106 protein-coding genes, 1 tRNA gene and 10 pseudogenes (2 of these 117 only partly in view) are annotated in these 113,257 nt (G+C 58.7%); 57 read left to right on the top strand and 60 right to left on the bottom strand.

The genetic code is table 11. The annotated features are described in order from the left end of the window. On the bottom strand, positions 1-573 hold the 5' portion of the coding sequence (locus G5V57_RS03240; protein WP_165166166.1) for a hypothetical protein. It extends 222 nt beyond the left edge of the window; the window shows 573 of its 795 coding nt (coding positions 1-573); it begins with the start codon at positions 571-573; its stop codon lies off the left edge, out of view. 82 nt (positions 574-655) lie between these two features. On the opposite strand from G5V57_RS03240, the gene G5V57_RS03235 reads away from it, so the two are divergent. Beyond that, positions 656-1,258 (top strand): CAP domain-containing protein, encoded by a 603-nt coding sequence (locus G5V57_RS03235; RefSeq protein WP_165166165.1) that lies wholly within the window; start codon positions 656-658, stop codon positions 1,256-1,258. 559 nt (positions 1,259-1,817) lie between these two features. Here G5V57_RS03235 and rpoH read toward each other — a convergent pair. Continuing rightward, positions 1,818-2,732, bottom strand: a complete 915-nt coding sequence (gene rpoH, locus G5V57_RS03230) for an RNA polymerase sigma factor RpoH (RefSeq protein ID WP_165166164.1) — start codon at positions 2,730-2,732, stop codon at positions 1,818-1,820. 270 nt (positions 2,733-3,002) lie between these two features. Here rpoH and G5V57_RS03225 point away from each other — a divergent pair, with 270 nt between their 5' ends. Then, the gene (locus G5V57_RS03225) at positions 3,003-3,761 is read left to right on the top strand and encodes a DUF4239 domain-containing protein (protein WP_165166163.1); all 759 of its coding nucleotides are present in this window, start codon (positions 3,003-3,005) and stop codon (positions 3,759-3,761) included. Here G5V57_RS03225 and G5V57_RS03220 read toward each other — a convergent pair. Next, positions 3,756-4,757: an RluA family pseudouridine synthase gene (locus G5V57_RS03220; RefSeq protein ID WP_165166162.1), complete on the bottom strand. Its 1,002-nt coding sequence runs from the start codon at positions 4,755-4,757 to the stop codon at positions 3,756-3,758. The genes G5V57_RS03225 and G5V57_RS03220 overlap by 6 nt on opposite strands. Between G5V57_RS03220 and G5V57_RS03215 the strand changes: the two genes are divergently transcribed. Both G5V57_RS03215 and G5V57_RS03210 read left to right on the top strand, forming a co-directional pair. Further along, positions 4,756-5,103, top strand: coding sequence for a DUF6476 family protein (locus G5V57_RS03215; protein ID WP_165166161.1), 348 nt, complete (start codon positions 4,756-4,758; stop codon positions 5,101-5,103). The two genes, G5V57_RS03220 and G5V57_RS03215, sit on opposite strands and share 2 nt — an antisense overlap. 67 nt (positions 5,104-5,170) lie before the next feature. Then, a tRNA-Glu gene (locus G5V57_RS03210) sits at positions 5,171-5,246 on the top strand. 189 nt (positions 5,247-5,435) lie between these two features. Here the strand turns inward: G5V57_RS03210 and G5V57_RS03205 are convergent. Continuing rightward, positions 5,436-5,798 carry a hypothetical protein gene (locus tag G5V57_RS03205; RefSeq protein WP_165165497.1) on the bottom strand — a complete coding sequence of 121 codons (363 nt, stop codon included), beginning with the start codon at positions 5,796-5,798 and terminating at the stop codon, positions 5,436-5,438. On the opposite strand from G5V57_RS03205, the gene G5V57_RS35100 reads away from it, so the two are divergent. Then, the gene (locus tag G5V57_RS35100) at positions 5,740-5,955 is read left to right on the top strand and encodes a thermonuclease family protein (RefSeq protein WP_165166160.1); all 216 of its coding nucleotides are present in this window, start codon (positions 5,740-5,742) and stop codon (positions 5,953-5,955) included. The genes G5V57_RS03205 and G5V57_RS35100 overlap by 59 nt on opposite strands. 104 nt (positions 5,956-6,059) lie before the next feature. On the opposite strand, the gene G5V57_RS03195 is transcribed toward G5V57_RS35100, so the two are convergent. The 6 genes from G5V57_RS03195 to G5V57_RS03175 form a co-directional block, all read right to left on the bottom strand. After that, on the bottom strand, positions 6,060-6,473 hold the full coding sequence (locus G5V57_RS03195; RefSeq protein WP_165166159.1) for a hypothetical protein: 414 nt from the start codon (positions 6,471-6,473) through the stop codon (positions 6,060-6,062). Positions 6,474-6,694: 221 nt separating this feature from the next. Further along, entirely contained in the window at positions 6,695-6,997 is a 303-nt protein-coding gene (locus G5V57_RS03190) for a hypothetical protein (RefSeq protein ID WP_165166158.1), read from the bottom strand. A 413-nt stretch (positions 6,998-7,410) separates the two neighbouring features. Next, complete coding sequence (locus G5V57_RS34760; protein ID WP_256378638.1) at positions 7,411-7,995, bottom strand: asparaginase domain-containing protein; 585 nt, start codon at positions 7,993-7,995, stop codon at positions 7,411-7,413. Beyond that, on the bottom strand, positions 7,937-8,482 hold the full coding sequence (locus G5V57_RS34170) for an asparaginase domain-containing protein (RefSeq protein ID WP_256378637.1): 546 nt from the start codon (positions 8,480-8,482) through the stop codon (positions 7,937-7,939). Before G5V57_RS34170 ends, G5V57_RS34760 begins: the two co-directional genes overlap by 59 nt. A gap of 128 nt (positions 8,483-8,610) precedes the next feature. After that, the gene (locus G5V57_RS03180) at positions 8,611-9,237 is read right to left on the bottom strand and encodes a DUF502 domain-containing protein (RefSeq protein WP_165166157.1); all 627 of its coding nucleotides are present in this window, start codon (positions 9,235-9,237) and stop codon (positions 8,611-8,613) included. A gap of 280 nt (positions 9,238-9,517) precedes the next feature. After that, positions 9,518-9,820 (bottom strand): hypothetical protein, encoded by a 303-nt coding sequence (locus tag G5V57_RS03175; protein WP_165166156.1) that lies wholly within the window; start codon positions 9,818-9,820, stop codon positions 9,518-9,520. A 4-nt stretch (positions 9,821-9,824) separates the two neighbouring features. On the opposite strand from G5V57_RS03175, the gene G5V57_RS03170 reads away from it, so the two are divergent. Continuing rightward, positions 9,825-10,010 (top strand): outer membrane protein, encoded by a 186-nt coding sequence (locus tag G5V57_RS03170; protein ID WP_165166155.1) that lies wholly within the window; start codon positions 9,825-9,827, stop codon positions 10,008-10,010. A 62-nt stretch (positions 10,011-10,072) separates the two neighbouring features. On the opposite strand, the gene G5V57_RS03165 is transcribed toward G5V57_RS03170, so the two are convergent. The 3 genes from G5V57_RS03165 to G5V57_RS03160 all read right to left on the bottom strand — a co-directional run bounded on the left by G5V57_RS03165 (position 10,073) and on the right by G5V57_RS03160 (position 11,525). Next, positions 10,073-10,417, bottom strand: a complete 345-nt coding sequence (locus G5V57_RS03165) for a hypothetical protein (protein ID WP_165166154.1) — start codon at positions 10,415-10,417, stop codon at positions 10,073-10,075. A 91-nt stretch (positions 10,418-10,508) separates the two neighbouring features. Next, positions 10,509-10,709: a hypothetical protein gene (locus G5V57_RS34165; protein WP_246737507.1), complete on the bottom strand. Its 201-nt coding sequence runs from the start codon at positions 10,707-10,709 to the stop codon at positions 10,509-10,511. 15 nt (positions 10,710-10,724) lie between these two features. Next, positions 10,725-11,525, bottom strand: coding sequence for a DUF2092 domain-containing protein (locus tag G5V57_RS03160; protein ID WP_165166153.1), 801 nt, complete (start codon positions 11,523-11,525; stop codon positions 10,725-10,727). A gap of 329 nt (positions 11,526-11,854) precedes the next feature. On the opposite strand from G5V57_RS03160, the gene G5V57_RS03155 reads away from it, so the two are divergent. Next, a complete protein-coding gene (locus G5V57_RS03155) occupies positions 11,855-12,025 on the top strand; it encodes a hypothetical protein (protein WP_165166152.1) in 171 nt (56 codons plus the stop codon). Positions 12,026-12,468: 443 nt separating this feature from the next. Here G5V57_RS03155 and G5V57_RS03150 read toward each other — a convergent pair whose 3' ends face one another. Beyond that, entirely contained in the window at positions 12,469-12,906 is a 438-nt protein-coding gene (locus G5V57_RS03150; RefSeq protein ID WP_165166151.1) for a potassium channel family protein, read from the bottom strand. Positions 12,907-14,282: 1,376 nt separating this feature from the next. Here G5V57_RS03150 and G5V57_RS03145 point away from each other — a divergent pair. Together G5V57_RS03145 and G5V57_RS34160 are read left to right on the top strand one after the other, a co-directional pair. Beyond that, on the top strand, positions 14,283-15,389 hold the full coding sequence (locus tag G5V57_RS03145; protein ID WP_165166150.1) for an AI-2E family transporter: 1,107 nt from the start codon (positions 14,283-14,285) through the stop codon (positions 15,387-15,389). Positions 15,390-15,636: 247 nt separating this feature from the next. Then, entirely contained in the window at positions 15,637-15,897 is a 261-nt protein-coding gene (locus G5V57_RS34160; protein ID WP_246737506.1) for a potassium channel family protein, read from the top strand. Between the two features lie 720 nt (positions 15,898-16,617). Here the strand turns inward: G5V57_RS34160 and glsA are convergent. Further along, positions 16,618-17,583 (bottom strand): glutaminase A, encoded by a 966-nt coding sequence (gene glsA / locus G5V57_RS03135; protein WP_206530191.1) that lies wholly within the window; start codon positions 17,581-17,583, stop codon positions 16,618-16,620. A gap of 425 nt (positions 17,584-18,008) precedes the next feature. Then, the gene (locus G5V57_RS03130; RefSeq protein WP_246737505.1) at positions 18,009-18,488 is read right to left on the bottom strand and encodes a methyltransferase; all 480 of its coding nucleotides are present in this window, start codon (positions 18,486-18,488) and stop codon (positions 18,009-18,011) included. Positions 18,489-18,629: 141 nt separating this feature from the next. On the opposite strand from G5V57_RS03130, the gene G5V57_RS03125 reads away from it, so the two are divergent. From G5V57_RS03125 to gltS, 3 genes are all read left to right on the top strand, one after another. Next, positions 18,630-21,347 carry a decarboxylase gene (locus G5V57_RS03125; protein WP_165166149.1) on the top strand — a complete coding sequence of 906 codons (2,718 nt, stop codon included), beginning with the start codon at positions 18,630-18,632 and terminating at the stop codon, positions 21,345-21,347. Positions 21,348-21,371: 24 nt separating this feature from the next. Next, complete coding sequence (locus tag G5V57_RS03120; protein ID WP_165166148.1) at positions 21,372-23,069, top strand: aspartate:alanine exchanger family transporter; 1,698 nt, start codon at positions 21,372-21,374, stop codon at positions 23,067-23,069. A gap of 130 nt (positions 23,070-23,199) precedes the next feature. Beyond that, the gene (gene gltS / locus G5V57_RS03115; RefSeq protein ID WP_165166147.1) at positions 23,200-24,447 is read left to right on the top strand and encodes a sodium/glutamate symporter; all 1,248 of its coding nucleotides are present in this window, start codon (positions 23,200-23,202) and stop codon (positions 24,445-24,447) included. 408 nt (positions 24,448-24,855) lie between these two features. Here the strand turns inward: gltS and G5V57_RS03110 are convergent, their stop codons facing one another. Continuing rightward, the gene (locus G5V57_RS03110) at positions 24,856-25,047 is read right to left on the bottom strand and encodes a hypothetical protein (protein WP_165166146.1); all 192 of its coding nucleotides are present in this window, start codon (positions 25,045-25,047) and stop codon (positions 24,856-24,858) included. After that, positions 25,044-26,294, bottom strand: a complete 1,251-nt coding sequence (locus G5V57_RS03105) for a DUF2092 domain-containing protein (RefSeq protein ID WP_165166145.1) — start codon at positions 26,292-26,294, stop codon at positions 25,044-25,046. Before G5V57_RS03105 ends, G5V57_RS03110 begins: the two co-directional genes overlap by 4 nt. 307 nt (positions 26,295-26,601) lie before the next feature. Between G5V57_RS03105 and G5V57_RS03100 the strand changes: the two genes are divergently transcribed. Beyond that, positions 26,602-26,829 (top strand): hypothetical protein, encoded by a 228-nt coding sequence (locus tag G5V57_RS03100; protein WP_165166144.1) that lies wholly within the window; start codon positions 26,602-26,604, stop codon positions 26,827-26,829. Between the two features lie 134 nt (positions 26,830-26,963). Here G5V57_RS03100 and G5V57_RS34155 read toward each other — a convergent pair whose 3' ends face one another. Then, positions 26,964-27,146: an SRPBCC domain-containing protein gene (locus tag G5V57_RS34155; RefSeq protein WP_246737504.1), complete on the bottom strand. Its 183-nt coding sequence runs from the start codon at positions 27,144-27,146 to the stop codon at positions 26,964-26,966. Positions 27,147-27,214: 68 nt separating this feature from the next. Between G5V57_RS34155 and G5V57_RS34150 the strand changes: the two genes are divergently transcribed. Next, entirely contained in the window at positions 27,215-27,661 is a 447-nt protein-coding gene (locus G5V57_RS34150; RefSeq protein WP_246737503.1) for a hypothetical protein, read from the top strand. A 336-nt stretch (positions 27,662-27,997) separates the two neighbouring features. On the opposite strand, the gene G5V57_RS03085 is transcribed toward G5V57_RS34150, so the two are convergent. Then, entirely contained in the window at positions 27,998-28,198 is a 201-nt protein-coding gene (locus G5V57_RS03085; protein ID WP_165166142.1) for a hypothetical protein, read from the bottom strand. Positions 28,199-28,606: 408 nt separating this feature from the next. Continuing rightward, the gene (locus tag G5V57_RS03080; protein ID WP_165166141.1) at positions 28,607-28,957 is read right to left on the bottom strand and encodes a hypothetical protein; all 351 of its coding nucleotides are present in this window, start codon (positions 28,955-28,957) and stop codon (positions 28,607-28,609) included. Between the two features lie 83 nt (positions 28,958-29,040). On the opposite strand from G5V57_RS03080, the gene G5V57_RS03075 reads away from it, so the two are divergent. Beyond that, complete coding sequence (locus G5V57_RS03075; RefSeq protein ID WP_165166140.1) at positions 29,041-29,673, top strand: L,D-transpeptidase; 633 nt, start codon at positions 29,041-29,043, stop codon at positions 29,671-29,673. Positions 29,674-29,860: 187 nt separating this feature from the next. On the opposite strand, the pseudogene G5V57_RS03070 reads toward G5V57_RS03075, so the two are convergent. Then, a pseudogene (locus G5V57_RS03070) lies at positions 29,861-30,378 on the bottom strand (recombinase family protein). A 200-nt stretch (positions 30,379-30,578) separates the two neighbouring features. Here G5V57_RS03070 and G5V57_RS35095 point away from each other — a divergent pair. Further along, entirely contained in the window at positions 30,579-30,926 is a 348-nt protein-coding gene (locus G5V57_RS35095; RefSeq protein ID WP_371744719.1) for a Rap1a/Tai family immunity protein, read from the top strand. A gap of 461 nt (positions 30,927-31,387) precedes the next feature. Here the strand turns inward: G5V57_RS35095 and G5V57_RS03060 are convergent, their stop codons facing one another. The 6 genes from G5V57_RS03060 to G5V57_RS03035 all read right to left on the bottom strand — a co-directional run bounded on the left by G5V57_RS03060 (position 31,388) and on the right by G5V57_RS03035 (position 36,315). Further along, positions 31,388-31,615: a hypothetical protein gene (locus G5V57_RS03060; protein WP_165166138.1), complete on the bottom strand. Its 228-nt coding sequence runs from the start codon at positions 31,613-31,615 to the stop codon at positions 31,388-31,390. Further along, positions 31,612-32,040 (bottom strand): hypothetical protein, encoded by a 429-nt coding sequence (locus G5V57_RS03055; RefSeq protein WP_165166137.1) that lies wholly within the window; start codon positions 32,038-32,040, stop codon positions 31,612-31,614. The genes G5V57_RS03060 and G5V57_RS03055 overlap by 4 nt, the downstream gene beginning before the upstream one ends. 510 nt (positions 32,041-32,550) lie before the next feature. Further along, a complete protein-coding gene (locus G5V57_RS03050) occupies positions 32,551-33,882 on the bottom strand; it encodes a hypothetical protein (protein ID WP_165166136.1) in 1,332 nt (443 codons plus the stop codon). Between the two features lie 69 nt (positions 33,883-33,951). Next, positions 33,952-34,161, bottom strand: coding sequence for a helix-turn-helix domain-containing protein (locus G5V57_RS03045; protein ID WP_165166135.1), 210 nt, complete (start codon positions 34,159-34,161; stop codon positions 33,952-33,954). Positions 34,162-34,264: 103 nt separating this feature from the next. Further along, a complete protein-coding gene (locus G5V57_RS03040; protein WP_165166134.1) occupies positions 34,265-34,825 on the bottom strand; it encodes a hypothetical protein in 561 nt (186 codons plus the stop codon). Between the two features lie 110 nt (positions 34,826-34,935). After that, positions 34,936-36,315 (bottom strand): tyrosine-type recombinase/integrase, encoded by a 1,380-nt coding sequence (locus tag G5V57_RS03035; RefSeq protein ID WP_165166133.1) that lies wholly within the window; start codon positions 36,313-36,315, stop codon positions 34,936-34,938. Positions 36,316-36,763: 448 nt separating this feature from the next. On the opposite strand from G5V57_RS03035, the gene G5V57_RS03030 reads away from it, so the two are divergent. After that, a complete protein-coding gene (locus G5V57_RS03030; RefSeq protein ID WP_165166132.1) occupies positions 36,764-37,141 on the top strand; it encodes a hypothetical protein in 378 nt (125 codons plus the stop codon). 391 nt (positions 37,142-37,532) lie between these two features. Here the strand turns inward: G5V57_RS03030 and G5V57_RS03025 are convergent, their stop codons facing one another. From G5V57_RS03025 to G5V57_RS03000, 6 genes and pseudogenes are all read right to left on the bottom strand, one after another. Further along, positions 37,533-37,907: a hypothetical protein gene (locus tag G5V57_RS03025; protein WP_165166131.1), complete on the bottom strand. Its 375-nt coding sequence runs from the start codon at positions 37,905-37,907 to the stop codon at positions 37,533-37,535. Continuing rightward, positions 37,904-38,436, bottom strand: a pseudogene (locus G5V57_RS03020) (DUF6600 domain-containing protein). Before G5V57_RS03020 ends, G5V57_RS03025 begins: the two are co-directional and overlap by 4 nt. Before the next feature lie 468 nt (positions 38,437-38,904). Then, positions 38,905-39,045 carry a hypothetical protein gene (locus G5V57_RS35090; RefSeq protein WP_371744856.1) on the bottom strand — a complete coding sequence of 47 codons (141 nt, stop codon included), beginning with the start codon at positions 39,043-39,045 and terminating at the stop codon, positions 38,905-38,907. A gap of 816 nt (positions 39,046-39,861) precedes the next feature. Beyond that, positions 39,862-41,241 carry a sensor histidine kinase gene (locus tag G5V57_RS03010; RefSeq protein WP_371744718.1) on the bottom strand — a complete coding sequence of 460 codons (1,380 nt, stop codon included), beginning with the start codon at positions 41,239-41,241 and terminating at the stop codon, positions 39,862-39,864. 133 nt (positions 41,242-41,374) lie between these two features. Then, positions 41,375-41,528, bottom strand: a pseudogene (locus G5V57_RS34145) (CsbD family protein). A 707-nt stretch (positions 41,529-42,235) separates the two neighbouring features. Further along, complete coding sequence (locus G5V57_RS03000; RefSeq protein WP_165166128.1) at positions 42,236-42,493, bottom strand: GlsB/YeaQ/YmgE family stress response membrane protein; 258 nt, start codon at positions 42,491-42,493, stop codon at positions 42,236-42,238. Between the two features lie 42 nt (positions 42,494-42,535). Between G5V57_RS03000 and G5V57_RS02995 the strand changes: the two genes are divergently transcribed. Together G5V57_RS02995 and G5V57_RS02990 are read left to right on the top strand one after the other, a co-directional pair. Next, on the top strand, positions 42,536-43,039 hold the full coding sequence (locus G5V57_RS02995) for a YidB family protein (protein ID WP_246737502.1): 504 nt from the start codon (positions 42,536-42,538) through the stop codon (positions 43,037-43,039). A 1,001-nt stretch (positions 43,040-44,040) separates the two neighbouring features. Next, positions 44,041-44,190 (top strand): recombinase family protein, encoded by a 150-nt coding sequence (locus G5V57_RS02990; RefSeq protein ID WP_371744855.1) that lies wholly within the window; start codon positions 44,041-44,043, stop codon positions 44,188-44,190. A 41-nt stretch (positions 44,191-44,231) separates the two neighbouring features. On the opposite strand, the gene G5V57_RS02985 is transcribed toward G5V57_RS02990, so the two are convergent. After that, positions 44,232-44,864: a L,D-transpeptidase gene (locus G5V57_RS02985; RefSeq protein WP_165166126.1), complete on the bottom strand. Its 633-nt coding sequence runs from the start codon at positions 44,862-44,864 to the stop codon at positions 44,232-44,234. Positions 44,865-44,902: 38 nt separating this feature from the next. Between G5V57_RS02985 and G5V57_RS34755 the strand changes: the two genes are divergently transcribed. Further along, positions 44,903-45,373: an alcohol dehydrogenase catalytic domain-containing protein gene (locus G5V57_RS34755; RefSeq protein WP_371744717.1), complete on the top strand. Its 471-nt coding sequence runs from the start codon at positions 44,903-44,905 to the stop codon at positions 45,371-45,373. 258 nt (positions 45,374-45,631) lie between these two features. Here G5V57_RS34755 and G5V57_RS02975 read toward each other — a convergent pair whose 3' ends face one another. The 4 genes from G5V57_RS02975 to G5V57_RS02960 all read right to left on the bottom strand — a co-directional run bounded on the left by G5V57_RS02975 (position 45,632) and on the right by G5V57_RS02960 (position 50,364). Continuing rightward, a complete protein-coding gene (locus tag G5V57_RS02975) occupies positions 45,632-46,270 on the bottom strand; it encodes a DJ-1/PfpI family protein (RefSeq protein ID WP_206530190.1) in 639 nt (212 codons plus the stop codon). Positions 46,271-46,453: 183 nt separating this feature from the next. Next, on the bottom strand, positions 46,454-47,659 hold the full coding sequence (locus G5V57_RS02970) for a tetratricopeptide repeat protein (protein WP_165166125.1): 1,206 nt from the start codon (positions 47,657-47,659) through the stop codon (positions 46,454-46,456). Further along, positions 47,637-48,197, bottom strand: coding sequence for an adenylate/guanylate cyclase domain-containing protein (locus G5V57_RS02965; protein WP_165166124.1), 561 nt, complete (start codon positions 48,195-48,197; stop codon positions 47,637-47,639). The genes G5V57_RS02970 and G5V57_RS02965 overlap by 23 nt, the downstream gene beginning before the upstream one ends. Positions 48,198-48,600: 403 nt before the next feature. Then, complete coding sequence (locus G5V57_RS02960) at positions 48,601-50,364, bottom strand: adenylate/guanylate cyclase domain-containing protein (RefSeq protein WP_165166123.1); 1,764 nt, start codon at positions 50,362-50,364, stop codon at positions 48,601-48,603. A gap of 720 nt (positions 50,365-51,084) precedes the next feature. On the opposite strand from G5V57_RS02960, the gene G5V57_RS02955 reads away from it, so the two are divergent. Both G5V57_RS02955 and G5V57_RS02950 read left to right on the top strand, forming a co-directional pair. After that, complete coding sequence (locus G5V57_RS02955) at positions 51,085-51,282, top strand: hypothetical protein (RefSeq protein WP_165166122.1); 198 nt, start codon at positions 51,085-51,087, stop codon at positions 51,280-51,282. A 1,736-nt stretch (positions 51,283-53,018) separates the two neighbouring features. After that, positions 53,019-53,855, top strand: a complete 837-nt coding sequence (locus tag G5V57_RS02950) for an outer membrane protein (RefSeq protein ID WP_165166121.1) — start codon at positions 53,019-53,021, stop codon at positions 53,853-53,855. Positions 53,856-55,128: 1,273 nt separating this feature from the next. On the opposite strand, the gene G5V57_RS02945 is transcribed toward G5V57_RS02950, so the two are convergent. Continuing rightward, positions 55,129-56,664 (bottom strand): DUF1254 domain-containing protein, encoded by a 1,536-nt coding sequence (locus tag G5V57_RS02945; RefSeq protein WP_165166120.1) that lies wholly within the window; start codon positions 56,662-56,664, stop codon positions 55,129-55,131. Between the two features lie 163 nt (positions 56,665-56,827). On the opposite strand from G5V57_RS02945, the gene G5V57_RS02940 reads away from it, so the two are divergent. The 3 genes from G5V57_RS02940 (at position 56,828) to G5V57_RS02930 (ending at position 58,954) form a co-directional block, all read left to right on the top strand. Then, positions 56,828-57,643: a MerR family DNA-binding transcriptional regulator gene (locus G5V57_RS02940; protein WP_165166119.1), complete on the top strand. Its 816-nt coding sequence runs from the start codon at positions 56,828-56,830 to the stop codon at positions 57,641-57,643. A gap of 467 nt (positions 57,644-58,110) precedes the next feature. After that, on the top strand, positions 58,111-58,539 hold the full coding sequence (locus tag G5V57_RS02935; RefSeq protein ID WP_165166118.1) for a response regulator: 429 nt from the start codon (positions 58,111-58,113) through the stop codon (positions 58,537-58,539). A gap of 10 nt (positions 58,540-58,549) precedes the next feature. Further along, positions 58,550-58,954: a two-component system response regulator gene (locus G5V57_RS02930; RefSeq protein ID WP_165166117.1), complete on the top strand. Its 405-nt coding sequence runs from the start codon at positions 58,550-58,552 to the stop codon at positions 58,952-58,954. A gap of 168 nt (positions 58,955-59,122) precedes the next feature. On the opposite strand, the gene G5V57_RS02925 is transcribed toward G5V57_RS02930, so the two are convergent. After that, the gene (locus tag G5V57_RS02925; protein WP_165166116.1) at positions 59,123-59,701 is read right to left on the bottom strand and encodes a helix-turn-helix domain-containing protein; all 579 of its coding nucleotides are present in this window, start codon (positions 59,699-59,701) and stop codon (positions 59,123-59,125) included. A 180-nt stretch (positions 59,702-59,881) separates the two neighbouring features. On the opposite strand from G5V57_RS02925, the gene G5V57_RS02920 reads away from it, so the two are divergent. From G5V57_RS02920 to G5V57_RS34125, 5 genes and pseudogenes are all read left to right on the top strand, one after another. Further along, positions 59,882-60,382, top strand: coding sequence for a fasciclin domain-containing protein (locus G5V57_RS02920; protein ID WP_371744854.1), 501 nt, complete (start codon positions 59,882-59,884; stop codon positions 60,380-60,382). A 67-nt stretch (positions 60,383-60,449) separates the two neighbouring features. Then, the gene (locus G5V57_RS02915; protein ID WP_165166115.1) at positions 60,450-60,926 is read left to right on the top strand and encodes a TspO/MBR family protein; all 477 of its coding nucleotides are present in this window, start codon (positions 60,450-60,452) and stop codon (positions 60,924-60,926) included. A gap of 66 nt (positions 60,927-60,992) precedes the next feature. After that, positions 60,993-61,468 (top strand): annotated as a pseudogene (locus G5V57_RS02910) (hypothetical protein). A 550-nt stretch (positions 61,469-62,018) separates the two neighbouring features. Further along, positions 62,019-62,180 carry a hypothetical protein gene (locus G5V57_RS02905; protein ID WP_165166114.1) on the top strand — a complete coding sequence of 54 codons (162 nt, stop codon included), beginning with the start codon at positions 62,019-62,021 and terminating at the stop codon, positions 62,178-62,180. Positions 62,181-63,800: 1,620 nt separating this feature from the next. Further along, positions 63,801-63,976: pseudogene (locus G5V57_RS34125) on the top strand (arylsulfatase); the annotation flags it as partial. A 1,350-nt stretch (positions 63,977-65,326) separates the two neighbouring features. On the opposite strand, the gene G5V57_RS02900 reads toward G5V57_RS34125, so the two are convergent. Further along, positions 65,327-65,770, bottom strand: coding sequence for an Hsp20 family protein (locus G5V57_RS02900; protein WP_165166113.1), 444 nt, complete (start codon positions 65,768-65,770; stop codon positions 65,327-65,329). Positions 65,771-66,151: 381 nt separating this feature from the next. On the opposite strand from G5V57_RS02900, the pseudogene G5V57_RS34120 reads away from it, so the two are divergent. The 3 genes and pseudogenes from G5V57_RS34120 to G5V57_RS02890 form a co-directional block, all read left to right on the top strand. Further along, positions 66,152-66,744: pseudogene (locus tag G5V57_RS34120) on the top strand (amylo-alpha-1,6-glucosidase); the annotation flags it as partial. 151 nt (positions 66,745-66,895) lie between these two features. Beyond that, positions 66,896-67,372, top strand: a complete 477-nt coding sequence (locus tag G5V57_RS02895) for an Hsp20 family protein (RefSeq protein WP_165166112.1) — start codon at positions 66,896-66,898, stop codon at positions 67,370-67,372. A gap of 92 nt (positions 67,373-67,464) precedes the next feature. Next, a complete protein-coding gene (locus tag G5V57_RS02890) occupies positions 67,465-67,968 on the top strand; it encodes an Hsp20/alpha crystallin family protein (RefSeq protein WP_165166111.1) in 504 nt (167 codons plus the stop codon). A gap of 411 nt (positions 67,969-68,379) precedes the next feature. On the opposite strand, the pseudogene G5V57_RS35085 reads toward G5V57_RS02890, so the two are convergent. Next, positions 68,380-68,648 (bottom strand): annotated as a pseudogene (locus G5V57_RS35085) (protein usg). Positions 68,649-68,911: 263 nt separating this feature from the next. On the opposite strand from G5V57_RS35085, the gene G5V57_RS02880 reads away from it, so the two are divergent. Then, positions 68,912-69,226 (top strand): co-chaperone GroES, encoded by a 315-nt coding sequence (locus G5V57_RS02880; RefSeq protein WP_165166109.1) that lies wholly within the window; start codon positions 68,912-68,914, stop codon positions 69,224-69,226. 69 nt (positions 69,227-69,295) lie between these two features. Beyond that, complete coding sequence (groL, locus tag G5V57_RS02875; RefSeq protein WP_165166108.1) at positions 69,296-70,924, top strand: chaperonin GroEL; 1,629 nt, start codon at positions 69,296-69,298, stop codon at positions 70,922-70,924. Between the two features lie 1,098 nt (positions 70,925-72,022). Here the strand turns inward: groL and G5V57_RS35080 are convergent. Continuing rightward, the gene (locus tag G5V57_RS35080; protein ID WP_371744853.1) at positions 72,023-72,295 is read right to left on the bottom strand and encodes a Rap1a/Tai family immunity protein; all 273 of its coding nucleotides are present in this window, start codon (positions 72,293-72,295) and stop codon (positions 72,023-72,025) included. Positions 72,296-72,844: 549 nt separating this feature from the next. On the opposite strand from G5V57_RS35080, the gene G5V57_RS02865 reads away from it, so the two are divergent. From G5V57_RS02865 to G5V57_RS35075, 4 genes and pseudogenes are all read left to right on the top strand, one after another. Continuing rightward, positions 72,845-73,105, top strand: coding sequence for a DUF3489 domain-containing protein (locus G5V57_RS02865; protein ID WP_165166106.1), 261 nt, complete (start codon positions 72,845-72,847; stop codon positions 73,103-73,105). Positions 73,106-73,117: 12 nt separating this feature from the next. Further along, a pseudogene (locus G5V57_RS02860) lies at positions 73,118-73,563 on the top strand (DUF2924 domain-containing protein). Beyond that, complete coding sequence (locus G5V57_RS02855; protein WP_371744714.1) at positions 73,560-74,699, top strand: recombinase family protein; 1,140 nt, start codon at positions 73,560-73,562, stop codon at positions 74,697-74,699. Before G5V57_RS02860 ends, G5V57_RS02855 begins: the two are co-directional and overlap by 4 nt. Next, positions 74,654-75,133, top strand: a complete 480-nt coding sequence (locus G5V57_RS35075; protein ID WP_371744713.1) for a resolvase — start codon at positions 74,654-74,656, stop codon at positions 75,131-75,133. The genes G5V57_RS02855 and G5V57_RS35075 overlap by 46 nt, the downstream gene beginning before the upstream one ends. A gap of 1,485 nt (positions 75,134-76,618) precedes the next feature. Here G5V57_RS35075 and G5V57_RS02850 read toward each other — a convergent pair. The 7 genes from G5V57_RS02850 to G5V57_RS02820 all read right to left on the bottom strand — a co-directional run bounded on the left by G5V57_RS02850 (position 76,619) and on the right by G5V57_RS02820 (position 83,869). Then, positions 76,619-78,127, bottom strand: coding sequence for a DEAD/DEAH box helicase (locus G5V57_RS02850; RefSeq protein WP_165166104.1), 1,509 nt, complete (start codon positions 78,125-78,127; stop codon positions 76,619-76,621). Positions 78,128-78,581: 454 nt separating this feature from the next. Then, positions 78,582-78,857 (bottom strand): transcriptional regulator, encoded by a 276-nt coding sequence (locus G5V57_RS02845; RefSeq protein WP_165166103.1) that lies wholly within the window; start codon positions 78,855-78,857, stop codon positions 78,582-78,584. Between the two features lie 89 nt (positions 78,858-78,946). After that, positions 78,947-79,375, bottom strand: a complete 429-nt coding sequence (locus tag G5V57_RS02840; RefSeq protein ID WP_165166102.1) for a hypothetical protein — start codon at positions 79,373-79,375, stop codon at positions 78,947-78,949. Next, positions 79,372-80,646: a site-specific integrase gene (locus tag G5V57_RS02835; RefSeq protein ID WP_165166101.1), complete on the bottom strand. Its 1,275-nt coding sequence runs from the start codon at positions 80,644-80,646 to the stop codon at positions 79,372-79,374. The genes G5V57_RS02840 and G5V57_RS02835 overlap by 4 nt, the downstream gene beginning before the upstream one ends. 972 nt (positions 80,647-81,618) lie before the next feature. Continuing rightward, entirely contained in the window at positions 81,619-81,786 is a 168-nt protein-coding gene (locus tag G5V57_RS02830; protein ID WP_165166100.1) for a hypothetical protein, read from the bottom strand. A gap of 483 nt (positions 81,787-82,269) precedes the next feature. After that, positions 82,270-82,716 carry a hypothetical protein gene (locus tag G5V57_RS02825; protein ID WP_165166099.1) on the bottom strand — a complete coding sequence of 149 codons (447 nt, stop codon included), beginning with the start codon at positions 82,714-82,716 and terminating at the stop codon, positions 82,270-82,272. 253 nt (positions 82,717-82,969) lie between these two features. After that, positions 82,970-83,869, bottom strand: a complete 900-nt coding sequence (locus G5V57_RS02820) for a hypothetical protein (RefSeq protein ID WP_165166098.1) — start codon at positions 83,867-83,869, stop codon at positions 82,970-82,972. Between the two features lie 188 nt (positions 83,870-84,057). Between G5V57_RS02820 and G5V57_RS02815 the strand changes: the two genes are divergently transcribed. Beyond that, a complete protein-coding gene (locus G5V57_RS02815; protein WP_165166097.1) occupies positions 84,058-85,266 on the top strand; it encodes a hypothetical protein in 1,209 nt (402 codons plus the stop codon). Further along, positions 85,266-85,676 carry a hypothetical protein gene (locus G5V57_RS02810; protein ID WP_165166096.1) on the top strand — a complete coding sequence of 137 codons (411 nt, stop codon included), beginning with the start codon at positions 85,266-85,268 and terminating at the stop codon, positions 85,674-85,676. Before G5V57_RS02815 ends, G5V57_RS02810 begins: the two co-directional genes overlap by 1 nt. Before the next feature lie 24 nt (positions 85,677-85,700). Here G5V57_RS02810 and aspT (G5V57_RS02805) read toward each other — a convergent pair whose 3' ends face one another. Then, a complete protein-coding gene (gene aspT, locus G5V57_RS02805) occupies positions 85,701-87,392 on the bottom strand; it encodes an aspartate-alanine antiporter (protein WP_165166095.1) in 1,692 nt (563 codons plus the stop codon). 417 nt (positions 87,393-87,809) lie between these two features. Between aspT (G5V57_RS02805) and G5V57_RS02800 the strand changes: the two genes are divergently transcribed. From G5V57_RS02800 to G5V57_RS02760, 9 genes are all read left to right on the top strand, one after another. Further along, positions 87,810-89,417 (top strand): bifunctional aspartate transaminase/aspartate 4-decarboxylase, encoded by a 1,608-nt coding sequence (locus G5V57_RS02800; protein ID WP_165166094.1) that lies wholly within the window; start codon positions 87,810-87,812, stop codon positions 89,415-89,417. A gap of 107 nt (positions 89,418-89,524) precedes the next feature. Next, positions 89,525-92,287, top strand: coding sequence for a decarboxylase (locus G5V57_RS02795; RefSeq protein WP_246737500.1), 2,763 nt, complete (start codon positions 89,525-89,527; stop codon positions 92,285-92,287). 95 nt (positions 92,288-92,382) lie between these two features. Beyond that, positions 92,383-94,071: an aspartate-alanine antiporter gene (gene aspT / locus G5V57_RS02790; protein ID WP_165166093.1), complete on the top strand. Its 1,689-nt coding sequence runs from the start codon at positions 92,383-92,385 to the stop codon at positions 94,069-94,071. Between the two features lie 128 nt (positions 94,072-94,199). Then, the gene (locus tag G5V57_RS02785) at positions 94,200-95,390 is read left to right on the top strand and encodes a cyclopropane-fatty-acyl-phospholipid synthase family protein (RefSeq protein ID WP_165166092.1); all 1,191 of its coding nucleotides are present in this window, start codon (positions 94,200-94,202) and stop codon (positions 95,388-95,390) included. 272 nt (positions 95,391-95,662) lie between these two features. Further along, on the top strand, positions 95,663-96,277 hold the full coding sequence (locus tag G5V57_RS02780; RefSeq protein WP_165173784.1) for a LemA family protein: 615 nt from the start codon (positions 95,663-95,665) through the stop codon (positions 96,275-96,277). 3 nt (positions 96,278-96,280) lie between these two features. After that, positions 96,281-97,024 (top strand): YgcG family protein, encoded by a 744-nt coding sequence (locus G5V57_RS02775; protein ID WP_165166091.1) that lies wholly within the window; start codon positions 96,281-96,283, stop codon positions 97,022-97,024. Between the two features lie 2 nt (positions 97,025-97,026). Continuing rightward, a complete protein-coding gene (locus tag G5V57_RS02770) occupies positions 97,027-97,671 on the top strand; it encodes a TPM domain-containing protein (RefSeq protein WP_165166090.1) in 645 nt (214 codons plus the stop codon). A 140-nt stretch (positions 97,672-97,811) separates the two neighbouring features. Next, positions 97,812-98,285 carry a DUF995 domain-containing protein gene (locus tag G5V57_RS02765; protein WP_165166089.1) on the top strand — a complete coding sequence of 158 codons (474 nt, stop codon included), beginning with the start codon at positions 97,812-97,814 and terminating at the stop codon, positions 98,283-98,285. Between the two features lie 100 nt (positions 98,286-98,385). Further along, positions 98,386-99,447, top strand: a complete 1,062-nt coding sequence (locus G5V57_RS02760) for a maleylacetate reductase (protein WP_206530188.1) — start codon at positions 98,386-98,388, stop codon at positions 99,445-99,447. Between the two features lie 160 nt (positions 99,448-99,607). On the opposite strand, the gene G5V57_RS02755 is transcribed toward G5V57_RS02760, so the two are convergent. Continuing rightward, positions 99,608-100,240: an alpha/beta hydrolase gene (locus tag G5V57_RS02755; RefSeq protein ID WP_165166087.1), complete on the bottom strand. Its 633-nt coding sequence runs from the start codon at positions 100,238-100,240 to the stop codon at positions 99,608-99,610. Positions 100,241-100,242: 2 nt separating this feature from the next. Beyond that, on the bottom strand, positions 100,243-101,175 hold the full coding sequence (locus tag G5V57_RS02750; protein WP_165166086.1) for a ring-cleaving dioxygenase: 933 nt from the start codon (positions 101,173-101,175) through the stop codon (positions 100,243-100,245). A 124-nt stretch (positions 101,176-101,299) separates the two neighbouring features. On the opposite strand from G5V57_RS02750, the pseudogene G5V57_RS02745 reads away from it, so the two are divergent. Both G5V57_RS02745 and G5V57_RS02740 read left to right on the top strand, forming a co-directional pair. Then, positions 101,300-102,195 (top strand): annotated as a pseudogene (locus G5V57_RS02745) (LysR family transcriptional regulator). Positions 102,196-102,404: 209 nt separating this feature from the next. Beyond that, entirely contained in the window at positions 102,405-103,268 is an 864-nt protein-coding gene (locus G5V57_RS02740) for an LssY C-terminal domain-containing protein (RefSeq protein ID WP_206530187.1), read from the top strand. Between the two features lie 199 nt (positions 103,269-103,467). Here the strand turns inward: G5V57_RS02740 and G5V57_RS33940 are convergent, their stop codons facing one another. Further along, positions 103,468-104,217: a hypothetical protein gene (locus G5V57_RS33940; protein WP_206530186.1), complete on the bottom strand. Its 750-nt coding sequence runs from the start codon at positions 104,215-104,217 to the stop codon at positions 103,468-103,470. A 437-nt stretch (positions 104,218-104,654) separates the two neighbouring features. Here G5V57_RS33940 and G5V57_RS02725 point away from each other — a divergent pair, with 437 nt between their 5' ends. Continuing rightward, entirely contained in the window at positions 104,655-105,269 is a 615-nt protein-coding gene (locus G5V57_RS02725) for a hypothetical protein (RefSeq protein WP_165166083.1), read from the top strand. A 149-nt stretch (positions 105,270-105,418) separates the two neighbouring features. Here G5V57_RS02725 and G5V57_RS02720 read toward each other — a convergent pair whose 3' ends face one another. Beyond that, positions 105,419-106,348: a Gfo/Idh/MocA family protein gene (locus G5V57_RS02720; protein ID WP_246737499.1), complete on the bottom strand. Its 930-nt coding sequence runs from the start codon at positions 106,346-106,348 to the stop codon at positions 105,419-105,421. Between the two features lie 139 nt (positions 106,349-106,487). Between G5V57_RS02720 and G5V57_RS02715 the strand changes: the two genes are divergently transcribed. After that, on the top strand, positions 106,488-107,285 hold the full coding sequence (locus G5V57_RS02715; protein ID WP_165173783.1) for a 2-keto-4-pentenoate hydratase: 798 nt from the start codon (positions 106,488-106,490) through the stop codon (positions 107,283-107,285). A gap of 217 nt (positions 107,286-107,502) precedes the next feature. Here G5V57_RS02715 and G5V57_RS02710 read toward each other — a convergent pair whose 3' ends face one another. From G5V57_RS02710 to G5V57_RS02695, 4 genes and pseudogenes are all read right to left on the bottom strand, one after another. Next, the gene (locus tag G5V57_RS02710) at positions 107,503-107,931 is read right to left on the bottom strand and encodes an SMP-30/gluconolactonase/LRE family protein (RefSeq protein ID WP_165166081.1); all 429 of its coding nucleotides are present in this window, start codon (positions 107,929-107,931) and stop codon (positions 107,503-107,505) included. A gap of 21 nt (positions 107,932-107,952) precedes the next feature. Continuing rightward, positions 107,953-108,198, bottom strand: a pseudogene (locus G5V57_RS02705) (integrase core domain-containing protein); the annotation flags it as partial. Between the two features lie 11 nt (positions 108,199-108,209). Beyond that, complete coding sequence (locus G5V57_RS02700) at positions 108,210-108,668, bottom strand: hypothetical protein (protein WP_165166080.1); 459 nt, start codon at positions 108,666-108,668, stop codon at positions 108,210-108,212. A 706-nt stretch (positions 108,669-109,374) separates the two neighbouring features. Next, positions 109,375-110,295: an SMP-30/gluconolactonase/LRE family protein gene (locus G5V57_RS02695; RefSeq protein WP_165166079.1), complete on the bottom strand. Its 921-nt coding sequence runs from the start codon at positions 110,293-110,295 to the stop codon at positions 109,375-109,377. A 177-nt stretch (positions 110,296-110,472) separates the two neighbouring features. On the opposite strand from G5V57_RS02695, the gene G5V57_RS02690 reads away from it, so the two are divergent. The 3 genes from G5V57_RS02690 to G5V57_RS02680 all read left to right on the top strand — a co-directional run. Then, on the top strand, positions 110,473-111,573 hold the full coding sequence (locus tag G5V57_RS02690) for an ABC transporter ATP-binding protein (protein WP_165166078.1): 1,101 nt from the start codon (positions 110,473-110,475) through the stop codon (positions 111,571-111,573). An 81-nt stretch (positions 111,574-111,654) separates the two neighbouring features. Continuing rightward, positions 111,655-112,743, top strand: coding sequence for a PotD/PotF family extracellular solute-binding protein (locus G5V57_RS02685; protein WP_165166077.1), 1,089 nt, complete (start codon positions 111,655-111,657; stop codon positions 112,741-112,743). Positions 112,744-112,901: 158 nt separating this feature from the next. After that, positions 112,902-113,257 carry the beginning of an ABC transporter permease gene (locus G5V57_RS02680; RefSeq protein WP_165166076.1) on the top strand. The gene runs 481 nt beyond the window's last position, so only the first 356 of its 837 coding nucleotides appear in the window; it begins with the start codon at positions 112,902-112,904; the stop codon falls past the right edge of the window.

The following is a 113,257-nucleotide window of genomic DNA, read 5'->3' as shown; positions in this document are numbered from 1 at the left end:
ATTGTCCTTGGTTGCGTTCATGGCGTGCTTCATCCCGAAATCACCGCGGCCAAGTGCTATCGCCGGCAGCTTCACGCTGAGCCGCAATGCCAGGGTGCTGACAACCGGAATTATGATGAGGAGAAGGAGGATCGGCAGGTAATCGGCCACATTGGCGAAGGCGATGCCGCCAATGATGCCGAGAGGAACGCCGATCACCATGCCGGCCGCCACCAGGATCACGAAGATCAGCAGCATGTTGCCGAAATAGCGCCAGGTCTTGTCATCGACACGCAGGATCCCGCGTGCATCGGGCACCTCGTCGAGCAGGATGTATCGGTGCCAGTTGACCGCGATGGACGCAAAAGCGAAACCGATGAGAAGGCCGCTGATCAGGCTGTTCAAGAGGTTGAGCCCGGGGGCTTCAAAGAGATTGCCGCCGGCGGCGTAGCTCAGGAGCAGATTCGCCACGATGATCAGCGGAATGACGATCACATACCAGGGCCAGCTGATGCGGAAGGCATAGGTCAGATTGTTGCGAACACTGTTGATGGCGTGCCGGATGCAGGTTCCGGCCGGAAGCTGGCGGGTCATAATGTCTCTCCCTCGTGCTTCCGCCATAAGAAAGCCCGAAGGCGCCGTCAAGGCGTGTCGCGACATGATCCAGGGACCCTCCATGAGCCAGACCCGTCGTTCCGTGCTAGGTGTTTTGCTTCTTCTCCCGGTGCTGGGGACGGGGGCCTTTTCGGGCGAGGCTGGTGCAGCCGGCGATTACGCCCAATATGCCCGCTCCGTGCTGGCGAGCCTGCCCGGAAACAGCCGGGCGAGGCCCGATTTCGAGGCCTATTTCGACAAGCTCGCCTCTTCCTACCGGCAGTCCAATGGGCGCAAGGGGCTCATCGCCAGCGACATGATGCGCGAGGCGGCCCGCGCCCAGGCGGCCGACATGATGTTCGCCGGGAAATCGCGCCATACGTCGCGTCAGGGGCATTCCTTCGGCCAGCGTTTCGACGCCTATGCGCAGGCCGATCTGATCTACAAAGCGCGCGGTGAAAATGCCGCCAGCGACCGCAAGAAGGGTCCGGCCGACCTCAGCAAAGCGAAGGGCCTATTCGATCTGTGGCTCGACAGCAGCGGCCACCGGCGCAATCTGATGAAGCGGGACTATGAATTCGTGTCGACCGGCGTGATCCAGCGCGGCGACGAATTATGGGCGGTGCAGATCTTCTGGTCGAAGCCGGTGCCGGCCGGCAGCAATCCGCTGATCATCGGGCAGTGAGGGGCCAAGTCATTTTTGATTTCGTCATCCCGGCGCAAGCCGGGATCCAATAAATTCTCGCAGCGCGGCCAACGCCGCCCGCTTGTGCTTATCTAATGGGTCCCGGCTTTCGCCGGGATGACGCGTTGGGTGCAGCGCAGACAGCACTGCCCGTTTGCTCCTATTCAATGGATCCCGGTTTTCGCCGCTATCGGATTCACATCTGATGACCGGCCTGCCGCTTTACCCTCGCCCTGCAAGCGAAGCGCAGCGGGGAGAGGGAAGGGGCCCGACGCGCAGCGGCGGGAAGGGTGAGGGGCACCGCCACCGACGCAGTGAGGCATACTTGTTGCGAGAGAGTTCAGTTGTCTGAGGTCGAACTCAATCTCGCAAAAGCCCCTCACCCTCCCATTGCTGTGCAATGGGCCCCTCCCTCTCCCCGCTAAAGCGGGGCGAGGGTAAGGACGCATCCCTCACGAGATGTGTGCATACGATACCTGCTTTCGCCGGGATGACGGGGAGAGAGCAAAGAAAAAGCGCCGCTCCGCGGGTGCGGAACGGCGCTTCGGATTGGTTACAGTTATACCCGGGCTTCGGCGGGCAAAGCGGCCTTCGGCGCCAGGGCCTTCTGGGCAGCGTTCTTCACCGCCTTCTGCACCTTCTCGAAGGCGCGGACCTCGATCTGGCGGATGCGCTCGCGCGATACGCCAAATTCCTGGCTCAGGTCCTCGAGCGTGGCGGGCTCCTCCGCCATGCGGCGCGCCTCGAAGACGCGGCGCTCGCGGTCGGTGAGCTTTTCGAGCGCCTCGCTCAGGAGGTCGAGACGCAGTCTCTTCTCCTCGCTTTCGACGAGGACGTCTTCCTGCGTGTCGGTGTCGTCGACCAGCCAGTCCTGCCATTCGCCCTCGGACTCGGCGCGCACCGGCGCGTTGAGCGAGGCGTCGCCCGACAGGCGGCGGTTCATCGACACAACATCTTCCTCAGGCACGCCCAGGCGGCGGGCGATCTCCTTGACCTGATCGGGGCGCAGATCGCCCTCGTCCAGAGCCTGGATCTGGCCCTTCACCTTGCGCAGGTTGAAGAACAGCTTCTTCTGGCTGGCCGTGGTGCCCATCTTCACGAGACTCCACGAGCGCAGGATGAATTCCTGGATCGAGGCCTTGATCCACCACATGGCGTAGGTCGCGAGCCTGAAGCCCTTGTCGGGCTCGAAGCGCTTGACCGCCTGCATGAGGCCGACATTGCCTTCCGACACGACTTCGGAAATGGGCAGGCCATAGCCGCGATAACCCATGGCGATCTTGGCCACGAGGCGCAAATGGGAGGTGACGAGCTTATGCGCAGCCTCGCGGTCGCCATGCTCTTTCCAGCGCTTGGCGAGCATGAACTCTTCGTCCGGCTGCAGCATCGGGAACTGGCGGATTTCCTGCAGATAGCGGGAAAGGCCGCCTTCGCTCGATACGCTCGGCAGTGCTGAAATAGGTCTGTTGGCCATGTTTTCCCCCCTTTCACGGGCCGGGCGAAGGCAGGGCCTTCTCCGGTGATGAGGATATAGGGTTCAATGTGCGAAATTTAAGACCGTTCCCCGAAAAAAAGAAACTAAACAAGTTGCAATATTGGATTGCACCCGGCGCAAGGCTGGAACAAGCGCGCAACTGACTGAAATATCAGAACTATTCCGGTTCTGTGGAGCTGGCGGACGCGGCCATGGACAAACTGTCGCTGGGATATATGAATAAGGAGCGCTTTTGCGGGGAAGCGGTCGATGACCTGGCTCTATTTCCTGTCTTTCCCTCTCCTGTTGCCGGTCCTGACGCTCATGACCGGGCTCGTCAGCGCGCTTCTGTGGTGGCTGCCCAAGCTGCCGTATCTCGCGCCCCTGATGCGCTGGGGCAAGGGCATGTCACCGGTGATCCAGGGCATCTGCGGCACGCTGTTCGTGCTCGCCACCACCTTCCTGTCGTCGAGCGTGTGGACGGCGGAGGACAAGGCCTATGAGGCGGTTGCCGTCGAGGCCCGCCAGGTGCGTCAGCTGCGCACGCTGGCGCATCTGTTCCCCGAGCCCAGGCGCTCGGAGCTCGTCGTTCTGGTCCATGAATATGCCGAGCAATCGGCGGCCGAATGGCCTCATATGACGGAGACCGGCGGCAGCCGCGCCGCGGAAGAGGTTCTCAACGCCCTTTATGGCGCCGCCGTATCTCTGGCGGGGAGCGAGCAGATGCTCTCCGACCAGATCATCCAGGCGCTCAACGCGGTAGGCGAGGCGCGCGAGCGTCGCCTCGACATCGCGCGCAACAGCGTCAATCAGGACCAGTGGGTCGTGATGCTGATCCTGGCGCTGATCCTGGGGGTGGCCGTCACCTTCGTGCATATCGACGACGACAGAGCGCGCGCCATAGCGCTGGCGCTCGTCACGGTCATGGTGGCGACGGCGCTGCTGCTCATGATCATGCATGACCGGCCCTTCATCGGCTATGAGGCGCTGGGCCCCGAGGCGATCCTCGCTGCGGCGAAGGGACTATGAGGATGAGGCCAGGGTATCGATGAGGGCGCTAAGATCAGGCGGCGGATCGCTCGCGAAAGACATAGGCTCGCCCGTGACCGGATGCTCGAAGCCCAGGACCGCGGCATGGAGCGCCTGGCGGCCCAGCGCCTTGAGCGCTGTTTGCGCAGTCTCGGGGAGCTTGTGGATGGCGGTCTTGAAGCCCCTGCCATAGGTCTCATCGCCCAAGAGCGGGTGACCGATATGGGCCATGTGCACGCGGATCTGATGGGTGCGGCCAGTTTCGAGCCGGCAGGTGAGGAGGCTCGCCACCGGGGGTGAGCCGAAGCTCTGCTCGACCTCATAATGGGTGATGGCGGCGCGGGCATGGGTATGGCGGGTGACGCTCATCTTCTCGCGCGCCGTCGCGTGGCGCCCGATCGGCGCGTCGACGGTGCCGCGCTGGCGCTCGAATGCGCCCCAGCAGACGGCGAGATAGGCGCGCTCAAGCCTGCCGTCGCGGCCATGGGCGGCGAATTGCTCAGAGAGGCCCTTATGGGCCTGGTCGGTCTTGGCGACGACGAGCAGGCCCGATGTGTCCTTGTCAAGGCGATGCACGATGCCCGGCCGTTTCACCCCGCCGATGCCGGAGAGGCTGTCGCCGCAATGGGCGAGGAGGGCGTTGACGAGGGTGCCCGAGTGATGGCCGGCGGCGGGATGGACGACGAGGCCCGCCGGCTTGTCGATGACGATGAGGGCCTCGTCCTCGTAGACGACATCGAGCGCGATGGCTTCAGGCTCGGGCTCGGCCGCGACGGGCGGTGGCAGACGCACCGTCACCCTGTCACCCGCTTTCATCTTGCGGCGCGCCTCGGTCGCGGGCGCCCCCTCGACATCAACGCACCCATTGGCAATAAGGGTCTGAAATCGCGACCGGCTCACTTCGGGGAACCGGTGCGGCAGAAAGCGGTCGAGCCGCTCGCCCGCGGCCTCGGGCGGGACGGCCGCTTCCAGAAATTCTAGCGATGGAGACATCATGACGGACAACCAGCAACCGGATATGGGGGATACCCCGCCGCAGCCGGGCTTACGATTCCTCGAATGGACCGTCTATATCATGGGCGGGCTGCTCGTCATCATGCTCGTGGTGCTGCTGGGCGGCATCGCCTGGAAGGCGACGCGCGCCAAGGCGCCGGAAGCGCCACCGAAAGCGAGCCTGGTCGAGATCGGCGTGCCGGCGGGTGCCACGATCGGAGCTGTCACGCTCGACGGAAACACCATGGCTGTGCAGGTGAGCGCCGGCGGCGCCCAAGAAGTGGTGGTCGTCGACACGAAGAAGGGTGTGATCGTCAGCCGGGTCAGGTTGAAGCCGGAGGGTCAGTGAGGGCGGGCACGCAAGGAGGCTTGCGCTTTCCCGTCTGTCCCCTTATATCGGGCCCCTCGAACAGTGCGCCCCCTTCGTCTAGCGGCCCAGGACGCGGCCCTCTCACGGCTGAAACAGGGGTTCGAGTCCCCTAGGGGGCGCCAATCTTTTCAAATAGTTAAGATCAAATCAGCCTTATCGTCGAATACCGGACGAATAAACGTCAGCACACGCGGGCACACGGAAAGCTCTGCTGCGCAAGGTCGAAGGTGAGCGCTGGTAGTGAAACGCCCTTGCCGACTTCCTGGTGCGCGTTTGAGGTGGTTCGAAATCCTCTCCGCCAGTTTTACGACCTAAATTATTGTTTTTATTTGTAATTTCTTAAGCACTTCTTTTTTCGTCCTAGGGTCCGTCCTAGTTTCGGCGTCCGGCGATTGAGGTTGAGTGCCCGTCGGATAGGCACTCACCGTCCCCTCTCCCGGCAGTCGAGGGCGCAACAAGCTGCCGCGATGTGGATACTGACTGGCTTCGTCGTCTTCGCGGTTGGTGGGTAATTGGCTGATAATCCTCAAGCCGCACTGGCTTCCGCCCGCGCGGTCATAGTCGATGGCGATACGATATGGGTTGGATCGGAAGAAATCCGTCAGCACGGAATAGATGCGCCCGAGCCAGCGCAAAGATGCCAGCTGCCGAAGGGATTGCTCCAAGGCTGCCATTGCCGCCTTGGCTGCCAGGGTCGAGGGCAAGACGGTTAGCTGCGTTGGCCACGAGCGCGATACCTATGGAAGATTAATTGCCCGCTGCTCGACGGACGAGCCCGACATTGGCGCAAAGCTTGTATCAGCGGGCCTGGCCTGGGCCTTCGTCAAATAAGGAGAGGTTTGTCTCGCCCGCGTCGAGGTCGGGCCCTCGGCGTTCAACCATTTCGTTGGGACTCCAACCGCCCCGAATGTGAGGGATCGCTGAGGGTAGCCGCGCTAAGCGGTGCCCGTGCGGTCGCAGAAAAAGAATGCATCCAGCTGTTCGGGGGCAAGCTTCTTAGCCAGCTCGGCCGCGGCGTCCATCTCTGATGAACTCAGACTCTCCGTCGCACCAGCCATCGGTAGACTCCTGTAGTCGTCGGGATAGTGCCGGCGAAGCAGCAGGATGTCACGCACCTCCCTTGGCAGAACGCGGCGGAACATCCAAGCAACGTTCGGCATCGTGTAGGATATTCCCTCGTCCTCCAGGGCAAGCGTGACAGCCACATGCATGGCATCTGAAAAGATGACATCCTCATGCAGGTTGTCGCGCTTTCCAATCTCAGAGGCGAGCCGTTTTGCCTCGTGATATTCGGAAAATCCACTGAAGATGCTTGGTTGTGGTTTCCCGGTCTTTCTCCGCTTGCCCAAACGGATCTCCCCAAAAGCAGCAACCGAATCGGCGCTCCCACCCGCACATAGTGCAGGATATGTTGTCAACAGCAAGTTAACGACTAGGAGGAGGGTGCTTGGACCGCGGCGAGCGTCACAAGGAGCACGTTTTGAACGGCACGCGGGCCCGTTGACTAACGGATGCGACGGGCGGACCTGACCAGTCTGTTCTGGTCAGGCCGCCAATCTTCAGAGTCTACCTATACGGCATAACCAAGGAATGCCTTGGCCTTGGCAATTTCGGCATCCCACTTCGTGAGCTGCTCTGGTGTAAGGAACTCTACCACGCGCTCGCGCAGAGGAGCACGAGCCCCCTTCAGCTTCGCAATCACGTCGGCTTTGGTGATATCCGGATTGTTCTTGCGAATTTCATCAAGTTTCTCGCGAGCACTCTCCAGCGCAGACTTCAATCGGGTTTTTTGGTCTTCTGATAGATTCAGATCCGTAGCGAAATGCTTCAACTCACTCTGTACAGCTTCCATGGATTCAGGGCTTAAATTCATTTCAATATTCCTTAATGGAAATGAGTGGGAACCCAACTTGCGTCGGGCCGTGAATGAGGATGGGAGAGTAGTTTGACTGAATCTCGCGGCCATCCTCCAATGGAGGCACGGTTATTGTGCCACACTCAGTCAATTACTACATATGGTGATCGATCAAACCGCTTTCAAGGGACGACCCTCCGTTTTTGAAGCTGATCCCTTGGCGAACCGGTAATTTCAGAATAGTGGCCCTTTCATCTCTGAACCAATCGAAGTGTTCACCTCGATTGTCAGTAGAGAAGTCCGTTACAGTTATGACAAGGCGGATGCGAATTGGCGGGTTGAGGAAGGGAGAGGCCACGAACACCGAGCATGAGCGGGGCAAAAAGGCCGCGCGTGTTTGTCGTTCATAGTCGATGACTCTCCGAATAACCTCAGTACTCGCTGAACATGCGCTGGATTTCCTTAACGTCCTTGGTCTTCAGCAATGCTTCCTGCAACAGCACACGTGATTTCGGCGGATTGATCTCAAGGGACGCGACGAAGCCGTATTTGTCATCGTCGACCTCGTTGTTACGATACGTGATCCCGCTTGGCAGCCGTGAGCTGCGCACGATCACGACACCGCTCCTGGCCGCGGCGGCGCAACGCTCGAGCGCCTGCTGGGTCATGTTGCCGTCGCCCACACCTTCAATAACGAGGCCCTTGGCGCCATTCTTGGCAGCCTCATCGATCAGGTCGGTGCTCATGTTGGCGTGGGAGTAGATGATGTCGACGCGCGGTAATGCTTTGACGTCCGCGATCGAAAACTCGCTCTTCGGTCCGCGTCGCCCGCTCGGAACTCCAAACCACGTGATCTTCCCCGTGTTGACGAGCCCCGCTGGTCCGCGATTCAGGCTGCCGAACGTCTGCACGCTCGAAGTGTTGGTCTTGGTCACTTCCCGCGCCGCGTGGATCGTGTCATTCAATGCCACGAGCACGCCGCGTCCGTTGGACCTCGGATCCGCGGCGATGGCCATGGCGGTTGTACAGATTCATCGGGCCGTCGGCACTGATCGCGGTCGCCGGGCGCATCGAGCCCGCCATCACAACCGGCTTGTCGCTCTTGACAACGAGATCAAGGAACTTCTCTTCGAGCGTATCCGTGCCGTGCGTGATGACGACGCCGTCGACGTCGGACTGAGCCAGCACTTCGTTCAAGCGCTTGGCGAGCTTGAGCCAGACCTCGTCATTCATGTCCTGGCTGCCGATATTGACGATCTGCTCGCCAGTGATATCGGCCAGGTCCTTCATCTGCGGCACCGCATTGATGAGATCCTCAACGTTGAACGCGCCCGACTTGTAGCCGTATTGGGCCTGGCTCGCTTGCGCACCCGCAATCGTGCCGCCGGTGGCCAGGATCATGATGCGTGGTTTTGCGGCTTCGGCTGTGAGCGCCGACAGCGCGAGAACCGCAATCAACAGTGCCATTAGCCATACATGATCGATGATTCGCTGAGTATTCATGACATGACTTCCTTGGTCAGGTCGATTATATTGGCGCGATCAACCTGCTATCCGCCTTGAGGTTCAACAGCGCCTGCGGCGAGGTCTCACCTAACGGACTGGCGCTCCCCGTTCCTGAAGATTCCGCGTTAGCTGTCCCGAGACAAGTTCATTCCCTTCAGAGCCTGCCCGGAACCTACCCCAATCCGCTTCACGAGCGACATCGCTTGTGCCATGGATATGTTGAGCGGCAGCGTCCGATTGGCAGGAAGATACATCACATTGCCGGACATTGGCGTTGGTGCCTGCGGCAAAAACACGGCGACCCAGTCTGCTTCCAAACCTTCCAGCAAGTAACCGATCTGCCAACCGTCCTCGATGGACACAAGGACCGGCTTTACGCTTTCAGCACCTTCGACATGAGCGAGGCCTTCGCCAAGACTCTTGACTAGCTGATATTGCGGCAAGCCACCAAATAGTGAATCTTCAAACCACTGCAGGGTTGCCTTGCCGTATCGTGTCCGAGCTAAGAGGCCGGCACCTAGCGAGATGACGATCAAAATCAATGCTGCCAGCAGTGAGGCCATTCCAATCCCGAGGAATGTGGGCGGGAGATGGGAAATAGCCGGTTTTGCAATTTTGGCTGCTGCCTGCATTGCCTTGCCGAGAACTAACGCGAGAAGAATAATCGGCAGAAGAAAGAGCAGTCCACCAATGATCGTTGCCTTAAGGTAGCCGAAAACGGCTCGACCAAACCCTGCACCGTTCGTAGACATCGCGCATCCTCCTTACTCTAAGCGAAGGATTCGCCCGCGATTTGTGTGGACTAAACCTCAGCTTCGAGTTTGGTCGGGAAAGTTCCTGTTTGGGGTTTGTAGCACTTTTTATGAATTCGGGGCTTGCCATTTTTGCGACTGTTTTTCCCACAATGTGGCTGGATCTTCGATAGGGATTACCCATGCAGGTGGGTTATGCTCAAACCTCCACCGTGGACCAGAGCATCGGTTTGGAGGCGCAGGGAGAGGAAGTCATCGGACCAAACGTGCCGATCGGCGATTACCAAGAGGGCGAGATCGCCCATGTCTTCTGGGCGCCAATTTCCAGAGTGACTGCATCGTATTCGGAGTCGAGGGTGACCTCGGCTGGGTTGATGCCGATGGCAGCAATTTCATCAATGATCTCGGCCCTAATAGCGGCGATCTGAATGTCGACACCGGCATGAACGGACATATCCCGGGCTCGGCTCGGCTGGTCTGCTGGCGATTTCATGCCGTTCATTGCAGGCGGCGCGTCGTACTTCGAACTCGACCATGACTCTGATGTTAATGATGGCACCGAATCGCAATAGGGCTGGAACATCGGTGTGGGTGTCGACTGGGCCTTGTCGGAGTCGTCCATACTGCGTGCTGAATATATCTACGACGATTTCAACAATTCAGACTTTGACATCAACGATGGCAATCTGAACCCCCACTTTGACACCGATATCAACACCAGTACGGTGCGCGCCGCGATCATCTGGAATTTCGGCGGTCTCGGCGACCTCTAAAAATGCTCCTTCGTTGAACTAAAAAAGGGCCCGGCAACGGGCCCTTGTGCTTTGCCCCTGTGCTACGGCTCCGCTCGGCTTGCAACATAAGGAATCTCCGCATTGCCGGTTTCACGAATGGACCACACACTGCCCGGCGGTCCACCACTCTCCCACGTCGTCTTGACGCGGTAATCGTCGACCTTCTCCCAATGGCCCCGATAGCTCGTACCGTTCCAGTTGATGCGCGCGCTGCCGTTGGCATTCAGCTGCAGAACCCCTTTGTTCTCACCGTTCCTCTCACTCCATTTCATGCCCTTTGCGAAGATTGTCTCGGGGTTTTCCACACGCTCGCCGGCTGAGGCCAGCGGCACGACGGCTAAGCCTGCCAATGCCGCCGCTCCGGCGACGATCAGAGTATACTTCATAATATTCCTCCTCCTACCGTTTGGCGGAACACATGACGATGGTTCTGGGTCTTCCGGCGACGCCGCCACGCCGCCGGTATTCAAGCTCCTGCTAACAGTTGTAGACACCCGCGGCACATCGCCTGGCGGTCCGCCGCCCCACGCCTGCGACGCTTACCGGCGTCAGCGGGCGGCCAACCTTGGCCTCGGCACTGGAAACAAAACCGAGATTTACCGGACCTTCGGCGATCTCAAGAGAGAAGGCCGTGAGAAGCGCAACGAATATCGAAATGGCTATCATCCTGAGCGGCATCGGTCATCCTCCTTGTCATTTGGCCGGCCGGAAGTTGTCGGGCAGTTCATCGATGTCGGGAATGTCGGCGAGTTTTTTCACCTGCTTGGCGCCCGCCGGCGCCTTGAAGGCAAAATCATCGGACGCAACTTCGCTGCCCGTCTTCCAGGATCTCACATCAATCGTATAGGACGGCCATCCCTTCACCATGGTGTTGGTAACCACATAGCGGCATGGATAGGGGCGGTCGCCTTGGGCGATCCAGATCTGCACATCGACAGCGTCCTTCGTGCGGAACGCCAGATAGTCGCATTCGACGCCGCGGATCACACCGCTTCCCAGATCTTTCATATTCATGACCAGTGGCATCAACTCATCATAGGGATTTGATACCAACAGATCGGCGGCCGGGAGCGGCCTGTTGAACTTGTCACGCAACTTATCGACCATTTGATCGACAGTCCCTGGCATTTCAACCTGGGCATAGAGGTTGCGATTCTTGCCGAGGAGCGACAGGAGCTTGCCGTCAAAGACCAACTCGACATCGGCAAAGCCGCCTGTGCGTGTGGCGCGCAGCTTGTCCGGTCGGTTGAGGGTCACGGCGCCCGAACTGGCGAGCGCGAATTTCTGTTCCTTTTTGGTGGTGACCTCCAGGCTTGTGTCAAATTCGAAGGAGATCGCCTTCTGGGCGGCCAGATAGTCCGACATCGCCTTGAACAGTCTCTTGGCATCAGCCTCATCGGCATGGGCAGAGATTATCGAGGTCGTGGCCGCCATCAACAGTGCGGCAACGACAAATCCGGCACTCCTCATTCGTTTGATGACTGAGCGGCTCATGTTGTCCTCCGAAACATTGCGTTTGCAAGGCACGGCCACGTCCAGGCGCCTCAGGTCTTCGAACGCAGGTCAGAAATGTCATGCGCCATCCCGCCAAAACTTGCGTCTTGGCTCTGAATGTAAAGCTACTCGATCTGAATATGAGGAAGCCGGGCGAAGTCTTCCGCTCAACCCGCCACAGTGCAGCGTGAAATGGCCAGTGGATTGGCATTTTTGGGGCTCAAGGCACCTAACATGGCGACACCAAGTCATGCCTGACCTCAGTGCTACGCGTCATTGCCGAGTCCCACACATTCAATACTATCCATGGCCGCGGAATGCAACTCTAAGTGAAGCCGCTGCGCATTCTTCGTCAGCGCGCAAGGAAATTGGTGCTGAGCGACGGACCAATCTATTATCCATTTCACCACCATCGCAGCACAGCAGGAGTTGCTGCATCGCCCGATCTTGATGTCGAGCAGCTCGGCGCGTTCGAAGAAATGGCGGGAGAGAGACTTTAGGTGCAAGTACGTAAGCTTGAACGGCCACTTAGATGCATTCTCCACCTCCAAGGTGGCGCATCGGGCGTGTGTGCAGCGCAACAGCATCGGACATCTAAATCCGCTACAACGTCGGTATGACTCCGTCGCCTGTGGCGACCGGCGTGGTAGTTATCCTAGCCGTCCTCGCAGATCAGATCACACGTAAGCGCCGCTGAAAGAGGTCTGGCTTTGGTGCGCCCGGTGATCGACCGCCGTGCATTCGGCACCTACCGTTCGTGATGGCCCCGTTGCAACATTGATCCTCGCGCTTTGGAGGCAAGGACGAGTGCACGAAAATATTCCAATCATTGTAGCACGGCGCCGTCAAACAAGCGCGTTCTGCACGCACCAGGTCTGATCTACGTCCGTTCAGCCCCGCAATAGCTGAAGCCAGAGCTGGATCGGGAGCCGCCCGGTCGATATCATTCGTCTTTTCCACGCGCATCGGGGCGGAAATACACGCGCTGAACGACGGCCATTATCAATGCTGTGGCCCATCCGAAGATGATCCATCCATTCATTGCTTCAGAGGTTGCCAACAGGCGCCACTCATTGCCAAGAACGATGTCGCCGTATCCGACGGTGGTAAACGTGACCGTCGAAAAATAGAGTGATTCCTCAAAACTCGGGAACGCAGCCAGCAGATAATAGAAGGCCGCCCACACGACCACATCAACAATAATCGGGATCATCAGGAACACAACCCAGATCACTGTCACGATCATCGACCTTTGAGCGATGACTGTGGGCCGGTGCTCTTCGGCCCACTTAAATGCATGTATACCGCTAGACATGAATGCCGCCTGGATAGCGACAGTAACCGCAATCAGACCGGCTGCGACGATGAACTGGATCAGCATGAAGGCTCTCCCTTACTCTTGTGCCTGACCCTGTGGACGCGCTTCTTGTCTGAGCCAACCCGCGACGATTGAAAAACAGCCAAGTATTCGGATGCTTGGGTCCGTATGAGGCGTGCGCAGGGCATCATCCTGGCACGGTTCCTTGGCGTTTCCGCCGCTTCAATGCGGAGTCCGGCGCCTGATCGAGACCTGCTCGACCAGCAGCCATGGCTTTCGGCGACGGCGGCGTCCTCTGCGTCTCGCCGGAAGTCGCAGGCGTGCAGACCCTCACATCATTCAGGCCGCCGGCTTGCGGTTGCCGATCGGTACGAACTTGCCGTCCTTGACGGCGATTATGGTCACTTCCTTGTCCGGCGCGCGGGATTTGTTCGAGAAGTCTGCATTCCGGTTACGCCGACCAAGCTGGTGATCGTGAAGATGGCGCCGTTGATCGCCCTCGAACTCAGATCCGTCGCCTTGTTCATTACCTAGAGCATCAGGCTTACCGAATCGTACCCGAGGCCGGCAAAGGCGTTCTCCGGCGGGACACCGTATTCGGCCTGGTAGGCGTCGATTAATTTGGCGACCAGGGGAATGTCCGTACTCATCGCCATGTGCGTCGTAAAGTAGACGTCGGCAGGTGTTCTTGGCGCCGGTCGCGATCGAAATCGGGCGGAGTAGGCGGATGCGAAAACCCGCCGCGTCTGCAGGGAAGCGCAATCCTTGATTTTGCACTGTGTTGACGTTGGCCACTATGTTCAGCCTCACGACCGACGCCTATTCTCCCTCAAATGCCAAGGGAGACAAGGCAAGGCGCATGTAAACCCGCTCGGCCCGATGATACACCTGAGAGGGCTTGAACGGCAGGCTATCCAGCAGCTCCGGCCATTCCGTCCCGGCCGCACAGCGATGGTCGCTGTCTCCACAGCCGCGACAATCGCGATTCTACCGCGTTTTCAAGGCTCCGAACTGCCTCGCCCGCGTGTTCAATTACTCGGACTAAGAAGCATCTCCGCTTTGCCCTGAATACATCAGATGCTCAGGGCGTCCGGCTGGATGCTCAACAAATTTCATTGCCGCACTGCCGGCCCGTCACTGTTCCGTTGCTCAGCCGCCAGGTGCGGCCGGCTCGGCCGCCGCCATAATTGATACTATATTTCTGAATTTACTTAGTTTTATGTTTTCAGATTAACCGTGTCCTACCATCTATCCTACCGGGTCTCCCTTCGAGACCGAAGGCGGATGCCGAATGCGAAGCAGCCCCAAGGGTCTGTCCGAGGCGCGCGGCCAGCGAGCATTTTTGCGTCTGTCTTGCAGGAAGGCCGAAACAGGTAAATAGTCAGCCGGAGCACGGAGCTACCTGGGAAATCCAGATTAGCTGGGAAGGGGCAGCAATAATGGACCCGAACGTGACACCCCCTGAGCGCGCGCCGTCGCTATTGAGAATGCTCGATGCCGCGCTTCAGATCGGACTCGTGGGCTTACTGATCTTTGCCTGTAGCCGCATAATATTGCCCTTTACTAGCATCCTGCTCTGGTCGGTGATCCTCGCGGTGATGCTCTATCCGGTGCACCAACGCTTAGTCGTCCGCGTCGGCAATCGCTGGTCGGCGACGTTAATTGGGTTGGTCAGCGTCGTGCTGATGCTGGTACCGTTGGTCATGGTGGTGACGTCACTTGGGTCTTCTATACTTGAGTTCGTCTCAGGCTTGCACGACAGCCGCCTGACGGTGCCGCCGCCGCCTCCACGGCTTGCCGACCTGCCGCTGGTCGGCCAGAAACTGACCGAGATATGGGCGCTCGTCGCGACAAACATGCCGGCGGCGCTTGCCAAGTACGGCAAGATGCTCAGTGGGATTGCATCATCGCTGGCGTCGTTCGCGGGCGGTTTGGCCGCCGGTCAACTGTCGTTCGTACTTTCGTTCGCAGTCGCTGCCGTGCTCATAGCCTATGGCGACAGCGCCACCGAATTCGCCAGTCGCCTGTTGGAACGTATCACCGGCAGCAAGGCACAAGGCCCCCGGCTGGTTGCGATGACCGCCGCTACGATCCGAGGTGTGGCAGTCGGCGTAGTCGGCGTAGCGGTCATCCAGTCGCTGCTGATCGGGGCAGGCTTTTTCGCCATAGGTCTTTCATCAGCCGGAGTTTTAACGCTCGTGGTGCTATTGTTTGCCATCGTGCAGGTGCCGGCGGTGCTGGTAACACTACCTGTCATAGCCTATGTTCTTGCGACGGAAGCGACCACGCCAGCGATCATCTTTTCGATCTGGACCATCATTGCTGGGCTCAGCGACAACCTCCTTAAGCCATTGATGCTCGGCCGCGGACTTGAAGTTCCAATGCCGGTCATTCTCATTGGTGTGATTGGCGGCATGATCGCTGACGGGCTTCTCGGCCTGTTTGTGGGCCCTGTGCTCCTGGCCGTTGGTTACGTACTGCTCATTGAGTGGCTGCGGTACGACCCCATTGAGGGCAGTCCGCGGACTGACGATCCGCCGCCATGATCGCGGTTATTGCTCTCGGCTTGCTGGCGATATTGACATGCCTAGCACTTCAAGTGCTGGCATCCGTGTTCGCCGCCCGTTACTTCGCCCAGGCCTCCCGGCAACCGCTTGGCCCTAAGCCGCTGCGCAGGAGTTTCCTGCAATTCTCGATTCTGATGGTAGTGCTAATGATCGGCGCAACGTCCAGGTTGCGTTTTGGGCATTGCTATACAGACTGCTAGGTGCATTTGCGGACTTTGAAACGGCGGTGTATTTTTCGGGCGTGACCTTCACTTCGCTCGGTTATGGTGACGTTGTACTGGATGGCCAAATGCGGCCGCTTGGGCCGCTTCAGGCTGCCAACGGTCTGATGATGTTCGGGATCACCACGGCCCTCTTCATCTCCGTTATCCAGCAGGTCACCGCCAATTGGGTCGCCGCGCAGTCAGGCCGTACGGAGAATGGCAATCTGATGACGGTGGTCAAGTCGCCCTGTGACCCGCTCAAGCTTCAGGAGAGACAGGATTGACCTTTATGGCCTTCACGGCATCGAGCCAGTGGCGCTCGGCATCAGCCGCAACACGTTCGCGGAACGCCTGCGGGACGCAAGGGCGAGAGGGTTCAAGCTGCATCAGTCGCCTCGCAGATTGACCTTCCCAAGTTCCCTGACGAGCATGCTCCGAAAGAGGACGTAATCGCCCTGATACAAGAAGCCGATAGGTCCCCTTTTCATGGGCGACCCCAATGTGGACGACAATGGTGCAACTGGCTGGAAGAGCACGTCCGGATCTACCGAGAGACTGACGGGCTGTACACCGTGAACATCGAGGAGCGTCTCGCCGAGATCGAGAAGCAGTCCACGCCCCGTTATGCTGGCACGTGGCAAACAGGCCGTAGCTATACCAAAGGCGATATGTTCACATTCTCTGGATCGTTGTGGCACGCCAACGTCGAGGCTGCTGATAGACCCGGCGACGGCTCTGCTTGGACGCTCTGTTGCAAAAAGGGGTCGCGACGGACGGGATGCAAGGACATGACGACCGCCGTTGACATTACGATCCGCGATTGCGAATTGCTTGGACACATACGCGAATTCCTCAAGCGCGATGAGGCGCTTTTGCGCTAACACCGGCAAGTCAGCGACGCGCGCTGTCTTGCCGGGACCATCCATGGGTCTTATGTCGGTCCATCCTCAGCCGGTAGCTATTTCTTCGGCGCGTAGGGATTGCCGCCGACGGCGTTAGAAATGTCAGCGATGGCATTTTGGGCTTTGACGCTGTTGCCGGCGGCATCGAGCGGCGGGGGAGATCACGGCGATGCCGAACTTGCCCGGCGAGACGGCGATGATGCCGCCGCCGACGCCGCTCTTGGCGGGCAGGCCGGTGCGGAACAACCACTTGCCGGAATCGTCGTACAGTCCGGCAGTGGCCATGACCGCCAACACTTCGGGAACGTTTTCGGCTTTCATGACTTGCTTGCCCGTTACCGGATTCTTACCGCCATTGGCCAGCGTCGCCGCCATCGTCGCCAAATCCTTAACGTTTACGCTGATGGAACACTGCTCGGTGTAGATGTCGGTGGCTTGATCCGGATTAGCCTTGATGTGTCCATACGCGTACATCAGGCGGCCGATGGCTTGGTTGCGTTGATTGGTCTCGGCTTCGGATTTAAAGACCTCTTGATTGACTTTGAGCGGTCGACCGGCGAAATCACTATGGAAGTTCAGAATCTTGTTCCAAATTTCGTCCCGCGATTTTCCGGACACCATGCTCGTCGCCGTGATGGCTCCGGGGTTTACCATGGCATTCATTTCCGAGCCCTTGTATTGCTCAACCGCTTCGATGGAATTGAAGGCTTGTCCGGTCGCATCCACGCCCATGTTGTTGGCGATAGCTTCGGGTCCCTGTTCCTCCATCACCTTTGCCATTGTAAAGACCTTGGAGATCGACTGGATTGAAACTTCCGAGGTGAGATCGCCGGCGCTATACACCTTGCCGTCCACGGTGACCAAGGCGATACCGTAGATATTCGAGTCCACTTTTGCTAACGCGGGAATGTAGTCGGCGTTCTTGCCTTCCTTGAGATCCTTGTACTTGGCCAGCGCCGCATTCACCGCGGCTTGATAGTCCTGTGCCTGCGCCGCGAATGACAGCGCGCTAACGAGTGTCGCGAGGGCCGCTATGCGCGACCAGCGAACGATTTGCCTTGTGTTCATCACTTACCTCCAAGCGTGATGCCGAGGGATCGGCGAGCAAGTTTGATAAGCTGGTCTACCTTTTCCGGCGGGGGGCTCGGCGATGGGGTCCGGTTGTCCCGGGCTAGCGGGAACCATAGCAAAAAACACCGCAAACAGAACACCCAAAAAAGCGCCGAAAAGCCGAAACGGCACAAGTTCATGAGCGAGCGATCAGGGTCTGCAATACACCTTGTCCGGTCGGACGAGTGCGTCCCCGCAGCGTTCCGTTTTCGCCTACGGCTTAAGCAAGCTAGCCAGGTACCAGGCTCAATACCCATTAAACTCGCTCGGGGAGACCTTCATCCGTAGGCCGGAGACGCCTCAAGAATGGAAGTGGGTCCTCTGGTCTGAATCACTCGTTCAAGCCGTAGCCCGGCGGCGTCGAACAGGCTTGCAAACTGTGCCTACGTCCTCTCCAGGCGGCCGGTGACGGCGAGCATGACCACGTCGATACTCTTGATGCGGTCGGGTTCCTCGCCCGACGGCACAAGCGTCTCGGCCAGGAGCACCTTCCCGTTTGGCTGCATGGCTTTGCGGCAATTTCTCATTATGACAGCGGCACGCTCATCGTTCCAATCGTGAACGGCCTTCTTGATTACGTATGTCACCATCAGGAACAGGCGCGCGTCGATGACACACAAGACGCTGTACAACCGGTTCATCCGCTGAAGCCGCAGGGCGTGTGCAACCGCATCTTCGCGGCGCTGGCCGGAGCGGCGGGTGCCGCACAGAGCCTTGCCGGCGAGTTCGATGCCGGACAGCCGCCTGCCGGGAGGAAAATTGCCGGGCAGTCGTTTGCCATAGATCACGAGCGTTTCCGGCAATCGCTCGAGGTGCACGTAATGCCAACGTTGCGCAATCGACAGTTGTCCGATAAGATTCACTTAGGGTCGGTTCAGCAATGTCGGCCGGATATGCGTGTCCGTTCATTGCACCATGGCGAAAAAAGTTCGCACCACTGTCGGTATGAGCCGCGAAGCGCGGGTTGATAACAGTAGATTGCTCAGAGCCTGGAGGGTACTGCAATGGCCGCCCCTGATCGGATCGACAATTTCTTCGCCATGCAGTCAGCCCGTTCGGATCGCTGGCGTGACACGCTCACGGCCGCCCAGAAGTGGGTCTCTGGCAATGGCAGCCGCGCTGCGGTCGAGGATAGCTTGGGCGAGATCTCCACCCTCGAAGAGTTTCATGCCTATCCTGGCGTTCGGCTGATGAGCCGCCTGCGTGAGAAGATTGCCGCTGGCGATGCTGGCGCCACCGCTGAACTGATAAGCCGATTTTCTAATGCGATTCTAACGAAGTCCTATTCGCATCAGGCCGAAACAGATCAGGCGTCAGAGAGCGCCGATGCGTTGCCCGAATTGCTGCCGAGCGTGATCGCAGGACGCGATGCGCGGCGGCCCTATTTCGAGGTATTGCTCGTGACTCCGCAACCCGCTTCGCGCTGGGCCGCCCTCAGCGCGGAATTCCGTCGGCTGCGGCGGGTCGAGGATTCTTTCATCTACGAACCGGTCATCGTCGGAAGCTTTGAGGACGCGCTCTGTGCGGCCATTGTTAACCCGCAGATTCTTGCCGTCATCGTCGCAGAAGGCGTGCCCTTCAGATCAAGCCACGACGCGCCGGTATTGCGCCGCATCCTTGACCAGACGATGGGTGCCCTGGCGGCAGACGCTTCCGCTTTGAGGCTTGCAGGCATCCTGAAGAATCTCCGTCCGGACCTCGACATCTATGTGACCACCGACCGCGCCGTCGAGAAACTCGCTTCCGATCCCGCGGCCGCCTGCGCTACGCGGATTTTCTATGCCGTGGAAGAGCTGCTGGAGCTTCACCTCGCGGTTCTGGAGGGAATTCAGAAGCGCTTTGAAACACCGTTCTTCGACAATCTGAAGCGTTATGCGCAGCGCCCGATCGGCACATTTCACGCTTTGCCGATCGCCCGCGGCAAATCGGTGTTCCAATCGGAATGGATTCGCGACATGGGCGAGTTCTACGGCATCAATCTGTTTCTGGCCGAGAGCAGCGCCACCACGGGAGGCCTCGACAGCCTTCTTGAGCCGACGGGCAACATCAAGAAAGCCCAGGACATGGCGGCGCGCGCCTTTGGCGCCGATCACGTGTTCTTTGTGACCAATGGAACGTCAACGAGCAACAAGATGGTGGTCCAGGCGCTGGTCGCTCCCGGCGATATCGTCATTGTCGACCGCAATTGTCACAAGTCACACCATTACGGCCTGGTGCTCAACGGTGGTCAACCGCTTTATGTTGAGGCGTTTCCGCTCACTCAGTATTCGATGTATGGCGCGGTGCCGCTGCAGTCCATCAAGAAGGCGCTGCTGGATCTGCGTGACGAGGGCCGCCTCGACCGCCTCCGTCTTCTCGATCTCACCAACTGCACCTTCGACGGCCATATGTACAATACGCGGCGGGTGATGGAGGAGTGCCTCGCCATAAAGCCGGATCTGATCTTCCTTTGGGATGAAGCATGGTCGGGCTTCGCGCGCTGGTCGCCCTTCCTCAGGCCGCGGACCGGCATGGGCGCCGCAGCCGCCATCGAAAGCTGGCTGCAGGATCCCGCCTCGGTCGCAGCCTATGAAAAACAGCAGAAGGATCTGGGGCCAAAACCGTCGCGCGAAAAGCTGATGACAACGCGGCTTGTTCCCGATCCGCGCAAGGTGCGTTTGCGCGTCTATCAGACCAATTCCACCCACAAGTCCATGTCGGCCATACGGCAGGGTTCCATGGTGCTGGTTAAGGACGTCGACTTCGGATCCGTGGAAAGCCAGTTCCACGAGGCCATATTCACCCATGCTTCGACCAGCCCTAACCAGCAGTTGATCGCAAGCCTTGATGTGGCGCGGCGCCAGATGGAGCTCGAAGGCTATGGCCTGGTCATGAACGCGATCTCCGTTGCCTTGAAGATCAGGGCGATTGTCAACTCGCATCCCGTGATCTCGAAGTACTTCAAGGTGCTCGGCGCCGACGAATTGATTCCCGAGGCGTTCCGCCAGTCTGGTTTCGTCGATTATCTGGTGCCGGGTACGACGTGGGGCGATATCGTCAAGGCGATGCGCGAGGACGAGTTCTATCTCGATCCGACGCGCATGACCCTTGTGTGCGGAAACGCCGGCTTTGACGGAACTCAATTCAAGAGCCTGCTGGCAAGCCGTTTCAACATCCAGGTCAACAAGACATCGCGCAATTCCGTATTGCTGCAATCGAACATCAACAATACCCGCAGTGACATTGCCCATCTCGTTCGCGTTCTCGTCGAGATTTGCGGCGAGATCGAGGAACGTTTCGCGACCGGCGGCGAGGGCGAGCGCAAGGGTTTTGCGGCGCGAACCAAGAGTCTAATGCATGACGTGCCCGATCTTCCGAACTTCAGCCGCTTCCATGACGCGTTCAGGGGCAATGCCGGCAAGCATACGAACGAAGGCGACATGCGGACCGCTTTCTTCATGGCCTATGACGAATCGTCGTGCGAGTACATTCCGCTGAACAGTCCCGAAATCAACAAGCGGCTGGAAAAAGGTCCGGATCTGGTTTCGGCAAACTTCGTTATTCCGTATCCGCCGGGCTTCCCGATCATGGTACCCGGCCAGGTCCTGACGCAAGACGCGATCGGCTTCATGCGCAAGCTCGACGTCAAGGAGATTCATGGATACGAATCCGCGAAGGGGCTGAAACTGATCAGGCCGGAAAAGCTGCGCGGCAAGTCCGCTGCATCGAGAGCCGCACAATAGGAGCGAGCTTGGGGAGGCGCGAATATGTTGGGTTTTTTCCAGTGGCTGGGCAACAATCCCTTCATTTTGCTGTTTCTGACCGTTGGATTGGCGGTGTGGATCGGGCGCCAGACTATCGGCGGCTATGGTCTCGGCATGGTCGCGGCGGCGATCATCGTCGGCTGCGGCCTGGCCGTCTGGGGTTCGGCTTATGGCGTGAAGCTTGAACTCAACAACTTCACAAAATCGATGTTCTACTATCTCTTCATGTATGGGGTTGGTCTCCGTGTGGGGCCATCCTTCGTCAACAGCCTCGGCGGCGATGGCCTGAAGTTCACTTTACTGGCGATCGTCAGCTGCGTCGTCGGCCTCTTGCTCGTTGTGGTTGGCGTCCGCTTCATGGATCTTCCGCCTGGCGCCGCAGGTGGCATACTTGCTGGTTCGCAAACCATGTCTGCTGCCATCGGCTCTGCCGAAGAAGCGGTGAACGCCGGCGTGCTCACGCTGCCCGCAGGTACATCGCCGGAGCAGGTCAGCTCGATGATCGCGCTTTCTTACGGCATCACCTATATCTGGGGTACCGTAGGCATCATCTTGATCACCAAGTACCTGCCGAAATGGTGGGGCGTCGACGCCGAAGCGAGCGCCAGAGAGTACGAAAAGAAGTTCGGTGTGGCGAGTGGCGACACGCCGACGCTCAGCGGCTGGACGACCGGCGGCCTGCGCGCCTATCGGCTGGAGAACAAGACCTGGATCGGTAAGACCATCGGAGAATTGCTGAGGGCGCACCCGGAGTATCGCGTGGTCAATGTCGTGCGGGATGGCCACCCCCTCCAGGTCTCGCCGGAACTCAAGCTCGCGGCCAACGACATCATCGCGCTTGGTGGCCGCCGCGAGTTGATGACCGAGAAGATGGGGCTCATCGGTCAGGAAGTCTCAGACAAGACGGCGCTCGACATTCCGCTCGACGCGGCTGAGATTGTCGTCACCAACAAGGATATGCTGAAACTGTCGCAAGCCGAACTGCGGGCCCTGCCGGATGTGGACCAGATCCAGCTGGTCAAGCTGGAGCGTGGCGGCGTCAATATCCCGATCGGAACGAATACCAAGCTGCAGCGCATGGATATCCTGTCGGTGGTCGGCCTCAAAGATGCCGTCAGCCGCGTGGGGTCGCTGTTCGGACGGGTTGTGCGGCCGAGCACGGCAACCGACCTGCTCACGCTGGCGCTCGGTATGATCCTCGGCTTTCTCATCGGCGCCATTCAGTTCCCGGCCTTCGGTGCCTCCATCGGACTCGGCAATGCCGGTGGCCTGCTGGTATCGGGTGTGATCGTGTCGTCGATGGCCTCGCGGCTCCGCTTCTTCGGCAACACGCCGAATGCGGCCCGCAACATCCTTGAAGACCTTGGCCTCATCGTCTTTGTAGCGATCGTCGGGATCAATGCCGGCAACTCGTTGCTGACGCAGCTCACCGGCATACTGGCGCTGAAGATCTTTATCATCGGCTTCATTGCCTGCTCGATCCCGCCGGTCATCGTATGGGCACTGGGCTATCATGTCTTCAAGATCAACCCGGCTGTGTTGATGGGCGGCGTTGCCGGCGCCCGTAGCCACTCCGGCCCCTGCCGAGAAGCCGCCGTTGAGATCAAGAGCAATGTACCATGGATTGGCTTCCCTGTGGCCTATGCCGTGTCGGGCGTCTTGTTGACCGTTTTCGGGTACTTCGCGATGATCCTGGCATAGTAAGTGAATTGCTTGAATCGTGGACGTCAGCGTGTCCGTTCTTGTTGATCGGACAGTGGCAACGACCAGTTGGAAAGACCTTCAGGCTGAGTGAATGCCCTGATCGTCGCAATGGGGTGGTGGTCAGATCATGGAAGCAATGACACGTTTTGAGCTTGATGAGCTCTCAACCCTTATCGTTGGGGTGATCGCACTCTTTGTGGGCCGATACATTCGCCAAGCTGTTCCCTTCTTGCGGCGCATTGATATGCCCAACGCCGTGGTCGGAGCCATGATCGTTGCGGTAGCTGTACTGCTTCTTCAAGTATTTGTCGATTTCGATGTCGTCTTCGGCTCTCGCCTCAAGGACGCTCTGCTGCTGATCTTCTTTACGACGATCGGTCTTTCGGCAAAGCTTGCGGCATTGAAGAGCGGTGGGAAACCGCTGCTCATTCTCTGTGCGGTTACGGTCGTCGCACTGATGGTACAGAACCTCTCTGGTGCTGCGCTTGCGACGTTCTGGGGAGTTCATCCGGCTTATGGCGTGCTGGTTGGGTCCCTATCATTCGTTGGCGGCCCTGGCACTGCCATGGCATGGGCCAAGGAGCTACAGAGTCAGGGACTCCAGAACGCACAGGTCGTGGCCGTCGGCGCAGCGACGCTTGCCGTAATAGCGGGTGCACTCGTCTCAGGCCCCGTCACGGGTTGGATTGTGAAGCGACACAACTTGCATGGGCTAAAGGGTGCCAAGACCGATGTCACGTTTGCAGCTCCTCCACCCGCCAAGGCGTCGAAAGCGGCAGAGACCGGTCAAATCGAGAGCCTCTTGTCGACCGTCTTCGTTCTCGCACTCGCTGTCTTGATGGGCGAGAAGCTTAACCAATATGCGCGTGAGGCAGGACTGCTGCTGCCAGGGTTCTTATCTGCCATGTTAGCCGGCGTGGTCATTACAAATGTTGCGGACATCTTGAAGCACCCATTGGATTTTGCACCGATCGAGAAAGGTGGAGCTGTGGCACTTCAGCTTTTCCTGGTGATGGCACTGATGTCGACGCCTTTGATCTCGGTGGCCGTGATCATCGTGCCGCTCATGCTGAACGTCGTGATTCAAGTGGTAGCCACCGTAGCGATTGCCTACTTTGTCCTGTTCCGGCTACTCGGCAGCGACTATGACGCTGCTGTCACGTCAGGCGGGTTTCTGGGTTTTGGCCTGTCTTCCATGCCCGTAGCCATGGCGACCATGGATGAGGTCGGACATCGCTACGGACCTTCTCCAAAGGCCTTCCTTCTCATTACACTGGCCGGCTCGTTCTTCGTCGATCTTGCCAATGCCGTGGTGGCCAAGGTCTTTCTTGCCTTGCCGTATTTTTCAATTGCGCATCCAGTGGCCGGCGGATAGCGCCGCAAGATGGGTTAGAGTTGCGAGGGTCGAGAGCATTGTCTTCCGCCCACTGTTCGCGCCCAGACAAAAGCGGCGAAGGCGAGGTAAGGGGGTCACCCTCACCCCGAGGTGGCCGCGAAGCGGCCCTCGAAGGGTCGCTTTATCCTGATGAATGCTCGGCGCGCGATCAGGAAAAGTGGGTACCGGTTTTCCGTCCGATCGCGCGCCAACTATGAATCGATCACGTTAATCCGTTCAGATCGTTCGATCTGAACGGATCGTGATCTAGGCTCCCCCGGCTCAAGGCCGGGGTCGCACCTCAGCATGAGGGTTGAGAAAGGCGATCTTCTAAAGCCATCATGCTTGATCTTCTCGTTTGCGCATGATCTTTTCGGAAAACCGCTTCGCACTTTTCCGGATCATGCTCTAGTTACGCCGCGCCGTCCGCCGGGCCACACCGGCAACGCTGACCGGTGTCAGCGGCCGGCCGACTTCAGCCTGCGCGGTCGAGACAAAACCGGGCAGCCCCTGGATGGACAGATGCCGACCCAATTCGCTCACACCGCCCAGTGCGATCAAAGCGGCAACCAATATCGCAACTCGCTTCAATATGGTCATTGTTTGCCTCCCATTGCAAAGTTCGAGGGAAGTTCACTCGTCTTGTCCTGCAAGTCTTTCAGGTCGATCTTCTCCGCGTTCGTCGCGTTCTGGAACGCAAAGTCATCCTTCATGGCCTTGTCGCCGGTGCTCCAATTCCGGATCTCCACACTGTACTGCGGTCCATCGGTGACGAGCCTCGAGGTCAGGACATATTTGCACGGATAGGGACTATCTCCGTGGGCGATCCAGACCTGCAAGTCCACCTCGTCCTTGCGGAAAGCGAGAAAATCGCACTCGGTGCCGTTGATCACTCCACTGCCGAGATCTTTCGAGTCGTAAACGTCTTCCATCAAGGCGGCGTAGGCGTTCGTCCCCAACAGATCGGCGGCAGGCAGGGGTCGGTCGTATTTGGTCCTCAACTCGTCAATCAAATGATCGATCGTGCCGGGGACTTCAAGCTGGGTGTATTTGTTTGCGTTCTTTCCGAGCACGGTCAGGGTTTTGCCATCGAACAGGGTTTCGACGTCCACGAAGCCGCCGGCGCGCGCCGCACGGATCTTATCCGGACGGTTGAGCGTCACCATGCCGGAACTCGAGAGCGCCAGCTTCTGTTTATCATTGGTTACGACCTCGAGCGCCGCATCGTAGTCGAACGATATCGCTTTCTGCGCATCCAGATAATCCGACATCGCCTTGAGCAGGCGCTTGGCCTCCGCCGAGTCGGTGAATCGAATAAGCTCGACCCGGCGGTTCAGAGCACGCCCCTCAGGCGTATCGTTGCCGGCCAGAGGCCGGCTTTCGCCGGCGCCGGCCGTAGCCAGCCTTTGCTCGTCAACGCCGCGTTCGACCAACCCCGCCTTGATGGCGTTGGCGCGGTCGAGCGACAGGGCCTGGTTGTGCTGCGGATCAGCCGTGGCGTCGGTATGACCGACAATTCTCAAATGCCATTCAGGGAAGTTCTTGAGCGTCGCCGCAATGTCGTCCAGGAGCGATTGCGCGTCAGCCGGGACTGCCGACTGGTCACTGGCGAAGCGCAGGCCATAGAGATCGTAGCGCTCCTTCGTCTCCAGCGCCTGCTTCATGGATTCGATCTTGTATTGCTTGGCTAGCTCGTCTTCCGTTTGCGCCCAGGCAGGAACGCTTAGCGCGGCAACGCCGACCGTCAGAGTGACGGCCGCCAGCACATGTCTAGCAGCAGTAAGCCCGCCCTTACGCCTTCTTGCCAGGCGTACTTGTTCAGGATCGAGAAGGTGACGGATATTCATTTTCTATCCTTCCTTACTTACCAGTGAACAGTGTGTCGCCCACCTTAGGCTGGACCCTTTCAGCGTCTTTCGCAAGTCAAAGCAGCCTACGGCGTCTGCCCGCTCAACATTCTTGACCAGTTGAGCTTCAGCGCGATTTGGCGTCTATGACGGGAGTGTAGCCTTGCGGCGACAAAGCAGCGCTGGCGCCGGCTACTTTTGAGGATTAAGAACTGCCCGTCTCGGCGGCTGGCGATCGCCGGGAGCGGAGTCTTCTCCACTTCCAATTGCTGGCGAGACAGCGCGCCTCGCCCCCGCAGGATCCGGCATGGCGCAGCATGCCGGCGACTCCTATGGCTTCTTCAGGCGCGATGCGGCGACAGATCTGCTCGGCATCGGCGTCAACGCCGTGAAAGCGGACAAGCACGACGAACGCCACCAGCCCGGCGTCATTTGCGTCTGCGTCTTTCCGCTCGACCATCAGCGAGCACGCCTTTCAACGTTCTTCGAGAGAGCCGCGTTCTTCCTCGAAGCAGCTGTTACCAAAATTATGTAAGCATGCGTGCCCTTCGCGACCCGTTCCGCCCAAGTTGAACGCTCTCGTGTCCTCGCCTCAGGCCGAGCGATTATGCGCCGCTCTATTTCCTTGTTTTTGCGTATCGGTTTATCCGAAAACCGCAGGCTTCCGCTTCAATCGAGCCCTGTGAGAAGCTGTTCGAGCTTCGCCATGAATTGCGGCCAACCCATTCGAGCGCCATAGAAGTAGGCCGGCTGGTCCGGCGCGAAGCCCGACTGCTCCATGCGCAGGCGCGTGCCGGTGGGCGTGGCGGTGAGGGCCAGGTCACGACGCTCCGCAGCCCTTTCCCGTCTCATCGCCAACCGAATTCCACGTATAGGTAAGCACCTTGTTCGGATCGACGGAGGTGACCTCGCAATCGAACATGAAGCTTCTGTCGGGCTGCGGATCGATCTTCACCGTGAAGCGATGTCAGGTTTGCGGGTTGAAGTGCGTCTTCGCCAGCCATTCCGCCAAAAGATGCGGCTGCGTCAGTGCGCGCCATGTCGTCGGGCCCAGCACGACCACGCAGACACTGTCGACTGATAACGCCTACCTGCTAAATCTTGGCACCACCGTGGCGACCACGGCCGGACACGCTCTGATCATCAATGGCATTGCGCCTGTGACCTTCACAAACGCCGGCACGGTCATCAGTTCCACCGACGGAACTGCCGCCGGATTCGCCTTCAATGCCAACGGCTCGCTGGTCAACCAGTCCACAGGAATAATTCTGGGACACACCTATGGCATATCGTTGAACCAAGGCGGAAACGTAACAAACTATGGCGACATCAGCGCGAGGGTGAGTCACGCCACCGCCCGGCGATAACGCGCGCAAAGGCGCCGACCGCAATCGCTCTCAGCTTAAGACTAAGATCGAAGGCGAGGAGCATTGGACGAAGCGGGAAAAGGCGTCCGGCGAGTTTATGTCTCAAAAGAAGGACCCTGAAGCCCCGCCTTATAAGGGGGTGCGGAAGGAATTAGGCCTGGCAACTCCCGCTCGCTTGGTCCGAAGACCCAGCGCCTGGATGAGCAGATCAAAAGCGCCCAGCTCTCGAGCAGATATCCGAGCGAGAAATCGCCGAGTTATATCTCATGCATAAGCAGCTTTGCGAAGAGAGCCGTGGGAGACAGCTTCGACCACGCCGCCGAGCACGCTAGCATTTCAAAAAAGAACCCGCCAGGGAAGCGGGTTTAGTCTGCTGATGTCAAAGAGGATCATCAGATCAATGCAGAAATTCTCCGGGAGTTCCTGCAGGCGCGACATTTCTTGTAGGGGACGGCGGCCTTCCACCACGATCTCAACCTGGCGGACAACTGGCGTCTCTCCATTCTCGCCAGCATAGATGGTCGTCCGGGTTTTCATTGTCGACGCTTCGACGGGGGCCCGCCAGGGATTGGGCATAGCGAAGTGGTCACTTGGCGGCCTTGGGGCTACCTGCCGTGGGGCAGGCAACAGGCAACGATGAGCCGCTTAGGTTGTTCCGTAAGTTGGATACGGGCGGCCATCCCGGCAATGTGCGTTTTAGGGCGCCCGCCGGACTGGGAGGCAATCCATAGCCCGACGGGCTAGATGGCCATGAGCGCAATCATGGCCATCTTCGTAATGCGGGTGCTCGTTGAATGGTTCCGGACGTCCAGCTGAGCGCGAAGCCCGTCGGCGCTTGGGGTTTGGGGGGCAAGCTTGCCGACGGGCCCCGTGGTGGGAGCGCTGCCGGATTCGGCCCGGCAACCTAAAGTGTTGCATATCGGTCGCCACGCGCCAAGGTCATAGTTAAGCGCGCCTCATTCGGTTTGCCGGCGTCCGCGGCCACCAGTCTTCTGGAAATTCTCCGGTACGAAACAGCACCTCGGCGCCGTAGTTACCACGGCACCCTCTGTTTTTACACCGGGCATGCGTGGCGATCTGCTTCATCGTCGTCTCTGGCGGCCATTTCTTCAGAAGCTCGTCAGGATCCATCAGCTGCTTGTGGCCGCAGCCCAGGCATGCCAGCACCATGTTGAGCCGGAATAGTTGGACTTGCGCAAGCGTCACCTCATCGCGTGCGCAGCATCGGCATAGGAGAGTGTTCACAATAACCGTCGCGTCGAAACCTTTGTGGTAAATCAAGCCAAAATCGTACATGAAGAAGATCTCGGTCCGCGATACCGAAGCTATCGCAAAGGGCATTGCAAGGTTCAACCTCGACAAGAGCTGGGAAGTCGTAAATGACTAGATCGATCCACATTGAGCAAGTGTCTGCCAAGAGATTGTCGCGGAGGGCCTTCTTCGCCGGTGCTGCAGCAACTATGCTCGCGGTGCCGGCACGGGCTGACGATGCCGACGATCCCTATCCTTTGCCGCCGTTCGACTACAAGAGGCTTCCGCCGGATTTTCGTCGCGAGGTTGTCGCCTACAATGGGCGGCATTGGCCAGGGACTATCATTATCGACACCTCGTCTCGGCAACTCTATATCGTGCTCGAGAACAAAACGGCGATCCGCTACGGCTGCGCGGTGGGCCGGGACGGCTTCAGGTGGGCGGGTCTGGCCGATGTAGGACGCAAGGTTATGTGGCCGCGCTGGACGCCGCCCAAGGACATGATCGCGCGTAGCCCCGAAAAAGCAAAATGGGCGAACGGCATGCCGGGCGGTCCCGACAATCCGCTGGGCGCCAGAGCCCTCTACCTATTCCAAAACGGCAACGACACGCTCTATCGCATACACGGCACAACGGAGCCACTTTCCATCGGAAAGAATGCCTCGTCGGGCTGCATCCGCATGGTCAATCAGGATGTCGTTGATCTTTATCGTCGGGTCCCTGTGGGAAGTCGGGTGATTGTCATGGCGGAGGGAGTGTAGGGTGAATCCCTTGCTGGCCTGTCGCATTGGGCCAATCTTGGGGCCGCCTAGCGTCTTGTCTTCGGCCTTCCCTCTCGCGAGCGCCGCGTTCACTCGCTCGTGGATCATGGCCGTTCGAGCTCTGCGAAGACGCCCATCATCTTGAACATGGCCTCGCCGGCCGGGGACCGGGTGTCGACTGTGCAGATTATCGGGCGGGAGCGTTGAGCGCCTTATAGACCATGCCCCGGCTGCACCCCAGCGCCTTCGCGATCTCCGTCGCGCCAGCACCGCTCGCCTTCATGCTCTTGATCCTCTTCCAGTCGAGCTTGACCGGCCTTCCCTTGTAGACCCCTGCAGCCTTCGCCTTCGCGATGCCGGTGAGCTGCCTCTCCTTGATGAAGCCTAGCTCCATCTCAGCGACCATGCCGAGAACGGTGAGCATGACCTTGCCCATCGGCCCGTCGGTGCTGATCGCCGGTTCGAGGACGCGGAGGTGCGCGCCCTTCTGCTACGGCCCAACCTGTCGAGCTTTACCACGGTCAGGACGTCGCCGGGCCGGATGAACTCCAGAACCGTCGCCAGTTCACTGCGTCCATCTCGGCTTTTACCGGAAACCTTCTCCTTGCGGATCACGGCGCACCCTACGGCCTTGAGCCGTTCAGCCTGAGTGTCGGTGTTCTGATCGGTGGTGGACACTCTGGCGTATCCGATATGCGTTGACATGGTGCGTGGTCTCCGTCCGGGTGTGTGTCCACTATGGCTCTTAGACCACGGAGTCGTTGCTGTCAACTATGTCGTTACAAACCCATAGTGCACGGGATTGGGCCGGTCAGTAGACGTCCACAGAGGGTACACCCCAAGTAGACGCGCTTGCGTCCATGCTCCCGCGGAACTCGGTCGCATAGGGCACGTTGGACATCTCAATGCCGTGGGTTAGTACAGTCGCCGCTTTTGGGGTGCTTGCGTGTCTGACGCTGGCACTACCCGCTGCAGCAAAAAGCATGTGGAACACTGACAAGCTTTATACCGAGTGCAGTCGGTCAAGCGCTCGCTGTGCGTCCTATCTTGCCGCAGTTGTTGATACAGCAAATGAGGCGGCGGTGATTGCCACACAAAAATTGGTGATCTGCCTCCCTCCCAGAGCAAAGGTGGAGAAGCTCCGAAAAGTTGTCTTGAAGGAGTTGGAGGTACAACCACAAGCTCGCGCAAGCTCGGCTGCTTCCGTTGCTTTGAGGGCTCTCAAGAGAAAGTGGCCGTGCGCCAAGCAATAGGAAACGGGCCGATAGGGCGCTTAGCCCCGATAGACCCTGAACGCCGTTTAGAGAGTCACTGAGACTCACCGTGGGCGCCCTATGCCCGACACTCGGCCGAGCCAGAACCCGCTGTACGACTCTCCTACGCGATCCTAGCGACTCCCTTGCGGGCCCCTGGCGGTGTGCAATTGGGAACAGACGGTTCTTGCCGGAGGGGTCTGCCAGAAGAGGCGGAACGGAACAAAGCCATTCTCAAGCTGAAGAAAGGGCAGACGACATAGTTGTCACAATCGGATGCTCCCGCTCGACGCTAAAAAAGGTGGCCAAGCGAGTCTGAAGTGCGTAATTCACCGACCCCATAGGAGCGCCGCCCGCGAATGCTCCGACCTTTCTGACCGGTACGCGGGTTATGACGACGCCTCGTGCGCCGTCATAACCCGGCGCGCGGGAGTGCGAAGGGCGAGACAAACCCATATTTGTCAACACTGAGTCGCCTCGTCCAGAATCACCGTGGCATCCTTAATGAACTGTCGAAACTCCCGCATCTCCTCCCGAAGCAATTCGCGCTTTCCTCCCTTGTTGGCGTTGCGAGAGACGATAGCCTTGCCCTCAGGCGTTCGAGGGCCGGTCGATTTCTCCCAAGGTTTCCAACGCTGAATTGCTGTTGCCTGGCGTTGCCGGCGCTCCGGCGTCCATTGGGATTTCATCGGTCTGCTCCAATAGTTTGTTTGGCGAATTTGAATTTTGCTTCGCGCGCGAAGTCGAGGGGAACGCGTTGTTTACCTGTTGCGGCCCATGGGCAATGTTGGCCTGCTTGGCGTAGATAACCGGGGGGGTTTTTGATGGCGCTGAGCGTTTCAAGCGTCATTCGGCATTGGCTCTGAGCCTTCATCGCCATTTTCAAGTATCGCTCGCCCGCTTCAAGGTAATTGCTGTTCAAGTTGATTGCGGACCGCCGGGAAAGATCCGCGAACATGGCGTTGAGGGTCATCGCTTGGGTAACAAGCATCGCCTCCACGTCTCTCATGTCGTTATTGTGGACGCTCTTTGAGGATTCGATAAGAGCCGTGACTACCGCCGGGGATGGCATGTTGCCGCCCGTGCTACCCTTGGCAAAGAGCTTGAGAGCCAAGGCATTTGCCGCGTAAGGCCCGATGCAAACCCTGGCAGTGGCAAGGTCAACATCTTCGCCGGGTGCGCACGGCACCTCAATTACGTTAACATTTGGGTCAGACTTTGACTTTTCCGATGAGGGTTTCCTGCTCAATTGGCGACCCCCGACCGTTGAGATGGCGAGACTATGGATGTCCCCCGCCGGTTGGATGGCCTTCCGCCGAAATCTTCGTAACGCGCTAGCATGCTGCACAGAAACCCTTATTCGTCTAGAATTCGATATTAGCACAAATTTATGGTTAAGTCACTGATATTGAGAAATTTTTGCCCAGCATGTTTGCGCCTTAAGTGGGCAAATATATGCCATTATAGCGACTTATTCAAACGGAAGCGCGTGGGTGAAAATCGCCCGATTTGATTTTGCTCCTCCTTCCCAGTATCTGAGGGGGAGCAGGCGCGGGGGCAGCAGACAGGGGCAGGGCGGCAAGGTAGCCAATAATAGTACGCCCCCCCTTCATAGTACCTTTGGCTAGTTTTCGTTCTGGATCAATAGCTTGGCCCCGTTCCTGACCCGTTCTTTCCGGGGGGTGAGTTTAACGACGTTTCGGCCGCTCATTTTGTCGAGCATGACGGCCTTGGCGCGCTCCATGGTCTCCGTGAGCTTTCCCCCATGGCGGGCCTGGACAATGAAGCTGTCATGAATGCCGAGGGAAACAATCCCGTCGCGAAGTAGCGTGAGCATGACGTCTTCCGCCATATCGCTATCGGCGCGCATGAGCGTCAGACCGGCATCGCTGAAGAACGCGTCTTCGATAGTCGCGTGCCGCTTCAACATGGCATCCATGAGGAGGACAGCGGCTGCATGCCCATCAAAGCCCGGCGGGATTTCGCCCGCCGCGGTGAGTTCCCTGGCCCTGTCTGTGATGGTGAAGTGAAGACCTTGGCGCCCACGCGCATTCACCATCGCATTAAACACAACCTTGAGCAGCGGGCGCAATTCCGGGGGAAGGCCGTCGACTGTGTAGGCGTCAAAATCGCATTCCAGGCGAATACCGCGCATGCCATAGAGCAGAGTCGGATGAATCTGGCGATAGTCTTCCTCGATAACCCGCTCGCCGTCGAGCAGCAGCAGCCCGCGTTCTTTGCCGGGCAGGTTTTGCCACCAGGCATAGAAGCGGCCATGCTGATCGAATCTCTCGGTAAACTTCCGCCTCATTCCCATAAACGCGGGTCCGGGGTTGCTCTTGCCCAGGCGCGGAATTGGCGTTCCGGGGCGAATGATGCCTATCTTCGGATGCCGGAGTTCAACGCCGGCGACGCCCTCATTGATGGATCGCAAGTCCCGCCGCATGCGCCTGGTCCCGTCTGTATCCTCATACGGGATCGACCTTGCCGGCTCTGTCCACTTCCGCCCGTTCTTCTCGAAGGTCTGTTCCCTCTTCATCAGATAGATTACTTCCGGATCCTTCGTGTTCAGGAATTGTGTCGCCGACGGCATTATTTGCAGAAGCCGCCGAGAAGCGCGCATTAAGGATTCGGTGCCGCGCCGTCCGGGCTCCGATTTCACATGCTCAATCAGCCCCTCTTTCTCAAGACCGGCAACGGCACGCATGACATTCGCGTAGGTCTGCACTTCATGCAGATAGCGTCGGTTTGAGTACCAATTCCTGGCGCGTGCGTAATGAATCCAGCCGCCGTCCGGGCTGGCTGCGGCCTCTGCAGCGAGATGCGCCATGATGCGTCGAGCCGCATCATCAAAGGCTAACGTCCCGATGAGCTGGAACAGAGCCATTGCATCAACATCGAGGTCGAACCGCAATGGGCGCGCGAAAACGCGCTTGCTTATGAGATCATCCGCCATCGCATCCCGCCCTAACCCAAACAACGAGAAGGCCCGGCATGCCGATGACGAGCGCTGTTTCTTCGTCCATCAACACTTGACTTCCCAGCGGGGAAGGTTCGCGAGCATTTCGCGCAAATCGTCATCTAGGATTATCGAGCGGCGACCCGCCTTGCGGACTTTGAGCTGGCCGGCCTTGGCGTACTTGTAAAGCGAGGATCGACCCACGCCGGATGCTTCCGCCGCAGACTCAAACGAATGCGCGAGTCGGCGTTTCGTCGGCACTTCATCTTGAGACATTAAAACTTCTCCACGTTTGTGCACCGAACCGCCAGTGCGTGTGTGGGAGAAGTATGCGAACCGGATACGAATGACACGGGGACACGTGAAGCCGTCACATGTCCTATGAGCTTTCTATTTCATTTATTCCCATAAGCGTGTCGACGACCTTCATTTTTTCGAAGTCCTTGCTCTTGCGATTCCAAATTTTCTTGACCCCATCTTCGGAGATATGAATGCTATTACGGGCAAGGGCCGCGGAGACGATTGCGCAGGCGGATTTCGGCGTGCTGGACCCAGCATTCCAACTGCATGTCGCTGGAATACCAAAATCCTTGGATATGCGATAAACCGCATTCAAGATCATATGATCGCGGGGGTAGTTCTCCACCAACCGCCGCGCTTTCTCGGAGATATGGATGCTCTCCAACATCTTGTCCGCGGCATACTCGCTTAGGCAGGGCGGCATGGCGATGCGCTCGCGCAAGCAATGGGCGGCCAATCCGCGCACGAGGTTATCGGCGGATTTGTCGCCGTCTCTGGCCCGAGCAAGAAGCTTTTCCACCGTAACGCCGTCCAGTCGTACACCCAGGCGCCACACCCAGTAGTAAATGCGCCCCAGCCAGGATGTACGATAAGCCGGCGGAGGGGGATGGAAAGGATGTCCCCCTGCGATAAGCTTCATCCACAGCCTGCTCCTACTCGCTTCTACGGCCGCTTTCAGAGCCTCGGCCGGGAGCAGCGCTGAGGCAGCAGCGATCATGGCGTCGACATCGGGGGCGGGTGACTCGCTCATTACATGCCGCTCTTCAGGATAATCACTTTCCCCCCACTGTCCTGCGGCACGAGCGGCACGATTGCCTTTGCCGCCAGCTCCTCGAGACCGTCCACAATCCATTTTGAATAATGACGTTCGATCATCGGAACCGACGTGTCGTGCAATGCGGCGACCAAGCGGATCGGGAGGTTCGCCCGGATCCCTCGAACGATCGATGAATGACGCAATGCGTAGGGGATTGCACTGGGCAGCCCGGCGCGCTGTCGGATTTCGCCCCAAGGCCGAACAAGCTCGCTCGAACTCAGCCAGGGACCGCGGTCGGCTCGATGCCATTCGATCCCACCCGGCCGCTGCTCAAACCTCCAGCGCTCCAGCAAGCGCGTGTCCGGCTTGCGGCCAGTCACAACACGCTGGAGTTCGTCGAGCACATCTCGGCCCACCTGCACGGCAATCTGGCCTGACTTTCCTTTCCCTTTGCGCGATACCGGGACCATCAATCGGCCATGCGCTCTCTGGACGTCGCCGACCTTCATGCGCGCGATCTGCGAGAAGCGAGCGCCGGTCGCTGCGAGCACGAGGATGATCCTGAACAAGTCGTCGTCCCAGCCTTGTTCCGCATCGACCGCGCGAGCAGCACCAATCAGGGCGCTGACCTGGGCATCGGTGAGTATCTGGTTTTCGCGTGCCAGTGGCACCGCCTCGTCATCGTCGATCTTTTCGGCCTTGAGGCCATGCTTAATGATGGTAGGTAGCGATGCCGGCATGGTCGCACGGTGCGCCTCATAGCCGCTGTTGAGGGCGGCTTTCACGTCGTTGATGAGCCGCTGGCGCGTCGTGGCCTTGAGTTGTGCTGGCAGACTGGCGCGCCATTTCTTGAGGTCCGTCTCTGTCAGGGCATGCAGCGCCGCGTCCGCCAACGGCGCCGCCGGAATGGCCTTCCGCTTGCCGCGCTTGGTATGGCCGAGCACGTAGCGCCCCAGGCGCTGAGCGGCATCAGAACGGACCGCTAGGCCCTTGCGGCGGCTGGCGCGGTCGTCGCGTTCGGCGACGTAGCTCTTGACGGCAGAGCGCACCGTCGGCGCCGGCCCGTCCGCTTCCGCGGTGATAGCCTGGCGAGCCTCGGCAATGATATCGCGCGCCCGTTTCTCAGCCTGCAGGAAAGTAAACAGGCCGTCCGTCGGCTTGTCGTTGAGGTCATTGGCTGGCCCGATCGGCTTCTGCTTGTAGTTCGCACCCGGCCCGTGATTGCGCCATCGGGCAAACCAGACACCACCCCTGACGCCCTTGCGGTACCAGAGCGCCGCGTCGGCATCGAGCCGCCTTGCATATTCACCCGTTACGAGTTTCGAGCGGGCATTGGCTGTGGTGACTGGCGCTTCGTTCAATGTCCGTGCCATATTCGACACTTCTCCTCCATGTTTCCGGCCGGTGCCCCCGTCGTCGAATATCGGACGAATAGCTGCGACGGCGGAAAAGGGATGGGTCGAATATACGTCGAATAAACGCCTGTGTACAGGGACGGATGCTAGGGGATGAAAACGTTGAAAAGATTGCATTTTGGTGAACGGTGGCGGAAAGAAAAACCCCACAAAACCACCCTCTCACGGCTGAAACAGGGGTTCGAGTCCCCTAGGGGGCGCCAATCATTTCAAATACTTAGTTGGCTTGAGTTCGTCCTGTCCAATATTTGTCCCATATCGGATCGGATGGCTCATACGTCGGGGCGAAGTTACTCTTATCGCTATCAACCTACCGCACTCCGAGTGCGCACCAGCGTGGAAGCGGTTCTTGGTCAGATGGTAACCGTCCGTGAGGTCGGAGCAGAGCGGAGCGGAAGCCTTCCTTTTGCAGATCACCAAGTGTGGGCTCGAGGGTGACAGCGCTGCTGCCCGCGCCGCTATTCTGGCGTTTGACGAAGCGACGGACAAGCGAATTGTCGGCCAGCCTGGTAAGTCGGCGATTAGCTTGCAGATTGTCACTCCCGGTAGCGTGAATTCTGCGCTTGAGACCTTGCGAATGGCAAAGTTGCTTGATCCCTATCGCGATACGGCCAGTATCCTGCTCGAGCCCTGGCTTATCGAAGCCGCGTTGGCACGACTTGGTGAGCGCCATCTTACATCTGATGAGCAACGGATTATTCTGCGAGCCACACGTCTGCCACACAAAGTCAAATGGCCGGAGTGGTGGACGGAACTTCCGGCCGGCTGGGCATGCGCATTTTAGTTACTCGACGCGAGCATGCCGCAGGCAGGAGGTCCATTGCCGGCGATCGGACGCCAGGGCGGTACTATCTCACTTGAGTTTCTGAAAAGCGAGCGAGGCGGAGGAGAAGGGCGCACGGTGGAAAGCCGGGCAAGTCCTTCCTTATGGAGCCCTTTTGACTCGATTGGGCGCAGCCTTCGCCTGTGGCAGGATCACATTTACTCGCCGGGACATTTTTCTTCGACTTTATTGCCGGGGTTTCCAGCGCGGGTTGAACCTTTTCCTTTTTTGACTTCTCGGTCTGGACTGGCTCTTCCGAATTCTGGAGCGGCTCGGAGCCTTGAGAGGATTGTACTCCGGCCTTTTTCTTCTTCTTGACCGGCTGTTCTTGGCCCTGCTGAGGCACCACCTCCTACGGCTGTGTCGACTGCTTGGTCGCCTTTTTCTTTTTCTGAATCGGCTGCTCCTCGCTTTGCTGAGGTTGCGCCTCCACGGCCTGGCCGGTAGCCTTTTTCTTCTTCGCTAGTTGCTCCGCGCCCGGCTGCGGCTGGACCTCTTCCTTCTTTATCTTCTTTCCGGTCGGCTGCCCTTCACCCTGTTGTTGTTGCGCTTCATCGAGCGCCGTTATCTGCTCCTCGGTCTGCAGCGTCTTTTTCTTCTTACCGCCCTGCGGCTGCTCGGTTTCGCGGGCAGGACCCGGAGCCTGCTTCTCCTGCTTCGCTCTTTCCTTCGTGACCTCTTGGACTTCTTTGACTTGCGCGGGCTTCGCGTCGATTTCCTGCTTCACTCGCCGGTGAACACAGCAACTTTTCCCGCGCCTCCTTTCCCGGCCTGCTTGGGATTATCCGTCTCATTCACCTCGACGGGCTTCACCTGTTGCTTCGTCTGCTTCTCGACGAAACCGACATCGATGGCGTTGTTCACGACAATATTGTTTTGGATGGTGACATTGCCGACCGGCTTGGTCTCTTCGACCGCCCGGAAGCGCTCGTGGTCATCATCGATGATCGACGCCGAAAGGTCCCTCTCTAGGAAACTGCGCGAGGGTACGGCGACCCAGTAATCGTTGGGAATATCGCGAACCGTTATCTCGATCGAGAAATCGTCATCGAAACGTGGTGGAAGCGGCGCCCATACAACATAGTCCCTGCTGCGGCGCCAAGAGACCCATGCCGGTGCCCAGCGTCTGCCCGGGATCCAATACCAGCCGATGTCTTGGAAAAACCCCAGCGGCCATAATGGTACGCGGCCCATCCGAAGGGCTCGTCCGATACCCATAGCCAGCCATATCGTCTGGTGTAGACCCAGTGTCCAATCGTATAGGGCCGCCACCATGGCGGACGCGACTTGGGACAAAAACATGAGCATCTTCGTAGTGCACCCAGCTGCCATAGGGTGCCAAGTCGTCATAAAAAGTGTCTATGGAAATGGAAATGTTGGCTGCCGCCTTTGCTGAGGGATTGAGGTTTACATCTGCCGTCGGAATAGGGACAGTCAGGGCCAATGTTGCCTCCCACGACTGAGAAAAGAGGAGTGGTTGCAAGCCGCATGATGCGCTCCTCGCAAAAATACCTAAATTTGAAAGATTCTTTACTCGATTAAGTTCCCAAAAGCGCATGCTTGCAGGCAGGTCGTTGATTATCAGCCGTCAAAATGCTTGAGACAGATGCGAAAAGGTGTTTTGCAGTAGCAAGCAGCACCAAGACGCGCTGAGGGAAGTCGACTTCATGGCCGACCCAGCTTGTGTGTCGGCCGAGCCTTTGACTGCCTCCTCGGAAACTACACTAGGGTTTAGAGGAAGCCGCGAGACATGGCTGACCTTCAACGCCCACGATTTCAAAGCTTCTGGCGTTCACATCTGCTCCGTTGCCGAGAAGATGCTCAAGTAGGCGTGGCCCCCTAACTGCCGCATGCAAGGGGGTCATACCCAGTTTGCGCTTTGCTTCGGCTCGTTTTTTGTGCATACAGAAAACATGGCGAAGTCAACAAACCTACTGAAGCAAGCACGCGGTCGACTCGCCACGTTCCATTATCCTGTTGTGACAACCAGGCTACCGGAAGATCTCATCAAGTCTGTGTATGGGCCGAAATTTGAGCGAATGACGCGCGGCCACCGAGTCAAATGGATCATCGCCGAACTCGCTTGCTTCAGAGATCATCGAACTATTCGCAGGCTCGTCGAGCCGGGACTGACGCGAGGGTGGAATTGCGCTCAGGGCAACGTTTAATCCGCCTTCAAGTGATGCTGACATCTCAGGAGCTGAAGGCAATAGATGACTGGCGTTTTGAGAACCGTCTGCCCAATCGAGCAGCAGCCGTGCGCGAAATAATGCGGCGAGGAATGAGAGCGGCGGACCGGGATGATGATACGGCTCAATGAGCTGGAGCGAGCTGGGGCTGAACAGGCGACTTGGTGATGGCTAATCTGGTCGGCGTGATGGCCAACTCAGTGCGTACGACCTACGAATTTGAGGCGGCAATTCCGATCGAAACATTCTCCGCACGATATGAGTGACGAAAAAGCTACGGAAATACAATCACGCGAATATTCCGGTGGCTTTTGAGTTCCGCGCATCGCGAGCTTCCCAGTTTCGCGGTCCCAAAAATGCCAAGTGTGATGTCGTTAATCTCTTGGCGGGGGCCCGCCCGTCCACGAGAAGTCATTCCCCGGATGAGAGATAAAGCGCGGTGTGGCTGATTGAAGAGCTAGAATCGCCGTTCCAAACCACTATGGGACTGCCCTAGCTCATCGTTTCCGGCGCCGCTGCGGCGCGGGTGAAAACGACTGTCACCCGCGTTCCTTTTTGTGGGGTCGAAGCGACTTCGATGTGAGCTTTGGCATTTTCACGCAGCGACTGGACAATAAGTGCCCCGAGCTTGCCTCTCTCTGGCCAGTTCTTACCATCGGGAAGTCCGACGCCGTCGTCGGCTACAATCACACGGCATCCGATCTCGTCGGTCAGGCAGTTTAGGGTGATGGTGCCGCCGTCACGCCCTTTGAATGCATGCTTCAGGGAATTTGTCAGCAACTCATTGACGACGAGACCGGTAGGCATCGCTACGTTGACTGAGACTGGATACGCATCGACTTTCAGGTCAAGACGGATACCTTCAACGGCGTGCGTATGCATCACGCTCGAGGCGATTTGACTTAGATAGGTGCCAAGGTCGATTTCTTGGCTCTGATCACCCTCCGAGAGGGATTTGTATAGAAGTTGCAGAGATTCAATGCGTCCTGCGAGCCGGTCGAAAGGCCTACTGTCCAGCCTGCCAGATGCGTTGCGAGCCTCAAGCCGGATCAAAGCAGTTATCATCTGAAGGTTATTTTTGACGCGATGCTGAATTTCTCGAAGAAGCATATCCTTGTCACGAAGTTGTTTTTCAAGCTCCTCCCGTTGGGGCTGGTCGTGGGCAGTTACATCGACCAGCGCGGCAAGCCTGAAAGCCGGCGTTCCATTGTCATCGACGATTACGTTGGAATAAGCATCGACCAATGACGGTTCACTCTCAGCACGCTCAATACGGAAGGTACCCACATATTCGCTTTCATTCGCAAGGGCGTAACTGAGCTTCAAGCCAGGCTTCTCACCAATTCCTTCTCCGTGAAGGACCGACCATGATTTACCCTGAATGGCGGCGCTGGTTTGTCCGGTTAGTTTCTCGAACTCCGGATTAGCATAGATAATGCGCTCCTGGGATACCATTTCCGCAACGATGATTGCGATAGGGATTTGGTCGAGAAATCGCCTGAACTGTTCGCTTTCGAGAGCACCGGCCAAATCCGGCGTCGTCAGCAACTCTTCAACCTGATCGCTCTTGTCATTTGCTTCAGTCACGCCGCAGACCTCTTCAAACGCACCCTGACGAATGCTCTCATGGAACCTTTTACTGTTAATTTGATGTCGGCGAAAGCGTCGGCTCGGGTACGTTCCTGGCGGGCGTGTGAAAAAATCACGCGGCATTGAAGATATATTCTCATCATTTGCCGGAAAAGTCGCGTGGGCGGCCGGCAGTCCTATCACCTTGGGGTCCTCTCGTCGCCTTGCTGGCATGGGAATTCGCCGGACCACTTTTTGATTGCTCTCAGCGGTGGCAGCTTCTGGTGAATACCTGAACCACAATCACAACTTTCCTCATGGTTGTTGTTATCCGAGAACGCCCGCCCTTTCTCAGATCGGCGGGCCCTTTTTTCTGTCGGGACAACTTCGCAAATGCAAAAAAGTCTGGCCTCATTCCGCAACCGGGCCTTATCGATTACCAGCGTTGCTCGCCATGCCAAGTATCAATGTCCTTCTTGGCCTGATCATTCGCAATCCCATAGCGCACTTCAATCCTGCGTTCGAATGATCCAGGTCGCCATCTATGACGTCGAGATCATCGCGCTGAGCTTTCCCCATTTCTCCTTCATCTTGCTCTTCACCTGCTTCCAATTGCCTTCGACGCGGTTCCAAATCCATACCGGTGCGCTCCTTCTAGAACAACTTCCCCGTCGACAATTTGTGCGCGGTGGAATCGTCCTCCAATAAGCCGCCTTGGAACAACCCAAGCGGGTGATCGTTGCCTGCAGCCTGCCAGCCCCCCAACGGCAGGTAGCCCTAGGGCCCGCCAAATTATCACTTCGCTGCTACAGCCCTGGCGGGCCACCGAGCCGGGTCATGACCGTTCAGATGATTTTCTATGCCGGCGAGATTTGAGGATCACGAAATGACTAGTGTTTTTCTGGATGCAATGGAAAGCAGTAAACCGTGATTTCCGCAAACCATGATGAGGGCGAGCATGAGTTCCATAGCAATCTTAAGCCCGCATCATTCTTTCCGAACGCCTTTATAGGGCGGCGCCTCCGGACCCCTCTTCTGCGCCATGAACTCGCCGGAAGTCTTGTCCGCTTGGTCCAGTGTTCCTCGCCTTCGATCTTGGCCTTGAGCTGAGAGCGCATTCGCACTACGCCTTTGCGCGCATTTTCACCAGACGGATTATTTACGGCCATGAGCATGTTTCTTTCGGGCGTCATCCGAGCCTTTCAGGGCTCAGCAAGTTCCATTGATGGATTCCTGTTAGGACTTCTGATCCTGATATTTTTCCAATTCAGTGGCTTCGAAATTATCGGCGAGACCTTCAGGCCGCCCTCTTCCTCGTAATCATCGCCCAGACAGCGAGCACGATTACAGCTCCAATGACCGCTCCAACAAAACCGGCGCCTTCGCCCGGGCCGTAAAATCCCAAGACCTGGCCGAGATAGCTGGCAACAAACGCCCCCACAATGCCCAGGATTGTCGTCAGAATAAACCCGGACGGTTCATTGGGGCCACGCATCAGGAACTTGGCAACTACCCCTGCAAGGAGTCCGATGATGATTGTCCAGATAAAGCTCATGAGGCGTCTCCCTGTGTCGCATTTCTCCTGTAGCACTTTTAAATGCCTAAGTTGGAACCCTTTGGACGCGAATTTGTTCACCACTACTACGAAAAATGGGAGAGGATAATGGCTAGAGGAATGCCGTCGCTTGCCGCTCTTTTGGGGCTGGTAGCTATAGCGGGATACCAAAATCGCGACAAAATTGGAGAATTTGTAAGAGGGCTCGGAACGTCTGACCCCAACAGCCCCCTCGGCGGAATTCTGGATAGCGCACGAAAATCTCTTGGTGGCAGCGCGACAGGCACCGACTTGAATAGTGGGCTTGGTCAGCTCGTTGACCGCTTCCGGCAAAACGGCCAGGGTGCGACTGCAGATTCATGGGTAGAATCTGGACCCAACAAACCAATCAGGGATACGGAAATGGAACGCGCGTTAGGGCCAGACCTCATTGACAGTCTCGTCAAACAGACTGGCTTGAGCCGCGCGGATTTGCTTTCGCGCTTGGCCTCAGTGCTTCCGCATGTCGTGGACAGGATGACGCCTGAAGGGCGTTTACCGCAATGATGTGCACAACAATGTTGATTTCAAGCGACGGGTTTCGCCTCTAGCCTGCTGAGAAATTGCACGTACAAACGCGCATTAAAAACAAAGTCGCCCCAGATAGACAGAAATTTACCTGTTATTTCCGTTTTTCTCAACCGAGAGGGGTTCGAATCCCGCATTGCGCACAGAACTTATCGCAGGCCTCGATCAGCATGTTTCGCCATATCAGGGGCCGCTCAGAGGCTGCATTTCAAGAATTCCTCGATTGAATGAGATCTGCCAGATCCTCACCTTCACCTGTATCCCGCTCGCCAAATCTTTCCGAATATGGAACACAAGTGTAACATGGTATTGTTTGCCAGCGGACAAATTGAAACGAGCAACCGGCTAGCAGTGGCGGGTTAGGCACGTCCGTGTTGGACCCTTCAAACCCACGCTTCGGCCGCGGGCTCATTGCGAGGTAATAATGACTGGGTTACCAAAACCGCGCGGTAAGAAGAGCCTGCTACCCCGACCCTCTTTCACGACCCTCGACAGAATAAGTTTGCGAGGAATTGGAACGATAGTCTCTGTCGAACTTGATCGTGACACAGTGGATTTTGCCCATCTGACCAGTCAAAGGATAATCGTAAATGGCAGACTTGAGACCTGCTTTTCCGTTGAACGCCTCTCGCATCCAGCTCCATGGAAAGCGGGCGAGCGAATAGATCTTCTTATCCGGAAAGCAAAATAGGAGCCTGAACCGATCGTTGAATGATCGCACACCGGCCCGTGACCTATTCGACTATCCTTATTCTCTTCAACGCCTCCCGGTCCCCACCATCCCTCAATTTGAGCCAGAAATCCTCCATCCGCATTCCGCCGATTCTGTCCAATGAGTGCTAATGCCGGACACTACCGGTCAAGTTCGACTGGAAGAGGATCCAGAGCATGAAGGCGAGCGGTGCTGGCGCGACAGAGATCGCGAAGGCACTGGGGTGCAGCCGGGGCATGGTCTATAAGGCGCTCAACGCTCCCGCCCGATAATCTGCACAGTCGACACGCGGTCCCCGGCTGGCGAGGCCACGTTCAAAATGATGGGCGTCTTCGCAGAGCTCGAACGGGCCATGATCCACGAGCGAGTGACCGCGGCGCTCGCGAGAGGGAAGGCCGAAGACAAGACGCTAGGCTAGGCCGCCTTGGCCCAAGGCGACACGCCAGCAAGGGATTCACCCTACACTCCCTCCGCCATGACAATCACCCGACTTCCCACAGGGACCCGACGATAAAGATCAACGACATCCTGATTGACCATGCGGATGCAGCCCGACGAGGCATTCTTTCCGATGGAAAGTGGCTCCGTTGTGCCGTGTATGCGATAGAGCGTGTCGTTGCCGTTTTGGAATAGGTAGAGGGCTCTGGCGCCCAGCGGATTGTCGGGACCGCCCGGCATGCCGTTCGCCCATTTTGCTTTTTCGGGGCTACGCGCGATCATGTCCTTGGGCGGCGTCCAGCGCGGCCACATAACCTTGCGTCCGACATCGGCCAGACCCGCCCACCTGAAGCCGTCCCGGCCCACCGCGCAGCCGTAGCGGATCGCCGTTTTGTTCTCGAGCACGATATAGAGTTGCCGAGACGAGGTATCGATAATGATAGTCCCTGGCCAATGCCGCCCATTGTAGGCGACAACCGCGCGACGAAAATCCGGCGGAAGCCTCTTGTAGTCGAACGGCGGCAAAGGATAGGGATCGTCGGCATCGTCAGCCCGTGCCGGCACCGCGAGGATAGTTGCTGCAGCACCGGCGAAGAAGGCCCTCCGCGACAATCTCTTGGCAGACACTTGCTCAATGTGGATCGATCTAGTCATTTACGACTTCCCAGCTCTTGTCGAGGTTGAACCTTGCAATGCCCTTTGCGATAGCTTCGATATCGCGGACCGAGATCTTCTTCATGTACGATTTTGGCTTGATTTACCACAAAGGTTTCGACGCGACGGTTATTGTGAACACTCTCCTATGCCGACCTTCGGTTGACTCTCTGCGATCGCCATCGGTCCAAGGACGGCTTCCCTTGGCCGGGGATCGATCGCCTTATATCGACGAATCTCTTGCGACGCACGGCCGGACCATACGTTCCAAGGCCGGAGGACCGTTCGAACTGGTGAAGCGCGATATTCCTAAGCCCGTGTCGCGACAGGTTCGCGTCAAGGTTCAGGCTTGGGGAGTATGCCACAGCGACATGCTCGTGAAGCTCAGTGCTTTTCCCGGCATCACATATCCCCGAGTGCCCGGCCATGAGGTTGTCGGCATCATCGATGCAGTCGGCGCTGACGTGCACGAGTGGAAAAGGGGACAGCGAGTTGGTGTGGGCTGTTAGGGCGGCCATTGCGGTTACTGCCGATCCTGCCGAAAAGGGAAGTTTATTCTCCGCGAAAACAGAAAGATAACCGGCATCAGTTTCGATGGCGGATATGCGCGAGGCGCTTGCTCTAGTGCCGGATGAGTGGCTGCCGCTGACGCTGCGCCGCTTCTGTGCTTGTTCGCGATCTGCGGATCGTCCATGGCTGGCTGGATCTGCCCTGTTATGTCAATGGCGCGCGCGGCAATAGCGTGCCCCTCGGCAAGGGTCTTTGCCCTACAGCTGTATCCGTCGGCTATCTGTGTCGGGGTATGGGTACTCCATGTGGCGCGCGGTAGCACGGGCGATCGCCTCGCCGAAGTACTGCTCAACCACCTTGAGCGACATATCAATCCCCGCCGAGATGCCTGCCGAGGTGAACACGCGGCCGTCCCGCACGAAGTGCTTGTCGTACTGGACGCTTATCTCAGGGAAGGAGTCGCGCATCGTATCCAGAAAGCGCCAATGAGTGGTTGCTCGCAGGCCGTCTAAGAGCCCAGCAGAACTCAGCAGGAGCGAGCCCGTACAAACGGCCGTCACTGTTTCCGCCTGAGCGGCGCGCGAGCGGAGCCACTGATGGAGCGCAACGTTCTTCATGTGGTGGCGGTAGCCCCAGCCGCCCGGAACGACGAGGATATCCAAAGGCGGGCAGTCGGACATCGAATGATGCGGGAGCACTTGCATGCCACCGGTTGCATTGACCGGGTTTGAGCGTTCCGCGATCAGAAGAGGGAGAAACGGCGACGGCTCGTCGCGACGTCTCTCCTCGCTCATGCGAGTTACTGAGAAAACCTCGAATGGCCCGCAGAAATCGAGGACCTCAACCTCCTCGTATATAACGATCCCCACACGCTTTCTCTCCATGAGAGCCTCCATGCTTCGCCTTCAGACAAGTGTGCATACCTCTCGGCCAAGCCCACCAGCATAGCACCTAGCTCCAGCGAATGTCCGCTTTGGGTCAGATTCGGACTTCATGACCATGTCCGCGGCACGGCAGCTTTCCCCTCAAAACCGGGCATAGCAATTGTTAGCTCGGATGTCGCCTTAGGCCAGAAGCAATCACTCCGGCAACCCGGCCATTAGCAAACCCTGGCGTAAGTTCTCTGCATCACCAGGATACTTGTAGTGCGGCATCTCTACCCGCACACTGAAGCTCGGTTTGCGTCGCAACACCTCGGCTGCCAGTGCATGCGCTTCCTCGAGACGTCCGAGTTGTGCCAGGCAGGCCGCTTCCTTGGCCAGCCACCAGGGAGATTTGTCGCTCTCGAGCCTCTTTTGATGTGCAGCCAGTGCCTCTTCGTAGCGTCTCAGGGTGTACAGGCAGATGGCAAGGGCGCCCCAATAAAAGCGCAAAAATGGATCGAGCTTGATCGCCCGATGGATAATCTCAAGGCCCTCTTCAGCGCGGCCGGAAACGCCAAGTACTGATGCCAAATGGATCATTCCCGTGGCGTCGTTAGGGTTGAGCGCCAAGCCACGCTCAAGGTGCGAGATCGCCAGATCGTATTCACTCCGAAAACGGTGGATTTGTCCGAGAAAAATGTGGCATCGGCTTTCGCGCGGATCCAGCCCGACAGCGGTCACCGCCGATTCCAGCGCACGTTGCTTGATTGCGTCGGGTGCGCTGAAGTACCCACTCTCGATCACCAGGGATAATGCAAGATATGCGTGTGCAAGAGCATATTGTGGATCCAGCGCGACGGCTTGCTCGAATAATTCGCGTGCGCGGCGGTTTACCTCTGGGCCATAAGCGCGCAACTGCTCAATGCCGCGTAAGAGGCAGTCATAGGCCGACAAGCTGCCTGTCCGTTTGCGCGACGAATTCCATATCTCGGCATCCTCTAACCGTCCTGTAATAGTGGCGACAATGGTTTGAATAAGCTCATCTTGAATGGCGAAAAGGTCATCAATGCTGCGATCGAAGCGCTCGCTCCAAACATGATTGCCCGACACGGCATCGATCAATTGCGCCGTGATGCGAATTCGACCCGCCATCCTGCGGACGCTACCCTCGACTACGTAGCGCACACTGAGTTCATGCGCGATGCGCCGGACATCCACCGCCTTGTCACGGTATGAAAACGAGGAGTTCCGGGCAGTCACGAAAAGGCCCCTCGCGCGGGATAGCTCGGTTATGATGTCCTCGGTGATGCCGTCGGCGAAATACTGTTGCTCGGGATCGCCACTCATATTGGTGAAGGGGAGCACAGCGATGGATGGTTTGTCTGGTAGCGGCAGGCCCTCACTCCGGGCATGCGCCGTCATCGACTCCACCGGAACCTGGACCCGATAGAACTCGCACGGGTCGCGCAATGTTCTTTAGTTCGCGCTCACCCAGATCCTCGAAGGCAAGCTCGAGACGGTCTCGCACCTGGTCGCGGACCGCGCGCGATACGAGTACACCGCCAGGTTCAGCGAGCCCTTCTAGCCGCGCCGCGATGTTGACGCCGTCGCCGAGGATGTCGTCACCATCGATGACGATGTCCCCCACGTTGATGCCGATGCGAAATTCGATCCGCTTGTCGGGTGGCACCCCGACATTGCGTTCCGCCATGCCACGCAGCACATCGACCGCGCAACGTACGGCATCCACCACGCTCGCAAACTCGATCAGTACGCCGTCACCGGTGGTCTTGACGATTCGTCCGTGGTGCTGCTCAACTTTGGGATCAGTGAGTTCGCGACGGTGTGCCTTTAGTGCTGCGAGCGTACCCTCCTCGTCCGCGCCTATGAGGCGCGAGTAGCCGACTATGTCGGCGGCGAGGATAGCAGCGAGGCGGCGCTGGGCGCGTTCTTCGGCCATGCGGTGCGATTGCCCTCAGACTAAGCAGACCGCATTGTATTGGTGTCCCGCTGAGAAGTCTAATGGAACGGATGACCGCTGTGGGGTCAGATTCGGACTTCATGACCATGTCCGCGGCACAGCAGCTTTCCCCTCAAAACCGCGCATCGCAATTGATAGCTGGGATGTCGCCTTAGGGCACAAGCAGACATAGATGAAAACCACTTGAGCGCCATCCAGGTGCGAGGACCCTTGATGTGTAAAATAACTTCCGCGATGTCCTTCATTTCTGAGCACGTTCGAGACGACACTGTCTAGTTTGGCAGGCCGGCCAGACGCCAGCCATCAACAAGGGGTTACGCAATACTCATGCTCCTAATGGGCGAGTTCGCCGCCAGCTCACCGAGCGGTAGGTCCCATCGCCTCACTGTTGGATGCCGGCCTTGCGCAGCCCTTCGATGATCAGTTCGAAATCGTCGGGATTCTTGTATGGCAGCACATCGCGGCGGTGTTCCAGGGAATAGTCGGGATTGATACGGTACACTTCCTGCCATTCGGCACGTGCCTCGTCGAAGCGGCCCAGATGACCATAGCTCGCCGCCAGCAGCACGCGGGAGGCATCGGTGTGAGGATTGCGGTCAATTCGCCGCTTGAGGATCCCGACAGCTTCGTCATACCGGCGAAGTTGGAACACCGCTTGAGCGTAGAAATGGAGCCATACGTCCGGAAAATAAGGGTCTAAGGCCATTGCTCGGTCGAAACATGCAATTGCTTCCACGGACCTGCCCGAAAAGTGCAGGGAAGTACCGAGCACTTCATGGCCGAAGGCAAGATTTGGATCGAGGGAGATCGTGCGTTTAGCTTCCTGGATAGCCAAATCGTGTCGTCGCATATAAAGATAGGCGATGGCTCTCGCCCAGTGCGCGTACGGATATTGATCGTCTAGCGAAACCGCCCGTGTTGCTGCCTTATCCGCCTGTTCCAGCGATTCCGACGGTACCGGGCTCCAGCGGTTCACGTAGTCGAGATTGTGCGCGCAAGCGAGGAAGGCATATGCAGGGGCGAATGTCGGATCCAGTTCAATAGTGCGCCGTAACAATTTCTGCCCCTGGGCGTTTGCCCCCTTTGTGAGCAGCCACACTTGCTCTCGGCCGCGCAGGAAACTGTCATAGGCTTCAAGGTTGTCGGTATGCTCAGTCGTCAGCCGCTGCTTGTCACTTTCCGTCAGATTGAGTGCGAGTGCGCCGACAATGTGCTGCGTCACGTCGTCCTGCACGGTGAAGATATCGGTCAGTTCGCGATCGAAACGCTCCGCCCACAGATGTCCGCCAGTCGTCGCATCGATCAGCTGCCCGGTGATACGTACCCGGTTGTTGGACTTCCTGACACTGCCCTCCAGCACATAGCGTACGCCCAGGCTCCTGCCCACCTCTTGTACGTTCACGTTCCTGCCCTTGAAGGTGAAGGATGAATTGCGCGCGATCACGAAAAGTTGCGGCAGCTTTGAGAGGGCCGTAATAATATCTTCGGAGATTCCATCGGCGAAATAGCCCTGTTCGGGATCACCGCTCATATTCTGAAAGGGCAAGACCGCGATAGACGGCTTGTCGCGCATTTCCGAAGTTGCTATGGGCGCGCCCGGCTCCGGCTTCGCCTTTGCCTCGGCACCAACCCGCAGCGAGTAAACTCGCATCGGATCGGCAATGTTCTTCAGTTTCGTCTCGCCAAGATCGCTGACCAAGAGATCCAGCCTGGCTTTCACCTGACGATAGGCGTCCTCCGACAGACAAATGGCGCCGGGTGCGGCCACCCCTTGTAGTCTCGCGGCGATATTGACGCCATCTCCCATCAAATCGCCGTCACTCTCCTCGACCACGTCGCCAACATGGATGCCAATTCGGAACTCGATGCGCCGCTCCGTCGGCACGCCGGCATTGCGCTCGATCATTGCATTCTGCACCTCGATAGCACAGCGCACAGCATCCACTACACTGCGGAACTCGACGATGGCTCCATCGCCGGTGCGCTTGAACACCCGACCCTTATGGACTGCTATGGTTGGATCGATCAGATCGCTGCGCAGCGCCCGCAACCGCGCCAAAGTGCGATCTTCATCCGCACCGGTGAGCCGGCTGAACCCAACCACATCTGCCGCCAGGATAGCCGCGAGTTTCCTCTGTTCGGCCATGTATCGCTCCTCGACAAGGAAACCTATCACGCGGTCATACCGAACGCGTAAGTTTCTTGGCAAGGAGACATTTCTGTGGTCATCCCGGACAGCTTCGAGAGACAAACAGCAAGCCTCCCGAATCAATGGGTACTTCCGAGAAAGCGGCGGCCGCATTCGTTATGGAGGTTCTGTCCGCCCAAATGCCGGATAGTTCGCCAACGACCTCCAGGACAACGCAGTCCAGTGACGGTTCACCTAGTTCTTCTGAGGTCCGGTTAGGGTCATAAGCGGAACTCCACGGCCTGAGCAAAGATGTCCGCTACGCACCCGGAAGCGGATATTCGGAACTGCGGTTTAGGGGCTAAGTCACCGAACAAGGTGGCGAACATACGAACACTCCTAAAGGAGTGTGTTCGTGTTCGTTCGCTCCGAACACCTGCGAAATTCGGCGAACAATGTTCGGCATGTTCGCTTCCATGGCCCTGAAGGGAGGAAGGACGCGCGCCACCCGCGGGGACTGAGCTGGATGGTACTCTTCGCGGCTTTTTCTCTCAGAGGCGCTCGTCGCTCATCATTCTCGCCCTGGCGCGGATGATTCTGCGAGTCACCAGATATTGAATGAGGTGACCTTTCCACAATCTTAACATGGAATTTAGCAGCGGTACGCGCCGATGCCATCGACCGCGTCCGGGCATCGCTGCCCTGCTGGATCGCATCGAGGGCAATGGCGTGCGGACCGTGATCGTTGAGGATGCCAGCCGGTTCGCGCGTCATATGCTGGTCGAGGAGCTCGGCGTCGTCGCGCTGCAGGAGCGCGGCGTCACCGCCGGCGGCGAGGAATCACGGCCACCGATGATCGAGGTCATGGTGCGCCGAAGGTCGCCGTGGTGGGGGCGGAGGGACGAGAATCCCACCGGCACCCCCACAGGAACCTAAATCTTGCGTGTGCCCCCTCCGGGGATCGAACCGGGACGCCTTGTGGGCTCAGGATTTTAAGTCCTGCGTGTGTGCATCTCACTTTTAATCAGAGGGTCGATGGTTCGAACCCATCCGGGCTCGCCAATGAAATCAAAGACTTAGACTAAACTCTGAAGATAACAAGATGGCCTCGTTTGGTCTGGGGCAACATCTGGGGCAACAACCTACAAATTTTGGGGTGAAACCGGAAGGGGTTCCAACGGGGCTGCCGCAGGGAGTGTGCAATCCCTCCCGGCGATCTCAACTTTAGCCCCGGCAAGCTAGGCAAGGCCAGAGGGGTGACGCCGGCGGTCATGGGGACCGGGCGTTGGCGATCTTTATGAACTCGGCCTCGACAAGGTCAACGCCCACCTCGAGCGTTATGGGGCGCTGCAAGCCCTCGGTACGGGAGACCCTGATTAGCCGTGCGGGAAATGAAAAACCCCGCCATGTCGCCGTCCGCTTCATGACGAGGTTTTCTCTTCGAAGAACCCCCGTGACCGGGGGTTGGAAAACGGGGCTTCCTCCCAGAAGATGTCCGCGCCTTGCTGTTGGCTGGCTAGCGGACGTAAGACGTATAGAGGGCGTTTAGAAGCGGTAAAGTTAAACTTTATTGAGGCTCCCCGGCGGGTAAGAAAACCCCGCCCGAGGCGAGGCCATGGACGGGGTTCTTCGGGCGTCCGTCCATCGGGGGGTGGACAGCAGATGACCCAGCATAGGCCATCAACATGCCGCGATTATTGGACCTTGGGGAAAGCCGGTCGAGACAAACCAGTTGATCAGGCAATTCTGCGAGCGCAATGCCGACCTTCAGATACGCTCGCGGTCCCGGATCGGCCCTATGTCCGCGCGGTTGAGCGACTGTCATCACGCGGGGTGCACGTTCTCAACCTGCAGGAACTGGCCGAGAAGGCGTGATAGTCGGCGAACAAGACGATCACCGTCCGCCAGGTGACAGTGAAGGTGCGTGCGTTCGGGCGCTGAGAAAGCCCCGCCAAGGCGAGGGCGGCCAGGCGGGGCTTTCCTTCGGTGCCGGCCCACCAGGGATTGGCGAGGCGGACATCACCACCCTAGCGGGAATCCGTACGCAGCATAAAGTGCGCGCAATTTGATTGCTTAAGAAGATCACAACGCCGGCTCCCACTAATGAAAAAGCCCCGCCCGGCGGAGCGGGGCTTCCCTCGCAGGGGGAGAGTAGTCGTCCTTGCGCGGCGGACGGCTCAGCGTACTCTCGAATCGCGGCGGGCGAATATGCGACCTTGGTGGATATAAAACCCCGCCTTAGCGTGAGGGCCAAGGGCGGGGTCAGGTTCGGGTGTCGGCCCCTCCGGGGGGTATGGCGGGGCGGACACCACCAGCCTAGCGGGAGTCCGTAGGTGGCGTAAACAGATCACAAGGCTGGGACCAATTCGTCAATGAGAAAGCCCCGCCCGGGTCGGTACCTCGTCGACGGGCTTCCCCTCCCAGGACCTGTGGGAGATGTCCGCTGCCGAGCGGACAGCTTAGCCTATTCTGATTGCGACGGCTGGATATTGGACCTTAGGTTTATGAGAAAACCCCGCCCACGGCTAGGGCGGCCGATGGACGGGGCACTTGGGTTCCGTCCGCTCCTTCGGCAAAAAAGAGAGGACAACCCAAGATAGGCCATCCGCACGAGGCTACCTATTGGACCTTGGGGCCTGTGACGGGAATCGACGCGCGCCTAACATCTCAAGTTGAAAACCCGTATCTGTCATGTCCCAGATGGAATCCGGCAACAAGGCTGCCGCTTTTGTGGCTTTTTGATCACACCGGGCGGCATTCTTACAATCGCAGTTCGTCAGCAAGACAATATTGGCTGGCGCTGCGTCGGCGCTGATGGTGAGCGGGGCACAGGCTGCGATCTTGTCGAACCTCTATACGACTGGACGGGGCCTTATATCGGGCTCCAAGGCGGCTATGGCTCGGGTCAGAACGATGTGAAGTTCGATCGAGACGCGCTCGGCCCGGTCATCCTGGCGACGGGCATCTTCAATACCAGCAGCGACGACGTGATTATCGAACCCAGCGAGGACAGCAAGATTGGCATGGATGGCTGGCTCGGCGGGGCCCATGCCGGATACAACTGGCAGGTCGATAGTTTTGTGCTCGGCGTCGAGGGCGACCTCGAGTTTGCTGACCTTTCGGGTGACACGAACATCATGTTCACAGTCTTTACTCCGCTTGGCAAAATCGAGCAGGACATTGACTGGCTGGGATCCCTCAGATTGCGTCTTGGCTATGCGATGGATCGTGCCCTGATCTATGTGACGGGCGGTGCGGCCGTCGGTGGCGTGGACATGAAGATCAAGCAACCCGACTTTGCCGGTGGCAACTTGGACGACACGGAGACGCGCTGGGGCTGGACGCTCGGCGGCGGGTTCGAATATGCCTTTACCGACGAGTTGAGCGCCAATATCGAATACCGCTATACCGATCTTGGCGACACCGAGATGTTCCTGGGCAACGTCGAGCTCACGGGCGACACCAAATTTGACAATGCCTTCAGTGCCGTGCGCGTCGGCTTGAGCTAGCACTTCGGCAGCGAGTGGTGATATTTCAAAGTTTCGGGTGAACAGGGCTGCCGGGGAGCGATCCCAGAATGTCTCACCATGGGCGCAAGCACGCTGGTTTTCCCTTTTATGATTAGAACGGCGAGCACTTGCCTATGCTGAGTGTTGGCGTTGTATTTTCCTGATCGAAATCATCCACAAAGTTTTGGATGTTCGAGTAGATGAATGCCCGCGTCGTTGTGTTCATCTCCATCTCCGAGATGCCGGTGCAGGTAATAAGGGGCCCCCGCACCCGCTTTTTTTGGATGAGTCGAGGTAGCTGTCATCACAATCAGCCAACGCCAGAGGGAATCCGAGTCTTGTGAGAACCCAATACGACTTTTCGGGCATGCCCCCCATGTACTGGAGGACAAACGTCGATTGCTTCCATTCATTTTGAGGTTTCCAGACGCCGTTCTTGTAGGAAAAGCCCGTCGTTTGCTCCGTCTTGCAGATGTATGTTGTGGGCTCGTCCTCAGCGAGCGCCAAAGGCGACCATGTGGTGCACAAAAGGGCGGCGACTAGCAAAACTCTCATTGGGTGCCTCCATCCCGGATGAGCCTAGATGCCGGAACAGAATTGTGAAGGCTCATAATTGCACGGGGCGGCGACCTGCTTAGGCCCGATTTTTTATCACAGGATAAGAAATCTCCGAATGCGCCGGCGCGGGTCCAGCGGCGGCAACCGCGCCGAGGTCAGCCCCTTACCCTCGCTCAATGCCAAGTCGTGGGCTCATGCCCTGGCGGCACAGCAAGCTAGGACCTTCCGGCGGAGGTGGCGTTAGACGCGGCTTGGCCGATGATGTCGATCTATCCCGCCTCGACCCGGGCGCAGTATGCCTTGACGGCCCGCTTCCATGCGGGCCGAGCCAGGCACCGATCCCGATAAGACGCGATTCCCGGATACGGCACGCTCAACCCCTCGTCCTTGATGCACGAGAGCACGTGCGCCATCAGGATGTCGGCGACGGTGCCCCCCTGGTTCGGTAACTTTCAGCATCGCCGCCGCCCGGCCGTGCGTGTTCGCCATCGGCCAGCCCCAGAGATAAATAAATCGGCCCAGAACCCAAGCGTATTCCTCCGGCATGATGGCGCCCTCCGGTGTGCCGCGGATAGAATCGGCGTTGCGCGGAGTGGGCGTTTGTACCTGCACGAACGCCGGTGGCAGCAAGCAAGCCGCCAATGCCAAAGATGGCGCGGGCGTCGAACCACGCGACCGGACTGGTTATTCTCTGATCGCGTCGATGGTTGAAGCGCTAGTCGAGCTTCACAACATCAGGCAGTTGCCAGCTCTTGTCATAGAAGGCTTCCGTCGGACCGTAGAAACGGAAATATGCGAACCAGGCCCGGCCTGGAATCGTCTGCACCCAGTTCGTCTCCATTCCCGGAGGCGCGGTCGGACCAAAACAGAGATCAATCGAGCCGTCCGCGTCGGTCTTGAGCTTCTGGACTTTCGGATTGAGCTCGGCGAGATGCTGCGGCGTCTCGATCAGCGCGCGTGTCCCGACGTCGTATACGGCGACCGACCAAAAATCCTTGACTGGCACGTTTGCTGGCACACGCAAGAGATAGCTGTGCTCGCCTTTAAGCCAGTCGCCCCAGTCGTCCTTGTACGCGCCAAGGTATTTCTGGCCGAAACCGGGCGGGAAGTCGCGAGGTGTCCAAAAGAGTTGCGCGCCATTTGCCTGATAGAACGCCACCATCCGGTTGACCACATAATCGAAATTCTGTCCAGTCTGACTCATGTCCGGCAAGAGCTGGACGTTCTCCCATTGCGTGCAAGGATAGAAGTGCTTTTCTATGCCCTCTGGGATGGCGCGCGGCGAGAAGGCCTCATTAACCATGATCGCTTTGCCAGTCCGTTCCGCGTCGACCAAAATCTTCTCCATGCGAGGATCGGGAGCGAAAGGTTTACCCCGCTCGATTCCAATCGAGGCCAGATTGCCGAGCGGGATACGGTCACGCTCTTCAAGCGTCTCATCGTTTACAATCTGATGCAGGAGCCGCCAGTAGTCGAGCCCCGTGGGTCTATTCATGCGGAACTCCTTGCCGCCCCCGGCTGGATCGCCCATCAGAACGAAGGATTTTGCGGGCGGATTGGCGGCGTCTGACAGTCGGTAAGTTTGTATCTCCCGAACCAGCGCGGTACCCTGCTTCTCACTCATGGTCTCATTGACGAACACACGCGTGATTGTGAACAGCTGATTGGTCTTCGACTGGATCGGATGATACCCGGCCGGCATTTCGCCAGCGTAGTGAGGCGGCAGGACGACAATCTTGTCACCCTTGCCTTTGTTCGGTCCGACGATTCCGAAGTCGTGGATCGGTCGCATCCACATGTCGAAGAAGCCGGCGTTGATGGGACCCGGCGGCGCGACATAGATAACCGGCTGGTCATCGCTCAAATCAATCCGATCGTAAAGATATATCACGCTTTGGTTCGGGGTCAGCGCCTCCTGACCCGGCTGCATGCGCTTGTCGTAGATCATCGCGCCAAGATCGGGTACGCCGGCGACGTCCATGGCCCGCCGAAACAACGCGTTGTTGATGGCAGGCTCGGCCCATAAGATGGCTTGCACGGCCCTTTGATAATCTAGCTCGTCATAAAGCTTCTGCCTTGTTTCCTCAGTGGGCAGCGAGTCAACGAACGTCAACGCACCAAAACGCGTCTCGATGACTGTGGTTTCCGAGTCGGCATTCTGCGCCAGGGTTCCGGCCAACATACCTGCTCGGTTGTTGAACATGATCGGCTGTTCCTCGATCAGTTGGCCCGAAACGTCACGGTCATGCATTCAAGTGACCGGCTCATGGTCCGAAGGTTGCACTGGGCTCGGACAATTGGATATGATTTGGGCGATTCTATGACATAAAAATCGCTCAATTCACTAGCAGAGCCGGATTCCTCTTGCAGAATTGCCGCATATAGCAATACAAGAGCTCCGAAGACAGGGTTCAATGAAACGAGAAATCGTCGCGACTGGTGAGGCGGCGCGCCGGCTTGGTGTAGCGCCGGCGACCATCCAACGTTGGGTCGACAGCGGTCTCCTACACGCCGAACGGACGCCTGGAGGCCATCGGCGCATTCACCTGGCCGAAGTTCGGCGGCTTATTTCCTCAACCCTCTCGCCAGAAATTGCAAAGCCGCTGTCGTTATGGCTCGACATTCTCCTGGCCGGGGATTTCCACCAGCTAAAGTCCATGCTGCTGACCTCCCGCCAGCGCTGCGGTAGCTGGGCACAGGTGGCCGATGAGTTGGCGTCGGCGGTGGTCGAGCTCGGGCGGCGGTGGGAGGCCGGCAACTGCTTAGTCTTCGAGGAACACATCGCGAGCGAAACGTTGCGCCGCGCGACCGCTAGCTGCGCCAGCGACATTACTCGCGATGACCGGGCGCCGCGGGCGGTTCTGTGCTCCCTGGAAGGCGAGCGACACATTCTCGGCCTGTCGCTGGCCGAACTCGTACTTGCCGAGGCCGGCTGGCGCGTGTTGCTTATAGGCGAGGGTCCGCCGATGGAGGAAATACCTTCGTTGCTTCAGAAACTGAAGCCCAAATTGCTCATCGTATCGGCCTCCGCGATCTTAACGCGCCAAAGGGCCGTCTCGAATGGAGACGCGCTACAAGCCGCAGCGACCGCAGCGCGCGCCAAGCTTGTGCTCGCTGGCGGTGCCCCTTGGGTAGCGAGGCGCAACGTATTTCTTGTGACGTCCTTCGAGGAGCTTCGGGTCGTGATTGAGCGCGTCAGCAAGCAAGGCGCAAGATTTCATGCATTATGAACAACCGATCTGACGAAATTGTCCTTGGGCTCAGACGTTCCCGGCCGTCCTACGAAGGATCTAACCAGCTCGTCTTGCCGCCTGTAACGTCCCTTGCCGGACGCATTTGCTTCTCATCGCTTGACCAACTCGACCTCGGGAACCGTTTCGAGCACTTGCAAAATGAAGATGGCCATGATCAACAACGCCGGGACGAGATGCGTAAAGAGCGGCGGTTATTTTGAGGTGCCCGCTATTTTGCCGATCAATTTTCAAAATCTGGCCCTTATCCCAAAAACTCGGCATTAAAATGTACTGAAAGCGAACCGAGAAGCGGGCATCCGGGATACTGAGGGTCTGAGGGCCCCACGGGGGTTGACCCTCGCCGGTCTTGTCGATGACCCTCTCAAAGATTTTTGCCGGTTTTGACTGCCATTAGGGAACGAAGGGTGGGGAGGTCCGGTTGGTGGTTGCGCTATGAGGTTCGGATGCAAGTGACGGTGGAACTAATGCCAAATCAGCGGGATAGACCGACGATCCTCATCGTGGAGGACGAGGTATTGATCCGCATGGACATTAGCGACGCTCTGCGCCGCGCCGGATACCACGTGCTGGAGGCGGCTAAGGCTGAGGACGCTATAGCCATCCTCTATAGCGGTGTCCCTGTCGCGGTGGTCTTCACTGATGTGCGCTTGGCGGGCCCGATGGACGGACTACAGCTTGCTGTCTACATCCGCGACAACCATCCAGCAACGGGCTGCATCATGACATCGGGCCACATCTCAGCATCCGATGTTCCCAGTTCCGTGGTTGCGCCGCTCATACCCAAGCCCTATACTCATGAGCGTGTTCTGGCTGAAATCGCCCGGCATCTCTTGCTGTTGAAGCTCGTCGACTCCAGGAACTCAGCAACATAGCTGGACCTCAATGACAACTGAAGCTGCCGCGACAGTCCTCGCCGTAGAGACGCAGGTGCTCGTTCGGATCGTGTTGGCCGACTACCTTCGCGGGTGTGACTACAAGGTCGTCGAGGCGGCCAACACAGACGAGGCGAAGCTGATCCTTGGGGAAAGCGACGTTAAGGTTGATGTGGCGCTCATTGCTGTTGATTTGATCGGCGCATCTGATGGATTTGCACTCGCCCGCTGGATCAGGGAGAACAAACCCTCAATCAAGGTGCAACTCCTTGGAACGATTTCGAAGGCTGCGACCGCCGCAGTAGACCTATGCGAAGAAGTTCATGTGTTGGCGCCGCCTTACTCTCACCAAGCCCTGGTCGATCGTATCAAGCGCTTGTTGGCAATCGCCGTGAGAAATCAAGAAACCACCTGAGCCCCGTCGGTTCGAGGGGTAAACGTTAGGTCTCAAATCTGCCCTTTGTTTTCTCGTGGCCGAATGCTGGCGCAAACCGGAGTTTAGCTGAGACTTCGACTTGGTTCTCGAGGTTGGGCAAACCTTATGCAAGCCCATGGCGAGTCGACTGGCCGAGCATGGCCTTGGCTATCTACTTCGGGCTACGATCACGATTGCGTTGCAGGTGCCGCGGCCGTTCGGGTGGTAGCTGTGCCGAAACGTCGAGTCGAAATGCACGGCGTCGCCTTCAGACAGCTCAACGTTAGAATTTTCCAGCGTAACCACCAAATGACCTCGCAACACGTAGATTAACTCCGGGCCTGGATGGGCATGCGGGCTTGATGGAGAATGGAATTCAGCGAGATAGGCGTCCATGGGCCGATCGGTCACAGGGTAGTCCAGGCTCTCGAAGAAATACGACGCGGATTGCCGCTGTGGGTCGTCAGGTAGGCGCAGGCGGTCTTGTTTACGAACAACTGCCAGCACAGGCTTGGCACTCTCGGCAAAGAAATGCTCCAGGCCAACGCCGAACACCAGAGCGATCCGTAACAGCGTCGGGAGTGGCGGGATCAGGTTACCTCTTTCAATCTTCGACAAGAGACCGGATGACAGCCCGCTGTGCTTGCCCAATTGAACTAGGCTGACTCCTTTGGCCCGGCGCAAGGCCCGTATCTTGGGACCGATCGCATATTCCTGGAGCCGGGAGGCCAGAATGTCTGCAAGCATTTTTTGTTCCTCGTGAACCGCTGATGAAATTCCGTAGTGATTGTTTTACTATGGAGAAAATATAATTTCATATCACGAAATTGTGAGTATTAAGAAAACGATATTTCACTGTATGCACATTCAGCCCGTGTTGGGCCAGCCGGCAACCGGCTCTCGTCATTCAACCCAAGGAGCGAAATGATGAAGATCAAAATCATGAAACTCGCGGCCGCCGCAGCGCTTGCCGTTGGAATTGCCGCTTCAAGCACAATGGCCCGCGCGGCCGAGAAGGATATAGTCGACACCGCCGTGAGCGCGGGTGAGTTCAAAACTCTTGCAGCGGCCCTCGGCACTGCGGGCCTGGTCGATACTTTGAAAGGTGCGGGGCCATTCACCGTCTTCGCACCGACTGATGCCGCGTTTGCGAAGCTGCCGGCGGGCACCGTCGAGAACCTGCTCAAGCCCGAGAACAAGGATCAGCTGACCGCAATCCTCACCTACCACGTGGTCGCCGGCAAGGTCATGGCTGCTGACGTCGTCAAGCTGTCGGAAGCAAAGACCGTGAACGGCGCGCCCGTGAAAATTGCGGTCAACGGCGACAAGGTGATGGTCAATGATGCGACTGTCTCTGCCGCCGATGTGGCCGCATCGAATGGCGTGATCCACGTCATCGACACTGTGTTGCTACCGCCGGCCAAGTGACACCAAACACGGCAGGCCGCTGCCGACACTGCGGCGGCCTGTGCCGCGATAGAGGAGCCATCGTTAAGTGCGCAATGTGTCACTCGAAATAATCATCGCCGTCGTGCCGGTCGCCGCCGCTGCCCTACTCGGCAACATTGCGACCATGCCGAACATCCCGACTTGGTATGCGAGCCTGGCAAAACCGTCCTTTAATCCGCCTAACTGGATCTTCGGGCCGATCTGGGCCGTTCTGTACGCAATGATGGCCTACGCCTTCTACCGGGTGCTCACCTCTACAGAGGGTCGGTGGACCACGGTGGCGGTTGTGCTGTTTCTGATCCAGATCGCTCTCAACGCAGCATGGTCGTGGGTTTTCTTTGCCGGCCACAATCCGCGCGGTGGGCTAGTGACCATCCTAGCGTTGTGGGTGGCGATAGCACTGACGGCGTTCAGCTTCTGGCAGATCGACCAAATAGCAAGCGCCTTGCTGTGGCCGTATCTCGGCTGGGTCACATTCGCGGCGGTCCTGAACTGGGAGATTACGCGGCTTAACGCAAGCTGATGTCAAAGGCCACCGAGACGATGATGATGGCGGAGCGAACGGGTACGATCGAGGTCAAACGACACCATGCAGCGCGGCTATCGCTACACGCTTTCAGCACACACCGGAGATGAATTCGATCCCGGATTTCGGCCCGAGCTTACACCCAAGGAATGCTGGGGCTCGGCGTGTTCGGCGGCAAATATATGACCGACACGACTGCCGAGTTTCCGGCCGAGTGGTTCACAGGCGCCAAGCTCTCGTCGGCGAAGCGAGATCCGTCGCTGAACTGCTTCCGAGTCAATGCCAGCCAGCCTCTATCAGTCTGGCGCGCCAGAGGATGGATCCATCCGGACGATCCGCGGGGGTGGTTTCAATGGTATTGCCGGTACTACCTTGCCCGGCGGATACCTGGCGAGGACGAACGCCAGATCAGGCGCTGGAAGGCCATGCGTCATCACGTTGCACAAATCCGCGAGCGGTGTGCGGTCGGCGACCTCAGTTGCCGGCGTCGACAGCGTCAGGCGCTGCTTCATTGGGCTTACGACAGCCGCAAGATCTGAGACCGGTCGATAGTGCGCCTCGATGGAGGGTGGCGCTTTGGCAACCGGCCGCCCTTGATAGTTTGCAAGAGAGTGAAGCTGTCTATGTTAAGCGCGTGACCAACGTCAGACTTCTAATGCAGGACATCAGACGACGCAACTTTGAACTGAGTCGGGTCACCTTGGCAGGAGTCAGCGCATTCCGCTTCTCCTCATCAGTGAATTCTTCGTCTTCACCACCACAGATAATGCGTCCGCGTCGTACGTAGATAAAGATATGGATCCGAAGCTTCCCAGATCTGGCTCGATTTCCGGGAGGCGGTCACCGGCGGGCAGCGACAACAAGCTCGTTGGACCGCCCAAACTTGGCTCGCAAAATGCCAACCCCATTCCAAAACGCGGGCTGCTTATCGTTCTCGCGTTATAAGGCCGATAAACTGTATTCGCCATCGCACTTTGAGCAGCGATACAGCCCCGGCTGGGCACTGTCTGAAACGGAAGCACGTTCCTCGTTCACGATCCAGCAATAAGGGCATGTCGGATCCTTATCCGGTCGGAAGGCGCCTAACCGATGCAGCGCTTGGCGGCAGTTTTCGGCTTCCGCCTCAATGGCGGCAACTTTCCGGGCGACCTCGTCCGTAATCGGCGAGGCTTCGCACCGGGCTATTTCGGCATAGAGTTCGACGCGGCGGAGGGGCTGGCGGCTCGCGAGGGTAGCGGCGCTCGCCCATAATACGCTGTGCAATTTCATGGTGAGATGCTTGGTGGAATTAAGCGAATCTGCCTGCCGCCGTGGTGCTGTGCGGCAGGCTCTACCTTGACTCGACGAGGGGGGCTGAGCGACCCAGGATGCCCGGCTCATGTCAGCAAATCGCTGCGCGAGACCTACCCAGGGGCGCGACTGTCACTACTCTCAACCCGGGATTGGCACTTAGGTGAGAGTTTGCGCTGCCTGAAGAGAATGGCATGTATCGCCATGAAGAAAGCACGAACGAGGCTTTTTCTGACGCAGGTCAGTCTGATTTTTCTACCCGATCCAACCGGTCCAGCAATTCTTTCAGTTCCCGCCAGTTTTTTAAAGGAAGCTTTCTCATACTGCCTGAGCATCTCTTCGGCTTGGCCCGTACCCCACCTTTCGCGGACAGTTCCCGCAAAATTCGCCATTGTTCTTTAGCGATAACGTCCCCCGTCTCCGCTAGGCCGCCGCCAAATGCTCAAGCAATTGGTTCCGTTCCTTAGCAGGAATATAGCCATCGACCATTGCCTCAGTCGATTTGAGAAACTCACGAGATCGCTCATTATCGCTCGGGTGTTTTCCCGTACCTTCGAGGTAAGCAGCATATCAGGAAAAGCGGGGTTCTTTGGGGACATATTGTGCTCCACTTTGAGGCGGGAGCACATAGAACTCTCAGTCGTCAGCGCCCGGTTGCAAGAAAATGCACGTGCTGACAATACGAGTGAACTACCCCAGTTCCAGGAAGATTCCTAATTCGCCTTCCGCGCGGGGCCTGTAGGTTTCACGGCGACTTTACTCACATCGGGTTCCGAGGACGGTGGTCCCCGTCCGCTTGCCAATGCCCCCAGTTGAGCGGACACCGGCCACCCCGCCTGGCGCTCCGCCTTAGGCGGAGGTTTTCTAGTTCGCCGGCAATTCGACAGAATATAAAGCGAACATGAGGTGCAATCAACGAAGTAGCGGGAACCTATGTACTGCTTGTTAGTTATGGAGGATAATGACTAACAAAGCTAAGTAGTCTAATCGGAAAGAGGGTTACGATGTCTCCTCGGCATCGCGAAATTAGACTTCAAATTATGTTGGACGGGCCCGAAGCACAGGCAGTGGAAGATTGGCGTTTCAGAAACCGCATGCCAAGCCGAGCTGCTGCTGTTCGAGAAATCATAAGGCGGGGTCTAGTTGCGCAGGGCTTCGAACTTGCAAACGGTGGCCTCAAATCGGCGGAATATGGAGTGATCACCTCCCCAATGGGGGAGGAAATAACGCCTTCCACACGCGACGGACCAACCAATGGCTCCACTAGGGGGCGCAGGTAATTGCGTTTGTATCACCATGGCCAAGAGCAGACGGAAGACGAGAAACACCCTCACAAAACTTCAGATCCAGGCCGACCGCGCTCGCAAAATGGCGCTCGAGTGCGGATCCCCGCTAGTTTCAGAACTTTTCGAAATACACGCGGCGGTTTGCGATCAACGCGCATTAGCCAAAGCGATGAAAGGCAAGCGCCGATCGTCTCCCGCAATGCCAACAAGGGAGGAAAGCGCGAATTGCTTCGCCAGGAAATGCGGGAAATTCCCGATGTGATCCGAGAGGCCGAGCAGAGTTGCACGGCCGGGCGTCTATCACCTCGACGCCATGCACGGCGTGAGCTTCCCCGACATTAACAAGACGCCGACCGAGCAGGGTATCGCGCCGCCTTGCGAGAACACGCCGATTCCCGGACTTGCGGAGATCCCGCGGCCGTGGACCCGGGAATGTCAACGTGCCTGACGCAGCCGCGTCCGATGGTGTCCTGACGGATTTCCTCGGGCGTCGAGGCGACTTTTACGACGCTTCAATGCCAGCAGGTCTACCTCGTTGCCCATTGAGGAACAAAATCACCGTCCGGCCAAAGGGCAACCCTCGGCCGGCCGAGAAGCCAGAACGCGTTGACGACACCATAGCGCCGCTCACAGCACGTCGCCGGAAGGCTCATCACAGGCGGGCAGCGCCCGTTTACCCCCAAGCCAAACCGGTTCGATTATCTAAGGGCTTGAAGACCCCTAAGCCCAAACTACATAAATCGGGCCGGCAGCTGCCGGCACTCAACAGCACATTGGAGAGAGGAGATGCAAAAGCAAGTTGCCGTCAATAATATGGGCGCCAGCCCGGGGTTCAGCGAGCGCTGGGAAGTAGACCATCTTTGCAATCGCTACGGTCTTTCCCGCGCCACGGCTCGAAATATCGTGCAGGGCCATGCGGGCGACCGAAGCAGGATAGAACAGGAAGCGGAGCGCCTGGCAAAATATGAAAGGCTGCATTCAGGGCGCCCGTGAGGGAGAGCATGATCAACACCCGCGCTCTTCTTCGATTAGTTCTCTCTGGGTCTGGCTGTCGACACGCCTGGTGGAAGGGCGTTTACCCGCAAGAACGATCGATTGTGTGCAGCAAGTGCGGCCTAAACGCTTATGTCCTGAAACCCGATGGAGAGATGACACGATGTCCCCAGACCGGAAAGGTGCCGTTTCGAAAGAGTGCGTCGGATAGTCCTCAGCCCGCAAAACAGCCATGGTTCGAGGTTTGACAAGCGCCGCAGAACCTGACCTTAGCGTGATCCGGTTCCTCACACTTCCGAGACCCCGTGGCTACTAGGAGAAGCCCGCGGGTGTTGACCGAAGGGGTCTGGCTGCTGCCGAGTCTGCCAGCCTCTCTCAGCAAATGATTGGCTAGGTTCATGCTACGATTGCGGGACGAAACGCCCACTGCTCCAGACTATGGGCAGCGGGCTCTACAATTGTGATGGACTAAGGACAGGCGGTCGCCAGTTTAAAGAATATATCGCTGGCTCAACAAGCGACGATATGACGGCGTTCGCTTCATCCCCCGTCTTGCCTCCTCGTCCAATTCTTTGAGAGCGTCCATGATCTCGTCGAACGTCACCGTTCGCCCGGCCGGGTTTCTTCGCAAACTTGGCATGGCTTCCACGGCGCAGGCGTCAGAGGCCCAGGACGCCAAAATGGCGCGCTTCTCGTTTACGGTGAGATCTGGATCGCAGACCACTTCCTGAGGGTGTGTAAACGCATCAGCGGGCCTCAGGCTGTCATCAAGGTCCAGCCCGCTGGGGATCCTTCGGGATAGATACATTCCTCGCATGACGGCCTCCATCAATTGATGAGCTTGGCAGATGCTCCACCGTTGATAGTTATTTTCCGGGACTTTGCCGCTTCCGGAATTTCCTGATGGAGCTCGATCTGAAGAATGCCGTTTTCATAAGAGGCCCCACTTACCTCGATATGATCGGCAAGGCTGAAGTGTCTCTCGAAGGCCTGGCCTGCTATGCCCTCATGCAGGTAATGGCGCTTTTCATCCGGTTTCTTCTGACCGGAAACGGTCAAGAGATTTTGCTTGGCAGTGATGGTAAGTTCATCTTCCGAGAACCCCGCAACCGCCAATCGGATGAAATAGGTTGAGTCGTCTTTCCGGATGATGTCGTAAGGCGGGAAGCCGCCTTCCGCGTCAAAACGCTTCTGAGCCTCATTGATGAGCTTGAAAAGAGGCTCAAAGCCAACGCTTGAGCGTGACAAGGTTGAAAAGTCGAAGTTCCTCATAGCCACATCCTCCATTGAGCAACATGGGTACGAGCAGCGCATCGGACGTCCGCCAATGGACGCGCCGGGCTAACCCGATTATAATCCCGGTAGAATTCGATCTAGTTGGGGAAGTCCTGAGTTCAAGTCCCGGTCGGAAAAATTTTTGTTCCGAACTGAAACTCGACTTACAACTCCTTCTAATAGGAATGGACTGAAAAGAAATCCTCTTGCGCCGAAAAAACCATGGACAACGTATGAGTAACCCCACGCCTGGCGGGTCATCAGTCCGAGTCAGTATTCATACCATTCCACGGCAGATAACCCATCTCGACGCACAGTCCTGCAGCGCAGGGCACACGGCCTGTGGGCGGCTCAAGTTCGGAGCCTCCTCGGCGATGTAGCGGTCATGCCTTGTTAACGGGCATTGCCTACCCAGAAAGAGCCGCAGTCCTGGCAAAGACCCTGGTGAGCCCGGCATCCTTTTCAGGCTGGGGCGTTCGGACGGTGGCAGCCACTGAGGCTCGATACCGTACGATGAGTTATCACAATGGATCGGTCTGGCCCCATGAGAGTGCGCTGATTGCCGCCGGTTTCGCACGCTACGGCTTCAAGCGCGGGAGGGTGGCGCACTTCAGAGGACTTTTGGCTTCGACCTATGTCGACCTCCGTCGCTTGCCGGAAATTCTCTGTGGTTTCGCACGGCAGCTTACGAGGGGGCCTACTTTCTATCCTGTCGCCTGCGCCCCCCACGCCTGGGCCGCCGCCGCACCGCTTTACCTTTTGCAATCCTGTCTCGGCCTGGGCTTCGACCCCGCGGCGTCTCACCTTCGAGGATCCGAGGTTGCCGGACTTTCATCGGCGAGGTCACGCTTCGAAACCTCAACATTGTTGATGGGACGTCTGCTGATGTGATGCTAAAACGGTCAGGATCGCAAGTCGTCGTCGATGTTCTCGATCGCCGGGGGCCGGTCAAAGTGATAACAACGGCTTGACCAGCCTGGAGGCCTCTTGAACCTCTAACAAGCCTAACTAAATCGTGGGGGCGTGGGCTGCCCAAAGGGGGGCCCGCGCGGTCGGCGGGTGCCGGCAGGCATCCGACGATGGGAAAACCTGTATCCATGTTGCTCCAAGGAGGATGTGGCTATGAGAACCACCTTTGACTTTACCCCACTGTACCGGTCGGGCATCGGTTTTGACCGCGTGCTGGACGCTCTCGAGGCCGCGAGCCGCGTCGAATCGATCGATAAATGGCCGCCTTACAACATCGCCAAGATTGGTGAGGACGACTATCGCATTACCATGGCGGTGGCCGGATTTACCCAAGACGAACTGACCGTTACACAAGAGCAGAACATGCTCGTTGTGTCGGGCGAGAAAACCGGCGAGGACAACGGACAATACCTCCATCGCGGCATTAACGGTCGCGCATTTCAGCGCCGGTTTGAGCTCGCCGACCATGTGAAGGTCTCAGACGCAAGTCTGGTAAACGGCCTGCTCACGATCGAGCTGAAGCGCGAGCTTCCCGATGAGATGAAGCCGCGCCGCATCGCGGTTGCATTCACCGGGTCGCCTCCGAAGGTCCAGACCAAGCGGATCGAAGCCGGGAAGCGCGCAGCCTGAGTTTTCCCGGACGCGCTTCGTGCGCAGGGCGATGGGCGATGAGCCCAGCGCTTGGGAACAAATTTTGACAGAGAAACTGAAATGAGGAAGCCATGAATGTACGTGCTCTCATACCCTGGGGCCGGAATTCCACGGCCCCGAATGCCTATCGCGAAGAGGAACGTAGCCCGTTTCTCTCGCTCCACCGAGAAGTGAACCGCCTGTTCGATGACGTCTTCCGCAGCTTCGACACCCAGCTGCCGCGCTTTGGATCGCTTTCGTCCTTCAACGGATCCTGGCCGAATGTCGAGATCTCTGAAACGGACAAAGACGTCCAGGTGACAGCGGAGATACCTGGCCTCGACGAGAAAGACGTCGAAGTCCTGCTCGGCGACGGCGTGCTGACGCTGAAAGGTGATAAACAGTCCCAGACGGAAGACAAGGATAGACGCTTCTCGGAGCGCTTCTATGGCCATTTCGAGCGCCGCATCCCGCTCGGGGTCGACGTCGAGGAGGACAGGGTCGAGGCGCGCTTCAGGAACGGCGTGCTGCACATCTTGCTGCCCAAGAGCGAAAAGGCGCAGTCGCAGATTAAGCGCATCGCGATCAAGAGCTGAGTCTTGTGAGGGCCGGCGGCAGTCCATCGGCCGCCGCCGGCTGCGTCCTTCGCCAAATTGGGAGGGATCAGCAATGGTGGAGATTGTCAGTCAACACATAAACACAATCATTTTTCCGGCGAGATACCCCGCCAATGATAGTTCGGGTGCGCCGCTGGCCGTGGGGCGTTCTACGTGTGGCCGTCGCGGTGATCGGGGTGATCGCGCTTTTTGCATTCCATCAGGTTGGGGTCTCTGGTCATTGATCTCGCCTTGGGCGCTCGGCTTCTCGGCGATTTCGCCGGCCGCCACCGCCCAGTCGCCGGGATGGGCGCAGCCGTAGCCTCTGGTTCACCACGATCCGTCCTTAGTCGACAGCATGAGGGTTGTGGCCGGCTTGTTTTTTCGCTGGATAAACGGAAGCTGGCGTACTCACGGGAGGGCGATCTCCTTGCCGAAATGACGCCACTCTGCCTGCTCCACGAGTGCGTGATGAGCATGCGCACCGAATGCAGCTTGCCCTCGATCTCACGCTCCCAATAGCTGAGAAAGCCCATCAATGTTGGGAATTCCGGCGCCAGGTCGTGGTGTGACCATAGGAAGAGTTGCAGCAAACCGGGATAGTCGGGAAGGTGGTAATGGATCTCGGCCGTGGTAAGGCCGTAGCCGTGCATGCGAAGCAGGAATTCTTTGCTGATCATACGTCCCTCTTATACCCAGGATGCGGATAGGCAGAATAACAGTCTCGTTCTGCGAGGGTTCCGGTGCATCCATTGCCGGCCTCTTGCTGGCCGACTCAATGGGTGAGTGCTAAAATTTTTCGCCAGACCTCTTGAAATCACGCGGGGGCAAATTAGCTCGTATTGCACGCGATGCCCATGAGGTATCGCGGACCCCGCTGTGGCCCCCGCGGGCTGGGCGGTGGAACCTCTCAAAAATCTGTTTGTCCAACGAGGAGAACGATATGACGTTCCGTCCATTGCATGACCGTATCCTGGTCCGCCGCATCGACGCCGATGAGAAAACGGCAGGCGGCATCATCATCCCGGACACCGCAAAAGAGAAGCCGCAGGAAGGCGAGGTCCTGGCCGTCGGCCCCGGTGGGCGCGACGACAAGGGCGCGCTTCAGCCGCTCGATGTCAAGAAGGGGGACCGCATCCTTTTCGGCAAATGGTCCGGCACTGAGATCAAGCTCGATGGCGAAGAGCTGCTCATCCTGAAGGAGAGCGACGTCATGGGTGTGATCGAGGAGAAGGCCCCCGTAAAGCGTGCGGCCTGACCTGGCACTAATCGCACCCAGTCAATGAAGCTGCCTAAAGAAGAAGCTGCCTAAAGAAGGAGTGATCAAATGGCTGCCAAGGAAGTCAAATTTCATAGCGATGCGCGCGAGCGGATGCTGCGCGGCGTCGACATTCTCGCCAACGCCGTGAAGGTAACCCTAGGTCCCAAGGGCCGCAATGTCGTCATCGATAAATCTTTCGGCGCGCCGCGCGTCACCAAGGACGGTGTGACGGTGGCGAAGGAAATCGAACTCGAAGACAAGTTCGAGAATATGGGCGCCCAGATGGTGCGAGAAGTCGCATCGAAAACCAGTGACACCGCCGGCGACGGCACCACGACGGCAACGGTGCTCGCCCAGGCGATCGTCAAGGAGGGTGCCAAGGCCGTGGCCTCAGGCATGAACCCAATGGATTTGAAGCGTGGCATCGACAAGGCCGTCGACGCCGTCGTGGCGGAGCTCAAGGCCAATGCTCGCAAGGTGACTAAGAACGACGAGATCGCCCAGGTCGGTACAATTTCGGCCAATGGCGATGCCGAAATCGGACGATTTCTTGCCGAGGCGATGCAGAAGGTCGGCAATGAGGGCGTGATCACGGTCGAGGAAGCCAAGACCGCGGTAACCGAGCTGGAAGTCGTGGAAGGCATGCAGTTCGACCGCGGCTATGTCTCGCCCTACTTCATCACCAATCCGGACAAGATGCGGGTTGAATTGGAGGACCCTTATCTCCTGATTCACGAGAAAAAGCTCGGCAGTCTCCAGCCCATGCTCCCGCTGCTGGAAGCTGTCGTGCAGTCGGGCAAGCCACTGCTCGTCATCGCGGAAGACATCGAAGGCGAAGCTCTGGCGGCACTCGTGGTCAACAAGCTGCGTGGCGGCCTCAAGGTGGCCGCGGTCAAGGCGCCGGGCTTCGGCGATCGCCGCAAGGCCATGCTCGAGGATATTGCCATCCTCACAGGTGGAACCGCCATCTCCGAGGATCTCGGCATCAAGCTCGAGAATGTCACAATCGACATGCTCGGGCGGGCCAAGACGGTGACCATAGAGAAGGAGAACACGACCATCGTCGATGGCGCGGGTGCAAAACGCGATATTGACGCCCGCGTCAATCAGATCAAGGCGCAGATCGAGGAAACGACTTCGGACTACGACCGCGAGAAGCTGCAGGAACGGCTGGCGAAGCTTGCCGGAGGTGTGGCGGTGATCCGTGTCGGCGGCTCGACCGAGGTCGAGGTCAAGGAGCGAAAGGACCGTGTTGACGACGCGATGCACGCCACGCGCGCGGCTGTTGAAGAGGGCGTTCTGCCTGGTGGAGGCGTGGCGCTGCTACGTGCTGCCAAGGCCCTTGATAAGGTTACGACTGATAACGCTGACCAGAAGTATGGAGTCGAGGTCGTTCGCCGCGCCATTGAGGCGCCGGCGCGCCTGATTGCGGAGAATGCCGGGGCCGAGGGCTCCATCATTATCGGAAAGCTCCGTGAAAATAGCGCTTTAGGCTTCGGCTGGAACGCACAAACTGGGGAATTCGGCGATCTCTATGCGCAAGGGGTCATCGATCCGGTGAAAGTGGTGCGCACCGCCCTGCAGGACGCTGCCTCGGTTGCGGGGTTGCTCGTGACCACCGAAGCGATGATCGCCGAGAAGCCGAAAAAGGAAACGGCACCGGCGATGCAGCCTGGCGGCGGCATGGACTACTAACCGCCATTGACCATGCCCGCCTCGGGGAACCGGAGGTGGGCCTTTGGTAGGGCAATTGGTAGGATATGGAGTTTTGGGGAAAAGGATTACCGTTGACGGCGCTGCCCGGGTATTGGGATTGGATGGAGGACGAAGGGCTCGCCTAGGAAGGTTCAATCATTGATCGCGGTTTAGGCCGAAGGCTGACCCAAAGAGACCGGGCGAGAAGAAGCGGGCGTTCTCTGACGAGGAGATCGAGACGCTCTTTGGCCTATGCGGTGACGTCTATGACGCGAGCATGATCGCGGCGCTGACCGGCGCGAGACTCGAAGAAATTGCACGGATCAGGGCGAGAGACGTCGACTTGGGCCGCATGACGCGTCACATCGCAGGGACCAAGACGTGAAGCTGCCGAAGGGCGTCGGGCGGCCCCGCTAACCCCAGCCGACCTACGCCTTTGAAGTCGCGTCGCGCCGCAGCATCTCTGCAAGTATTTCGGCCGGACTTCGGCCACAGCCCGCGAGATAAATGATACGGTGCGCTATGGTTTCGAGCGTTGCGTTATCGCTGATACACCGGTCGGCCAAATGAGTACGCAGCTCAACAAAGACCCGAGAAAGCTCGGCCATGCGCTCTGGATTGAAATACCTATGGGCCACGACTGCCCGCCTGTTCCCTTCCTGAAGGCGTGTCGATCATAGCATAGCCAACCACATCACTGGCGGCCAAAATTCTGACGAAAAATGCGAGGAGGGGATCGACAGGGGAGCGGCGCGGCGCGACCTCCGGTACCTCGGCCGCCCCTGATCCAAACCTGGGCCTCACTAAAGCACTCGTATGCACAAGACCCTTTTGGAGAGCAGAAAAGACGCGGACCGCGCCGACAATCAGATTGACCCACAGGAGCGACTTATTGCTTCCTGACTGCGGCAGTCGCTGACACGACCTACGCCCAGAAGACACTCATGGAATAACAGGAAGCAACGGCTGATCCGTCTCGCGGAGATAGAGCGGCTATCTGAGAACAAGCGCTGAGCGGTATCAGCGACTACGGCATCGGCTCATGGCCATGGAGTCGAGCGTCGGGCGGCAGCTGGCCCAGATGCTCTACCGTCCCACTCAAAACTGTTTGGGGCAGGGCCATTTCCTCTTCAGAGCCCTCAAAGCAACGGAAGCAGCCGAGCCTGTGCGAGCCTGTGGTCGCGCCTCCAATTCCTTCAGAACAACCTTCCCAAGCCTTCCCACCTTCGCTCTTGGAGGGAGGCAGATCACCAACTTTTCCGTGGCAATCACCGCAGCCTCATTTGCTGTATCAACAACTGCGGCAAGATACGATGCACAGCGAGCGCTCGACCGACTGCATTCGGCGTAGAGCTTGTCCGCGTTCCACATGCTCTTTGCTGCAGCGGGTGGTGCCAGCGCTAGGCAAGCGAGCATCCCACCCGCGGTGATTAAATTGATCCACGTCATGTGATGCCCAACGATTTCCCATCAGGTAAAGTTTCATTGAAGGGACGCAGACGCACGGCGCGTCTTGAGCACTATGCAGCCAATTGCCTCCCAGCAGCGAAGAGGACGAAAGCCGCTCGCCAGTATCCACAACGACGGCCTGCGGACTACTCGACTGCCGGGAGCGAAAACGGTGAGAGCCTATCCGACAGACGCTTCACACTGAACGCCGAAACTAGGACGGAGCCTAGGACGAAAAAAGAGGCGCATAAAAAAATATAAACAAAAACAACTATTTATAACATGAAACTGGCGGAGAGAGATGATGCGGTTAGCCTCAGAACCGGCGGTGATATTTCGCTGGACTTCCGCGGCACAGCAAGCATGGATAAGAGGCGGTAAAGGTACCCTGATTAACTCCAAGCCCGGTCGATCCCGGGCTCGAGGTGGTGCAAGCGCTGGAATGGCCAGCGCTAACTAGGATGCACCACGATGCCCAAGTTCACGCGCCATCAATCCAAAACCAAGTCCCTAAGCCGCAAATCTGGGGGACCCTCTCTCACCAAGACTGACGGCCTCCTAAAGCTGCTGGCCCGCCCCGGAGGGGCAACCATCGATGAACTTGCCAAAGCTGCGGGCTGGCAACTCCATTCGGTCCGAGGTTTTCTGGCCGGCCACGTCCGCAAAAAGCTCGGACTGTCTCTGTCGTCAGAGAAGGCCCCAGGCTCAGACCGCCGTTACTCGATCAAGTAGCGGAGAGGCCAGATGCAAAAAATTCTAGAGAACGTTGAACAATTGGTCTCGGCGATCGATTTCGGCCAACTCTCTTCGCTTGAAGATGCCGAGCTCCATCGTCTCTGGCGCGTGAGGTTTGGTAGGAACGTGCCAACGCATCTTCCACGCACCCTCTTCCAGCGCCTGCTGCATTACCGTATTCAGGCGAAAGTGTCAGGTGACCCGCACCGCTCTCTTCGCGTCACCCTCAACAAGGTCCTGGCAGGAGGCCTGTCTCCATCAAATGCTTCCGGGCTTCGGCCCGGCAGCGTTCTCATCAGGGAGCATGGCGGCGAGCTGCACAGGGTTATGGTTCTGGAGAATGGCTTCGCCTGGTCGGGTATAGCAGCCTGTCCGAGACCGCCTTCGCTATCACCGGCACCAAATGGAACGGTCGTCGATTCTTCGGTCTGGATCGGAAGGCTTCCCAGAAATGACCAAGCCATCTGAACGCGTTGCCGCGCGCTGTGCGATCTATACGCGCGTCTCGAGCGACCAGGGATTGGAGCAAGACTTCAACTCTCTCGATGCACAAAGAGAGGCCTGTTCGGCCTACATAAAAAGCCAAGCTTCGGAAGGCTGGAAGGCCCTCTCAAGAACTTATGATGATGGAGGATACTCGGGTGGTTCGCTGGAGCGGCCTGCTGTGCAGCAGTTACTCGACGACATCCGGGCCAGAAGGATCGATATCGTCGTTGTCTATAAAGTGGATCGGCTGACCCGTGCGCTGGCCGACTTTGCAAAGCTCGTGGAATTGTTCGACGGCCATGGGGTCTCTTTCGTATCGGTGACCCAGTCCTTCAACACGACCACATCAATGGGACGCCTCACCCTCAATGTCCTTCTCTCCTTCGCGCAGTTCGAGCGGGAGGTTACGGGCGAAAGAATCCGTGACAAGATAGCCGCCTCAAAGAAAAAGGGCCTGTGGGTGGGAGGGGTCGTCCCGCTTGGTTACCGGGTCGAGAACAAGCACCTGATTGTAGATGATGGAGAGGCGGCGACCGTCAAGCTGATCTTCGCTCGCTATCTGGAGCTTGGCTCGCTCCCCGCCCTGCAAAAGGATTTGCGCGAGAAGGGTATTATTACCAGAGTGAGAACCTTGTCGTCCGGGCGCACCGTGGGAGGCGGTCCTCTGACCAATGGCCCCCTCAATCACATCCTGCGTAACCGGGTCTATCTCGGCGAGATCAATCACCAGGGGCAGAGTTACAAGGGAGAGCACCAGCCTATTATTGACCCTGTTCTCTTCGATACGGTTCAGGCCCGGCTTTCGCACAATCTACAGGTCCGCCGGGAAGATCGTCTCGCCTCGGAGGCACTTCTGACCGGAAAGTTCTTCGATGACCGGAATAATCGGATGTCACCGACCTATGCGATCAAAAGGGAGTCCGCTATCGCTATTATGTGTCGACTGCCCTCGTCCAGGGTCAAAGGGGACAGGCTGGATCGGTTCCGCGTCTTCCGGCAAACGAAATCGAGAAAGCAGTTCTCACCGCCCTCAGAGACAAAGTGTCCGGCGAGGGTGGAATGGAAGACCGGGATCTGGTCGAAAGGTACTTGGGCCAAGTCGTGATCCGTAACGGAACCCTCGATGTCGCGATCAATACGACCGATGGAGCCAGCACGGCCGAGATTATTACCATCCCCTGGGCACCACCCCCTCCGACGACCCGCAAACGCGACTTGCTGGTGCCGCAGGGAAGTGATGCCGCGGCCCAACAGCCCATGAAGATTGAGAATCGTACTCGCCTGTTGAAGGCAATTCACAAAGCGATTGTCTGGCTCGACGAGCTGATTGGTGGCAAAGTGGCGGACACAGGAACTCTAGCCCTGAGGGAGGGCTGCAGCGAAAGAACTGTCAGGCACACCCTATCTCTCGCCTTTCTGGCGTCGGACATCGTCGCTGCAGCGATCGAGGGACGTCTGCCACGCGGTCTCGGCCTTACCCGCCTGACGGAGCTTCCTTTGGACTGGGCTGAGCAACGACGCCTTCTCGGAATCGCCTGATCTTCAGTCGCGCTCTGATTGCGCCATTGCGGTGGTCATCCCCGGCGGACAATCTGTTTGGATAAGACTCGACTTGTTCTGCGCCTGGCAAACGACTGAGCTTTTGAGCGACATACGAACCGGTCTCTTCGCGCAGTCGAACTGGTCTCCACGCAAGCAGTGTAGCGAATCTCGGAAACACTTTTCTGGCGTTAGAGATTTTCCGCAAACATCGAGCGTGCCGGACGACACAGAGACTGACAGAGACGCAATCGCTCCCGCATTTGAGCGCTAAGTCGCGGAAATATCGGGTAAGTTCGTATCCTTATCGAAAGCCCGATAATATCAAGGAGTGAGTGGTGGAGCCCGTCGGAATCGAACCGACGACCTTTTCGACTATCCAAGGCAGTGGACCGACCAAGCCAGGCAGTTGATCAGCGATAGCGGAATCAACCATTGGGATAGTTCCACCTGTCTTGCATAGCGTAAAAAAACCTGACACCAGAACGCCACACAAACTGGTCGTGTCCCAACATTTTGACGCGGTGAAAAAAATCTCTCTATGACGGCCTCGGGGGTCCGCTTCAGCGCCACCTTGCAGACTTTCGAGTCCCCCCTCCATCAGGCGGCGTCATCGTGGGGCCGTCTCCAACTCGTCGGCGATCGCAGGCGGGTTTCCGGCCGGGAAAGGCATTGAGGTCAGTAAAGGTCGGCATCGAGCCAGGCGGGACATTGGCCGTGAGACAGGTGTGTCCGTTTACCATCGGGGCTTTGCGCTCTAGCGCTTGCCTGTTGGTCACCGCCGTCTCCCTGACTCAGGATGATGTACACTGGAGACATCACCTCGGTGTTTTCCCGAGCCCCCTTCGTGCCGTGAGACAGGTGTGTCCACTGGATTAAGAAAGGTACTTTGCGGACACACTTGTCTCATCGATCCATTGGTCTGCGGACACACCTGTGCCACCGGTTCACGGTTCTGCCTGCGGTACCACGACGCTCGCGATATGCCCTCTGCTTCCCAAGGCTTGAGACGTGACAGAGATTTGCCTTCATATTCGGCGCGTGGCTTTCGGCCCTGATCCCGGCGAGCGTCTCCCTTACGCTCGCGGTCCCGACGCTTTCGCTGTTGCTTGCGCGCTTCGGCATCAAGGTCTTCGGGGCCGATCTGCCACAGCCGAAGCCCAACGCGGGTGACCCAATCCATGCGGAGCATCCTACCGAGAGTATCGGCCTTGAGGGTCAGCGGCTTCTCCGCAATCTCATCGGCGAGCTTCTGGGCCGCGTTAGTGTCTTTCCATGGCGCCGTGAGCTCGATCTCGTTGATGAGTTTCCGCACCCGGTCAGGCCCGGGAGGGTGACAGACGGCCTTGACGTGAAGGAGGGTGCGTAAGTCCTCCCGTCCGGCGTCGTCGTCGGGCACCGTGGGGCCACGATAGCGATATTTCAAAAGCCTGCGGACGTGCCCGAGCCGGACACGGTGCACGGCGGCCCATTTGCGGCTCGTGGTCACGCCGCCCTGCCTTTCGATTTGGCCCAAGCGATAATGCGTGACCTGATCCAGGCTCTCGTCTCGGCTCTCGGCTCGACCGGCATAGGATTATTGTTGGGCCAATGGCCGATACGGTTTTTAAACTGGCACCTCGGCCAGATGGGGTTGTAGCCGTGCTCGTTCGCGAGCCAGATCAGCTCCGCGAGGAAGCGGTCCTTTTCGAAGGCCGACCAATCGCGCGGATGGACCTTGCCCTTCTTGTCGACGCGTGCCAACTCGCCATCTTCGACATCGACCGCTTCGCCCCGCCTCTTAGGAAGCCAGCCGCATTGCGGGCAGGGCTCGCCAGCCACTCTGACTGCGCTACACTTTTGGCAGCTTACGAGCCTCGATCGCGAGCCCTCCTGCCGTCTGCTTCTGTGCGCAGAGTTCTCCGCCCGCTGATCCGCATCGAGCGTCCACTCGACGCGGTCCTCGACGCGACCATGCTCAAACGTGTTTCCGGCATGATCCAGGACAAGCGCATGGTCCTTGCCGGGGACTGGGCGAAGGACTCTGCCGACCATCTGCCGGTAGGTACCCATGTGCTTCGTCGGCCGGGCCAAGACGCAGCAGGAAACGTGCGGCTGATCCCATCCTTCGATCAAAACAGCGCAATTCGAGACGACCTTCAATTGACCACTGGATAACTGGGCGAGAATCTCCGAGCGCTCTGCATTCGGCGTAGCTCCATCAATGTGGGCAGCAGCCACGCCCGCCCTGTTGAACTCGTCCGCGATGTGCTTGGAGTGCGCGATCGACGTCGCGAAGACAACCGTCTTCCGCCCAGCCGCCAGTCGATGCCAATGCGAGACGATATCCCCGACGAGCTTCGGTTTGTCCATGCGCTCGGCAAGCTGATCTTCCGCATAGTCGCCGCGCTTGATCTTGACGCCCTTGAGGTCTGGCGTCTCAGGCGCATAGACGATGGTTTTCACAAGATGCCCGAGGTCGATCAACTCCTGAACGGACGGGCACTGAACCATCTCGTTGAACACGTTACCCAAACCTCGCCCGTCAGACCGACACGGCGTCGCTGTCAATCCGACAACTTTGGCATGGGGATAGGCGTCGAGCAGTTGCTGATACAACGACGTGCGAACTCGGTGTGCTTCATCAACGATGAGCAGATCGGCTCTCGGAAGGATCATGCGCTCGCCTCGGATGGCGCGGGCATGAATGGTCTGGATGCTGCCGACCTGGACCGGCGCATCGTCATCGCGGCGAAAATCACCGGCAAGGATGGTGCCCGATTTGATTCCGGCGTCGTCGAGCTTTCGGCAAGCTTGGTCGATAAGCTCGCGACGGTGCGCCACCATCAGGACACGTTTGCCTTTCGCAACGGCCCCGGCAATTATGGCCGATGCAATGACGGTTTTTCCGGCACCGGTCGGCGCGACGAGAAGGGTGCGTTTCGATCCATTCGCTACTGCCGCTCGCAGTTCGTCGATGACTTCAATCTGATACTGGCGAAGGTTGATCGTCATGGCGCCCGCCTTTGCCTCTCGCGCCAAAGCTTCAGTAAGTAACTACGGTCAAGAGGATGATCGGCAAGCCAGCGATTGACATATGCACGGTCATAAGTTCGCGCGACGTACCAGAATGCGTCGATCGTCGAGCGCGGCGTCACATATGTCCGCAGCTCGGGCGCCTGCTTCTTGGTCGGTCCGAGCATGCAGCGCTTGATAAAGTCGTCATTCAGCGGGCAGGTGGGACACGGATACCTGCGCGTCATCGGTTCGAGCTTCTGGCGGGGCGGTCGGAAGAGAGTGTTCACTACACGTCGTCCTTCCGATGCTTGTCTGCGTGGCAATCGGAGACTTGCGTCGGCGATTTAGAGTTGGTATCGAGAGGACCGTCGTGCTGCTCGCCGACTACTTTCTCAGGGGCCTGTCCGGATCGCCGTCCGGCAGGCCCCGATGCTTTCATGGACATGGCCGATCACGAAGCTCCGCGCGCTTTCGACGCCTTGGCGGCGGCTATGGCAGAGGCTTTGGCGGCGTTCTTCGGGGCCTTGGCAGCGATCTCGGCCTCGGCTTCGGCCTCCCGCTGCTTGAGCCATTCACGATCGGCCTCGATGGAGATCAACGTGCGGTCGCCGACCTTGTGGACGCGCGGTCCCTTGCCGGCTTTCTGCAAGTTATAGAACATGCCCCGCGAAAACCGGCGAGCCGTGCACCATTCGTTGATCGTGAAGGCGAGAGCTTGAAAGTCCATGTGTCCACCTCAGCGATTATGGGTGAACACCCTTATTAATACCTCTTCATCAGCGCGCTACAACAAAGAGGTCCGAAAAATTCGGATAATTATTCGGACTCGCAGCGCTTGGGCTGGCGGCAAAGCTTTCTCATGTTCTCGATCGACTTTCTGGTTTCACGCTCGGCCTTGAGTGCAGCCAAGCATTGCGATCGCGTCGTGCCCGTCTTGCCGAAGCGCCGTTGCACCTGATGAATCGCCTCTTTGACGGAGATGCCTTGGTCGTCCACGAGCCGCCCCATTTCCATGCCTATTCCATATTGTTGGTTGTTCCGTGGACGACCAGCGCCTCGTGCCGGAACAGGCTTGAGCACGAAGATCCCACGCTCCGGTACGCCCCTCAGGCAGTCAGCGAGTTCGCGGCAAAATTCCGGCGAGGGGTTGCCGCGCTCCAGAACCTCGACAATTTGCTCGACCCGCTCGCCCATGGTGAGCTCGCCGAAGGTGAACACGTGCCAGTCGTGGGGATCGCTGCTCATTTGGCGCCGCCTATCGGCGTGACATTCGTCTCTTCAACCGTGCCAAACCGGGGCGCGCCTGCCCTGATCTGGTCGGCCACGAAGGACGGGGCCAAATGCCCATAGTGCTTTTCGACCATGCGCGTATCGGAATGCCCAAGGTTCTTGGCGACGACCATCAATGGGACGCCGGCCATGACGCTCAAGCTCGCCCATGTGTGCCGCAATCCATGGAAACCGATCGACGGGCTGATGCTACCAGCCTTGCAGGCGGCCGCCATCGGACGGCTCTGATGGGCATGACGCCAGGGACCGCCATTGTGCGTGAAGATGATCTCATCGCCCGCTTTGCCCAGAGTGACGGCCCTGAAAAACTCGCCGCCTTCCTCAGTCAGGATGACGTGGCGCGCCTTGCCGGACTTGCTATCGCGGATCGTGACGGTGCCGACATCGGGATTGAAGTCGGCCACCTTGAGCGCCGCCAACTCGCCATAGCGGCATCCAGTCTTGAGCGCAGCCTGTACCATCTTGCGGAAAGCTGGCTCCGCAGCGTTCACCAGCCGCTTCGCCTCGGCGATGGTGAGATAGCGCACGCGGGCCCCATCGACGCCAGCATAGGGCAGGACTCGCCGCCATTCGGCATCCGACGTGACCTTGCCTTCGCGCCAAGCGTGATTCAACGCGGCCTTCAGGACTGTCAGAATGCGATTAGCTGTCGCTCGCCGCTGCCTGATGCTCTCGGGATCATCGGTGAGCTCGGCATATTTCTGGGGCTGGCCCTTCCGGGTCCGCAGGCGTGTCGCTGTCTTCGCCTCGTTGCGTAGCCAGTGGCGCAACTCACTGGCCTTGAGCTTCGAGACGTCCTTGCTGCCGAGAACGGGGATGATCGACGCATTTGCCTTGTACCTCGCGTCCTGGGCCGACTTGCGGGCATCCGCCATCCAGATCAGATAGTCGTCGACCGCCTGCTCGACGGTATAGACCGCGGACACCTTTTCGGCGGGACCAGCCAACTGTTTGTGAAGGTCGTGCGCCTTCTTCTGCGCCTGCCAAAAATCGAGCACAGTCGAGCCGTTGGCATTGAGGCGGTCGTCGGCATCGGCGATAGTCTCGACCCGATAGTCGCCGGACCCGACATAGAGGCGCGCCACCCATCGCCCGCCGCTCTGGTTCTTGCGATACCCCAGGTGAAGGCCTTGCCCGAGCGAGCGATAATATGGCTTGCCCCTAACTGGCAGCTTCTCCCGCGCCGCCCTGCTGTCCAACATCTTGTCGTAAACCCGCTTCGCCACGGCTGAAACTCCCCTTTGTCCAACGCTTTGTCCAATATATATACGTGGACAGCGCTAGGCAAGCGTGGGCGCAAGTATATGTTTTCTTTATTTTATATGAAGTTAGTCTGACATCCATGAACAACTGTAGACGGGTTTACATATCTCTCACAGCTGAAACAGGGGTTCGAGTCCCCTAGGGGGCGCCAACCCACTTCCCAACATCATGATTTTCCAGCCTCTTTCCTGAGTGGGACAGCGAAATCCTGCGCCAGTGGGACAATTCCTGTTGCCGGCGCATTCTGCGCTGCGGTCGGTAAGATCAGGTGCATGGCCGATCCCGCCAGGCGCTTCTGTTCGGCCGCCCTGGTGTAAACCTCGGCCTGTTGCAGCGTCGTCCACCCGAATATCGACATGAGCTGATGCGCCGGCGGCGCTGTGTGACCGGATCGAGCAGGCGCCATTCTTGCGAGAGGTAATAGCGGTTAGTCAGCTAGCGCAAAGATTACTTCAGCGCTTTCGCTTTCGTGGACGGCAACACTTTCTCTCCCACAGCCTTCACGGCTTCATAGGCTGCGTCGAAATCTTCCGAGTGAATGTCGGGCAGGCGGATCTTCCTCATGCCCGCGCGCCGGTAGTAGTAGCGCGCATTTCCGTGGCGATCTTCGTCCCGGATGACGGTGCTTGTATTCGACCTCCACTTTGACCATGGCGTTATTCGCGGCTCGTTCACCCTCGGCAAGACGCGCGCGAGCAGGGCGTCTGGTTAGTCGCACCTCGCACCGACTCGCGCGCCTCCGCTTCAAGGCAGCAACTTCATGGGAACGGGGTACGGCTCTCAAGGAGGTTGTTGCCCAGAACCTCAACAATTCCTCGCCAAGCTACATCGAGATAAAAACTCTTCCGCTACCTTGCTAACCTCGCGTCATCTCGCTTGGCGGTCCGGAGGGTAGACGAAAGGCCTCCCCTAAGGGAGGCCTTTTATATCAGCGCTTATTCGCCACCGCCGCCGCCGTCAGCGCTGCCATGCCCACGGCCATCCGGCGCGCCGCCGTTGTTAATGCCGCTGTCACCGCCGGGCCCACGACCATCGGCGAACGCGGCCTGACTCGCTGCCAACATTGCCAATACTGCCATTGTGGCGAGAATGGTCTTTTTCATAGGCTTCTCCTCTGTCAGATAATGTTCTGACTCAGCGAGCCGTCCACAACCGTAAGTATGTTGAACAATCGAATTTACGGCAAGTAAAAATCATGCGGTGGGATTCGCAGAAAATACAACGCAAAAATGAAACAAACTTGCTCCCGTTACTTGCCGTTACGTCCGAATCTCGACTGCCCTTGCGTCGTTTTCAGGCGCTAGAGCTGAGCTTGCTTGAGGTCCGCGTCGATGGAAGGAGCTGGGACGTCAACGGGGGTTGGGGCAGGCCGACGCCTGAGAATTGCATGTCTGCCAGTCATCCGCCAAGTCACAAGTTATGCGCACTAAGTGCGCCGTTTCTAAGTCGAAACGAAGATCCGCCCAGCGCCTTGCAATCCGCGCACAATCCGCGCATCGTCCCGGCCGCGCCGACCGGATGACAGGGCCACAAGCCTGAGCCGTCGCATTCCAGGCACCTGATCCAGCCGGCGCGTCCCTGTTATCTCAGCCTTCACGCCACATCCGCCCGTTGCGCGAATTCACGTATATGACATAAGAATTGCCGTTGTGCCTACCGCGGAATGTGTAGACACGGCCATCGCACTCGCGGGGCCTGACCCTGTTGTAGCCGCTATCGCGCACAATCTGCGCAGCCTCATTGCAGCTCAATCGGCTATCGCGATAGCTCAATCGGCCATCGCCATAATCGCCATAATCGCCATAGCCGCCATTGCCCAAATAAATATCGATGTCGTCTGCCATCGCGGGTGCCATGCCGATCAGGCCGAGTGGAAGGGCGATACCACAAGCAAGCAAAGTTTTCCGGAACATTAATACCTCCATGAAATGCAATACTAAGTGAAGAACGATGCTTGCAACGCCCCGGTTCCCGCACATTGCTTTACGAAATGTTACGACCGCAGTGCCGCAATCGCGCCAGCTGAGCCGCAAGATCAGCCCGCCAGAGAATGCGCGAACGGTTATCCTCGCATCTCTGACGGGCTTTTAGGGCGTGCCTGCCGTGTGACAGGCAACAGGAAATGCCCGAAAGGCCGAGGATGTTCCATCTCGAGATAGAATCTTTTGGGGCGACCTTTCATTTGAGATGTTCCGCCGGCGTCCCGATGTGCAGTGCGGTGAGTGCTGAGCGCCGGCGGGGCGTAGCCATATTGAAACGAAGCCCCGAAATTCGACGGTAGGTAGGTCAACGACGGCAAAATGCTTGGTGATTACATGGGCGTTCCAGGGGGTGAGGCAGCTGTCGATTTACTCGTCCGCATTTGTCGCCGTGGCGCCTAGAGCCTTCGCGACAACGGATGCCCATTCCGTCGCCGACACCCGGTGACCATAGGGTGTCAGATGCACATTGACGGGAAAATGCGTGAGCGGTCCTTCCCCGGTTTGACTCGTTGAGCGGCATCAAGGCCCCTTGCGAGCTGGCGGTGTAGTGGTAGTCGATGTTTCTGTCGGAATCGAGAAGCCAACTGATCTGATCGCGCAACAACCACTCGCCTGAAGCGTAGACAAGTGAAAGGGCATAGCTGTATGACAACGCATCCTCAAGGGCGCTCTCCGCGGCCCGACGATCTTGGCCAAACAGCCGGAATTCTTCGTAGCGGAGCGCATCCCTGAGATCGTTCCCCTCATAAATGTTGAGTATTACCACACGCGGCTTGAGGGCAAGGCCGAAGTGTCTGAGCAGCTCGACATATTCATAGGGGCCGATCCTGCCGATGCTTATGTTGTAGGTCGTCAGATAGCTGATCTCCTCGAGATAGCTGGTGCTCGTATCGGTGGCTTCAACCCCCGAGCAGAAGACGAAGGAATCGCCCAGGACAACAATGTCCACACTGGGTCTTTCGGCTTTCGCAGGGGGATTGCAAAAGCCCTTCGCATCCATGCGGTGAGTCTCCGTGGCGCTGGCGGCGAGATCGGCCGGATCGCGTACGGTTATGCCGGAGCTGTTCGGCGCCAGGATGTAATGCGAGGGACTATGGTCGTATCGCCGTTCGGTCGGGATGACAACGATGTCGTTGACACTGATATAGTTGAGCCGGTCGGCGATATGACGGCGCAGTTGCGCCGGAAACTTCGAAAGCCCCAATGTCGCGCGTACGCATGCTACGTGCCGCCAAACGAAGGAACGTTCGTCTATGATGGGCGTGCGACGAAAAAGAGGCGGATTCGACGCCCTTCCCGGCTGCCCGCGCCGGCGCTGGCCTTCCGGTCTCCTCCGTGATCAAGTGTCCAGGCGGGGAGATCGTCCCCTCGCATCAAATCGGGAGGATTGCCATGTCCGTCAGCGAAAACCTTGCTGTCCAGATGCATCAGCAGGACACCGATTATTATTGCGGCGCAGCGTGCGCGCAGATGGTGCTGGAAACGATTGGCGCCGGCCTGCTCGACCAAGACGACCTCTATGCCGACAATCACAGCCACAGCACGCTTGACCCCGGCTGGTACACCGGGCCGGATGGCCTTCAATGGACGCTCATGGACCGCCGTCCACCGACCTTCACCAATTATTTCGCCCTGTACGCGCTGGACACCGAAGACCTGATCTCGCGCAAACTGTGCTGGACGATCCGCCACTATCAGGTTGCGCCGATCGCGCTCGTTTACGGCTGGGCGCATTGGATTACCGTTCGCGGCTACACCGCCAGCGCCCATCCCATAAGCTCGAGCGATAACGGCTATGCGATCGAGGCCTTCGACATCAACAATCCGTGGCCGCCAACTCCCAGTTTCTACACGCCCGCGCTTGCGCCGCCACCGCCGCACAATGCCGGCGATGGATGCGGCACGGGCGGCGACCGCGGCATCGCCAACGAGCATGTGACCTATGCGACGTGGCAGTCGACCTATATGACCGGGGTGCCGGCCGGTTACTGGAATGGCAAGTTCGTCGCCCTGTGCGATCCGGAGCCGCCCGCCCCGCGCGGTGGCCGGATGCGCGAAGCGCCCAAGCGCCGCGGCAAAGGCGACCTCATCGAACCGAGAACCGCGGCGGAATTTGCGGTAGCGGGGATGCGCGATTACGGACTGTTCGAGCGCGAGGATTGGGGCTCCATCCTGCGCAAAGCCAAACCGAGGCCCGGCATGATGGTGCAACGCCTGGACCGTCTCGACAGCTACTACGCGCTCGTGCCATTCGAAGCGAACAGGGGAATCGTGGCCATGGCCGCGGTCGACGGCCGGTGGGGCGACTATATGCAGGCGGCTCTCCTGCCCAAGCCGCGTCGCGCCGGCTCCTGGTTGACGCTTGAGCAAGCATTCAAATCGATCCTCGGGAAGCGTATCGAGCTCGGCGATCGGAAGGGCCGGCTGCTCGTACGCAAGCAGTCCGTGTGCATGTACCCGCATCTCGTGTGGCGGCCGTGCCTTGAATCGCTGTCGCCATATTTTCCGTTCTATATGTTCACGATCGGCGGACACCGTCTTTATGTGCGTATCGACGGTCCCGTGTTCGCGTCGCTGACGCTCGATCTGAAAGGAATCTGATGCCGGGCGCTTCCGAGCAGGCGATCGCTCAGGCGCGCCGGCTCCTCAGTCTGCCACAATCGCCGGAAGGTCGCGCGTGGCGGGTCCGGCGGCTGGATGGACAGAACGCATATTTCCTCGTCCACGTGGCCGGGAGCGTCGCATGCATCGACGCCGCCGGTGGGGAGCTTCTCGCGTCAGCGGCCGCCGCAAACACGCCGGTGAGCGTCACATCCGAAGCGGCGCTGGCGCTCGCCGGGCTCGGCGATACGGCGGCAGCAGAGCTGGTCTGGAAACCCTGCGCCGCCACGCTATCAATGTTCGACCCGCTATGGTCGGTGACGCACGAGGGCCGCGAGGTGTTCGTCGATCAGCGGCGCAAGGTGTGGCGGACGCTGCCGCCGAAGTCTCCGGGCGGCGGCGCGGGCTGACCTAGGTCAACAGCGCGGGCTGACCTAGGTCAACAGAATGACCATGACCATTCCCCAAATCGTCAACAGCGTGTTCCCGACCGCATAGGTGACCGTATAGCCGAGCCCGGGGATCTGGCTCTTGGCGCGGTCGTTGATCATGCCAAGTGCTGCGGTTGTCGTGCGGGCGCCCGCGCAGCATCCCAGCAGAATGGCGGGGTGGAACTTGAATATGTATTTTCCAATATACATCGCGAGAATCAGCGGCACGCTCGTGGCAAAAATACCCCATAAGAACAGGCTGAAGCCCAGTTGCTGCAGTCCGGCAACAAAACCCGGCCCCGATGAAATACCAACGATTGCGATAAACATGTTCAGGCCGACGGAATTCATGAACCACACCGTCGACGACGGAATCCGACCGAAGGTCGGATGCACCGATCTCAGCCAGCCGAAGAAAAGCCCGGCGATCAGCGCGCCACCTGATGTTGACAGCGTCAACGGTACATCACCGACCTTATAAACAAACGCTCCAATCAGAGCGCCGATCGCGATCGCGCCACCGATGAAGGCAACGTCAGCAACATCGCTTGGCCGGTCCGGGACGCCCAGGGCCTTGGCTGCCGCCGTCGTGTCCTGAGTACGCCCTACGAGAGTGAGGATGTCGCCGCGATGAATCTGCGTGTTCGGCAGTATAGGAATATCGGTGGCGGTGGCGCCACGCGCGATTCTGCGCAGAAACACGCCGCGCGCCGTTGGCCACTGCGCCAGTTCAGCCAGCGTCTTGCCGTCGGCCTCCTTGCTCGTAACCAACACGTCCACGCCTTCCACCGGCACTGCCAGCAATTCGCGATCGTCAACTTCCTCGGCTCCCTCGCCGATCAGCTGCACCAGAACCTCCCGACGGCCGGCGACAGCGACGACATCGCCCGCCTGAATGCGGGTATCCTCTGTCGCGTCCAGGATCTTTCCGTCCCGCTTGAGGCGCTCGACGAAGACGCGCTCACCCGGGACGAGTGCCTCAGCCTCGCGTGCGGTGAGGCCGACGACCTTCCCGCCCTGCCTGACGCGGAAAGCCCGCAGCTCGTAATGGTGCCAGGCTGTGCCGGCGCCACCCTGCAGCTTCTTGCCGCCACTCTCCTCTTCATAGCGCTTGCATTCCGCCTCGAGGTCGATGCCCAGCAAGGCGGGGCCGATCAGCGCCAAGAGGATGGCGGAACCCACGGTGCCGAAAATATAAGTGACGGCATAGGCCACCGGCATTGCGTCGAGCAGACGCTTGGTTTCCTCAGGAGACAGACCCAGGCGATTGATCGCATCCGTCGCCAACCCCATTGAGGCCGAAATGGTCTGCGACCCCGCATATAATCCGGCTGCCGAGCCGACGTCATAGCCGGCGAATTTCGCGGCCAAAAATGGTGCGGCCAGGCAACAGACGGCAACGACTGCCGCGAATAGTGCTTGCGGTACGCCGTCCTTGGCGATGCCTCGCACGAATTGCGGTCCCACCGAATAACCCACCGCAAAAAGAAACATCAGGAAGACCGTCGCCTTGAGGGGAGGCGAAATGGTGATGCCAAGCTGTCCGATGATGATGGCTGCGATGAGTGTGGCCGTCACCGCGCCGAGGCCGAGCCCCTTGTAGTTGAAGGCGCCGAAATAGTAGCCAAGGCCCAAAGAGAGAAAGATTGCGATCTCCGGATAGCTGCGGAGCGTGCTCACAAACCAGTCAACCATGAGTCCCTGCCTTTTGCGTAGTTAGGCGGTATCGGCGACGTGCAATGAACCGTGACTTGAATGGCCCTCTGCCCAAGTCACCAAATGAGACTACACTCTTGCGTGAGGAATTCAAGGTGCTAGGATCACCAGTTGCAAGCGTCGATCGTCGTTGATCCATGAATAATGGCGTGGAGCGCGCTTACTGCTCCGCTCATGCTCTGATCGTGCAGAACTGCCATTGCGCCTACAAAGCAAGTCACAAATGTAGGGGGCCCGCAAGGAGAGACGGTGAGCCGGAACCGTCACGAGCGATGAAAAATCCTCAAGCCAAGGTGCTTCTGTCTGGCGGCGCCGACCGAATAGGCATCAGTGAAACAAGGGCGGGGATCAAAGGCCGACTGAAAAGGCGCGCCTATTAGCGACGGAGGAATGTAAATGAAGACGATCGATTACCGCGAATATGAGAAAATGAGCCCGTTCGAGATCAAGGACGGGTTGATCAAGCTTGCGAAGCGCAGCGCGCAGAAATCCGCCCACGCCCTGCTGAATGCCGGCCGCGGCAATCCCAACTGGATCGCGACGACCCCGCGCGAGGGCTTCTTTCTGTTCGGTCAGTTCGCGCTGACCGAATGCCGGCGGACGATGGATAATCCGAAAGCCGGGCTCGCGGGAATGCCGCAAATGAATGGTATTGCCGCGCGTCTCGAAGACTGGCTGGCCAAGCATTCGGAAATGCCGGGAGCCGGCTTCCTGTCCAAGATGGTGGACCATGGCGTGAAATCCTTCGGCTTCGATGCCGACGCTTTCGTCTTCGAACTGACGGATTCGATTATTGGCGACAATTATCCAGTTCCCGATCGCATGCTCATACATGCGGAGCAGGTCGCTCATCGCTACTTGATGTGGGCCATGGCCGGCGACAAGCCACCGGCGGGCAAGTTCGATCTCTATGCCGTCGAAGGCGGCACCGCCGCCATGTGCTATATCTTCAAGTCGCTGATGGCGAACCGTATCCTGAAGAAGGGCGACACCATTGCGATGGGCACCCCGATCTTCACGCCCTATGTCGAGATAGCCGAGCTCGAGGATTACGCCCTCCACGCCGTTCACATCAAGGCGACACAGGAGCATCGTTTCCAATATTCAGATGAGGAAATCAAGAAGCTCGAGGACCCGAAGATCAAGGCATTTTTTATCGTCAATCCGGGGAATCCGACCTCGATGGCGGTCGATGCTGCGACACTCAAGAAGCTGGTCGACCTGGTGAAGAAGAAGCGCCCGGATCTGATCCTTCTCACCGACGACGTGTATGGCACCTTTGTTCCGAATTTCCGTTCGTTAATGGCGGAACTGCCTTACAATACTATCGGCGTCTACTCCTATTCGAAATACTTTGGCTGCACCGGCTGGCGTCTTGGCGTCATTGCGATTCATGAGCGAAATATCCTTGACGACATGATCGCCAAGCTTCCGCCCAAGGAGCTGGAAGCACTCGATAAGCGCTACATCGCGATAACGCTCGAGCCGCGCAAGCTCAAGATGATCGACCGGATCGTGGCCGACAGCCGCGACGTGGCACTCAACCACACGGCCGGCCTTTCATTGCCGCAGCAGGTGATGATGACCATGTTCTCGCTCAGCGAACTCATGGATACGGAGAAACTGTACCAGAAAGCTTGCATCGAGATCTGCAAGCGTCGTGTCGATAGTCTGCTCGAGGGGCTGCCGCTCGATGTCCAGCCGAACCCCAACTTCGCCTACTATTATGGAACCTTGGACTTTGAATTCTGGCTGCGCAAATACCAGGGCGAGGAAATGGTCAAGTGGCTCAAGAAAAATGTCCATCCGCTCGATCTCGTCTATAAGTTGGCAGAGGACCATTCGATCGTATTGCTCAATGGTGGCGGCTTCCAGGCGCCAAACTGGAGCGTGCGTGTTTCTTTCGCAAATCTCCCGGATGACGTCTACGATGACATAGGGCGTTCCGTGCGTGCGGTGGCGCGCGGTTATGTCGATGCGTTCAAAGCGTCGCAGAAGAAGTAACGGCGCAGTCGAGAATGGAAGCCGGCAATATCTAGGTCTGATGACACTCTGACCCCGCCACGGTGTTCGTTGGAAACATGAATCGCTTGGATCTGGAGGGAGTAGCAATGGCCACCGCGGATAGGATCGACAACTTCTTAGCCATGCAGTCGGCACGTTCGGATCGCTGGCGCGAGGTGCTGACTGCCGCTCAACAGTGGGCGTCAGGTCAGGGCAGCCGCGCTGCCGTCGAGGATAGCCTGGGCGATATTTCCGTCATCGAAGAATTCCACGCCTATCCGGGCGTGCGGCTGATGAGCCGTCTGCGCGAAAAGATCGCCGCCGGCGATGCCGGCGCGACCGCCGAGCTTGTCAGCCGGTTCGCGAATGCGATTCTCACGAAGGCCTATTCGCATCAGGTGGAAACCGATCAGGCGGGGGAGAGCGGCGATGCACTGCCGGAATTGCTGCCGAGCGTGATTGCCGGGCGCGATGCACGGCGGCCCTATTTCGAAGTGTTGCTCGTCACGCCGCAGCCGCCTTCGCGCTGGGCGGTGCTGAGCGCCGAACTGCGCCGGTTGCGCAGAGTGGAGGATTCTTTCGTCTACGAACCGGTCATTGTCGGAAGCTTTGAAGACGCGCTGTGCGCGGCCATTGTGAACCCGCAGATTCTTGCCGTCATCGTCGCAGAAGGCGTGCCCTTCAGATCGAGCCACGACGCGCCGGTATTGCGCCGCATCCTCGACCAGACGATGGGTACCCTGGCGGCAGACGCCTCCGCCTTGAGGCTAGCAGGCATCCTGAAGAATCTCCGCCCGGACCTCGACATCTATGTGACCACCGACCGCGCCGTCGAGAAACTCGCTTCCGATCCCGCGGCCGCCTGCGCCACGCGGATTTTCTATGCCGTGGAAGAGCTGCTGGAGCTTCACCTGGCGGTTCTGGAGGGAATTCAGAAGCGCTTTGAAACACCGTTCTTCGACAATCTGAAGCGTTATGCGCAGCGCCCGATCGGCACATTTCACGCTTTGCCGATCGCGCGAGGCAAATCGGTGTTCCAGTCGGAATGGATCCGCGACATGGGCGAGTTCTACGGCATCAACCTGTTTCTGGCCGAGAGCAGCGCCACGACAGGAGGCCTCGACAGCCTTCTTGAGCCGACAGGCAACATCAAGAAAGCCCAGGACATGGCGGCGCGCGCCTTTGGCGCCGACCACGTGTTCTTTGTGACCAATGGAACGTCAACGAGCAACAAGATGGTGGTCCAGGCGCTGGTCGCTCCCGGCGATATCGTCATTGTCGACCGCAATTGTCACAAGTCACACCATTACGGCCTGGTGCTCAACGGTGGTCAACCGCTTTATGTGGAGGCGTTTCCGCTCACTCAGTATTCGATGTATGGCGCGGTGCCGCTGCAGTCCATCAAGAAGGCGCTGCTGGATCTGCGTGACGAGGGCCGCCTCGACCGCCTCCGTCTCCTCGATCTCACCAACTGCACCTTCGATGGCCACATGTACAATACGCGGCGGGTGATGGAGGAGTGCCTCGCCATAAAGCCGGATCTGATCTTCCTTTGGGATGAAGCATGGTCGGGCTTCGCGCGCTGGTCGCCCTTCCTCAGGCCGCGGACCGGCATGGGCGCCGCAGCCGCCATCGAAAGCTGGCTGCAGGATCCCGCCTCGGTTGCGGCCTATGAAAAACAGCAGAAGGATATGGGCCCAAAACCGTCGCGCGAAAAGCTGATGACAACGCGGCTTGTTCCCGATCCACGCAAGGTGCGTTTGCGCGTCTATCAGACCAATTCCACCCACAAGTCCATGTCGGCCATACGGCAGGGTTCCATGGTGCTGGTCAAGGACGTCGACTTCGGATCCGTCGAAAGCCAGTTCCACGAGGCCATATTCACCCATGCCTCGACCAGCCCCAACCAGCAGTTGATCGCGAGCCTCGATGTGGCCCGGCGCCAGATGGAGCTCGAAGGTTACGGCCTGGTCATGAACGCAATCTCCGTTGCCCTGAAGATCAGGGCGATTGTCAACTCGCATCCGGTGATCTCGAAATACTTCAAGGTGCTCGGCGCCGACGAATTGATTCCCGAGGTCTTCCGCCAGTCCGGTTTCGTCGACTATCTGGTGCCGGGTACGACGTGGGCCGATATCGTCAAGTCGATGCGCGAGGACGAGTTCTATCTCGATCCGACCCGCATGACCCTTGTGTGCGGAAACGCCGGCTTTGACGGAACTCAATTCAAGGGCCTGCTGGCAAGCCGCTTCAACATCCAGGTCAACAAGACATCGCGAAATTCCGTATTGCTGCAATCGAACATCAACAATACGCGCAGTGACATTGCCCATCTCGTTCGCGTTCTCGTCGAGATTTGCGGCGAGATCGAGGAACGTTTCGCGACCGGCGGCGAGGGCGAGCGCAAGGGTTTCGCGGCGCGAACCAAGAGTCTGATGCATGACGTGCCCGATCTTCCGAACTTCAGCCGCTTCCATGATGCGTTCAGGGGCAATGCCGGCAAGCATACGAATGAAGGCGACATGCGGACCGCCTTCTTCATGGCCTATGACGAATCGTCATGCGAGTACGTTCCGCTGAACAGTCCTGAAATCAACAAGCGGCTGGAAAAAGGTCCGGATCTGGTTTCGGCAAACTTCGTTATTCCGTATCCGCCGGGCTTCCCGATCATGGTACCCGGCCAGGTGCTGACGCAAGACGCGATCGGCTTCATGCGCAAGCTCGACGTCAAGGAGATTCATGGATACGAATCCGCGAAGGGGCTGAAACTGATCAGGCCGGACAAGCTGCGCCACGCGGGCGCTACGTCGAAGCCGAGAAAGAACGCATCTAAGCCGAGAAAGAATACATCGAAGCCGAGAAAGAAATAGCTTGGAGAGCGACGCAACGACCTTTCTCATATCGATCCGATCCTCGCATCGGCACGCCTTGAAGTTCCAAGTGGAACTGCATTGGGGAACGTAGGATGGATTACATCGCAACGGCACTTCGGCAGAATCCCGAACTTGCGATCTTCCTGACGATCGCCATTGGATTCTTCATCGGACGACTTAAATTTGGGAGTTTCAGCCTCGGGATCGTCGTCGGGTCGCTCCTGGCGGGCGTCCTGATCGGGCAACTCGACATCAAGGTCCCCGCGCTCGTCAAGACGGTCTTCTTCGATCTTTTTCTGTTCACGACCGGCTACAAGGTCGGTCCACAGTTCTTCCGTGGATTGAAGAGCGACGCCCTGCCGCAATTAATCCTGACTGTTGTCGTGTGTGTGACTTGCCTCCTCACGGCATTCGGAATGGCGCGATTGCTCGGCTACGACGTCGGCACGGCTGCCGGCCTCCTGGCCGGCGCGTTCTCGGAATCCACAGTGATCGGCACGGCTGGTGATGCCATCAACCGCCTGGCGATCCCGGATGCGGATAGAGCAGCGCTCATCAACAATATTCCGGTGGCCTATGCCGTGACCTATCTCGTGGGAACGGCCGTGCTGGTCTGGTACATTCCGACCATCGGGCCAAAGCTCATGCGCATCAATCTGCGGGAAGAAGCGGCGCGGCAACGCGCTGAAAGCGGTGAGGTAGGCCAGATGCAGGAAGGCATCAGCTCGGCAGCGCGACCCTTCGATGTCAGAGCCTATCGGGTCACCACTAAGAAGCTGATCGGGAAGACAATCGCGGAGCTGGAGTCGCTGCCCAAGGCCGTCCGCATTGCTATCCTGCGCGTCAGGAGCAACGATGGAATCAAAGACTCGGCGCCTGACATCGTTATCAAGGAGGGTGACGTTATCGCCGTCATGGGCCGATACGAGGCGCACGCGACCCGCGGAGAGGAAGTTATCGGACCCGAAGTGAGTGATGAGGCTCTTCTGAACCTCCCGATCGATTCCCTCGATGTCGTGGTGACGCGACGCTCAGTGGCGGGCAATACCCTGACCAATTTATCGCAGCTTGATATCGCCCGCGGGGTGTTCCTTGCCCGGCTCACCAGGGCGGGGGTCGAGATCCCGCTGGCGCCCCGCACAAAGGTCGACCGGGGCGATGTGATGCGTCTGGTTGGCACCGTGGCCGAGGTCGAGAAAGCGGCAAAGTACCTGGGTTATCCTGATCGTCCCACCGCGGCAACCGACATGGTCTTTGTGGGGCTGGGCATCGTTCTCGGAGGTTTGGTGGGTCTGCTGTCAGTGGCGGTCGGAGGCATACCCCTGACCCTTACGGCCAGCGGCGGCGCCCTCGTCATGGGCTTAGTCTTCGGTTGGATGCGCTCGGTTTACCCATTCTTCGGCCGCATTCCGGAGCCGGCGGTCTGGATATTCGATACTCTGGGCCTGTGCATCTTCATCGGTATCGTGGGTCTCACCGCGGGGCCGAGCTTCTTTACTGGGCTGCAGACGACCGGCTTCAGTCTCGTCTTCGTCGGTTTGCTCTCCGCACTTCTGCCTCACACTCTGGGGATTCTCTTTGGTCGTTACGTGCTGAAAATGAACCCACTCATCGTACTCGGCGCCTGCGCCGGGGCAGGGACCATCACTGCCGCCCTTCGCGCCGTTCAGGATGAGGCCCAGAGCAGCGTTCCGGCTCTGGGCTACACCGTGCCATATGCCGTCGGAAACATCCTGCTTACGGCGTGGGGACCGATCCTGGTCGCGATGATGTCCGGCTGAGCGGCGGTTGGGACTAAAACTATCCCGTAGCTTCAGGGCGAGACGTCATAGCGCTTTATCTTCTTGTTTGCGCATGATCTTATCGGAAACGCGCTTCGCGCTTTTCCGGATGATGCTCCAGGGTTCCGATGATCGAGTCCTTTCTGCGCAGGATGATCAAGGTTGGCGACCTGACGGTTCGCCTGCCCGGCGGCCGTACGCTCAAGGCCGGGGATGGCAGCGGCGCGCCGGTGGTTCTGCGCATGTCGGCCAAAGCGCTGCGTCGTATCGCTCTCAATCCGGGGCTGGCCTTTGGCGAGGCCTATATGAACGGCGAGCTGGTCTTCGAGCAGGGTGGCCTTTGGGACCTGCTGGACATGGTGGGCCGCAGCGGAGGCCGGGCGCCCGCCAAGGGGCGCGGCTCGCTGCTAAAGCGCCTCAAGCGGACGCTCAAGCGACGCCTCCAGCAGGCCAATGGCCGGTTGGCCTCGCGCCGCAATGTCGCGCACCACTACGACTTGTCGAACGACCTCTACCGGCGCTTCCTCGATTCAGACATGCAGTATTCCTGCGCCTATTTCAGCCGGCCGGACATGACCTTGGAGGAGGCCCAGGCGGCGAAGAAGGCCCATATCGCGGAGAAGCTGAAGATCGCGCAGGGGCAGAGCGTGCTGGACATCGGCTCCGGCTGGGGCGGGATGTCCATGACGCTCGCCAAAGACTACGGCGCCAAGGTCACCGGGGTCACGCTTTCGACAGAACAGCTCAGCCTGGCGCGTGAACGCGTGGCGGCCGCGGGGCTGACGGAACGGGTCGCTTTCGAGCTCCGGGACTATCGCGACCTGGCCGGCTCCTTCGACCGGATCGTCTCCGTCGGAATGCTGGAGCATGTGGGCGCGCCGAACCTGCGCGCTTATTTCGAGACGGTTCGCCGGCTGCTGGACACCGACGGAGTCGCGCTCATCCACAGCATCGGCCGGATGGAAGGTCCGCGGGCCACGAACGCCTTCACCCACAAGTACATCTTTCCGGGCGGCTATGTGCCGGCCATGTCCGAGGTAACAAAGGCCATCGAGGATGCCGGGCTGTGGATCACCGATGTGGAGGTCCTGCGTCTGCACTACGCCGAGACGCTGAAACATTGGCGCGAGCGCTTCATGGCCGACCCGGAAATCCCCGCTCTCTATCCCGAGACGTTCCGCCGTATGTGGGAGTTCTACCTGGCGGGCTCGGAGATGGGCTTCCGCTATGCGGGCCACATGGTGATGCAGTTCCAGCTGACCCGGCGCGTCGACGTCCTGCCGGTCACGCGGGACTACATGCTGGAGAACGGCGCCTAGAGAGGGCGGTGCGGCCGATCTTCGCGGGAAAGCCTCGTCGCCCACCGGCGACGAGTTGGATGCGACCCCACCTGCAATATTTTAGAGCGCCGGACGCTCACATGGAATCGATCCGGCGCTCTAACTCTTTGATTTGCGCATCGGATTATCCGAAAACCGCTTCGCACTTTTCGGTCCGATGCTGTAATGTCGCTCGGTGGAGGGTGCCGCGCCGGACAAACTCCGGCCCCTCCTTCTTTGAGCCCTTCGAGTCACTGATCAAGGAGCTGGCAATGAACCGGATTCGATTGGTGGTCCTTGTCGCTTTGACCCTTCTCCTCTCTGGCTGTGGAGTGAACAACATTCCGACTTACGAAGAGAAAGTGAAGGCCGGCTGGAGTGACGTGCAGAACCAATATCAGCGCCGTGCCGACCTCATTCCCAATCTGGTGGAAACGGTAAAGGGCTATGCACAACAGGAAAAGGATGTGCTGACCTCGGTTGTGGAGGCGCGGGCGAAGGCGACGCAAATGCAATTGCCGCCGGACATCCTCAACAACCCCGAGGCATTCAAGAAATACCAGGACTCACAGGCGCAGCTTTCTTCCGCTCTCGCGAGACTTCTGGCGGTCGTCGAGAACTACCCCGATCTCAAATCGAATCAGAACTTCCTGGCCCTTCAGTCGCAGCTGGAAGGAACCGAGAACCGTATAGCGGTAGCGCGACGCGACTACATCGAGGCTGTGCGCGTATACAATACCGAGCTGAAGACGTTTCCGGGACGAATCTGGGCTTCGCTCCTCTACTCCGATGCAAAGCCAGCCGAGACGTTTACCGTCGAGGACAAGGTCCTGCAGGCGCCGAAAGTCGATTTCTCCAAGAAACCGACGACCTCGACAGGGCAATAGTCGATGAGAGCACGCATCGCAGTTCTCGGCGGTCTTCTGCTTGCCTTTCTGGCGGCTATCAGCCTTGCCGAGCCCAATTTCCCCGCGCTGACGGGACCGGTGGTCGATGGGGCGGGCGTGCTCGACGCGGCGACCAGGGGAAGCCTCGAGGAGCGCCTGCGCGCCTATCAGGACAAGACCGGCCACCAGGTCGTCGTCGCCACAGTTCGCTCGCTCGAAGGGTACGACGTGCGCGACTATGGCAATCGGCTCTTTCGATCGTGGGGCATCGGCGACAAAAAACGCAATGACGGCGTACTGGTGCTCGTGGCGCCGAATGAGCGCAATGTCTCGATCGAGGTCGGATACGGGCTGGAGGGCGAACTGACCGATGCCCTGTCGCGAGTCATCATCGACAATGCCATGCTGCCGAGATTCAAGGCCGGCGACTATGGTGCGGGTGTATCGGCGGGTATCGACGATATTGCCACGGCGCTCGGCGGGAATGGCGCTGAGATCATCGAGCGGACAAGAAGCCAGTCGGAGCCGGACCCCGGCGAACTGCTGCTGATTTTCATGCTTCTCGCCTTTGCCCTGATTTTGCTGTCGCAGGCGTCACGTGGCCGAGGGATCATTATCGTGCCCGGCCCGGGCGGTACCTTTGGAGGAGGCTATGGTGGCGGCTGGAGCGGCGGCGGCGGCTTCGGCGGAGGATATGGCGGTGGAGGCGGCAGTTCAGGTGGCGGCGGAGCCTCCGGCAGCTGGTAGACATGAGCACCACGATCGTCACCGACAATGACCGAGAGCGCATAAAGGCTGCTATACAAAGCGCCGAAAGAACCACCAGCGGCGAGATCGTCGTGGTTGTGGCCTATCGTTCCGACGACTATCTCCATGTGCCGCTTCATGTCGCGACGGCCGCGGCCCTGGCTGTGCCTCTCCTGTTGCCGCTGGTGAGCCGGTTCTTGCATTGGTACCCCACGCCGATTGCCTGGGTGTTCGTCTACCAGCTCGTCACATTCATCGTCGTGGCGCTGGCGCTCAGTATTCCTCCCTTGCGCTACTACATCACGCCGCGCGCGCTGATGCGGAAATATGCCCATCGCCACGCGTCCGCGCAGTTCCTGGCGAGCAATATTCACACGACGAGGGCGCGGACGGGCGTGCTGATCTTCGTCTCGCTTCTCGAGCGATACTGCGAGATCGTCGCCGATATCGCGGTGAGCGAGAAAGTGCCGAAAAGAACATGGCGAGTCATCATCGATCAAATACTCCCCAGGATAAAAGCGGGCGACCTGGCTGCCGGCCTCGAGACCGGAATCGCGCGTTGCGCCGAGCATCTCTCCAAACATTTCCCTCCCGGCGCGCTCAACCTCAACGAACTTCCCGATCATCTCATTGTCATTCGGGGGTGATCGTCAGGGTTCTAAGTGGGACATGCGGCGAGAAGACCGTCCGTGTCTGATCGAGATCAATGGTGAGCCCGTTGAGCGCTGCCGTTGTCCCATATGCGCGTATGATGATCTTTGTGGGGCCGTAGCATGGGGAGGCGAAGATGAAGCGAACTCTGATTCTGTTCGCCGTAGCTGCCACTTTGGCTTGTTCGACCGCAGATGCGAAAAATAAGGGTACGATACCCAAGGACGCCGTTCCGATGACGCCGGAAGAGATCAGCATTATTCTATCGGGAAATACATTCGCTCCGATCAAGGGCATCAGGTACTATTTTTCGCCCGATGGGATTCTCGTCGCCTTGGGAACCGACGGTTGGTTCGCCGAAGGCACGTGGAAGGTGAACGGCAACAGCTGGTGCCTCGACAGCATCTGGCACGGACCCGACAAGTCCAAGACTGATAGTTATGCCCAGTGCAGTGAGAAATATAAGCTCGGCAAGAAGATCTATACGAAGAACACAAAGGGCGAAGACAAATGGCTGGGCGATGTCACGACCGACCAGGAAAAGAAATTCAAGAAAGGGGACACTGTCACTGCAGAGGTAGCGAAGCTCAAGAAGAAATACGGATATTAGATCAGAAGGGTGGCCGCGTTTGATATGCCTGGCCTTGCGAACTTCTATCATCCAGTAAAAGCGAGCCGACAGCGGATCGGGCACGGTTCGCAAGGACAAGGTGATGCACAGTTTCATCTATGAGGCGCTTCCCAGTCGCGTCATCTTTGGAAACGGCGCCCTCGATCAGCTCGCCGCGGAAATAGAACGGCTTCACCTCGCCAAGGTCATGGTGCTGTCGACGCCCCATCATCGCCAAGTGAGTGCGGAGGTGGCCGCGGCGCTCGGCGATCGCTCCGCCGGCGTCTATGATCAGGTGGTGATGCATGTTCCCCTGGAAAAGGCGCAGGCGGCCCGCGAGGAGGCGTTGCGGCGAGGGGCTCAAGGCTGCGTGGCGCTCGGCGGTGGATCGACCATCGGTCTCGGAAAGGCGATCGCGCTTGCGCACGATCTGCCGATCATCGCGGTGCCGACGACCTATGCCGGCTCGGAGATGACGCCGATCTGGGGCATCACCGAGAATGGCGTAAAGAAGACCGGACGCGACCCGAAAGTCCTTCCGCGCACAGTCATCTACGATCCGAGTTTGACCGTCTCGCTGCCGGCGCGCCTCTCGGTCGCCAGCGGCCTGAACGCCATCGCCCATGCTGTCGAGGGGCTTTATGCGCAGGACGCCAATCCGATCGTGTCGCTGATGGCCGAAGAAGGGATCAGAGCGCTCGCCATGGGGCTTCCCCGCATCCATGCGGATCCGCAGGACCTGGCGGCGCGCTCCGATGCGCTTTACGGCGCGTGGTTATGCGGGGCGACCCTGGGCGCCGTCGGCATGGCGCTGCATCACAAGATCTGCCACACGCTGGGCGGTAGCTTCAATCTGCCGCATGCCGAGACGCATGCCGTCATCCTGCCGCATGCGGCGGCCTATAACCGCGCCGCCGCGGTGCCTGCCATGGCGAGAATAGCGCGGGCGCTTGGAGCCACCGACGCGCCTTCCGCACTCCATGATCTGGCGAAGCGGATGGACGCGCCCCTGGCGCTCAAGGATCTGGGACTCGCAAGCGCCGATCTCGATCGCGCCGTCGATCTCATCGTCGCGCGTCCCTACTGGAACCCGGCGCCGGTGGAGCCGACGAGGATCCGGGTGCTGCTCGAGCGCGCCTGGCGGGGCCTGCCGCCGGAATAAATTTGGCGATCAGAGCTATTTCACGCGGGTATTCTCGGCACTATCGGCACCAGTCCCGGCGCGTGGCGCGGTCGGAAGGCGTGACGGGGCAGCCGGAGCAAGCGGCAAACGGAGCTTGATCAACCGCCGCTATTTCCGGCTTACGCCTTCTGAAGTATTTTCAGGCCGCCGCGTCGAGCGCTACGTCGGCGACCCATTCCCGGGCGAGCGCGATGTCGGTCTGCGAAAGCTGATGGCCGGTGGGAAGGATCAGATGTTCGATCCTCCCGCCTGCCTCCGACAGCATCGTCGACAGCCGTTCAGCGTTGTCGGCGGGAACGATCGGATCGTGCCGGCCGGACAGAAGCAAGACCGGCTTTCCGCCGAGATCCGCTTTGGGGGGATCGCTCAGCGGGACCATGGCGCGAAGCAATATGGCTCCGGCCAATGCCCGAGGCGCGGTCAGCAGAACCGCCGCGGCGATATTGGCTCCGTTGGAGAAACCCACCGCGATCGGCACGCCGATGCCGTAGCGATCCCGCGCATAAGCGACGAAATCTCCGAGCTCCCCGGCGCGGTTGCGCACGTCCTCCTCGTCGAACCTGCCCTCGGCGAAGCGGCGGAAGAAGCGCGGCATGCCGTTTTCGAGGACGTGGCCGCGCGGCGACAGAAGCGCCGAGCCCGGCGAGATCGCCCCTCCGAGCTCGAGCAGATCGTTCTCGTCGCCGCCGGTGGCGTGTAGCAGCAGCAAAGGCGGTGCGTCCGCTTGCCTGCCGGGCTCGAAGCGATAGGTGAAGGGCGATTTCGCGGTCATCGTCAGGCTCCTTGAAGTTCGGGCAGCACGCCCTCGATCTCGCGGCGATGGGGCTCGAGGAAACGCGGCAGCTTCAGATCGCGGCCGAGCGTTGCGACAGGCTCGTCCACCGCGAATCCCGGGACGTCGGTGGCGATCTCGAACAGAACGCCGCCGGGCTCGCGGAAATAGACCGAGCGGAAATAGTTGCGGTCCTTCTGCTCGGTAGCATAGAGGCCGTGATTGCCAACGAGCCTCTCGGCCATCAAAACCTGCTCGGCGTCGTCCTTGGCGCGGAAGGCGATGTGATGCACCGAGCCGCGGCCCTGCCCGCCGCGCGACAAGCCCTTCATCTCGCGAATGTCGACGATGCCACCTTCCTTATCGCCCGCGGCTTGGAAGCGGATCAAGGCGCCCTCGCGCCCAATCTCGCGCAGGCCGAATATGTCGGTAAGGACCTTGGCAGTCCTGGTCGCATCGGCGATCAGAAGCGTCACGCCGTGGAAGCCGCGGATCGCATGCTCGGCCGGTATGTCGCCATTGCTCCAGGCGGGCTCGTTCTCCGCGCCCGTCACGCCGACCAGCGCCAGCGCCATGCCGTCCGGGTCGGAGAAGGTCAGCACAGATTCGCCGAACCGTTTTTCCGGCGTCGCGAACGTGATGCCCTTTTCCTGAAAGCGCCGGGTCCAATAGCTGAGCGAGGCTTGCGGGACCCGGAAGGCGGTCTCTTCCGTTTCACCGACACCCCGGCGGCCGGCGGGGGCGCCTTCCCACGGGAAGAAGGTGAGAATAGTGCCGGGGCGGCCGGTCTCGTCGCCATAATAGAAGTGATAGGTGCCCGGGTCGTCGAAATTGACGGTCCTCTTGACGAAGCGCAGGCCCATATCGCGCGTGTAGAACGCGAAGTTCCGCAGCGGATTGCCTGCGATTGCGGTGACGTGATGAATGCCCGACATCTCATTTCTCCTCATCCAAATGAAGGCGCTTGCCTCAGGGGCACATATCGGGCAGCTTTGAATTGAGGACAATCCATGCCTTTACGCATGGTCTGTCTATGAATTGGAACCAATGGAAACTCAGATGGACAAGGTGGCGAGTCTCAAGGCCTTCGTGAAAGTAGTGGAAAATGGCAGTTTCGCCGAGGCTGGCCGGCAGTTGCGGCTGTCGAGATCGGCGGTCAGCAAATACATCGCCGATCTGGAGGAGAATCTCGGCGTGCAGCTCCTGAACCGCACGACACGGCATGCGAGCCCGAACGAGAATGGTCAGCTCTATTTCGAGCGCGCGCTCGTCATCCTGGCGGAGATCGATGCCGCGGATCAGGCGGTCGCGAGCCAGCAGACCGCGCCGCGGGGGCTCCTACGCATCAACGCGCCGATGTCCTTCGGCACGATCAAGCTTGGCCCGGCGCTCGCCGACTTCATGACCAGATATCCGGAGATGCAGCTCCAGCTCGTGCTCAGCGACGACCTGGTCGATCCGGTGGAGGGGGCTTCGACGTGACGCTGCGCATCGCCGAGCTCGAATCCTCGAGCCTGATCGCCCGCAAGATCGCGCCGATGCCGCGCGTCATCTGCGCATCGCCCGGTTATTTCGCGCAGCATGGCGCGCCGGCTCATCCGGACGACCTGCGCAAGCATCATACGCTCACCTATGGGTTTCTTCTGACGGGCAATCAGTGGAAGCTGACGGGCGAAGACGGCGACCATTGGATCCAGCCCGCCTGGTCGCTCTGCGTCAATAATGCCGAGGTTCTTCGCGACGTCGCGATGAAGGGGCGAGGAATTGCGCTGATCCCGAAGTTCATCGCCGAGGACGCGCTGAAGAGCGGGATGTTGCGGACGATCCTCGATGAGTTCCGGGCGCCGCCGCTTTCACTATATGCGGTCTATCCCTCGACCAGGCATCTGTCGATCAAGGTCCGCCTGTTCATCGACTTTCTCGTCGAGCGCTTCGGGCGCGAGATCGTCGCCTGAGATTCCGCTTGTCCGGCGATGGCAGCTTGCGTGCCGCCCGCCAGGAAACGAGCTTCGGATCGTCGCGTCTCATCTCCGTGCGGGAAAGCCCCAATATTCGCCGGTTTCGCATCGATCGTTGGCGGCTTAATATCCGATGCCGTCAGACCAAGCCGAAGAGCGCGACGGCCCAGCTCATCGGGCGCTAGACGGGAGAAAGCAATGTGAGAATGCTGACGCGCCTTTTCCAGAGGATCCTGGTTTTCTGTCTGGGTGTATTCAGTGTCTGGCTGATCGTCTTCGTCGTTTTCGATACCGCGGACAACCGACTGCCATGGATTTTGGCGGTGTGCCTTACCTATGGCCTGGCCGCTTATGTCATCCTGCCGAACGTGGTCCGAATGGGCCTGAAAGTTCTTCATCGAGGACTTATCCCCAGATACACGATCACGGGGGATGGCCTGCCCGGCGATCCCGTAAATTTCGTCCTTATCGGAACGCTTCAACAACTCCGCGAGGCCTTCGCAACAATGGGCTGGTCCACGGCCGACCGTCTGGGGATGGCAAGCTCGTGGCGAATGATACGAGCGTTTCTGGTGAACTCCGCCTATCCTACCGCACCTTTCAGCAGTCTCTATCTCTTTGGGCGACGGCAGGATATCGGATTCCAGGAGCCCATCGGCGGAAGCCCTCGCAAGCGCCATCACATCCGTTTCTGGGCCCTTGGTCTCGCCCATTCCGACGATGATATGAGTGCCGCGAGTTTCTGGATGAATACGGACAAGCCGTCGCCAGACGAGCGCGTCTTGTGGGTTGGAGCAGGGACCAGGGACACCGGATTTTCTCTAACCTGGTTGACGTTCCAGATCACACATGCCACCGATGCGGATACGAATGCCGAGCGCGACTACATAGTCGGTGAGCTGAGGGCAAAGCGTGTGATCGGGGATGTCGCGCTGCACCAATCCGGTTCACGTTTGCAGGCCGCAAAGGTCAACCATTACATCACCGATGGTGAAATCGCGTTCGCCAGCTTGTGTGTCAACGCCAAGGGTCGCGACCAGGCCGATACCGTCGTCCCTCGGGCCGGGTGAATGCTGATCCACCGAGCTAGAGCGCCGGACGTTCACATAGAACCGGGCCGGCGCTCTAACTCTTTGATTTGCGCATCGGATTATCCGAAAACCGCTTCGCATGGTCGGGTCAAGCCCGACCACAAGCTTTTCGGTCCGATGCTCTAGACCGAACGCAATTTGGCAAAGTCATCGTGCAGCGCGGGCACGCTTCGCCAAGTCACCGGTTGGGGCACGGCGGGTTGGGGTAGTATCCACAATGCCCTGAATTCCAGTTGTCTTCACGCGAATACCAGGCGCCGTGATATTCGGGCGCATGCCAATAATTGCCATTGTGCCAGGCGCCGCCATTCCAGTAGCCGCCGCCGACATGGTCGTCGCCCATGTCCCCGCCAAAACCATCGCCTCTACCGCCAAATCCACCGTCACCCCCGAAACCGCCTCCGAATCCGCCACGTCCTCCGCCACCGCGATCGATGAACAGCGCTGCAGGTCCAGCGGCGCCATCAAGATTTCCTTCCAGCAAGGCAATCTCGAATGTAAGCGTGGTGCCCTCGAGCTTGGGCGACTTGATCGTCACCACCGCATCAATCACCTCGCTGCCATTGCCGCCGCCCAATACAGAGACGGTTGCATTGGGCGGATCAACGGCGAAACTGTTCTTGCCTTCATCCCACTGCATCAGGAATTGGTCGGTCATTTCATGCCCGGCCGCGCGAATGGGGCGATCGGCAAAGACGATCGTATTGGTCGACACGTTCGTGAGAATGAGTTTGTTGCCCTCAAGTTTTGCGCCGCCGGAGTTGAGCACAAAGAGCGACGGTACCGGCGCCGTCGCGGTGACTTCGCCGATCGTCTTTTGCAACGGGATATGGGGCTTCTTGGTCGTGTCTTGGCCGAATCCTGTACCGGTCGTCCAAACGAGTGCGCCGGCAAGGACGGTTAAGCAAGCGATCTGATTGATACTCATGAGATGCCTCCGTTTGCTTTCAAGCGACTTCCAATCGGAAATTCGAATTGGCGGTTCGGGCCATTCGTTTCGGCTTCTAGTCGTCTGAATGCTGCGCTGTCCCGTTCAAACGAATAGATACATCGCGACTTTCACGGCTGCGCGGCGGTCGGAAAATGTCGTCGTTGCCCGGACCTGCTGCATGGCCTGCTCAAGATTATAACTTGCCGGATTTGCATCGCCGGGAAATTGATATAGCTTTGCAGTTCCTTCGACCGCAACTGCTGCCCGACGGAGAGGCGATCGCGCCTCCCATCCCGAACGGTGTCTTGACACGGCTGTCGTCCGAACGGAACGTGCCTCCCGGGCTTGCCCCCTGTCAAATCACAATATTGGCGCGCGGCTGCCGGATCGGATAAGATCGAAACGGGACGACGCAGGTTGATTTGGGGAAACCGATGGCGAGTCTCAGTCCGTACCGTTTTGCCGCAGCACTGGGTCTGTTGATGCTTGCCGCGATGCCGGCGCCGCACGGATCGGCACTTGCCGGCAGCACGACATTGAGCTTGCAGAATTCGAACGAACGCGACCCCGACGACTTCAGCGACGTACTCAACAACATCTTCAAGTTTGAAGGCGCTTATAAGTTCGACAGCGGAATCTATGTGAATGGCTCTATTGAAATCGAAGTGCCGGAAGATGGTGACCCGAATAAGAAGAATCTCGAGGGCAATCTCGGCTACCAGCACATCCTCGTTTCGCCGATTTCACTCTTCGGCAGCGCCGGCATTGGCGAGCGTTTCACCGATGACAATGATTTCGCCTATTACGTCTTTCGCACCGGCCTCGACGTGGCCATCTGTGATCAGGTGACCTGGAACGTCATCACCTTCCGTTATCGCAATGCCTTCAATACCGTCAATGACTATGAAACCCCCCGCTTGACAACGAAGCTCAGCTTTCACGCCAATGAGCACAACACGATCTATGGCGAGCTCTATAGTAACTATGACAGCGAGTGGGATGCCACAGCGACAGGACTCACCATTGGCTATGCGTTCAGTTTCGAGTGAGCATCGTGGTCGTAAGGCTGCTTTAATTGCCTCGGATTCCACAGGGCCTATCTTCTCGACTATCGCTGACGCCATCCAGATGTCGCAGGGAACTGAGATAGCATCCACAAGCTTTTCGTTCCGAATCCCTTGTCGGCGGCCCACTCGATTCAGCTGACAGGCTCAACCACCACCGGCTTGCCGAGCATGAAGCAATCGGACACCAGCTGCAGAGGGGAAGGGTCAACCTCACTCTTCCTTGCTTTCAGCAGGCGTGCGAACCTGGCGTAAATGTCCTCATATTCATGCAGCACAGCTTTGTGTGCAGTTTTGCCGTTGACCTCGAGTATTGAGCCGCCATTTTTCAGATGAAGTCTCAGGCCGTCCCTGGTGCCAACTTCGATTTCCCAGATCTCGCTGGCCTTCTGCCGCCAGTCAAACACCGCCGAGAGGTTTGCGGGTGCACCATCGCCCCGCTTGAAGCGGATGTCGGCGCCAATCGGGGTAGCGGCATTGGCGGGAACTTCTATTGTGGCGCTCTCGGCGAAAATGGGCTCCGGCAGAATCTTCGTTACGATGGACAGTGCGTTGATGCCGGGGTCGAACACGCCAAAGCCGCCCGGCTGCCAGATCCAGGCTTGACCGGGATGCCACTTGTGCACGTCCTCTTTCCACGTCACGCGCAGAAAATCGACATGCCTGCCCTTGAGCCTGGTTTTCGCCATGTCCACCGACTTGTTGTAACGCGAATGCCATGTGGCATAGAGCACGCGCTTCTTCCTTCTGGCATAGGCCTCGAGGGCAAGGAGCTCGCCAACTGTAGGTGTCGGGGGCTTTTCGATCAGGAGATGCCAGCCACAGTCCGTCGCTTCACGCGCCATCGCCAGGCGCACCGCCGGCGGTGTGCAAAGCGCCACGCAATCCACCTTGAGCTTGCTCGCTTTGAGGGCCGAAAGGTTCTCAAAGGTCGGCACGCCCTCAATCCTGGCAGAACGGCTGACCCCGGCCACCAAGGCAAAATTCCGGTTCTTGCCTATGCAAGGCAGGTGTTGATCGCGGGCAATTTTCCCAATACCGACGACAGCGATCCTGTAAGGCATGAGGTTCCCCATTTCGCTGATTGAGGCAGTGGAGGTGTAGCACAGCTATTTTGCTTTGTCGGGGGTCGTTGTTCTCCAGGCCCTTTCTTTAGGTAGCGGCGTGCGTATGATCCTGTCGTCGGGATTGTGAGGGTGACAGATCGTGGAACCGGATCAAGCGAAGGAAGCGTCGGACCTTCTGATCCGGCATTGGCAGGAGGGCACGACGCTCGAGGCTTTGCCTCTACCTTTGCGGCCCGAGACTCGCGCCGAGGGCTATCTGATCCAGTCGCATCTCGAAGGCCTGAGCAGCAAGCCGCTCTTCGGCTGGAAGATCGCCGCGACGAGCCTCGCCGGCCAGCGCCATATCGCAGTCGATGGCCCGCTCGCCGGGCGGCTTCTGGCAGAGAGGGTCTTTCCCAACGGTGCCACCCTGACGCTCGGCCCGAACCGCATGCGTGTCGCCGAAGCCGAGTTTGCCTTCCGGATGTCGCGTGATCTGCCGCCGCGTGGCGAAGCTTATGCCCAGGAGGAGGTGCTCGGCGCCGTGGCGGCGCTGCATGTCGCTATCGAAGTGCCGGATTCACGCTATACGGACTTCACGCGCGTAGGCGCACCGCAACTGATCGCCGACAATGCCTGCGGCCACCAATTCGTGCTGGGGCCCGAGGCTCCACATATCTGGCGCGACATCGACCTCGCGACACACCGGGTCGTCGGCCGCGTCGGCACACGAATTGAACGCGAGGGCATCGGCGCAAATGTTCTGGGCGATCCCCGCATCGCGCTCACCTGGCTGGCAAACGAGCTGTCGCAGCACGGCCTGACGCTGGCCAGAAACCAGATCGTCACGACCGGAACCTGTCTCGTGCCCCTGGAAATCGCTCCCGGCGATGATGTTTTCGCGGACTTCGGCACACTCGGTCAAGTTGCTTTGCAATTTGCCGGGGGAGGATAGATGTGGCTCAGTCCGGATTGCGCAAGAGAGAGCAAGATGGACCGACTTGGAGATTGTCGGTTGGATCAGCGGAGAATTTCGCCGATTGTTGTACACCACGAGACAAGAGGAGGTTGGCGTAATTCCGAGTCTGACCTCGCCCGGCATCGATGACGATAAAAACGACGAATATATTGGGGCTCAAGGAGTAGCTCGCTGAAGCCGCGGCGGGGAACCTTCAGCCGGCAAAGCGCGGTCGGGACAGACCAGTCACTGGCGCCTCGAAGGCAAAAAGACTTCCTTGCTGCGGATAGCGCGCGGCCAATTCCGGGCGCAGGCCTTGATGTGCGCTCGTCACATAAAGCGTCTTGAGATCGGCGCCGCCGAAGGCGCAGGATGTCACCTGCACCGCCGGAATGGGAACCACCTGATCGACCGTTCCGTCAGGCGCAAGCCTTGCCACGCAATGCCCCTCCCACCGCGCGCTCCACAGATAGCCTTCGCTGTCGACCGCAGCACCATCTGGATAGCCCAGATCCTTTATGGCGCTAAACTCGCGGCGGTTTGCGACCGTTCCCCGCTCGAGGTCGAAATCATAGGCATAGATGATCTGGAGCGCCGAGTCGGCGATAGAGCACGCTCGATTGCGGATTCCACACCACACCATTGGTGATTTTGATATCGCTGATCACTTTTCTCGCCGACAGGTCGGGCTGGATGCACCACAAGGCGCCGCTTGCCGCGGTGATCGGCATAGCGGGCGCTCAGTATTGTACTCAACGACAAAGTCGTCGAATCTGGCCTGCTGCTGAAGGAAGCTCTGGCCGGCTGGCTTTGTCGTATCCTGTTTGAGAGTGAGGCGCCTGCGTTCATGGCGGCCATTCTGCTGGGGATTGCCCGGCTTGATTCGATCGATCTGGATGCCGAGCTTCAGGTGCCTCGTGGTCAGTTAGATTGCTGCCCATAGTCACTGAAGTCCCCCGTGCAGAACCCGCTCACGATGACGACACCGCCAGTGCCGTCGTTCGTCGTGCCCTGATGAGTTGTTGCCGTGAACTGGTGAGGCCACGAGACGGAGATGTCGAGTTGCGTTGGAAGCCTATCGCTAGCAATGACCGCAATATCGATCCGCACCGGACCCGGTGATATGCTGTACGGTGAAATGCTGATTGGATGCGTTCCTAGGCAGCCCCCGTGACTGCACTTCATCTGCTTGGCGTCGGTGTCAATGACAAAACTGTTCTCCAGCCCGCCGCCAAATACTTTACAACTTGCGCCCGTTCGACCCACCTGACACTCCGCGCCGCTCTGGGCAGAGCAGGTGATGGTTCCGGCATGGGCTTGGGTGGCGGCTACAGTCGCAACCCCTGTTCCCAGGAGTATCGTTTTCAATATGGTTCTCATGACAGCCATCCTTGGAATGTCTACCAACCATTACGCAGCGGGTGCCGTCGCGCGAACAATCGTGCGTGTCGCGCAGCATCTAGTCAATGACCGCAATAATGCTTGGACGAGTCGACGACCAGCCTTCCCGGAGGCGGTTCGGCGGCCATTTCCTGCTGAGGCTCGCTCCCTTCCGACGTTGGTTTCGCCGCGGCGCCGGGCGCTGCAGCGACCTGGGTTAAGATCGTCAATGCCGACATCAACTGCATTTAAGACCCGCTTGATCAAGGTTGGGCAATATTGGGTTGGCAGAACCAGAATACCATCAACCGACAGGACCATCCCTATGCAATTGGTGGCGGCGTTGCTGGGTCCTTGCCTGCTGATGTCGAAGCAGCGATCCAGGGCAGGCTGAAGTCACTGGCAGCCGCCTACCCCAAGCAAAGGTGACTCTCAGCCGACCGGAAGCGATGTATCGGTGCCACCAATCGCGCGTGGCTCTATTCCTCGCGTTCCAAATCGGTCTACATCGTGATCATCGATGGCAAGGTCGTACTTGATAATGCGAGTTTTCTCGGATTGGACGATCCGAAACGCTCTCATAGAATCGGTGCGGCGCTCTAACTCTTTGTTTTGCGCATCGGATTTCCCGAAAACCGCTTCGCATGGTCGGGTCAAGTCCGACCACAAGCTTTTCGGTCCGATGCTCTAGCTCGGCGGGGAGCCTTCAGCCAGCAAAGCGCGGCCGGGGCAGACCAGTCACTGGCGCCTCGAAGGCAAAAAGACTTCCTTGCTGCGGATAGCGCGCGGCCAATTCCGGGCGCAGGCCTTGATGTGCGCTCGTCACATAAAGCGTCTTGAGATCGGCGCCGCCGAAGGCGCAGGATGTCACCTGCACCGCCGGAATGGTAACCACCTGATCGACCGTTCCGTCAGGCGCAAGCCTTGCCACGCAATGCCCCTCCCACCGCGCGCTCCACAGATAGCCTTCGCTGTCGACCGCAGCACCATCTGGATAGCCCAGATCCTTTATGGCGCTAAACTCGCGGCGGTTTGCGACCGTTCCCCGCTCGAGGTCGAAATCATAGGCATAGATGATCTGGAGCGCCGAGTCGGCGACATAGAGCACGCTCGATTGCGGATTCCACACCACACCATTGGTGATTTTGATATCGCTGATCACTTTTCGCGCCGACAGGTCAGGCTGGATGCACCACAAGGCGCCGCTTGCCGCGGTGATCGGCATATCTTCTCCCGCTGGTCCCAGATTGTTCATCATCGTTCCCATCCAGAAGCGGCCGCGCGCATCGGGAGCGCCGTCATTGCTGCGGTTGAGCGGCTGATCGGCTTCAGGCGCCACCTTGCGGTTGAGCTTGCCGGTCTTGGGATCGAAAAAGTTGATACCGCCTTGCGAGGCAACCAGGAGTGAACCGTCGGCACGCTTGGCCATGGCGGTGATCATTTCTGGCATGGGCCAGCTATCGTGCCGCCCGGTCGAAGGAACGAAGCGGTGCAATACCGAGGGCATCGGTACATCGAGCCAGTAGGCAGCTTGCTCTTGAGGGCACCAGAACACACCCTCGCCGATCTTGTCGCGAGAATCGACGACACAACGTACGTCTCGGTTAACGATCCGGTAGTTTTTCATCTTCGCTACTCACCTCGGCCCTCGCCTTCATTCCGGGTCCGCAACAATTACCCAGTCCCCGGCGTACTGCAAGAGCGAGCCATGCCCATACGCCGTGACAGAATGCGCTACCCGATGCCGTAGTCATTTGCCCAGCGACTGGATTCCAGTCTATGCTGAAACGGCAAAAGACGGAAAATGCTTAGCCTGTCGCCAGATACGGATCGCCTGGACGGGGCGCCGTCCCGTGACCGCCAGCCACCGCTCTTGCGCTTGCGCGGGCTCTCGAAAGTTTACGGCCAGCTTACCGCCGTTCAGCCTCTGGATCTCGACATCGACTCGCGTGATTTCGTTGCCATGCTCGGTCCTTCCGGCTGCGGCAAGACCACACTCTTGCGAATGATTGGCGGTTTCGTCGCGCCGACGACCGGAACGATCGAGATTGCCGGCAACGATGTAACCGCGCTTGGGCCAGAGCGGCGACCGACCAACATGGTGTTTCAGGGCTACGGGCTCTTTCCGCACATGAATGTCGCCCAGAATATCGGCTATGGATTGCGCCTGCAGAAAATGCCCAAGGGCGAAATCGATGCGCGTGTCGGCGAAACGATCGCCCTGGTGCAATTGGCCGATCTCGCCAATCGCGGGATCGACCAGCTTTCGGGCGGCCAGCAGCAGCGCGTCGCCCTGGCGCGGGCGCTCGTCATGCGCCCCAAAGTTCTGTTGCTTGACGAGCCGCTCGCCGCACTCGATCTCAAGCTCCGTCAGGCGATGCAGGAGGAATTGCGCCGCATTCACCATGAGATCGGCGGCACTTTCGTCTTCGTCACTCATGATCAGAGCGAAGCGCTGGGTCTTGCCAACCGGATCGCGGTGATGCGCGATGGCAGGCTGGAGCAGGTGGGAACGGCCCAGGAGATCTACGCCTCGCCAGAGACCCGTTTCGTCTCGACCTTCATCGGTGAGGCTAATCTGCTTCCCGGCCGCCGCAGCAACGGAACGGTAATCCTCGCAGCGGGGCCCCAGTTCTCCGAAGCGGGAGTGGATGGCGAAATTTCAGTCGTCGTCCGCCCCGAAAACCTGCTGGCGCTGGCACCCGGAGAGACGGCGGAAATGGTTCTCGACGGCGAAGTACGTGATGTCGTCTATCTGGGCTCGCATGTGAAATACAAGGTCGCTGTGCGCGGCGGCAGCGAGATGATCGTGCATGCCCGGCCGGATCGAATGCCGGCAAGCCGGGCGGGCGAGAAGATGCGGATAGGCTGGCTGCGACGCCATCACCGGATCGTCAGCGCATGACCGCACGCGGATCCATTTCAACACCAAGCGGCAAAGACTTGGCATCCAGGGCAACATCCTGGAAAACATAGGGAGGAAACGATGAATACCAACCATCTGAACTTTCCGTCGCTGTCGCGGCGTTCTGCACTAAAGACAGGCTTCGCTGCTGCCGCGGCGGCCGCAGGTCTTATCTCGATCCGGGCGTTTGCCGCCAGCACGGTCAATTTCCTTGGTTGGCAAGGCTATGATGACCCGGTGACCTTCGATGATTTCGCCAAGAACAAGGGGATCACCCTCAATACCACCTATATCGGCAACAATGACGAGATCATCACCAAGCTTCGCTCCGGCGGTCTTGGCCAGATCGATATCGTAACACCCTACATGGGCTACATCCCTTTGCTCGCCAAGCTCGACCTGATCCAGCCGATCGACACGTCGCGTGTTCCCAATCTGGACAAGATCATGCCGCTCTTCCGCAATGATCCCAATGTGAATCCCGGCGGCACGCTCCATTCAGTGCCCTTCACCTGGGGCTCGGGGCCAATGATGTATGATCCGGCCGTCTATCCGACACCGCCCGAAGCCTGGATCGACCTGCTCAAGCCCGAATATACGGGGAAAGTCGGAATGATGGACGACCCGCTCGGCAATATGATGCTGGGAGCCCGGATCGCCACGGATGCCAAGCTTCCGACTCTTCTGACACCTGAACAGCTCGACAAGGTCATCGAACTCCTGATTGCCATGAAGAAGCAGTCGCGCGCGGTGACAGTCAGCTGGGGCGATCTCGCCGATGCGCTGGCGCGTGGCGATGTCTCCGTGACCTACAATGGTTGGGAGACGGTGCAGAAATTCGCTGCCGACAAGGGCAAGAAGATCGCCTACACCTATCCTAAGGAAGGCACCTACGCCTGGCTCGATAATTATTGCATCGCCAAGGATGCGCCCAATGTCGATGCGGCCTATGAACTGGCCAATCGCTGCATCGACGTGGCGCCGCAGGTGCGCCTCGCCGAGAATGCCATTCAAGCCATCGTCAATATCGAGGCCATCAAACAGCTGACCCCGGCGATCAAGGCTCTCTATCCTTATGATTCGATCGAGGACTTCGGCAAGAAGGCAGGCTTCTTCGCCTTCCCCCGACCGAGCCTGACGGCACTCATACGACTTTCAGCGACTGGCTGAAGGCCTATGAGCGCTTCAAGACCGCATAGGAAAAAGGCTGGCCCAAGCCAGCCTCGAACACGCAAAGGGCCTTGCCCGATCTTCCGACCAGGCGATGGGGGATCGGGTGCTGACCCCGAGGATTCAACGGACCGCCCCAGGCAATTGACGCCCTCGCCATGAACCGTCCTACCTTGCCCTATGTTCTGACACTGCCCTCGGCAATCATCTTTCTTGCAACTTTTGTCGCGCCCTTCATCTATTTCTTCATCATCAGTTTCTGGATGGTCGATTTTTTCGAGCTGACCCCGGCCGCGACACTGGCGAACTATCACGAGATCTATGTCAAATACGTGCCGATCGCGGCCTATACGGTGTTGCTGTCATCGACCACTGCCATCCTGACCGTTCTTGTCGGCTTCCTCTACGCTTTCATCGCCCGCTTCAAACTGGCCGCCTGGGCCGACCCGTTGCTGTTCATTGTGCTCATTACCATGTTCGGCGGTTACCTGATGAAAATCTACGCGTGGAAGAC

The organism is Nordella sp. HKS 07, assembly GCF_011046735.1.
Taxonomy (GTDB): Bacteria; Pseudomonadota; Alphaproteobacteria; order Rhizobiales; family Aestuariivirgaceae; genus Taklimakanibacter.
This window is presented reverse-complemented; position numbering and strand designations above follow the sequence as displayed.

What these genes read in the sequence shown, in the direction of transcription:
- G5V57_RS35100 (WP_165166160.1), top strand. Translation starts at nt 5,740, where the DNA reads ATGCGCCCGAGCCAGCGCAAAGATGCCAGCTGCCGAAGGGATTGCTCC.
- G5V57_RS03160 (WP_165166153.1), bottom strand. Translation starts at nt 11,525, where the DNA reads ATGAGCCGCTCAGTCATCAAACGAATGAGGAGTGCCGGATTTGTCGTT.
- aspT (WP_165166093.1), top strand. Translation starts at nt 92,383, where the DNA reads ATGGATTACATCGCAACGGCACTTCGGCAGAATCCCGAACTTGCGATC.
- G5V57_RS03120 (WP_165166148.1), top strand. Translation starts at nt 21,372, where the DNA reads ATGTTGGGTTTTTTCCAGTGGCTGGGCAACAATCCCTTCATTTTGCTG.
- G5V57_RS02750 (WP_165166086.1), bottom strand. Translation starts at nt 101,175, where the DNA reads ATGTCGGGCATTCATCACGTCACCGCAATCGCAGGCAATCCGCTGCGG.
- G5V57_RS02895 (WP_165166112.1), top strand. Translation starts at nt 66,896, where the DNA reads ATGAGAACCACCTTTGACTTTACCCCACTGTACCGGTCGGGCATCGGT.
- G5V57_RS03175 (WP_165166156.1), bottom strand. Translation starts at nt 9,820, where the DNA reads ATGTTCCAGCCCTATTGCGATTCGGTGCCATCATTAACATCAGAGTCA.
- G5V57_RS03150 (WP_165166151.1), bottom strand. Translation starts at nt 12,906, where the DNA reads ATGCTGATCCAGTTCATCGTCGCAGCCGGTCTGATTGCGGTTACTGTC.
- G5V57_RS02800 (WP_165166094.1), top strand. Translation starts at nt 87,810, where the DNA reads ATGAAGACGATCGATTACCGCGAATATGAGAAAATGAGCCCGTTCGAG.
- G5V57_RS03125 (WP_165166149.1), top strand. Translation starts at nt 18,630, where the DNA reads ATGGCCGCCCCTGATCGGATCGACAATTTCTTCGCCATGCAGTCAGCC.
- G5V57_RS03075 (WP_165166140.1), top strand. Translation starts at nt 29,041, where the DNA reads ATGACTAGATCGATCCACATTGAGCAAGTGTCTGCCAAGAGATTGTCG.
- G5V57_RS02940 (WP_165166119.1), top strand. Translation starts at nt 56,828, where the DNA reads ATGAAACGAGAAATCGTCGCGACTGGTGAGGCGGCGCGCCGGCTTGGT.
- G5V57_RS02995 (WP_246737502.1), top strand. Translation starts at nt 42,536, where the DNA reads ATGCCTAAGTTGGAACCCTTTGGACGCGAATTTGTTCACCACTACTAC.
- G5V57_RS02970 (WP_165166125.1), bottom strand. Translation starts at nt 47,659, where the DNA reads ATGACGGCGCATGCCCGGAGTGAGGGCCTGCCGCTACCAGACAAACCA.
- G5V57_RS02775 (WP_165166091.1), top strand. Translation starts at nt 96,281, where the DNA reads ATGAGAGCACGCATCGCAGTTCTCGGCGGTCTTCTGCTTGCCTTTCTG.
- G5V57_RS02930 (WP_165166117.1), top strand. Translation starts at nt 58,550, where the DNA reads ATGACAACTGAAGCTGCCGCGACAGTCCTCGCCGTAGAGACGCAGGTG.
- G5V57_RS02710 (WP_165166081.1), bottom strand. Translation starts at nt 107,931, where the DNA reads ATGGTGTGGTGTGGAATCCGCAATCGAGCGTGCTCTATCGCCGACTCG.
- G5V57_RS03215 (WP_165166161.1), top strand. Translation starts at nt 4,756, where the DNA reads ATGACGGACAACCAGCAACCGGATATGGGGGATACCCCGCCGCAGCCG.
- G5V57_RS02695 (WP_165166079.1), bottom strand. Translation starts at nt 110,295, where the DNA reads ATGAAAAACTACCGGATCGTTAACCGAGACGTACGTTGTGTCGTCGAT.
- G5V57_RS03180 (WP_165166157.1), bottom strand. Translation starts at nt 9,237, where the DNA reads ATGTCTACGAACGGTGCAGGGTTTGGTCGAGCCGTTTTCGGCTACCTT.
- G5V57_RS02920 (WP_371744854.1), top strand. Translation starts at nt 59,882, where the DNA reads ATGAAGATCAAAATCATGAAACTCGCGGCCGCCGCAGCGCTTGCCGTT.
- rpoH (WP_165166164.1), bottom strand. Translation starts at nt 2,732, where the DNA reads ATGGCCAACAGACCTATTTCAGCACTGCCGAGCGTATCGAGCGAAGGC.
- G5V57_RS02900 (WP_165166113.1), bottom strand. Translation starts at nt 65,770, where the DNA reads ATGAGGAACTTCGACTTTTCAACCTTGTCACGCTCAAGCGTTGGCTTT.
- G5V57_RS02815 (WP_165166097.1), top strand. Translation starts at nt 84,058, where the DNA reads ATGTCCGTCAGCGAAAACCTTGCTGTCCAGATGCATCAGCAGGACACC.
- G5V57_RS02925 (WP_165166116.1), bottom strand. Translation starts at nt 59,701, where the DNA reads ATGCTTGCAGACATTCTGGCCTCCCGGCTCCAGGAATATGCGATCGGT.
- G5V57_RS02855 (WP_371744714.1), top strand. Translation starts at nt 73,560, where the DNA reads ATGACCAAGCCATCTGAACGCGTTGCCGCGCGCTGTGCGATCTATACG.
- G5V57_RS03035 (WP_165166133.1), bottom strand. Translation starts at nt 36,315, where the DNA reads ATGGCACGGACATTGAACGAAGCGCCAGTCACCACAGCCAATGCCCGC.
- G5V57_RS35090 (WP_371744856.1), bottom strand. Translation starts at nt 39,045, where the DNA reads ATGACCCCCTTGCATGCGGCAGTTAGGGGGCCACGCCTACTTGAGCAT.
- G5V57_RS02905 (WP_165166114.1), top strand. Translation starts at nt 62,019, where the DNA reads ATGCAGCGCTTGGCGGCAGTTTTCGGCTTCCGCCTCAATGGCGGCAAC.
- G5V57_RS03060 (WP_165166138.1), bottom strand. Translation starts at nt 31,615, where the DNA reads ATGAAATCCCAATGGACGCCGGAGCGCCGGCAACGCCAGGCAACAGCA.
- G5V57_RS02810 (WP_165166096.1), top strand. Translation starts at nt 85,266, where the DNA reads ATGCCGGGCGCTTCCGAGCAGGCGATCGCTCAGGCGCGCCGGCTCCTC.
- G5V57_RS33940 (WP_206530186.1), bottom strand. Translation starts at nt 104,217, where the DNA reads ATGAGTATCAATCAGATCGCTTGCTTAACCGTCCTTGCCGGCGCACTC.
- G5V57_RS03105 (WP_165166145.1), bottom strand. Translation starts at nt 26,294, where the DNA reads ATGAATATCCGTCACCTTCTCGATCCTGAACAAGTACGCCTGGCAAGA.
- G5V57_RS03190 (WP_165166158.1), bottom strand. Translation starts at nt 6,997, where the DNA reads ATGAATTTAAGCCCTGAATCCATGGAAGCTGTACAGAGTGAGTTGAAG.
- G5V57_RS02700 (WP_165166080.1), bottom strand. Translation starts at nt 108,668, where the DNA reads ATGAGAACCATATTGAAAACGATACTCCTGGGAACAGGGGTTGCGACT.
- G5V57_RS03225 (WP_165166163.1), top strand. Translation starts at nt 3,003, where the DNA reads ATGACCTGGCTCTATTTCCTGTCTTTCCCTCTCCTGTTGCCGGTCCTG.
- G5V57_RS03235 (WP_165166165.1), top strand. Translation starts at nt 656, where the DNA reads ATGAGCCAGACCCGTCGTTCCGTGCTAGGTGTTTTGCTTCTTCTCCCG.
- G5V57_RS02960 (WP_165166123.1), bottom strand. Translation starts at nt 50,364, where the DNA reads ATGGCCGAACAGAGGAAACTCGCGGCTATCCTGGCGGCAGATGTGGTT.
- G5V57_RS02755 (WP_165166087.1), bottom strand. Translation starts at nt 100,240, where the DNA reads ATGACCGCGAAATCGCCCTTCACCTATCGCTTCGAGCCCGGCAGGCAA.
- G5V57_RS34155 (WP_246737504.1), bottom strand. Translation starts at nt 27,146, where the DNA reads ATGAGACGGGAAAGGGCTGCGGAGCGTCGTGACCTGGCCCTCACCGCC.
- G5V57_RS02935 (WP_165166118.1), top strand. Translation starts at nt 58,111, where the DNA reads ATGCAAGTGACGGTGGAACTAATGCCAAATCAGCGGGATAGACCGACG.
- G5V57_RS03080 (WP_165166141.1), bottom strand. Translation starts at nt 28,957, where the DNA reads ATGTACGATTTTGGCTTGATTTACCACAAAGGTTTCGACGCGACGGTT.
- G5V57_RS02840 (WP_165166102.1), bottom strand. Translation starts at nt 79,375, where the DNA reads ATGAGCAGCGATCCCCACGACTGGCACGTGTTCACCTTCGGCGAGCTC.
- G5V57_RS03110 (WP_165166146.1), bottom strand. Translation starts at nt 25,047, where the DNA reads ATGACCATATTGAAGCGAGTTGCGATATTGGTTGCCGCTTTGATCGCA.
- G5V57_RS03145 (WP_165166150.1), top strand. Translation starts at nt 14,283, where the DNA reads ATGGACCCGAACGTGACACCCCCTGAGCGCGCGCCGTCGCTATTGAGA.
- G5V57_RS02785 (WP_165166092.1), top strand. Translation starts at nt 94,200, where the DNA reads ATGATCGAGTCCTTTCTGCGCAGGATGATCAAGGTTGGCGACCTGACG.
- G5V57_RS03220 (WP_165166162.1), bottom strand. Translation starts at nt 4,757, where the DNA reads ATGATGTCTCCATCGCTAGAATTTCTGGAAGCGGCCGTCCCGCCCGAG.
- G5V57_RS02830 (WP_165166100.1), bottom strand. Translation starts at nt 81,786, where the DNA reads ATGAAAAAGACCATTCTCGCCACAATGGCAGTATTGGCAATGTTGGCA.
- G5V57_RS02845 (WP_165166103.1), bottom strand. Translation starts at nt 78,857, where the DNA reads ATGGACTTTCAAGCTCTCGCCTTCACGATCAACGAATGGTGCACGGCT.
- G5V57_RS02965 (WP_165166124.1), bottom strand. Translation starts at nt 48,197, where the DNA reads ATGGCCGAAGAACGCGCCCAGCGCCGCCTCGCTGCTATCCTCGCCGCC.
- G5V57_RS02945 (WP_165166120.1), bottom strand. Translation starts at nt 56,664, where the DNA reads ATGCATGACCGTGACGTTTCGGGCCAACTGATCGAGGAACAGCCGATC.
- G5V57_RS02765 (WP_165166089.1), top strand. Translation starts at nt 97,812, where the DNA reads ATGAAGCGAACTCTGATTCTGTTCGCCGTAGCTGCCACTTTGGCTTGT.
- G5V57_RS34165 (WP_246737507.1), bottom strand. Translation starts at nt 10,709, where the DNA reads ATGCCGCTCAGGATGATAGCCATTTCGATATTCGTTGCGCTTCTCACG.
- gltS (WP_165166147.1), top strand. Translation starts at nt 23,200, where the DNA reads ATGGAAGCAATGACACGTTTTGAGCTTGATGAGCTCTCAACCCTTATC.
- G5V57_RS02975 (WP_206530190.1), bottom strand. Translation starts at nt 46,270, where the DNA reads ATGGAGGCTCTCATGGAGAGAAAGCGTGTGGGGATCGTTATATACGAG.
- glsA (WP_206530191.1), bottom strand. Translation starts at nt 17,583, where the DNA reads ATGAACACAAGGCAAATCGTTCGCTGGTCGCGCATAGCGGCCCTCGCG.
- G5V57_RS03205 (WP_165165497.1), bottom strand. Translation starts at nt 5,798, where the DNA reads ATGGCAGCCTTGGAGCAATCCCTTCGGCAGCTGGCATCTTTGCGCTGG.
- groL (WP_165166108.1), top strand. Translation starts at nt 69,296, where the DNA reads ATGGCTGCCAAGGAAGTCAAATTTCATAGCGATGCGCGCGAGCGGATG.
- G5V57_RS35080 (WP_371744853.1), bottom strand. Translation starts at nt 72,295, where the DNA reads ATGTGGAACGCGGACAAGCTCTACGCCGAATGCAGTCGGTCGAGCGCT.
- G5V57_RS02795 (WP_246737500.1), top strand. Translation starts at nt 89,525, where the DNA reads ATGGCCACCGCGGATAGGATCGACAACTTCTTAGCCATGCAGTCGGCA.
- aspT (WP_165166095.1), bottom strand. Translation starts at nt 87,392, where the DNA reads ATGGTTGACTGGTTTGTGAGCACGCTCCGCAGCTATCCGGAGATCGCA.
- G5V57_RS03050 (WP_165166136.1), bottom strand. Translation starts at nt 33,882, where the DNA reads ATGGCGGATGATCTCATAAGCAAGCGCGTTTTCGCGCGCCCATTGCGG.
- G5V57_RS03000 (WP_165166128.1), bottom strand. Translation starts at nt 42,493, where the DNA reads ATGAGCTTTATCTGGACAATCATCATCGGACTCCTTGCAGGGGTAGTT.
- G5V57_RS02740 (WP_206530187.1), top strand. Translation starts at nt 102,405, where the DNA reads ATGCTGACGCGCCTTTTCCAGAGGATCCTGGTTTTCTGTCTGGGTGTA.
- G5V57_RS02985 (WP_165166126.1), bottom strand. Translation starts at nt 44,864, where the DNA reads ATGACTAGATCGATCCACATTGAGCAAGTGTCTGCCAAGAGATTGTCG.
- G5V57_RS02770 (WP_165166090.1), top strand. Translation starts at nt 97,027, where the DNA reads ATGAGCACCACGATCGTCACCGACAATGACCGAGAGCGCATAAAGGCT.
- G5V57_RS03040 (WP_165166134.1), bottom strand. Translation starts at nt 34,825, where the DNA reads ATGAAGCTTATCGCAGGGGGACATCCTTTCCATCCCCCTCCGCCGGCT.
- G5V57_RS03045 (WP_165166135.1), bottom strand. Translation starts at nt 34,161, where the DNA reads ATGTCTCAAGATGAAGTGCCGACGAAACGCCGACTCGCGCATTCGTTT.
- G5V57_RS03100 (WP_165166144.1), top strand. Translation starts at nt 26,602, where the DNA reads ATGGCGCAGCATGCCGGCGACTCCTATGGCTTCTTCAGGCGCGATGCG.
- G5V57_RS02685 (WP_165166077.1), top strand. Translation starts at nt 111,655, where the DNA reads ATGAATACCAACCATCTGAACTTTCCGTCGCTGTCGCGGCGTTCTGCA.
- G5V57_RS34150 (WP_246737503.1), top strand. Translation starts at nt 27,215, where the DNA reads ATGAAGCTTCTGTCGGGCTGCGGATCGATCTTCACCGTGAAGCGATGT.
- G5V57_RS02850 (WP_165166104.1), bottom strand. Translation starts at nt 78,127, where the DNA reads ATGACGATCAACCTTCGCCAGTATCAGATTGAAGTCATCGACGAACTG.
- G5V57_RS35075 (WP_371744713.1), top strand. Translation starts at nt 74,654, where the DNA reads ATGGAAGACCGGGATCTGGTCGAAAGGTACTTGGGCCAAGTCGTGATC.
- G5V57_RS02865 (WP_165166106.1), top strand. Translation starts at nt 72,845, where the DNA reads ATGCCCAAGTTCACGCGCCATCAATCCAAAACCAAGTCCCTAAGCCGC.
- G5V57_RS34760 (WP_256378638.1), bottom strand. Translation starts at nt 7,995, where the DNA reads ATGGCCATCGCCGCGGATCCGAGGTCCAACGGACGCGGCGTGCTCGTG.
- G5V57_RS03165 (WP_165166154.1), bottom strand. Translation starts at nt 10,417, where the DNA reads ATGAAGTATACTCTGATCGTCGCCGGAGCGGCGGCATTGGCAGGCTTA.
- G5V57_RS34170 (WP_256378637.1), bottom strand. Translation starts at nt 8,482, where the DNA reads ATGAATACTCAGCGAATCATCGATCATGTATGGCTAATGGCACTGTTG.
- G5V57_RS02890 (WP_165166111.1), top strand. Translation starts at nt 67,465, where the DNA reads ATGAATGTACGTGCTCTCATACCCTGGGGCCGGAATTCCACGGCCCCG.
- G5V57_RS03085 (WP_165166142.1), bottom strand. Translation starts at nt 28,198, where the DNA reads ATGAAAACCCGGACGACCATCTATGCTGGCGAGAATGGAGAGACGCCA.
- G5V57_RS35095 (WP_371744719.1), top strand. Translation starts at nt 30,579, where the DNA reads ATGCCGTGGGTTAGTACAGTCGCCGCTTTTGGGGTGCTTGCGTGTCTG.
- G5V57_RS02880 (WP_165166109.1), top strand. Translation starts at nt 68,912, where the DNA reads ATGACGTTCCGTCCATTGCATGACCGTATCCTGGTCCGCCGCATCGAC.
- G5V57_RS02780 (WP_165173784.1), top strand. Translation starts at nt 95,663, where the DNA reads ATGAACCGGATTCGATTGGTGGTCCTTGTCGCTTTGACCCTTCTCCTC.
- G5V57_RS02690 (WP_165166078.1), top strand. Translation starts at nt 110,473, where the DNA reads ATGCTTAGCCTGTCGCCAGATACGGATCGCCTGGACGGGGCGCCGTCC.
- G5V57_RS02720 (WP_246737499.1), bottom strand. Translation starts at nt 106,348, where the DNA reads ATGCCTTACAGGATCGCTGTCGTCGGTATTGGGAAAATTGCCCGCGAT.
- G5V57_RS02725 (WP_165166083.1), top strand. Translation starts at nt 104,655, where the DNA reads ATGGCGAGTCTCAGTCCGTACCGTTTTGCCGCAGCACTGGGTCTGTTG.
- G5V57_RS34755 (WP_371744717.1), top strand. Translation starts at nt 44,903, where the DNA reads ATGCCCTTTGCGATAGCTTCGATATCGCGGACCGAGATCTTCTTCATG.